Annotated in this window: 103 protein-coding genes, 4 tRNA genes and 1 pseudogene (1 of these 108 running past the window's edge); 55 read left to right on the top strand and 53 right to left on the bottom strand. The window is 64.3% G+C overall.

Translation table 11 applies throughout. From position 1 onward, the window contains the following. Together ABIB56_RS01925 and ABIB56_RS01920 are read left to right on the top strand one after the other, a co-directional pair. Positions 1–691: the end of a DEAD/DEAH box helicase gene (locus ABIB56_RS01925; RefSeq protein ID WP_354567143.1), read on the top strand. The gene continues 866 nt to the left of window position 1, outside the view; 691 of the gene's 1,557 nt are visible here — the last part of the coding sequence; its start codon lies off the left edge, out of view; the stop codon is at positions 689–691. Positions 692–918: 227 nt separating this feature from the next. Then, a complete protein-coding gene (locus ABIB56_RS01920) occupies positions 919–2,148 on the top strand; it encodes a hypothetical protein (protein ID WP_354567142.1) in 1,230 nt (409 codons plus the stop codon). A 148-nt stretch (positions 2,149–2,296) separates the two neighbouring features. Here ABIB56_RS01920 and ABIB56_RS01915 read toward each other — a convergent pair whose 3' ends face one another. Both ABIB56_RS01915 and ABIB56_RS01910 read right to left on the bottom strand, forming a co-directional pair. Next, entirely contained in the window at positions 2,297–2,836 is a 540-nt protein-coding gene (locus ABIB56_RS01915; protein ID WP_354567141.1) for an NUDIX hydrolase family protein, read from the bottom strand. 57 nt (positions 2,837–2,893) lie between these two features. Continuing rightward, the gene (locus ABIB56_RS01910; protein ID WP_354567139.1) at positions 2,894–3,286 is read right to left on the bottom strand and encodes a DUF5684 domain-containing protein; all 393 of its coding nucleotides are present in this window, start codon (positions 3,284–3,286) and stop codon (positions 2,894–2,896) included. 126 nt (positions 3,287–3,412) lie between these two features. On the opposite strand from ABIB56_RS01910, the gene ABIB56_RS01905 reads away from it, so the two are divergent. The 5 genes from ABIB56_RS01905 to ABIB56_RS01885 all read left to right on the top strand — a co-directional run bounded on the left by ABIB56_RS01905 (position 3,413) and on the right by ABIB56_RS01885 (position 10,151). After that, on the top strand, positions 3,413–8,062 hold the full coding sequence (locus ABIB56_RS01905; RefSeq protein ID WP_354567138.1) for an ATP-dependent helicase: 4,650 nt from the start codon (positions 3,413–3,415) through the stop codon (positions 8,060–8,062). After that, a complete protein-coding gene (locus tag ABIB56_RS01900) occupies positions 8,055–8,831 on the top strand; it encodes an Fpg/Nei family DNA glycosylase (protein ID WP_354567137.1) in 777 nt (258 codons plus the stop codon). The genes ABIB56_RS01905 and ABIB56_RS01900 overlap by 8 nt, the downstream gene beginning before the upstream one ends. A 61-nt stretch (positions 8,832–8,892) precedes the next feature. After that, positions 8,893–9,489 carry a hypothetical protein gene (locus ABIB56_RS01895; RefSeq protein ID WP_354567136.1) on the top strand — a complete coding sequence of 199 codons (597 nt, stop codon included), beginning with the start codon at positions 8,893–8,895 and terminating at the stop codon, positions 9,487–9,489. Between the two features lie 15 nt (positions 9,490–9,504). Beyond that, positions 9,505–9,948: a hypothetical protein gene (locus ABIB56_RS01890; RefSeq protein ID WP_354567135.1), complete on the top strand. Its 444-nt coding sequence runs from the start codon at positions 9,505–9,507 to the stop codon at positions 9,946–9,948. Further along, entirely contained in the window at positions 9,885–10,151 is a 267-nt protein-coding gene (locus ABIB56_RS01885) for a hypothetical protein (protein WP_354567134.1), read from the top strand. The genes ABIB56_RS01890 and ABIB56_RS01885 overlap by 64 nt, the downstream gene beginning before the upstream one ends. Positions 10,152–10,157: 6 nt before the next feature. On the opposite strand, the gene ABIB56_RS01880 is transcribed toward ABIB56_RS01885, so the two are convergent. Then, positions 10,158–10,712 carry a hypothetical protein gene (locus ABIB56_RS01880; RefSeq protein ID WP_354567132.1) on the bottom strand — a complete coding sequence of 185 codons (555 nt, stop codon included), beginning with the start codon at positions 10,710–10,712 and terminating at the stop codon, positions 10,158–10,160. A 133-nt stretch (positions 10,713–10,845) separates the two neighbouring features. On the opposite strand from ABIB56_RS01880, the gene ABIB56_RS01875 reads away from it, so the two are divergent. After that, entirely contained in the window at positions 10,846–11,622 is a 777-nt protein-coding gene (locus ABIB56_RS01875) for a hypothetical protein (RefSeq protein WP_354567131.1), read from the top strand. 28 nt (positions 11,623–11,650) lie between these two features. Beyond that, positions 11,651–12,280, top strand: coding sequence for a DedA family protein (locus ABIB56_RS01870; protein WP_354567130.1), 630 nt, complete (start codon positions 11,651–11,653; stop codon positions 12,278–12,280). A gap of 148 nt (positions 12,281–12,428) precedes the next feature. Here ABIB56_RS01870 and ABIB56_RS01865 read toward each other — a convergent pair whose 3' ends face one another. Continuing rightward, positions 12,429–13,082, bottom strand: a complete 654-nt coding sequence (locus ABIB56_RS01865) for a LysR family substrate-binding domain-containing protein (RefSeq protein ID WP_354567129.1) — start codon at positions 13,080–13,082, stop codon at positions 12,429–12,431. A 59-nt stretch (positions 13,083–13,141) separates the two neighbouring features. Here ABIB56_RS01865 and ABIB56_RS01860 point away from each other — a divergent pair, with 59 nt between their 5' ends. Continuing rightward, complete coding sequence (locus tag ABIB56_RS01860) at positions 13,142–13,537, top strand: DUF5997 family protein (RefSeq protein WP_354567128.1); 396 nt, start codon at positions 13,142–13,144, stop codon at positions 13,535–13,537. A gap of 623 nt (positions 13,538–14,160) precedes the next feature. On the opposite strand, the gene ABIB56_RS01855 is transcribed toward ABIB56_RS01860, so the two are convergent. Then, a complete protein-coding gene (locus ABIB56_RS01855; RefSeq protein ID WP_354567127.1) occupies positions 14,161–14,742 on the bottom strand; it encodes a TetR/AcrR family transcriptional regulator in 582 nt (193 codons plus the stop codon). Positions 14,743–14,804: 62 nt separating this feature from the next. On the opposite strand from ABIB56_RS01855, the gene ABIB56_RS01850 reads away from it, so the two are divergent. Next, positions 14,805–15,776 (top strand): SDR family NAD(P)-dependent oxidoreductase, encoded by a 972-nt coding sequence (locus ABIB56_RS01850; protein ID WP_354567126.1) that lies wholly within the window; start codon positions 14,805–14,807, stop codon positions 15,774–15,776. Between the two features lie 11 nt (positions 15,777–15,787). On the opposite strand, the gene ABIB56_RS01845 is transcribed toward ABIB56_RS01850, so the two are convergent. The 4 genes and pseudogenes from ABIB56_RS01845 to ABIB56_RS18460 form a co-directional block, all read right to left on the bottom strand. Next, positions 15,788–15,949: a hypothetical protein gene (locus ABIB56_RS01845; protein WP_354567124.1), complete on the bottom strand. Its 162-nt coding sequence runs from the start codon at positions 15,947–15,949 to the stop codon at positions 15,788–15,790. Positions 15,950–16,029: 80 nt separating this feature from the next. Further along, complete coding sequence (locus ABIB56_RS01840; protein ID WP_354567122.1) at positions 16,030–17,157, bottom strand: IS30 family transposase; 1,128 nt, start codon at positions 17,155–17,157, stop codon at positions 16,030–16,032. A 77-nt stretch (positions 17,158–17,234) separates the two neighbouring features. Further along, positions 17,235–17,495: pseudogene (locus ABIB56_RS01835) on the bottom strand (transposase); the annotation flags it as partial. Positions 17,496–17,647: 152 nt separating this feature from the next. Then, complete coding sequence (locus tag ABIB56_RS18460; RefSeq protein WP_502917532.1) at positions 17,648–17,812, bottom strand: DUF8730 family Cys-rich protein; 165 nt, start codon at positions 17,810–17,812, stop codon at positions 17,648–17,650. Positions 17,813–17,891: 79 nt separating this feature from the next. Here ABIB56_RS18460 and ABIB56_RS01830 point away from each other — a divergent pair, with 79 nt between their 5' ends. The 4 genes from ABIB56_RS01830 to ABIB56_RS01815 all read left to right on the top strand — a co-directional run bounded on the left by ABIB56_RS01830 (position 17,892) and on the right by ABIB56_RS01815 (position 21,786). After that, positions 17,892–19,553, top strand: coding sequence for an FAD-dependent oxidoreductase (locus ABIB56_RS01830; protein WP_354567120.1), 1,662 nt, complete (start codon positions 17,892–17,894; stop codon positions 19,551–19,553). Positions 19,554–19,584: 31 nt separating this feature from the next. Further along, positions 19,585–19,884 (top strand): metal-sensitive transcriptional regulator, encoded by a 300-nt coding sequence (locus ABIB56_RS01825; protein WP_354567119.1) that lies wholly within the window; start codon positions 19,585–19,587, stop codon positions 19,882–19,884. Between the two features lie 184 nt (positions 19,885–20,068). Beyond that, a complete protein-coding gene (locus tag ABIB56_RS01820) occupies positions 20,069–20,320 on the top strand; it encodes an SHOCT domain-containing protein (protein WP_354567117.1) in 252 nt (83 codons plus the stop codon). Next, positions 20,320–21,786: a multicopper oxidase family protein gene (locus ABIB56_RS01815; protein ID WP_354567115.1), complete on the top strand. Its 1,467-nt coding sequence runs from the start codon at positions 20,320–20,322 to the stop codon at positions 21,784–21,786. Before ABIB56_RS01820 ends, ABIB56_RS01815 begins: the two co-directional genes overlap by 1 nt. A gap of 304 nt (positions 21,787–22,090) precedes the next feature. On the opposite strand, the gene ABIB56_RS01810 is transcribed toward ABIB56_RS01815, so the two are convergent. The 4 genes from ABIB56_RS01810 to ABIB56_RS01795 form a co-directional block, all read right to left on the bottom strand. Then, a complete protein-coding gene (locus tag ABIB56_RS01810) occupies positions 22,091–23,962 on the bottom strand; it encodes a heavy metal translocating P-type ATPase (RefSeq protein WP_354567113.1) in 1,872 nt (623 codons plus the stop codon). After that, positions 23,959–24,687, bottom strand: coding sequence for a VIT1/CCC1 transporter family protein (locus ABIB56_RS01805; RefSeq protein ID WP_354567111.1), 729 nt, complete (start codon positions 24,685–24,687; stop codon positions 23,959–23,961). Before ABIB56_RS01805 ends, ABIB56_RS01810 begins: the two co-directional genes overlap by 4 nt. Positions 24,688–25,070: 383 nt before the next feature. After that, entirely contained in the window at positions 25,071–25,853 is a 783-nt protein-coding gene (locus tag ABIB56_RS01800; RefSeq protein ID WP_354567109.1) for an alpha/beta hydrolase, read from the bottom strand. A 926-nt stretch (positions 25,854–26,779) separates the two neighbouring features. After that, positions 26,780–26,869, bottom strand: a tRNA-Ser gene (locus tag ABIB56_RS01795). A gap of 186 nt (positions 26,870–27,055) precedes the next feature. Between ABIB56_RS01795 and ABIB56_RS01790 the strand changes: the two genes are divergently transcribed. The 3 genes from ABIB56_RS01790 to radA are packed head-to-tail and all read left to right on the top strand — an operon-like array spanning position 27,056 to position 29,381. After that, positions 27,056–27,190, top strand: coding sequence for a GNAT family protein (locus ABIB56_RS01790; protein ID WP_354567107.1), 135 nt, complete (start codon positions 27,056–27,058; stop codon positions 27,188–27,190). A gap of 24 nt (positions 27,191–27,214) precedes the next feature. Further along, positions 27,215–27,991 carry an SGNH/GDSL hydrolase family protein gene (locus ABIB56_RS01785; protein ID WP_354567105.1) on the top strand — a complete coding sequence of 259 codons (777 nt, stop codon included), beginning with the start codon at positions 27,215–27,217 and terminating at the stop codon, positions 27,989–27,991. Positions 27,992–28,016: 25 nt separating this feature from the next. Then, a complete protein-coding gene (gene radA / locus ABIB56_RS01780) occupies positions 28,017–29,381 on the top strand; it encodes a DNA repair protein RadA (protein WP_354567104.1) in 1,365 nt (454 codons plus the stop codon). Between the two features lie 99 nt (positions 29,382–29,480). Here radA and ABIB56_RS01775 read toward each other — a convergent pair whose 3' ends face one another. From ABIB56_RS01775 to ABIB56_RS01760, 4 genes are all read right to left on the bottom strand, one after another. Next, on the bottom strand, positions 29,481–30,104 hold the full coding sequence (locus tag ABIB56_RS01775) for a hypothetical protein (RefSeq protein WP_354567102.1): 624 nt from the start codon (positions 30,102–30,104) through the stop codon (positions 29,481–29,483). 76 nt (positions 30,105–30,180) lie between these two features. Further along, complete coding sequence (locus ABIB56_RS01770; RefSeq protein WP_354567100.1) at positions 30,181–32,796, bottom strand: ExeM/NucH family extracellular endonuclease; 2,616 nt, start codon at positions 32,794–32,796, stop codon at positions 30,181–30,183. A 141-nt stretch (positions 32,797–32,937) separates the two neighbouring features. Then, positions 32,938–33,438, bottom strand: a complete 501-nt coding sequence (locus ABIB56_RS01765; protein WP_354567098.1) for an amino-acid N-acetyltransferase — start codon at positions 33,436–33,438, stop codon at positions 32,938–32,940. An 84-nt stretch (positions 33,439–33,522) separates the two neighbouring features. Continuing rightward, entirely contained in the window at positions 33,523–36,018 is a 2,496-nt protein-coding gene (locus ABIB56_RS01760) for an ATP-dependent Clp protease ATP-binding subunit (RefSeq protein ID WP_354567096.1), read from the bottom strand. A gap of 335 nt (positions 36,019–36,353) precedes the next feature. On the opposite strand from ABIB56_RS01760, the gene ABIB56_RS01755 reads away from it, so the two are divergent. The 7 genes from ABIB56_RS01755 to ABIB56_RS01725 all read left to right on the top strand — a co-directional run bounded on the left by ABIB56_RS01755 (position 36,354) and on the right by ABIB56_RS01725 (position 40,033). Next, entirely contained in the window at positions 36,354–36,722 is a 369-nt protein-coding gene (locus ABIB56_RS01755; RefSeq protein ID WP_354567095.1) for a hypothetical protein, read from the top strand. Continuing rightward, on the top strand, positions 36,722–37,450 hold the full coding sequence (locus ABIB56_RS01750) for a hypothetical protein (protein ID WP_354567093.1): 729 nt from the start codon (positions 36,722–36,724) through the stop codon (positions 37,448–37,450). Before ABIB56_RS01755 ends, ABIB56_RS01750 begins: the two co-directional genes overlap by 1 nt. Then, a complete protein-coding gene (locus ABIB56_RS01745; protein ID WP_354567091.1) occupies positions 37,450–37,674 on the top strand; it encodes a helix-turn-helix domain-containing protein in 225 nt (74 codons plus the stop codon). The genes ABIB56_RS01750 and ABIB56_RS01745 overlap by 1 nt, the downstream gene beginning before the upstream one ends. Before the next feature lie 222 nt (positions 37,675–37,896). Then, positions 37,897–38,127 carry a FitA-like ribbon-helix-helix domain-containing protein gene (locus ABIB56_RS01740; protein ID WP_354567089.1) on the top strand — a complete coding sequence of 77 codons (231 nt, stop codon included), beginning with the start codon at positions 37,897–37,899 and terminating at the stop codon, positions 38,125–38,127. Next, a complete protein-coding gene (locus tag ABIB56_RS01735; protein WP_354567087.1) occupies positions 38,124–38,513 on the top strand; it encodes a type II toxin-antitoxin system VapC family toxin in 390 nt (129 codons plus the stop codon). The genes ABIB56_RS01740 and ABIB56_RS01735 overlap by 4 nt, the downstream gene beginning before the upstream one ends. A 48-nt stretch (positions 38,514–38,561) precedes the next feature. Beyond that, a complete protein-coding gene (locus ABIB56_RS01730) occupies positions 38,562–39,044 on the top strand; it encodes a hypothetical protein (RefSeq protein WP_354567085.1) in 483 nt (160 codons plus the stop codon). After that, a complete protein-coding gene (locus tag ABIB56_RS01725) occupies positions 39,041–40,033 on the top strand; it encodes a pirin family protein (protein WP_354567084.1) in 993 nt (330 codons plus the stop codon). The genes ABIB56_RS01730 and ABIB56_RS01725 overlap by 4 nt, the downstream gene beginning before the upstream one ends. On the opposite strand, the gene ABIB56_RS01720 is transcribed toward ABIB56_RS01725, so the two are convergent. The 15 genes from ABIB56_RS01720 to tilS all read right to left on the bottom strand — a co-directional run bounded on the left by ABIB56_RS01720 (position 40,017) and on the right by tilS (position 52,371). Then, the gene (locus tag ABIB56_RS01720; RefSeq protein WP_502917531.1) at positions 40,017–40,202 is read right to left on the bottom strand and encodes a hypothetical protein; all 186 of its coding nucleotides are present in this window, start codon (positions 40,200–40,202) and stop codon (positions 40,017–40,019) included. The genes ABIB56_RS01725 and ABIB56_RS01720 overlap by 17 nt on opposite strands. 33 nt (positions 40,203–40,235) lie before the next feature. Next, complete coding sequence (locus ABIB56_RS01715) at positions 40,236–40,376, bottom strand: hypothetical protein (protein WP_354567082.1); 141 nt, start codon at positions 40,374–40,376, stop codon at positions 40,236–40,238. 10 nt (positions 40,377–40,386) lie between these two features. Then, a complete protein-coding gene (lysS, locus tag ABIB56_RS01710) occupies positions 40,387–41,886 on the bottom strand; it encodes a lysine--tRNA ligase (protein WP_354567080.1) in 1,500 nt (499 codons plus the stop codon). A gap of 209 nt (positions 41,887–42,095) precedes the next feature. Beyond that, positions 42,096–42,959 (bottom strand): pantoate--beta-alanine ligase, encoded by an 864-nt coding sequence (panC, locus tag ABIB56_RS01705; RefSeq protein ID WP_354567078.1) that lies wholly within the window; start codon positions 42,957–42,959, stop codon positions 42,096–42,098. Between the two features lie 70 nt (positions 42,960–43,029). Next, entirely contained in the window at positions 43,030–43,740 is a 711-nt protein-coding gene (locus ABIB56_RS01700; RefSeq protein WP_354567076.1) for a Rossmann-like and DUF2520 domain-containing protein, read from the bottom strand. Further along, positions 43,737–45,293, bottom strand: a complete 1,557-nt coding sequence (locus ABIB56_RS01695; protein ID WP_354567074.1) for a PH domain-containing protein — start codon at positions 45,291–45,293, stop codon at positions 43,737–43,739. Before ABIB56_RS01695 ends, ABIB56_RS01700 begins: the two co-directional genes overlap by 4 nt. Further along, positions 45,290–45,769: a PH domain-containing protein gene (locus tag ABIB56_RS01690; RefSeq protein ID WP_354567072.1), complete on the bottom strand. Its 480-nt coding sequence runs from the start codon at positions 45,767–45,769 to the stop codon at positions 45,290–45,292. The genes ABIB56_RS01695 and ABIB56_RS01690 overlap by 4 nt, the downstream gene beginning before the upstream one ends. A 21-nt stretch (positions 45,770–45,790) precedes the next feature. Then, entirely contained in the window at positions 45,791–46,270 is a 480-nt protein-coding gene (locus ABIB56_RS01685) for a DUF3180 domain-containing protein (RefSeq protein ID WP_354567071.1), read from the bottom strand. After that, positions 46,267–46,785 (bottom strand): 2-amino-4-hydroxy-6-hydroxymethyldihydropteridine diphosphokinase, encoded by a 519-nt coding sequence (gene folK / locus ABIB56_RS01680; RefSeq protein ID WP_354567070.1) that lies wholly within the window; start codon positions 46,783–46,785, stop codon positions 46,267–46,269. The genes ABIB56_RS01685 and folK overlap by 4 nt, the downstream gene beginning before the upstream one ends. A 14-nt stretch (positions 46,786–46,799) precedes the next feature. After that, entirely contained in the window at positions 46,800–47,192 is a 393-nt protein-coding gene (folB, locus tag ABIB56_RS01675; protein WP_354567069.1) for a dihydroneopterin aldolase, read from the bottom strand. Beyond that, positions 47,189–48,031, bottom strand: a complete 843-nt coding sequence (gene folP, locus ABIB56_RS01670) for a dihydropteroate synthase (RefSeq protein WP_354567068.1) — start codon at positions 48,029–48,031, stop codon at positions 47,189–47,191. Before folP ends, folB begins: the two co-directional genes overlap by 4 nt. Then, complete coding sequence (gene folE / locus ABIB56_RS01665; RefSeq protein ID WP_354567067.1) at positions 48,024–48,623, bottom strand: GTP cyclohydrolase I FolE; 600 nt, start codon at positions 48,621–48,623, stop codon at positions 48,024–48,026. Before folE ends, folP begins: the two co-directional genes overlap by 8 nt. 25 nt (positions 48,624–48,648) lie before the next feature. Further along, on the bottom strand, positions 48,649–50,646 hold the full coding sequence (gene ftsH / locus ABIB56_RS01660) for an ATP-dependent zinc metalloprotease FtsH (RefSeq protein WP_354567066.1): 1,998 nt from the start codon (positions 50,644–50,646) through the stop codon (positions 48,649–48,651). 135 nt (positions 50,647–50,781) lie between these two features. Continuing rightward, positions 50,782–51,336, bottom strand: coding sequence for a hypoxanthine phosphoribosyltransferase (gene hpt / locus ABIB56_RS01655; protein WP_354567065.1), 555 nt, complete (start codon positions 51,334–51,336; stop codon positions 50,782–50,784). Positions 51,337–51,339: 3 nt separating this feature from the next. Then, positions 51,340–52,371 (bottom strand): tRNA lysidine(34) synthetase TilS, encoded by a 1,032-nt coding sequence (gene tilS, locus ABIB56_RS01650; RefSeq protein ID WP_354567064.1) that lies wholly within the window; start codon positions 52,369–52,371, stop codon positions 51,340–51,342. 48 nt (positions 52,372–52,419) lie between these two features. Between tilS and ABIB56_RS01645 the strand changes: the two genes are divergently transcribed. Continuing rightward, entirely contained in the window at positions 52,420–52,914 is a 495-nt protein-coding gene (locus ABIB56_RS01645; RefSeq protein WP_354567063.1) for an inorganic diphosphatase, read from the top strand. A gap of 67 nt (positions 52,915–52,981) precedes the next feature. Here ABIB56_RS01645 and ABIB56_RS01640 read toward each other — a convergent pair whose 3' ends face one another. Beyond that, positions 52,982–54,283 carry a peptidoglycan DD-metalloendopeptidase family protein gene (locus ABIB56_RS01640; RefSeq protein WP_354567061.1) on the bottom strand — a complete coding sequence of 434 codons (1,302 nt, stop codon included), beginning with the start codon at positions 54,281–54,283 and terminating at the stop codon, positions 52,982–52,984. A 184-nt stretch (positions 54,284–54,467) separates the two neighbouring features. Further along, the gene (locus tag ABIB56_RS01635; protein ID WP_354567059.1) at positions 54,468–55,727 is read right to left on the bottom strand and encodes a M23 family metallopeptidase; all 1,260 of its coding nucleotides are present in this window, start codon (positions 55,725–55,727) and stop codon (positions 54,468–54,470) included. A gap of 289 nt (positions 55,728–56,016) precedes the next feature. Here ABIB56_RS01635 and ABIB56_RS01630 point away from each other — a divergent pair. The 4 genes from ABIB56_RS01630 to ABIB56_RS01615 all read left to right on the top strand — a co-directional run bounded on the left by ABIB56_RS01630 (position 56,017) and on the right by ABIB56_RS01615 (position 56,840). After that, positions 56,017–56,089 (top strand) — tRNA-Glu (locus tag ABIB56_RS01630). Positions 56,090–56,102: 13 nt separating this feature from the next. Next, positions 56,103–56,176: transfer RNA gene (locus ABIB56_RS01625), tRNA-Asp, on the top strand. A gap of 64 nt (positions 56,177–56,240) precedes the next feature. Continuing rightward, a tRNA-Phe gene (locus tag ABIB56_RS01620) sits at positions 56,241–56,313 on the top strand. Between the two features lie 395 nt (positions 56,314–56,708). After that, positions 56,709–56,840, top strand: coding sequence for a helix-turn-helix domain-containing protein (locus ABIB56_RS01615; RefSeq protein ID WP_354567058.1), 132 nt, complete (start codon positions 56,709–56,711; stop codon positions 56,838–56,840). 121 nt (positions 56,841–56,961) lie between these two features. Here the strand turns inward: ABIB56_RS01615 and ABIB56_RS01610 are convergent, their stop codons facing one another. Next, positions 56,962–59,025 carry an acyl-CoA dehydrogenase family protein gene (locus ABIB56_RS01610; protein ID WP_354567283.1) on the bottom strand — a complete coding sequence of 688 codons (2,064 nt, stop codon included), beginning with the start codon at positions 59,023–59,025 and terminating at the stop codon, positions 56,962–56,964. Between the two features lie 210 nt (positions 59,026–59,235). Between ABIB56_RS01610 and trxA the strand changes: the two genes are divergently transcribed. Beyond that, positions 59,236–59,613, top strand: a complete 378-nt coding sequence (gene trxA / locus ABIB56_RS01605; protein ID WP_354567057.1) for a thioredoxin — start codon at positions 59,236–59,238, stop codon at positions 59,611–59,613. Here the strand turns inward: trxA and ABIB56_RS01600 are convergent. Further along, complete coding sequence (locus tag ABIB56_RS01600) at positions 59,610–60,044, bottom strand: MarR family winged helix-turn-helix transcriptional regulator (protein ID WP_354567056.1); 435 nt, start codon at positions 60,042–60,044, stop codon at positions 59,610–59,612. The genes trxA and ABIB56_RS01600 overlap by 4 nt on opposite strands. Before the next feature lie 57 nt (positions 60,045–60,101). Between ABIB56_RS01600 and ABIB56_RS01595 the strand changes: the two genes are divergently transcribed. Next, on the top strand, positions 60,102–60,893 hold the full coding sequence (locus tag ABIB56_RS01595; RefSeq protein ID WP_354567055.1) for a TspO-related membrane protein: 792 nt from the start codon (positions 60,102–60,104) through the stop codon (positions 60,891–60,893). Further along, on the top strand, positions 60,890–62,470 hold the full coding sequence (locus ABIB56_RS01590) for an MFS transporter (RefSeq protein WP_354567054.1): 1,581 nt from the start codon (positions 60,890–60,892) through the stop codon (positions 62,468–62,470). The genes ABIB56_RS01595 and ABIB56_RS01590 overlap by 4 nt, the downstream gene beginning before the upstream one ends. 114 nt (positions 62,471–62,584) lie before the next feature. Here ABIB56_RS01590 and pip read toward each other — a convergent pair whose 3' ends face one another. Next, the gene (gene pip, locus ABIB56_RS01585; protein WP_354567053.1) at positions 62,585–63,541 is read right to left on the bottom strand and encodes a prolyl aminopeptidase; all 957 of its coding nucleotides are present in this window, start codon (positions 63,539–63,541) and stop codon (positions 62,585–62,587) included. Between the two features lie 341 nt (positions 63,542–63,882). On the opposite strand from pip, the gene ABIB56_RS01580 reads away from it, so the two are divergent. Genes ABIB56_RS01580 through ABIB56_RS01555 form a run of 6 tightly spaced genes read left to right on the top strand, consistent with a single transcriptional unit; the run spans position 63,883 to position 76,662 of the window. Next, entirely contained in the window at positions 63,883–65,421 is a 1,539-nt protein-coding gene (locus ABIB56_RS01580) for a sugar transferase (protein ID WP_354567052.1), read from the top strand. Beyond that, positions 65,421–66,662 carry a DUF1972 domain-containing protein gene (locus tag ABIB56_RS01575; RefSeq protein WP_354567050.1) on the top strand — a complete coding sequence of 414 codons (1,242 nt, stop codon included), beginning with the start codon at positions 65,421–65,423 and terminating at the stop codon, positions 66,660–66,662. Before ABIB56_RS01580 ends, ABIB56_RS01575 begins: the two co-directional genes overlap by 1 nt. After that, on the top strand, positions 66,659–72,769 hold the full coding sequence (locus tag ABIB56_RS01570) for a beta strand repeat-containing protein (RefSeq protein WP_354567049.1): 6,111 nt from the start codon (positions 66,659–66,661) through the stop codon (positions 72,767–72,769). The genes ABIB56_RS01575 and ABIB56_RS01570 overlap by 4 nt, the downstream gene beginning before the upstream one ends. A gap of 26 nt (positions 72,770–72,795) precedes the next feature. After that, the gene (locus ABIB56_RS01565; protein ID WP_354567048.1) at positions 72,796–73,923 is read left to right on the top strand and encodes a glycosyltransferase; all 1,128 of its coding nucleotides are present in this window, start codon (positions 72,796–72,798) and stop codon (positions 73,921–73,923) included. A 10-nt stretch (positions 73,924–73,933) separates the two neighbouring features. Continuing rightward, positions 73,934–75,283: a hypothetical protein gene (locus ABIB56_RS01560; protein ID WP_354567047.1), complete on the top strand. Its 1,350-nt coding sequence runs from the start codon at positions 73,934–73,936 to the stop codon at positions 75,281–75,283. 11 nt (positions 75,284–75,294) lie between these two features. Next, positions 75,295–76,662, top strand: coding sequence for a tyrosine-protein kinase domain-containing protein (locus tag ABIB56_RS01555; RefSeq protein ID WP_354567046.1), 1,368 nt, complete (start codon positions 75,295–75,297; stop codon positions 76,660–76,662). Positions 76,663–76,687: 25 nt separating this feature from the next. Here the strand turns inward: ABIB56_RS01555 and ABIB56_RS01550 are convergent, their stop codons facing one another. The 3 genes from ABIB56_RS01550 to ABIB56_RS01540 all read right to left on the bottom strand — a co-directional run bounded on the left by ABIB56_RS01550 (position 76,688) and on the right by ABIB56_RS01540 (position 79,138). Beyond that, on the bottom strand, positions 76,688–77,335 hold the full coding sequence (locus ABIB56_RS01550; protein WP_354567045.1) for a DUF4352 domain-containing protein: 648 nt from the start codon (positions 77,333–77,335) through the stop codon (positions 76,688–76,690). Beyond that, positions 77,335–78,132: a CDP-alcohol phosphatidyltransferase family protein gene (locus ABIB56_RS01545; RefSeq protein ID WP_354567044.1), complete on the bottom strand. Its 798-nt coding sequence runs from the start codon at positions 78,130–78,132 to the stop codon at positions 77,335–77,337. The genes ABIB56_RS01550 and ABIB56_RS01545 overlap by 1 nt, the downstream gene beginning before the upstream one ends. A 64-nt stretch (positions 78,133–78,196) precedes the next feature. After that, positions 78,197–79,138, bottom strand: a complete 942-nt coding sequence (locus tag ABIB56_RS01540; RefSeq protein WP_354567043.1) for a glycosyltransferase family 2 protein — start codon at positions 79,136–79,138, stop codon at positions 78,197–78,199. Here ABIB56_RS01540 and ABIB56_RS01535 point away from each other — a divergent pair. The 4 genes from ABIB56_RS01535 (at position 79,107) to ABIB56_RS01520 (ending at position 84,234) form a co-directional block, all read left to right on the top strand. Next, the gene (locus tag ABIB56_RS01535) at positions 79,107–80,603 is read left to right on the top strand and encodes a phenylacetate--CoA ligase family protein (RefSeq protein WP_354567042.1); all 1,497 of its coding nucleotides are present in this window, start codon (positions 79,107–79,109) and stop codon (positions 80,601–80,603) included. The two genes, ABIB56_RS01540 and ABIB56_RS01535, sit on opposite strands and share 32 nt — an antisense overlap. A 28-nt stretch (positions 80,604–80,631) precedes the next feature. Beyond that, positions 80,632–81,633 carry a glycosyltransferase family protein gene (locus tag ABIB56_RS01530; protein ID WP_354567041.1) on the top strand — a complete coding sequence of 334 codons (1,002 nt, stop codon included), beginning with the start codon at positions 80,632–80,634 and terminating at the stop codon, positions 81,631–81,633. Then, positions 81,630–82,586 (top strand): glycosyltransferase, encoded by a 957-nt coding sequence (locus ABIB56_RS01525; RefSeq protein ID WP_354567039.1) that lies wholly within the window; start codon positions 81,630–81,632, stop codon positions 82,584–82,586. The genes ABIB56_RS01530 and ABIB56_RS01525 overlap by 4 nt, the downstream gene beginning before the upstream one ends. A gap of 124 nt (positions 82,587–82,710) precedes the next feature. Continuing rightward, on the top strand, positions 82,711–84,234 hold the full coding sequence (locus tag ABIB56_RS01520; protein WP_354567038.1) for a lipopolysaccharide biosynthesis protein: 1,524 nt from the start codon (positions 82,711–82,713) through the stop codon (positions 84,232–84,234). A gap of 471 nt (positions 84,235–84,705) precedes the next feature. Here the strand turns inward: ABIB56_RS01520 and ABIB56_RS01515 are convergent, their stop codons facing one another. Beyond that, on the bottom strand, positions 84,706–85,890 hold the full coding sequence (locus tag ABIB56_RS01515) for a right-handed parallel beta-helix repeat-containing protein (protein ID WP_354567037.1): 1,185 nt from the start codon (positions 85,888–85,890) through the stop codon (positions 84,706–84,708). A gap of 1,000 nt (positions 85,891–86,890) precedes the next feature. Here ABIB56_RS01515 and ABIB56_RS01510 point away from each other — a divergent pair. After that, positions 86,891–87,343: an FAD synthase family protein gene (locus ABIB56_RS01510; protein ID WP_354567036.1), complete on the top strand. Its 453-nt coding sequence runs from the start codon at positions 86,891–86,893 to the stop codon at positions 87,341–87,343. A gap of 12 nt (positions 87,344–87,355) precedes the next feature. Here the strand turns inward: ABIB56_RS01510 and recQ are convergent, their stop codons facing one another. The 3 genes from recQ to ABIB56_RS01495 all read right to left on the bottom strand — a co-directional run bounded on the left by recQ (position 87,356) and on the right by ABIB56_RS01495 (position 92,934). Beyond that, entirely contained in the window at positions 87,356–89,224 is a 1,869-nt protein-coding gene (gene recQ / locus ABIB56_RS01505) for a DNA helicase RecQ (protein ID WP_354567282.1), read from the bottom strand. Positions 89,225–89,373: 149 nt separating this feature from the next. Then, entirely contained in the window at positions 89,374–90,300 is a 927-nt protein-coding gene (locus tag ABIB56_RS01500) for a CPBP family intramembrane glutamic endopeptidase (protein WP_354567034.1), read from the bottom strand. Positions 90,301–90,411: 111 nt separating this feature from the next. Further along, on the bottom strand, positions 90,412–92,934 hold the full coding sequence (locus tag ABIB56_RS01495; protein ID WP_354567033.1) for a 5'-nucleotidase C-terminal domain-containing protein: 2,523 nt from the start codon (positions 92,932–92,934) through the stop codon (positions 90,412–90,414). Positions 92,935–93,095: 161 nt separating this feature from the next. On the opposite strand from ABIB56_RS01495, the gene ABIB56_RS01490 reads away from it, so the two are divergent. Together ABIB56_RS01490 and ABIB56_RS01485 are read left to right on the top strand one after the other, a co-directional pair. Further along, positions 93,096–93,953, top strand: a complete 858-nt coding sequence (locus ABIB56_RS01490) for an EamA family transporter (RefSeq protein ID WP_354567031.1) — start codon at positions 93,096–93,098, stop codon at positions 93,951–93,953. A 94-nt stretch (positions 93,954–94,047) separates the two neighbouring features. Then, positions 94,048–94,923 carry a LysR family transcriptional regulator gene (locus ABIB56_RS01485; RefSeq protein ID WP_354567030.1) on the top strand — a complete coding sequence of 292 codons (876 nt, stop codon included), beginning with the start codon at positions 94,048–94,050 and terminating at the stop codon, positions 94,921–94,923. 56 nt (positions 94,924–94,979) lie between these two features. Here ABIB56_RS01485 and ABIB56_RS01480 read toward each other — a convergent pair whose 3' ends face one another. From ABIB56_RS01480 to ABIB56_RS01465, 4 genes are all read right to left on the bottom strand, one after another. Then, on the bottom strand, positions 94,980–95,834 hold the full coding sequence (locus tag ABIB56_RS01480; RefSeq protein ID WP_354567028.1) for an aldo/keto reductase: 855 nt from the start codon (positions 95,832–95,834) through the stop codon (positions 94,980–94,982). Further along, entirely contained in the window at positions 95,831–96,802 is a 972-nt protein-coding gene (locus ABIB56_RS01475) for an aldo/keto reductase (RefSeq protein ID WP_354567026.1), read from the bottom strand. The genes ABIB56_RS01480 and ABIB56_RS01475 overlap by 4 nt, the downstream gene beginning before the upstream one ends. Before the next feature lie 144 nt (positions 96,803–96,946). Next, a complete protein-coding gene (locus tag ABIB56_RS01470) occupies positions 96,947–97,369 on the bottom strand; it encodes a GNAT family acetyltransferase (protein ID WP_354567025.1) in 423 nt (140 codons plus the stop codon). Positions 97,370–97,594: 225 nt separating this feature from the next. Further along, on the bottom strand, positions 97,595–99,592 hold the full coding sequence (locus ABIB56_RS01465) for a DEAD/DEAH box helicase (protein WP_354567024.1): 1,998 nt from the start codon (positions 99,590–99,592) through the stop codon (positions 97,595–97,597). Between the two features lie 258 nt (positions 99,593–99,850). On the opposite strand from ABIB56_RS01465, the gene ABIB56_RS01460 reads away from it, so the two are divergent. After that, the gene (locus tag ABIB56_RS01460; protein WP_354567023.1) at positions 99,851–100,093 is read left to right on the top strand and encodes a hypothetical protein; all 243 of its coding nucleotides are present in this window, start codon (positions 99,851–99,853) and stop codon (positions 100,091–100,093) included. Here ABIB56_RS01460 and ABIB56_RS01455 read toward each other — a convergent pair. The 3 genes from ABIB56_RS01455 to yczR form a co-directional block, all read right to left on the bottom strand. After that, entirely contained in the window at positions 100,090–100,557 is a 468-nt protein-coding gene (locus tag ABIB56_RS01455; protein ID WP_354567022.1) for an NUDIX hydrolase, read from the bottom strand. The genes ABIB56_RS01460 and ABIB56_RS01455 overlap by 4 nt on opposite strands. Before the next feature lie 195 nt (positions 100,558–100,752). Continuing rightward, complete coding sequence (locus ABIB56_RS01450; RefSeq protein ID WP_354567021.1) at positions 100,753–104,055, bottom strand: efflux RND transporter permease subunit; 3,303 nt, start codon at positions 104,053–104,055, stop codon at positions 100,753–100,755. A gap of 134 nt (positions 104,056–104,189) precedes the next feature. After that, positions 104,190–105,608: a MocR-like transcription factor YczR gene (yczR, locus tag ABIB56_RS01445; RefSeq protein WP_354567020.1), complete on the bottom strand. Its 1,419-nt coding sequence runs from the start codon at positions 105,606–105,608 to the stop codon at positions 104,190–104,192. A 79-nt stretch (positions 105,609–105,687) separates the two neighbouring features. Between yczR and yczE the strand changes: the two genes are divergently transcribed. Further along, the gene (gene yczE / locus ABIB56_RS01440) at positions 105,688–106,350 is read left to right on the top strand and encodes a membrane protein YczE (RefSeq protein ID WP_502917533.1); all 663 of its coding nucleotides are present in this window, start codon (positions 105,688–105,690) and stop codon (positions 106,348–106,350) included. After that, positions 106,347–106,493 (top strand): hypothetical protein, encoded by a 147-nt coding sequence (locus tag ABIB56_RS01435; RefSeq protein WP_354567017.1) that lies wholly within the window; start codon positions 106,347–106,349, stop codon positions 106,491–106,493. The genes yczE and ABIB56_RS01435 overlap by 4 nt, the downstream gene beginning before the upstream one ends. Before the next feature lie 2 nt (positions 106,494–106,495). Here the strand turns inward: ABIB56_RS01435 and ABIB56_RS01430 are convergent, their stop codons facing one another. Further along, complete coding sequence (locus ABIB56_RS01430; RefSeq protein WP_354567015.1) at positions 106,496–106,732, bottom strand: MerR family transcriptional regulator; 237 nt, start codon at positions 106,730–106,732, stop codon at positions 106,496–106,498. Positions 106,733–107,125: 393 nt separating this feature from the next. Here ABIB56_RS01430 and ABIB56_RS01425 point away from each other — a divergent pair, with 393 nt between their 5' ends. From ABIB56_RS01425 to arfA, 5 genes are all read left to right on the top strand, one after another. Continuing rightward, positions 107,126–107,926: a DUF4097 family beta strand repeat-containing protein gene (locus ABIB56_RS01425; RefSeq protein WP_354567013.1), complete on the top strand. Its 801-nt coding sequence runs from the start codon at positions 107,126–107,128 to the stop codon at positions 107,924–107,926. After that, complete coding sequence (locus ABIB56_RS01420) at positions 107,923–108,540, top strand: PadR family transcriptional regulator (protein WP_354567012.1); 618 nt, start codon at positions 107,923–107,925, stop codon at positions 108,538–108,540. Before ABIB56_RS01425 ends, ABIB56_RS01420 begins: the two co-directional genes overlap by 4 nt. 120 nt (positions 108,541–108,660) lie before the next feature. Further along, a complete protein-coding gene (locus tag ABIB56_RS01415) occupies positions 108,661–110,739 on the top strand; it encodes an APC family permease (protein WP_354567010.1) in 2,079 nt (692 codons plus the stop codon). Between the two features lie 290 nt (positions 110,740–111,029). After that, entirely contained in the window at positions 111,030–112,034 is a 1,005-nt protein-coding gene (locus ABIB56_RS01410; protein ID WP_354567009.1) for a LacI family DNA-binding transcriptional regulator, read from the top strand. A 134-nt stretch (positions 112,035–112,168) separates the two neighbouring features. Continuing rightward, complete coding sequence (gene arfA / locus ABIB56_RS01405; protein ID WP_354567008.1) at positions 112,169–113,710, top strand: arabinosylfuranosidase ArfA; 1,542 nt, start codon at positions 112,169–112,171, stop codon at positions 113,708–113,710. A 38-nt stretch (positions 113,711–113,748) separates the two neighbouring features. Here arfA and ABIB56_RS01400 read toward each other — a convergent pair whose 3' ends face one another. Continuing rightward, positions 113,749–114,831: an NAD(P)-binding domain-containing protein gene (locus ABIB56_RS01400; protein WP_354567007.1), complete on the bottom strand. Its 1,083-nt coding sequence runs from the start codon at positions 114,829–114,831 to the stop codon at positions 113,749–113,751. A 156-nt stretch (positions 114,832–114,987) separates the two neighbouring features. On the opposite strand from ABIB56_RS01400, the gene ABIB56_RS01395 reads away from it, so the two are divergent. Further along, complete coding sequence (locus ABIB56_RS01395; protein ID WP_354567005.1) at positions 114,988–115,227, top strand: DUF3073 domain-containing protein; 240 nt, start codon at positions 114,988–114,990, stop codon at positions 115,225–115,227. Positions 115,228–115,343 lie beyond the last annotated feature (116 nt).

The following is a 115,343-nucleotide window of genomic DNA, read 5'->3' as shown; positions in this document are numbered from 1 at the left end:
CGACCGCAACCTCGCGGCGTTCGGCAGCGGCGAGATCCGCGTACTCGTGGCGACGGATGTCGCGGCGCGCGGTGTTCACGTGGATGACATCGAGCTCGTGATCCACGTCGACCCACCGGCAGAGCACAAGGCCTACCTGCACCGCTCAGGACGCACCGCCCGCGCCGGCAAGGAGGGCGAGGTGGTCACGATAGTGCTGCCGACCCAGCGCAAGGACACCGCCGCGCTGCTGCGCAAAGCGGCCATCACCGTCACCCCGCAGCACGTGACCGCAGCCTCGGATGCCGTCACGGCACTCGTCGGCGAGGTCGCCGCCTGGGTCAAGCCAGCACCGCGAGCCGAGCCGCAGCGCCAGGGCGCACCGCGGTCCGGCGGGCGCCAGTCGCAGGGGGGTCGCGCGGGAGGACAGGGCCGCTCGCAGGGCGCCAACGCGCAGCGCAAGCGCGCCAACCGTGACGGTGCCGCATCCGGCCAGCCGCGCGGGGAACGCTCAGGCGCATCGAGCTCAGGCGGATCGCGCAACTTTTACAGCACGGCGAGCGGGGAGGGCGCGACATCCGCTGCACCTCGCTCCGGTGATCGTTCGGGCGCGCCCCGCACGGGCGGCGCGAACCGCGCCGGCTCCGGTGGCGGCCTCGTCGGCATGTCGCAGGGTGGTGGCGGCGGACGTCGTCGTAACGGCTCGCGCTGACCTGCAGCCAGGTAGTTCGCTAGCTTTCAGTGGCTCAAGGGGCCCTCGCACTTCGGTGCGGGGCCCTTCTCTCATCCGCGCGGTGGTCTGTTGTCCGCGCGGATGTTGTAACCGCAGCGCGGAGAACAAATCCCCGCGCGGTCGAGGCGCTACTCGCTGAGTGGGCCCCGTCGGCGCCCGGGAATAGCTAATATCGTGGGAATAGCTCGCTCACGGGAGGCGCCACCATGGCTGACGACAGCACCGAACCACCGCAGCCGCCAGACTCAGGAACGCCCGCCGCTCCGTCACCGTCACCGTCACCGGCGCCGCCGCCGCCGATTGAGGCTGGCAGCAGCCCACTCCCCCCACAGGTCCCGGGCCAGCCGCAGTTCTCGGTCCCACCGCAGGTCCCGGGCCAGCCGCAGTTCTCGGGCCCCCCTCAGCTCCCCGGCCAGCCGCAGCCTGTAGCGCCCGGGCCGCGGCGCGGCCTTGGACTCGGCGCGATATTCGGGATCGTCGGCGGGGCGATCGCGCTGCTGGTTGTCATCGTCATTGTCGTGGCCGTCGTTATCGTGCCGCGTGTCGTAGGCGGCAGCGTTCCCAACGCCGGCCCGAGCGAGGTGCTGACCGCCTATCTCAAGGCGGTCGCGGCATCGGATGCTAAGACAGCCCTGTCCTACATCGAGGACGCGAACAAGCCGCACGACACCACGCTGCTCACCGACTCGGCCCTGCGTGCGTCGAACAAGCTCGGCGCTATCAAGAGCATCAAGGTGACGAACCCGACGAAGAGCAGCGGCTTTGTCGACCTGGTGGCGCGGTACACGATCGGCGGCGCCCCGGTCACCGCGAAGTTCACCCTCAACGACCTGAACGGAAAGTGGAAAGTCGAGACCGGTCCCGCTGGCCTCGACCTCAGCAGTCGCCTGCAGGGCCTCGACCTCACGCTGAATGGCACAAAGATCAGCGACGGCAAGGCGATAGTCTTCCCCGGTACCTACGTGCTTGCGACCACGTCGAAGGACTTCGCCATCGGCAGCACGTCGAAGATTGTCGTGCCGGACGGTTTTGCCCCCACCAGCGCCGAAGGCCCCACATTGTCACTCAGTGACGAGGGACTGACCGCGCTCCGTCAGGCCGTCGCCACCGCGGTCGCGCCCTGCATCGCCTCGAAGTCACTGACCGCCGGATGCGGGCTCGACCTGCCGGCGACTCTGTCCGACGGCACGCAGTTCGAAGACGGCACAATCATTCGCACGCTCAGCGGCGACGCGCAGAGCACCCTCGCGGGGCTGAAGCCCAGCGACAATCTGACCGACATCCGCAAGATTTCCAGCGAGCCGATCGGCGGCATCGACGCGAAAGGCACCTGCACCAAGAACGGGACGCACGGCACCTGCAGTGTCTTCTTCGGTCCGAGCCTCGGCGCAGCCACCGTCGACTTCACCACCGACCCGCCGACTGTCCGTTGGTAAAGGCGACTGACTGCGGAGCTTGCGGGACTTACTCCGTAACGAAAAAACAGGCGTCTCCGACGTGACACGCAGGGCCATCCTGACGAACCGTCTCACCACCGTCGCTCCGTCGTTCTGTTTCGAGCTATCGAAACCCGCTTCGTAACGTCTAGAAAAGAGCGCCGACCGAGGCGAGGCCGGCGCGGAGCAGTGAGCCGCGTCCGCCCTCCATTTCGGCGGAGATGGAGTCGGATGCGGCCTCCTCGGGCGTCATCCAGGTGAGCTCGAGAGCGTCCTGCCGCGGCTCGCAGGTGCCGGTCACGGGCACCACGTAGGCGAGGGAGACGGCGTGCTGGCGGTCATCCGTGTACTGCGAGCCGGGGAAAGGAAAGTACTCGGCGACGGTGAACGGCACCGGGCTGGCCGGAAGCAGCGGGAAGGCCATCGGCCCGAGATCCTTCTCGAGGTGGCGGAACAGCGCGTCGCGAATGGTCTCGCCGTACATCACGCGCCCGGAGACGAGGGTGCGGGTGATGGCCCCGGCGGCGTTCGCCCGCAGCAGGATGCCGACCTCTGTGACCTGGCCGATCCCGTCGACTCGCACCGGTAGTGCTTCGACGTAGAGCAGTGGGAGGCGGCGGCGCGTCTCGGCGAGCTCCTCATCGGACAGCCAGCCGGAATTGGGGTCGGGGGTGCCAGTGGAAGCCATGCTCCATTGTCACTTAACAGGCTGCGACCCAGCGGCGCGGCGCGGCGCGAGCCGTTCTCAGGCGCGCACGACTGTGCGCGGATCCTGATAGGTGCTCGATCCGAACGCGAGTATCAGGTAGCCGATGATCGAGACGAGCCAGAGCAGGAAGAATCCGAAGACGCCACCCTTGCCGAAATTGCGCGCCAGATGTACGGAGAAGACGATGGAGATGATCCACCCCACGATGGGGATCCAGATGAGCAGCACCCACAAGCCGGAGTGACCGGAGACCTGGATCAGCACGAAGATGTTGACGATCGGGATGAGCGCGAGCCAGCCCGGGCGACCCGCCTTCGAGAAGATCCGCCAGAGCAGAATCGCCATAATGATGTAGCCGATGATCGAACCTGTGGTCGTGGTGGTGGTCTGCTCCGAGTTCATCTGGAAGTTGTAATCCACTGTTGCCACCTAGGTATCCGGCCGCGCTGATTCGCCCCCGTGCCTGAATCCTACTGAAACGAACGGGATGGAGCTCCGGATGCGTCAGGCACACGGTGAAACTGTTGTGACAGTGGTGCAGAGGATGATGGACTGATGGCGAATCCGCTCGAGCGATTCTCCCCGGCGACCAGGGAGTGGTTTTCCGGCGCCTTCGCAGCGCCAACGGATGCACAGGTCGGCGCCTGGCGCGCTATCTCCGATGGCTCCCACGCATTGGTCGTCGCACCGACCGGGTCGGGCAAGACGTTGGCCGCCTTCCTCTGGGCCATCGATCGTCTTTCCTCGACCCCCGTACCCGACGACCCGAATCGCCGCACCCGCGTTCTCTACATCTCACCGCTCAAAGCGCTCGCCGTCGATGTGGAACGCAACCTCCGCTCACCCCTCGTCGGGGTGACCCAGACTGCCAAACGGCTCGGGATGCAGCCTCCGGAGGTCACCGTCGGAGTGCGCTCCGGCGACACCACCTCCGCCGACCGGCGGCTGCTGCAGCGGCAACCGCCGGACATCCTGATCACCACGCCCGAGTCGCTTTACCTGATGCTCACCGCCTCGGCGAGGGAGACGCTGCTGGGCGTCGAGACGGTGATCATCGACGAGGTGCACGCCGTCGCGTCAACCAAACGCGGCGCGCACCTCGCGGTGTCGCTCGAGCGGCTCGACATGCTGCTGGAGAAGCCGGCGCAGCGCATCGGACTGTCGGCGACCGTTCGACCCCGCGAAGAGGTAGCACGCTTTCTCGGTGGCAGCGCGCCCGTCGCGATCGTCGCCCCCGTTTCGACCAAGAAGTTCGACCTGACCGTGGTGGTGCCCGTCGAGGATATGACCGAGCTTGGTACGGCGCCGGTGCTGGAGGGTTCGGCAGCAGGTAACACGCCACAGGGGTCGATCTGGCCGCACGTCGAGGAACAGATCGTCGACCGTATCCTCGAGCACCGGTCCACCATCGTGTTCGCCAACTCGCGGCGCCTTGCGGAACGACTGACCGCACGGCTCAACGAGATCTACGCCGAGCGGATCGAGCAGCCTGAGCTCATTGGTGCGCTCGCTGAGCCTGCCGAAGCCTCGACGGCGGCCATCGACAAGCCGGCCCCCTTCGACAAGCTCAAGGCAGGACCGCCAGCCCAGATGATGGCGCAGGCTGGCCAGACCTCCGGAGCTTCGCCACTGCTCGCACGGGCGCACCATGGCTCGGTGAGCAAAGACCAGCGCGCGATGATCGAAGACGATCTCAAGTCGGGCAGGCTGCGCTGCGTCGTCGCCACGAGCTCGCTCGAGCTCGGCATCGACATGGGAGCCGTCGACCTGGTCATCCAGGTCGAATCGCCGCCCTCTGTCGCGAGCGGACTCCAGCGGGTTGGTCGAGCCGGGCACCAGGTGGGCGAGGTGTCGCGCGGCATCATCTTTCCGAAGCATCGGGCCGACCTCATCCATTCGGCGGTTGCAAGCGAGCGGATGTCTGCCGGGCTGATCGAGGCGATGGCCATCCCGCAGAACCCGCTCGATATCCTCGCCCAGCAGACCGTCGCTGCCGTGGCTCTCGATTCGATCGACGTTGACGAGTGGTTCGATGTCGTGCGTCGCAGCGCACCATTCTCCACGCTGCCACGATCGGCTTACGACGCGACACTCGATCTGCTGAGCGGCCTCTATCCTTCCGACGAGTTCGCCGAGCTTCGGCCACGGGTGGTCTGGGATCGTGTGAGCGGCAGACTCACCGGTCGGCCGGGCGCCCAGCGTCTCGCGGTGACCTCCGGCGGCACGATCCCGGACCGCGGGCTCTTCGGGGTTTTCATGGTGGGCTCGACCGAGGGTGGCAAGGCTCCCGCCAGAGTTGGCGAACTCGACGAGGAGATGGTCTACGAGTCCCGGGTCGGCGACGTCTTCGCGCTCGGCGCGACGAGTTGGCGCATCGAAGACATCACCCACGACCGTGTCGTCGTCTCGCCGGCCTTCGGGCAGCCGGGCAAGGTCCCGTTCTGGAAGGGCGACGGCCTCGGCCGCCCAGCCGAACTGGGGCGTGCAATCGGCGAGTTCACCCGCGAGATCTCCTCAGCCAGTGATGAGGTCGCGAGGGCGAGAGCTCTCACCGGCGGCCTCGACCCGCGCGCGGTCAACAACCTGGTCGCCTTCATCGACGACCAGAAGAAGTCCACCGGTCACGTACCGACCGACCGCACACTCGTGGTTGAACGCTTCCGCGACGAACTCGGAGATTGGCGCGTCGTCTTACATTCCCCATACGGCATGCAGGTGCACGCGCCCTGGGCTCTCGCCGTCGGGGCTCGCATCCGCGAACGCTTTGGGCTCGACGGGGCTGCCATGGCGAGCGACGACGGAGTCATCCTGCGCATCCCTGACACCGAGAGCGAACCGCCTGGCGCGGAACTCTTCGTCTTCGAATCCGCCGAACTGCGGGACATCGTCACCGAGGAGGTCGGAGGATCCGCGCTCTTCGCGGCCAGGTTCCGCGAGTGCGCGGCCCGCGCGCTACTGCTGCCGCGCTACAACCCCGGCAAGCGGTCGCCGCTCTGGCAGCAGCGTCAGCGGGCATCCCAGTTGCTGGATGTGGCGCGCAAATACCCCAGTTTTCCGATAGTTCTCGAAGCGGTGCGAGAGGTTCTCCAGGACGTCTACGATCTGCCGGCGCTCACCGACCTGGCCGAGCAGATCGAGAGCCGTCGCATCCGTATCGTCGAAACCGAGACCGAACAGGCCTCGCCCTTCGCCCGGTCGCTGCTCTTCGGCTACGTCGCCGCCTTCATGTACGAGGGTGATTCTCCTTTGGCCGAACGCCGGGCCGCAGCGCTCTCGCTCGACCCGACGCTGCTCGGTGAATTACTCGGTCGCGCCGAACTGCGCGAACTGCTCGACCCCGGTGTCATCGAACAGACCGAACTGGAGCTGCAGCGACTCGCCCCCGACCGCAAGGCCCGCGACGCAGAAGGCATCGTCGACCTGTTACGCATGCTCGGCCCGATGTCGGAGCCCGAGATCGCCGAGCGACTGGCGCCGGTCGCCGAGCCATCCGTCGCTGAGCCTGTTGAAGCACCCCTCCGACAGCCGCAGGCGGCGAGCACGCTCACCGCCTGGCTCGGCGAACTCGAGAAAGCCAACCGCATCTGGCGCGCTGGCGGCGAACGCTGGGCCATCATCGAGGATGCCGGCCGCCTGCGCGACGCGCTCGGCACGCCGCTCCCCATCGGCATCCCCGCAGCCTTCGTCGAGCCTGTGGAGGATCCGCTCGGCGACCTGGTGAGCCGCTACGCGCGCACCCACGGACCATTCTCGCTGGGTGCCGTCGCCGAACGGTTCAGTCTCGGCACCGCTGTCGTGCTTGACGCGCTGCGCAGGCTGGCAAGCCAACGGCGGGTGACAGAGGGCGAGTTCCGCCCGAACGGCACCGGCAGCGAGTGGTGCGACGTGGAGGTTCTTCGTCGGTTGCGCAGTCGTTCCCTCGCCGCCCTGCGCCAGGAGGTCGAGCCCGTGGACGCGGCAACGCTCGGGCGGTTCCTGCCGGCCTGGCAGCACGTCGCCGAGCCGCTGCGCGGGGTCGACGGCCTCGCCACTGTCATCGACCAGCTCGCTGGGGTCGCGCTGCCGGCATCCGCCTGGGAGTCCCTTGTTCTGCCGTCGCGAGTCAAGGACTACTCGCCGGTGATGCTCGACGAGCTCACCGCGTCAGGCGAAGTGATCTGGTCGGGTGGCGGGGCACTTCCCGGCAGCGACGGCTGGATGAGCCTGCACCTCGCCGAGACCGCGGCCCTCACCCTGCCGGAGCCCACCGGTGCCGAGACAACGGAGTTGCAGCGCACGGTGTTGGCCAGTCTGGCCGGGGGCGGCGCGTACTTCTTCCGCCAGCTCTCCAATGCCGTCGGCAGTACCGATGACCGCGAACTGGCCACCGCGCTGTGGGATCTCGTCTGGTCGGGCCTCGTGACCAATGACACGCTCGCCCCGCTGCGCTCCTATCTCGGCGGCAGGGCCAGCAAGCCACGGACCGCCCCGCGCACCCGCGCCTATCGCGGACGCGCACGCCCCGTCATGCCAGCGCAGGCCGGTCCGCCGAGTGCCGCCGGTCGCTGGTCACTGCTTCCCCTCGCGGAACCGGATACCACTGTGCGCGGCGTCGCCACCGCGGAGCTGCTCCTCGAGCGCTACGGCATTGTCACCCGCGGAGCCGTCGTGAGCGAGGGCATTCGCGGCGGTTTCGCCCTGGCCTACCGGGTGCTCAGCGGATTCGAGGAGACCGGGCGCGCCCGTCGCGGTTACTTCGTCGAGGGTCTCGGTGCCGCCCAGTTCGCCACCGGTGCCACTGTCGACCGACTGCGCTCCTTCGCCCGCGAGCCCGACTCCGAGCGGCCGCCGGTCACGATCACTCTCGCCGCCACCGACCCGGCCAACCCCTACGGCGCGGCCCTCCCCTGGCCGCAGAATCCGGTCGCCGCCGATGAGAAGAAAGGGCATCGACCCGGCAGGAAGGCCGGCGCGCTGGTGGTGCTCGTCGATGGATCCCTCGCCCTCTATGTGGAGCGCGGCGGCAAGACCATGCTCACCTTCGGCGCCGACGAACGCGCACTCACGGCATCCGCGGAGTCCCTCGCCACGACTGTCCGGCGCTCGCTGGCGCGACTCAAGGTGGAACGCGTCGATGGCGAGTTCGTGATCGGGACCGTGCTCGGCGACGCTCTCGTCGAGGCCGGATTCAGCGCGACCCCGCAAGGGCTGAGGCTGCGTGCCTGAGGGCGACACCGTCTACCGCACGGCGAAGAACCTGAACGCGGTGCTGGCCGGTCGGGTGCTGACGCGCTGCGACATCCGGGTTCCGGCGTTCGCGACTGTCGACCTCACCGGAGAAAGGGTCGATGAGGTGGTGAGCCGCGGCAAGCATCTGCTCATCCGGGTCGGCGAGCACAGCATTCACAGCCACCTCAAGATGGAAGGATCGTGGCACGTCTACCGGCCGGGTACCCGATGGCGACGACCGGAGTGGCAGGCACGGGTGATCCTCGCCAACGAGGAGTGGACAGCCATCGGGTTCCAGCTCGGACTCCTCGAAGTCGTGGCCAAGGGCGACGAGCAGAGCGTCGTCGGCCACCTCGGACCAGACCCACTGGCTGTCGACTGGGATGCGGATGAGGCGCTGGCGAGACTCACCGCCGATCCGTCCCGTGCGGTCGGGCTCGCACTTCTCGACCAGCGGATCATCGCCGGACTCGGCAATGTCTACCGGAACGAGCTGTGCTTCCTGCGCGGCGTGCTGCCGACGCGGCCGGTCGGCGAGGTCGTCAATCCGGAGAAGCTCGTCACGCTCGCCCAGCGACTGATCGACTCGAACAAGGACAGGGTGGATCGCACCACCACCGGCACCCTGCGGGGAGCAACGGACTGGGTGTATCGCCGCGAGGGTCAGCCATGCCTGCGCTGCGGCACAGCCATCAGCCATGGGCGCCTCGGCGATACGGAACTCGAACTGCGGGACATCTACTGGTGCCCCCGTTGCCAGACCTGACGGAGTCTCGCGATCCCGATAGGGTGTGAGCAACACTCGTTCGATTCGCAGGGGGACACCAATGACCACGCTCATTCCAGCGCGAGAGTTGCCGCCGGAGAATCTCGTTCGCGGCACCCTGTTCGCCCTGCTCGCGGTACCGATCGGTGTCGTGCTGTGGGTGGTCATCTGGAGTTTCGGATTCGTCTCCGCGATCGCCGCTTTCGCCGTGGCGGCGGCTGCCGCCTGGCTTTATCGCAAAGGCTCCGGCGGCCGCGTCAGCACAAAGGGCGCGGTCCTGATCTCGGGCGTCGTGCTGGTGACCCTGCTGCTCAGCTTCTACTGCGGGCTCGTCACTGACTATGTGCGGGCAATCGCCGACGCAGCTGACCTCACCTGGATCCAGGCCTTCACACATCCGCTGTTCTGGACGGCCTTCGGCGAGGACTTCGGTGCCCTCCTCACGTCCAACGCCGTCGTGCTGATCCTCTCCCTGGCCCTTGGTGTGCTCGGCGCTTTCTCGGTGCTGCGCGTCGCCTTCGCGACCTCGAAGCAACCAGCCGGCATCGCGCCCATGATCCAGGATCCGCCCTTCCCCGCGACGCCTTCCGCTCCCCAGGTGAACTCCGGTTCCTCCGGAACGCTGAACGGTGGCGCTAACCAACCCGACACAATCTGACCGCAGGAGAATCCCGTGAGAGTCAATCCGGCCAATGCCGACGTGCCAGAGGATGTCGGGCGCGGCCTGCTCCTCTCGCTGATCGCCTTCCCGATCGCCATCGTGATCTCCGCGGTCGGGTCGTCTTTTCTGACCGGCCTCGGTTTCGTGACTGGCTTCTTCGTGGGTGTCGGTGTGACCATCCTGATCTCGCTCTATCGCAAAGAGGCAGGCGTGGCTGTGGTGCGACGCGGCACCGCTCCCGTGGCGCTGCTCGGCATCCTGCTCACGCTCCTCGCCGTGCTGGCGGGCGTGCTCGGCCGGGCCTATGGCCTGTACCACGCAGTGAACCTGCGCTCGGGTCTTGAGGCGCTCAATAGCCCGGCCTCTGCGACCGTGGTGGTGCGACCGTGGTGGTGCGGCAGTTCAGGGACTTCGACAACATCCTGCCGATCATCGTCGGCCTCGGTTTCGGGCTGATCGCCATCGCCGCCGGAACTCGTGGCGCTCAGCGTCGGGCGGACCAGGCCGCGGCATCCGCGCCGGCAGTCGGCACCGCGGCATCGACAGCCACCACGATCGCGCCCGGTGGTGCGCCACGGACGAATACCACGCCGCCTGCGCCCCCCGCCGGGCAGACGCTGCTCAACGGCGAACCGATCGACCCGAACGCGTCGAACTGAAGCTGACTACCCGTTCCTGCGAGGGCGACGGCGCGCCAGAAGGAACAGGCTGCCCGTAGCCGTTGCCAGCCCGAGTACCACCAGCAATGGTGCGCCAGTGGCGTAAGAGTTGAGCACGTAGTAGTCGGCGCTGCTGCCGCCACCGGTCGAGTTGAGGGCGTCGAGGCGTTCGCCCATGTAGCGCAGCAGTGAGAGACCGGCGACGATGAACAGCGCGCTGAGCACCCAGATGGCGATGAGGAACGGATTGACCCGACGAGTCTCGACGACGGTTTCGTTCGCCGGTTCGACAATCTCGACATCGTGAATCTCCGACGAACCTGTTACCTCAGTACCGGTCGCCCCAGTGCCTGTCCGCCCAGTCCCCGTCGCCCCAGTGCCCGTCGTCCGCCCAGCGGGCGAACCCGGCATGGGCATTACGACGTTCCCGTTGCGCAACTGTGGAGAGCCCCCATCGGGGCGGGTGTCTGGCCGCGGGTCCGATGTCGGGTCGTAGCCGGGTTGGAAGGCGGGGTCGAAGCGTGGGTCGAAGCGAGACCCGCCGCCCGATGTGTTGGTCATGTTCGGGCATCCTTCCTCTGGGTCATGGGCTGATCCTATGCGCGATCGTTTCATCGCCAGGCTCCTCTAAATGTTAGGGTTACCTAAGTTGAGCTAGTTAACTCGCGCTAGTTCTCTTACCGAAGGGGCTCAGATGAGCTACATCAAATCCCGAGCCATCGACGAGAGAGGTTTCGTCATCCTGGACCGTTACAACCAGGAGGCCGACCCCCAGGAATGGCTCGACGTAGAGTATGTCGACTGGAAATCATCCGGCGACACGCAGTTCGCACCGCTCGCCAGCGCGAAAGGTGAGATCGAGGTCAACGGATTCTGGAATCACGAGCCACCCCGCACCGACAAGGAGGGGGTCTGGATCGAGTCCCAGGTGGCGAAAGCGCCGAACCTCACCCGTCGCGCACAGGAACCGGGCGCGAATGTCGGCCGCTGTCGCGTGATCGAACTGCAGCCCAACGAGTACGCGAGCACCCTCTACAACCTTCACCAGGATGACAACAACCGTCTGAACCCCGACGGCACCGGATGGATCGTGCGCGGCTTCTTCAACCTGACGGACGACGCGGAGTCGTTTATGACGCTGCGCGAAGATCGCTTTAACCCGAGCACCGAGATCCGCATCGCTCTTCCCGCCGGTTCGCAGATCATCGTCGACACCCAGCGCTTCTGGCACGCCGTATGGCACAAGGGGCCTGAGCCTCGTTACGCCCTCATCACGTCCTGGGAGTCAGGGCCGGAGCTTGACGCCTACATCGAAAAGCACCACGGCACCAGCGAGCACGAGAACCCCTACCTCGACCCGCAGGTGATCGCGGATGCGGAGGCCGGGGTTCAGCGTCGCCTCGCCGAGCGCGCGGCGACACTCGCCTCCAAGGGCAGGCCCGACGACGATCCGGTCGACCCCGAAGCCTGAACGACTGCCTCGCTGAGCAGGACGACGGATGCTTCACCTCGCGGCCCTCGACGGCCAGGTCTCCGACTGGCTCACCACCTTCGGCCCCTGGGCCTTCTACGCGATCGTCTGGGGGCTGGTCTTCGCCGGGACCGGCCTCTTCGTCGGTGCGTTCATCCCCTTCATCACCGGGGACTCGCTGCTTTTCGCCGCCGGCATCCTCTCCGCCCGCAGTGAGAGCCTGAGCATCTGGGTACTCGCCATCGGTGTCGGCATCGCCGCATTCCTCGGAGACCAGCTCGGCTTCGTACTCGGTCGCCACTACGGGCGGCCGTACCTTGACCGCCGCAAGGGTAAATGGATACGCACAAGCATCGCGCGCGCGGAGAAGTTCTACAACGACCTCGGCTGGTGGGCCGTAGTCGTTGCGCGCTTCATCCCGTGGGGCCGCGTGCTCGTTCCACCGGTGGCCGGCATCGCGCGCATGAACTACGGCAGATTCCTCGCCGCGAACCTCGTCGGAGCACTCGCCTGGGGTGTGCTGCTCACCGTCACCGGGTATTTCGCGGCCAGCATCCCCGTCGTCAAATCGGCGGCCTATGCGATCGGCGGGGCCTTCATCGTCGGTGCGATCGTCGCGGGCATCGTCTCCTGGCGCCGCAACCGAGCATCCGCGTAGCCCCGATTTCCCGCAGCGCGCGCCGAGATTGTAGTTGTGGCGACTTCACAACGCGCCAGGGTCGCCACAACTGCCATCTCGGCGGCCCGAACGAGCCGCCCAGCCGCTCAGCCGCTCAGCAGCTCAGCAGCACGAGGCGGGCAAGGGCTCAGCGGCCCCCTCGCGGCCTGCGCGGACGGATGACACGCTTCGCAGCCGGCTTCTGGCGCGTTTTCGGCGGCGCGGCTTTCTTCTCCGGCTTCGCCTCCGGTTGGGCCGAGCGCGAGCTCCGCGCCGTGCGGCCGCGCACGATGCCGACGAACTCCTCGATCTGCGGGGTGGTCTTCTCGGCCAGCCAGGCGATGGCGATGCCGGTCTCCGCGGCATCCGTCACCGGGCGCGCCACGACATCCTTGCGAGCGTGCAGGCGTGCGATCGATTGTGGCAGGATGACGATCCCCCCTCCCGCTGCCACCAGCTCGACCGCGTCTTCGGCGGACAGGCTCTCCGCAACCCGATCTTCTGCGGCGAGATCGGCGAGCGTCACAGTGGCGAACCGGGAGATCGGATGCGCCCTCGGCACGATTACGACAGGCGTCTCGCTGTAGAGCGCAATCACGCTCAGCTCATCCCGGTCGATGGGCAGCCGCACGAAACTGACGTCGGAACGACCGTCGTGGAGCACGGCGACCTGTGCGGCGGGATCGATCGGCAGGAAAGCTAGCGGCTGCCGTGGGAAGCGCTCGGCCCAGGCTGTGGTCCACCGGGTGAGGGTGACACCGGCCACGAAGGCAATCGTGAAGGGATCAGCCTCGGCGTCCACGGCTTCCCCTCGCTCGGTCGCACGGGTGTGCGGTGGGGGTCTCAGGCTACGCTGACCTGATGAGCCCCGCGAAATCGCCACAGACCATGAAGCCCGCGACGGCGGCACAGAAACTCGGCGTGTACCTCCCCGCCACGCCGGGATCCTTTCAACAGGAGCCGGTATCGCGCGAACAGCTCAACCAACTGATCGCCGATCCGCCCGCCTGGCTGGTCGAACTGCGCAAGACCGGTCCGCATCCTCGCCCGGTTGTCGCCCATAAGCTCGGCATCTCCAACGCGGGACTGGCCAGAGCTGGCGTGACCGATCCCCTCACCACCGAGGAGATCGGCGACCTGCTCAAGGCGCCGCCCGCCTGGCTGGTGAAGGAGCGTGCAATCCACGCAGAGGTCAACGAGGAGAATGCCCGCGTCAAAGCTGTCAAGGCCTATAAGCGCTCGGAGGCCGGCAACTAGCCGAGACGCAGCGCGGTCTGAGCGGATGGATGCGCCCGCTCGTGTTGCGCTCGTCCAGACCGCGCTCGTCCACGCCGCGCGTGTACGCGCCGAAAAAATTCGAAGAATCTTAAAACTGGGGCGATATATTGGTCCCCCTTTGTGCGGACATCCGCTATAGTTTGATACGCGCCGAGATGCTTCCCGAATCACGGTGCGGATACCCGAACAGAACACCGTTGCTTTCCCCCGAGCTATAACGGTTTCTTCCACGTCGTATCCCTGCTGGCACCGGTTGGTGTCGGTTTGCGGGAGGTCAAGTGCGACAACCCCCGTAAGCCGCCCTGGGCCTCCCGCCCCACGCTTCTCTCGACCCACCCTTGTACCCCAGACGGGGGCTTGTAGGGTACGAATCTCCTGCCCATACTGAGGTAAGTGGAGATCGTCGGGGGATGATCTTCACCAAATCCCTTCTAGGGATTGCGGTGTGGGCCCGCTTCGGGTGTGGGCCCACTCCCGCCCCAGCTTCTAGCGCAGAGGCGCCACCGGACATCAGGTCGCCAGGAATCTCCGGATGAATCGCGTATCTCTGGTGAAACAAGGTCGTAGGGACGCCGGACTGGGTCGGTTGGCGAAGTAGTCCGTCAGCGGAGTAGAAGGTCCACCGCGATCGCGAAACGCTCTCCATACTGCTCACGATTATCGACCTGATACTTGATACCGATCGCGGTACTGATCATGGTCTGCGTCAGCGCGACGGCCGCTCCTCGATCCAGGTTCGTTACCTGTGCAGCGATGGCATTCGTGACCAGGTCGGCGAAGCGTCGCGGGAACGATTCGACGATACCGCCGAGGAGAGCAGGATTATCCTCGATCACGCTCGCGATGTCCCTGGTCATCGGGCCGATGTAACGGCCGGCCCACCGATCGAAAGAATCCAGGAGCCGCGCACGGAGGGATCGATCGGACTGCTCCAGAATCCGCCCGACTTCAGCGATGTCTTCTTCCAAAGCCTGCGATACGGCTGCTCGAAAGAGGTCTTCCTTCGACGCGAAGAGAAAGTAGAGGCCAGGTCGGGAGATACGAGCCGCTTTGGCGACCTCCTCCATCGATGTCTTCCGATAGCCGAAGCGAGCAAAAGTGACGAGCGCAGAATTCAGTACGGCAGCCCGGCGATCGACGCCGACAGTGCCTGTCGTCTCCGCTTGCGGTTTGTGGTTGCCCATGAGTTGAGCTTATGCGGAATAATCATACTTTACATAAATTGATTAGTCCGTATAGTTAACGCATGACTTCTCACCTCGCCATCACGACTTCTTTCAGCCCTGCCAGCACAGCCGACGAGGTACTGCATGGCATCGACCTGGGAGGCTTCCGGGCGATCGTGACGGGCAGCTCGTCCGGGATCGGCGCCGAGACGGCCCGAGCGCTAGCAGCAGCCGGAGCCGAGGTGACCCTGGCTGTTCGGAACATCGAGGCGGGAAATACGGTTGCCGAGGAGATCAGACGGTCGACCGGGGCATCCAGACCGCGCGTAGTTCGACTGGACCTCGCAGACCGGAGGGCCGTGAGCGACTTCGTCGATGACTGGAACGGTCCGCTTCATCTTCTGATCAACAATGCGGGCGTCGTCACGAGTGGCCTTCAGCGCACCGCGGAGGGATGGGAACTGCAATTCGCAACGAACCATCTCGGCCATTTCAGCCTCGCCCTCGGGTTGCATGATTCGCTGGTGCGCGGCGCGGCGGAGCAGGATGGCGCGAGAATCGTGTCGCTCAGCTCGACCGCACACATGCGCGCCGACATCCTGTTCGACGACCTGCACTTTGCGCATCGTCCTTACGACCCTCAAATCGCCTACGCGCAATCAAAGACAGCCAACTCGCTGTTCGCCGTCGAAGCCACCCGCCGTTGGGCATCCGACGGCATCGTCACGAACGCGGTGAATCCCGGGGGCGTTGCGACGGGGCTCCAGCGCAACTTCTCCCCGACGCAGAAAGAATCGCTCGATGCCGCGGAAGCGGCTGGTCTGTTCGAGTACAAGACAGTCGCACAGGGAGCTGCCACCAGTCTCGTCGCGGCGGTGGCGCCTGAGTTCGCTCATACCGGAGGCCACTATCTCGACGACTGTCGCGAGGCGTATACCGTGCCGAACGATGCCGAACTCGCCGACCATCCTCATGGGGTCAAAGAGTGGGCACTCGACCCCGCAGCTGCACGGCTCCTGTGGGCCGTCTCTGCAGACCTCGTCCGCAACTGATTCCGGTCGGGTCAGGCGGCCAGGTGGAAGGTGCTCGCGAAGCGGTCGAGAAGGTCGCCGCGCCCGCACAGCACCTCGACCACGCCGGTCGCGATCGCGCGATCTGGGGCGAGCTCACCGGAGATGAGCCGGTGGATGTCCGGACCTGCGACCGGATTCCGGTTGGTGGGCACAGACTTCTGGGAGTCGATGAACTCGTACCGGCTGACTACCGCTGCTCCCGCGCGAAGTAAGCGTCCTTGGATTCAACCGGTCAGCGCAACAGTGTCTTGAGCCTAGCTGTTGGGGTGTCGTATCCGAGGCTTTTGCGGGGTCGGTTGTTCAGCTTCGCTGCGATGATGTCGAGCTCGGGTTGAGTGAACTCGGCAAGGCTTGAGCCCTTCCGGAAATACTGGCGCAGTAGCCCGTTCGTGTTCTCGTTCGTGCCGCGCTGCCACGGGCTCCGGGGATCCGCGAAGTACACACTGATGCCCGTGTTAGCGGCGACATTCTTGTGATCCGCTAGCTCCATCCCACGATCCCAAGTAAGCGTCTTCCGCAATGACAACGGCATCCGTTTCAGTTCGCGGGTGAGCCCTGCGGTGACGGTTTTCATGTCGCGGCCGGCGAGCTGAACGAGGACCGTGACGCGGGTTGCCCGATCAACGACGGTACCGATCTGGGACACGTTCCGACCAACAATTAAATCCCCCTCCCAATGCCCTGGAACCACTCGTTCCTCGGCCTCAGCCGGGCGCGCAGCTATTGGCACTGCTTCCTTGATCTGAGAGCGCCATTGCTTGCTGACCGTGTTGTGAATGTTGCGTCTCGTCGGTCTACCGGTGCGTAAATGTTTCTGCAAATCCTTCGCGAGTACCCGCCTGGACTGGACAAACAGCGACCGATAGATCGTCTCGTGTGACACACGCATGATCGAACCTGCTGGGTGTCGTTTCCGCAGCGTCCCTGCGATCTGCTCAGGCGACCAGTCGTCGCGTAACCGGGCACCGACGTACCCGCGGAGCACCGGGTTCTTCGCCAACGCACACTTCTTCGGCCTGCGAGCCTGCCGCAACGCACGATCCTCAGCATCGATCGCACGATAACGACGTTGTCCCTTGTTACGAGCAATTTCACGGCTGATCGTCGATGCCGACCTCCCCAACGCACAGCCGATTCCCCGAAGCGAATCTCCCCGGGCAAGACCCCGAGAGATCTCCTCACGATCTGCGAGCGTCAGCGAACCGGCACGGTGCTTACGCGGCCGGGGAGCGTAACCGCCTGTCTGTTCAACGACGGTGAAGATCGAACCCGGCGGGTAACCAATCGCGCGGGAGATCTCACTGAACGATTTCCCATCCCCCCACAACCTCCACAACTCGGCCCGCAACTCATCCGACATCCCCGGTCGACCAATCTTTGCCACACAACACCTCCACTATCAATGATGGTGTTGCGCTGACCGGTTAAATCCAAGTCGGCTTTTTTTAGGAATTGAGCCTCGGCCTTGAGCTCCTGAACTTCCCGCTCAAGCTCCTTCAGACGAGCGCGTTCCGGGATGGTCAGCTCCGTCTCGGTGCCACCGTTCGCTTCGCGGTGCTTGATCAGCCAGTTGCGCAGAGTCTCGGGGCCGACCCCGTAGGCGTCGGCCACGTCCTTGATCGGTTGGGATGTGTTGATCACCTCGCGGCACAACTCGTCTTTGAACTCCTGGGTGAATTTTCGGCGTGCTGCGGTCATGCTCATCTCTACTTTCAGTACACCCTCATTTTAAGAGGGCCCACTGTCCGAGATACCCGCAGCAGCCCAGTTGATCTTGTCAGCGGAGGTCGCACTCCACGGTCGCGCTGTTGTGGTCTCGCTAAAGGATTGCGGGCTGTTGCTCGGGCGTCCTACCTGCCCCGCAGCCATGCGAGGAACCCACTCTGAGTTGGCGCCTCTTGGTGTCCCTGGCACTGCTGCCCTCGAGGGACATTCTTCATGACCTGGTCGACATGCTGGCCACACCCGGTCCATGTCGTCTTGCCGCACACTCGGCATGTGACTGCTCTGCACATCGGTATTTCCTTTCGATGGGATTGATCTACTCTTCGAATTATACCCCCGGGGGTATAGACTGTTTCAATGGAGGTTGGGATGAAGACAGTGGTTGTCGGCGGAGTGGCAGGCGGGATGTCGGCCGCGACGAGGTTGCGCCGACTGGAGGAGTCGATGGAAATTGTGGTGTTCGAGCGCGGCCGCTACGTGTCGTTTGCGAACTGCGGTTTGCCGTATTACGTCGGCGGCGTGATCGAGAGCCGCGACTCTCTCCTTCTGCAGACTCCGGAATCGCTGGCCTCACGCTTCGCACTCGACGTGCGGGTCGAACACGAGGTCACGTCCATCGATTCGGCTCGGAAGATCGTGCACGTCACCGACCTGAACAGCGGCACCTCTCATGAGGAAAGTTATGACTTCCTCGTGCTGGCCGGTGGCGCCACCGCTTCCCGCATTGACACGACATCGGACGTACCGAGCTATACGCTCCGTAGCGTGGATGACGTCGATCACATCACCGAAACCCTCGCCACTACTCTCGAGCGTCAGGCTTATGCGGTGGTCGTCGGAGCCGGGTTCATCGGTCTCGAAGCTGTTGAGAATCTGATCGGCCGCGGCATCCGAGTCACCCTTGTGCAGCGCGGCGCTCACGTCTTGTCGCCTCTCGACCAGGAGATGGCGGCTCCCTTGCGTGCGGCCCTTCGCCAGCATGGCGTCGATGTGCGCACCGGCACCACCGTGATTTCTGCCGCCGACGGTTTCGTGCTGCTCGATGACGGATCGCGGGTGCGGGCAGACCTCGTGATCGAAGCCAGCGGCGTCAGCCCGGAGGTCTCCCTCGCTCGCAATGCAGGACTCGCCATCGGCCCGACCGGCGGCATCGCCGTCGACCTACAGCAGCGCACCAGTGACCAGGCTATCTTCGCCGTCGGGGACGGGGTCGAGAAGATCGATGCCATCGATCAAGGCCCGACTCTCGTCACCATGGCGGGGCTGGCAAACCGTCACGGGCGTGCCGCCGCTGATGCCATCGCTGGCCACCCCGACGCTGCGTGGCCCGCTCTCGGTACCTCGATCGTCGGCGTCTTCGACCTGACCATCGCAATGGTCGGCTGGAGCGAGAAGCGTCTCATCGCCGCGAGCCGTCCACATCGGGTCATCCACACGCATCCTGCATCCCACGCCACCTACTACCCGGGTGCTGACACCATGGCGCTGAAGTTGCTCGTCGACCCCGATGACGACTCGATCCTCGGTGCACAGATCGTGGGCGGTGCCGGCGTCGACAAACGGATTGACGTCATCGCGACCGCGATGGCCGGAGGGCTCAGCGCATCCTCACTCGCCCACCTCGAACTCGCCTACGCGCCGCAGTACGGGTCTGCGAAGGACGCAGTGAACATGGCCGGATACGTTGCGGACAACCTCGCGACCGGTATGGCCAGATCGGTTCAGTGGCACCAACTGGACACGGAGCTCGATCACGGTGCGGTGCTCGTGGATGTGAGGACCGCGGACGAGTTCGAGGCAGGCTTCATTCCCGGGGCGGTCAACGTTCCGCTCGATGAGCTTCGCGGTTGCCACACTGAATTGGCGGGCTATCCGCTCATCGTGCACTGCCAGGTCGGCCAGCGAGGACACACCGCCACCAGACTGCTCACTCAGCTCGGACACGACGTCAAAAACCTCGACGGCGGATACAAGACCTGGCTCGCGGGAATGTCCACCCGCGACCGTGACCGTGAATCGATACTCGTCTGATGCCCTTTCACCCACCTTTTGGAGAGAACGAATGACCACCAGTGCCCCCCACCCCGGCGCCGAGTCGACAGAAGCCGCTGCGGAGATGAAGAAGATCCTCAATCGACTCCGGCGGGCGCAGGGACAGCTCATCGCGGTGATCGCTGCCGTCGAGAGCGGCGGCGACTGCAGGGCAGTGGTCACGCAGCTTGCCGCGGTGTCCAGCGCCCTCGATCGGGCCGGATTCACAATCGTTTCATCCGCAATGCGCCGCTGCGTCGCTACACCGAACGACCCCGACAACACACTCACAGTCGACGAACTCGAAAAACTATTCCTCACCCTCGCGTGAACGATTTAGTCGATATTGAACGAATCTTCCACGAGCAGGGTGAGTGCTCCGTAACGGCCTCTCGACGCGACGATCCTGATCGCCGTTCATTTATATTGACGGGACCTATGGCCTGTCGAGCATCAACGCGATCGGAAAGACTTGATTCAACTGCACGAGCGAATCGAAGTGATGAGGTGTCGAGATGATGTGGGGTAACTACGGAATGAGCGGGTGGACGTGGGGTTATGGTGCGCTGGTGGTTGTCGGCGTGGTGATCCTCGTGGTCGTGCTCATACGGGTGTTCTCCGGCCGCCGCACAAGCCCGCCGGCGTCTTCGGCCCAGCCCGGTGCAGAGCCGTCCGCGAAGCAGATCCTCGACGAGCGTTACGCCAGGGGTGATGTGACCACCGAGGAGTATCGGGAGCGTTTGTCCGCTCTCGGACTCACGACCTGATGGATCCGATCAGCCGGCGCACGGCCCTGACCCTTGGCGGTGTTGGCGGTGCGTTAGTCCTCGCCGGCGGCGCGGGACTCGTGTGGGACTGGTCGACGACCGGGCAGTCCACGTCACCTTCGACTCCCTCGCCGAGCGGGAAGATGCTCACCCAACCGGAACTGATTCGCAGCGCGAATGGGCTGCTTGAGGTCGCTCTCACCGCGAGCCGATCCCCGATCACCATCAGCGGGACAACGGTCGACGCCCTGAGCTATAACGGATCGCTTCCCGGGCCGACACTCCTCGTGCACCCTGGGGACACGATAAAGGTGGCGCTCGCGAACCGCCTCGACGATCCGACGAACCTGCACACGCACGGCCTTCATGTGTCTCCGGAGGGATCGAGCGATAACGTGTTGCGCCGTATCGATGCGGGAACGACAGCCGACTACCGTTACGAGATCCCGGCAGACCATCCACCCGGGGCGTTCTGGTATCACCCGCACCATCACGGGATGGCCGCGGCGCAGGTGTTCGGCGGTCTGTACGGCGCGATCATCGTCGAAGACCCGACGCCGATCCCCGCAACGACCGAGCGAGTCCTCATCGTTTCGGATATCACCTTCGACGCGTCCGGGACCATCGCGGTGGCATCGCAGATGGACCGGATGAGCGGACGAGAAGGCACGACCGTGCTACTGAACGGACAGGTCGGCGCGACCATGAACGCGCATCCGGGAGACCGGGAACGGTGGCGGATCATCAATGCCTGCACCTCCCGCTACCTCGACCTCCGGCTCGACGGGCAGACCCTCCACCTCCTCGGAAACGACTCCGGCAGGTTCGCCACCCCACGGCGGGTTGATTCCCTCACGCTGATGCCCGGAAACCGGGCCGACGTTCTCGTCACCCTGGCAGCCGGCACCTCCGTATTGCAGGCGCACCCGGTGGACCGCGGCACGCCAGCGGGCATGATGGGCGGAAACACGCAGTCCGGCGACACCGCCACACTCGCCACGGTGCACGTCTCCGGTGCGGAGCCGACCACGTCGTTTCCGCCTCCCCCGACTTCCTCCCCCCGTGACATCCGTTCCCAGCCGATCGCTGGGAAAAGAACACTCACCTTCGCCATGGGCGGCTCGGGGATGGGCGGATCGACGATGGGATTCACCATCGACGGTCGCGGATTCGATGCCAGCCGCGTCGATCAAACCGTCGCCGCCGGCACGGTCGAGGAATGGACCATCGTCAACACAAGTCCGATGGATCATCCCTTCCACCTTCACGTCTGGCCAATGCAGGTCATCGAGATCGGCGGCAACGCGAGTCTCACACCCACTTGGCAGGACGTCGTCAACGTCCCCGCACACAGCCGATCCAGGGTACGCATCGCCTTCGAGGACTTCACCGGCACCACCGTCTACCACTGCCACATCCTCGACCACGAAGACAACGGCATGATGGGCATCATCACCGTGAGCTAACCGGAATATTCACACACGCCCGGTCGACCGAGTGCCTCGGTGCTCCGATGCCAAGCGATTCAGGTGCTCTGGCCCTTCGAGACGCTGAACCTTCTCCTCCGACTCTTGTGAACGGGATGACTCCGGCATTCCCTCACGGGTGAGGGTCGATCAGAACGCGTCGGGACAGTCTACTAGAGCCTTGAGCCGTATCCCCTTTACGGAAAACCATTCTTAGGTCGTGCTCGCCGAACCGCGACCCCAATACTCAGCGCAGAATCCCTCTCGCGCCTCGATCCGTCGATAGGTACGCGAGAGTGAGCGACTAGCGTGCGAATGAGGTGTGCTCTTTCGCGTGAATCGCGCGAAGGGCGTTGAGGATGGTGGCGACATCCACGACCTCCTGAATCCCTGCGCCGAGCGTCGCTGGAATCACGCCAAATGCCGCAACGAGCATGAGTCCGACGCTGAGACCGATACCGAGCCAGATGCTCTGAAGCGCGATCTTCACCGTGTCATGGCCGATGAGTACCGCCTCGGCGACCAGGGAGATGTCGTCCTCGAGGATCACAGCACCCGCAGACTCACTGGCCGCAGACGCTCCCCGCGCACCCATCGCGATGCCGACGTCGGCCGCAGCGAGCGCCGGCGAATCGTTGACACCATCGCCGATCATAAGCACAGGCCGATTGGCGAGAGCTGCCACAAACGTCAGCTTGTCGCCGGGCAGACAGTTCGCCTCGACCGTGTCGATATCAAGCTGACTGGCCACGTGATCTGCCGTCAACTTGGCATCCCCTGTCAACATCGTAACGTGGCCGATTCCGAGCCCGCGAAGAGCGGCAATCGTCGCCCGGGCATTCGACCGAACGGGGTCAGTGGCGATGATCGCCCCCGCGAACTCCCGGTCGATTGCAACGTAGATGGCGAGCTCTCCGCCTGAGAGCGATGACTCCCGCACGTCCGGGGCGCGATCCTGAATGAAGCCGAGAGTGCCGACATCTACGGTCTGCCCGTTCACTTCAGCGGTGACCCCGCGGGCCGCGATCTCGGTCGAGTTCGTTGCTTCGACGACCAAGAGTCCGCGGCGCTCGACCTCATGGACAATGGACGCCGCCAGCACGTGAGACGAGAGCTGCTCGGCGGACCCGACGAGGGCGAGAATCTCATCCGGATCACGTGCGCCCACCGTCTCCACCCGGGTGATCGCCGGCCGTCCCTCGGTCAGGGTTCCAGTCTTATCGAATACCGCCGTCTTCGTGCGGGAGATCATTTCGAGGACCCCACCGCCCTTCACGATGATGCCGAGCCGCGCTGCCCGACTCATGCCGCCCATGAAGGCGACCGGTGCCGCGAGGACGAGCGGACACGGAGTGGCGAGGACGAGGACCTCCGCAAATCGCATCGAGTCCGTCGATACAGCCCAGGCGATAGCGCCGATCACAAGTGAGAGCAGGGTGAACGGGATGGCGAACCGATCGGCGAGACGAACGACGGGTGCGCGGTTTCCCGCCGCCTGGCGAACGAGGGCGACAATCGCCTGGAACTGGCTGTCCTCGGCAAGGGCAGTGGCAACCAGATTCGCTGAGGAATTGCCGTTGACCGACCCGCTCAGAACCGGGTCACCGGCGACACGGGTCACCGGCATGCTCTCGCCGGTGAGGGACGATTCGTCGAACGACGCACTCGCAGACAGAAGCTCGGCGTCGACCGGAACGACCTCGCTAGCGCGCACCATCACGACGTCGCCGATCCGCACATCGCTGGCCGCGACATCCACGATCCGATGGGTGCCGCTCTCGACGACGTGAGCGATTTGTGGCTCCCGTTCGAGGAGCGACGTCAGTTCGCGTTGTGCTCGCCCCTGGGCGAAATCCTCGAGCGCCTTACCGCCCGACACCATCAGCACGATGATCATGCTGGCGATGACCTCGCCTACGAGCACCGTCGCGATGATGGCCACGATGGCGAGGATGTCTATGCCGAAGATGCCTTTGCGCAGCTGTCGGACCATGAGCAGAGCTTCGTAGACGGCGACCGCGATGACGAAGATGCTGCAGACCCACCTCGCTCCATCGACGAGGTTCAAAGCCCACAATAGCGCCGCGATCGCGCCGACGAGGAGAGTCAGATCGACGACCGGGTAGCGCAGGGCCAGCGGCGTCGTGCGACCGCCTGCGCCACGCGGCACGGTCATCCGATGCCTGAGCTGCCGAGCAGGCTGCCGATCGCGAAGGTCGCGGTGAGAGCGGCAGCTCCGCCGATGACGATCCGCACAACCGCACGCACGACCGGGCCTCCTCCGAGGCGCGCACCGACCACCCCGAGAACAGCGAGCGCCACGATGACCGCCGCGAACGTGACCGGAATGCGCACGGACAGCGGGAGCAGGATGATCGCAGCGAAAGGCAGGACAGAACCGAGGGTAAACGCGACGGCCGAGACCCACGCGGCATGCCAGGCACTCACGACATCTTCCTCGGAGATGTTGAGTTCGGTGATGAGGTGGGCACGGAGGGCATCATGGGCCGTGAGCTCGACGGCAATGGATCGCGCAGTTGCCGACGCGAGGCCCTGCTGCTGATAGAGTCCAACCAACTCTTCGAGTTCACCCTCGGGATCATCCCGCAACTCCGCTCTCTCCTTCTCGATCAGAGCTTTCTGGCTGTCGCTCTGGCTGCTCACGGAGACATATTCGCCGAGAGCCATCGAGATCGCTCCGCCGACGAGACCCGCGGCACCCGCCGTGATGATTGCCGGCGTGCCCGCTCCGGCGCTGGCGACACCGACAACGATCGCAGCGACCGAGACGATCCCGTCGTTCGCCCCAAGGACTCCGGCGCGAAGCCAGTTCAGGCGACCCGAGACGTTGCCGGCGTGAGGTTCGTCCGGGTGAGTGTGCAAAACGCCGGTCAGAGTCATAGACACCACCGTGACATCGACCGATTCACGAGCGCGGGTCGAAGGTCCCGCACTCTCGGTGCTGAAGGGGCCATACCCGGCGGGACGATAGGGATAAACCATGGTCATAACCACGACGGAATCTCGGCTCTCGACGCCGACATCCGACCATGAGGGGGTCGATTGTGGGTTAGTCGTTCCCGTGCGGGCACCCCTCGAAGTCCGAATGAGCCTATAAATCCGTCTCCGGGAGCGCCGTCAAATGCTGCCCGCTCATCGTCGGTCTACGGACGCCAGCGGGTGAGCTCTTAATATGCTCGCTGGACGCTTTCTAGGTCAAAGGATTCGACAGCAGTCCCGGGCGATAGCCAACCCAGGCGGCTGTCTATTGCGGAGCAGAAAAATCAGGACATCCTTAACTGCCTGAGTGCATCGACGAACACGGCGAGCGAGGCATCCACTTCTGCGATGTTCAGCGTGAGATCGAGGTGACCATGCTCCATTGCCAAAGCCAGATGCCGTCGCACTGGAACACCGGCTTGCTCGAGCTGCCTGACGAGCAACTCTGCCGACGGGCGCAGGTCGTCGAATTCGCTTATGACCAAGGTTGTTGGCGGGAATCCCGTCAGCGATCCGAGACCCGGTACGGTTTCGACGGGAAGATCGGTAATCCTGCCCACATGGTTGAGAAACATCTCTTCAATCGTTTCTGGCGAGAATCTCAACATATTGGGCAGCTCGCGATCGATGGTCTGCGTGATTTCGAATGGCAGGGCAGGCACCGGGAAATGTACGACCGGGTACGCCAGCAGAAGGGCGGAAGCCACCCGCCCGGCGTTCACTGTCAATCTCAGCACTGACGCAGTCGCGAGGTTGCCCCCCGCGCTCGCTCCGCCCATCGCGACAGCACCGGCACCGGCGTTACCAGCGGCAACCCATTGCCATACCGAGTGCACATCGTCGAGAGGTTCTGGGTAGTGCAGGCCTGCTCCGGCGAGGCGATAATCGACGGAAATCACCACCGCCGGGGTGCGGGCTGCCAACTCGGACGCGACCAGGTGAGCCTCATTCATATCGAGGTTGCCGGACCGGAACCCTCCTCCGTGCATCCAGATGAGGATCGGAAGGTCTTCGCCGAGGCGGAGTCGGCGAGCACGCTGCGGATACCGGGGCCGATATTCGCGCACCCGAATACCTCCTTGAGGCGCTGGCACCCGGTATTCGACCGTGTCCGCGTCGGCTGTCGCCCACCGCCGCGAATTGTCCGAGTGGGGCACTTTTAGCTACTTCGCCGTGTGCTGGAACGCCTTCTCGCCCACTCGATGGTCAGCGCAACACCGCCAGAGACGAGTAGCAGCCAGCCTCCGATGAGCGGTGTTCCGACGGAGACGCCCATATTGGCGAGCACCGCGAGTGCGCTGGCGGGTGTGCTACTGGAAGCGCTGAAGGCTCTCCCCGGCTCGGCGCGATTCCGGGCACCACAGGATTGCCCCAGTAGTCGCGACCGCCGTTGGCAGCTTTGCCGTCGAATGTGCGCCCTGTGGTGGTTTCGATCACCTTGCCGCTGGCGATCGCAGGTGACCAGCCTGCCCGACATCAAGCCCGATGAACCCGGCGTCAAACGCACGAGCTGACTTTCTCAGAAACGGTTGCGACCGATCGAGACCACCCCAGAAAGGCCGCCGTTCTTGTCGGCGCGGAGACGCACTCACGAAATGACGTGTTGGCCACCCCCGGCAAGTCATCAGGTGGGGCCAGATTTAGCCCTCACCCCGGGGCCACTTTGAGTTGACATAGCCACAGATCGATGCGTCTATCAGCGTTCGGGAATACGGCGGCGCAGTTCCCTCACCGTCACCAAGGCGCTGACGTTGACGTCGACGTTGACTGGCCTCCGCTCCAACACGTCACAGACAAGCCGGTTGATCCTCGCGAGGATGCTGCGGGCTAGCTAGCCCGCGCTCAAGGAGACGTCTCCCGATCTGCGCCACATCGAGCGGTTGCTCACACCAGCTCACAGATATTCCGTTGCCGCTGCGTTACCGCTGGTCCTGAGCAGGGAAGAGAAACGCCCCAATATCCTTGATAAATCAAGGACTTTGGGGCATTCGTGTGGCGGAACCGGTGGGATTTGAACCCACGGTGGGCTCTCACCCACACAACTTTTCGAGAGTTGCACCTTCGGCCGCTCGGACACGGTTCCGGGGACGATCCTAGTACAGAGCAGGGCGAGGCTCATCCTGGAGGCGGTGGCATCTGCACTCGGTGGTGAAGCCGGAGGGGTGACACTCGCATCCTTCGACCTCGTGATCGACGGCCAGTCGCCCCGGTGATCGCGACGACGTAGCTGACATTCATCCCGGGACTGGTCAGGGCCGCTGCCACCCGGATGCAGATCGAGGCCGTGTGCCGCGACTGCAACCTGGTGCAGCTGACATCGGATGCCTCCAGGGAGGCCGCGCATCGCTTCTACACCCGACTCGGATTCACCGCGGCTCATGTCGGATTCACGCTCGCGCTGTAACACGGGCGGCGTAGCATTTCGACGATGACCAGCAAACCTTCGAGCGGCAAACGAACGGCATGGCTCATCGGCGGCGTCTCTGCCGTGACCGTACTCGCCCCCGGCTTCTTCGTCGCGCGCGAGCTCGTGCGTCGACGCAGCACGGCCGGGGCCGCGACCATCGCGAACACCCTGCACCTCAATGCGCGCTGGTGGAACGAACAGCGCGAGAAGAAGGGCGAACTGCTCTACGTCGCCATCGGCGATTCGGCTGCGCAGGGGGTCGGCGGCAGCAGGCCGGGACGAAGCTACGTCGGACTGATCGCCGCACACCTGCGCACGGCGACCGGAAATACGGTGCGCGTCATCAATCTCAGTGTCTCCGGGGCGCGGCTGCGGGAGGCCATCGCCGCGCAACTGCCGGCACTCACGGACCTCGATCCCGACATCATGACGGTGGCGATCGGCGCGAACGACATCGCCCAGTTCGATGCGGAACGCTTCGAACGCGAGTTGGAGACGATCTACTCCGCGCTGCCGAAGAGCGCGATCGTGGCCGAGGTGCCGTCGTTCTATTTCGGCGCTGCGGAGCGCAGGGCGCGCCTGGCGAATGCGATCGTGCACCGGCTGGCCACGCGACACGGCTTCGAGGTCGCGCCACTGCACGCGACCACGCGGCGGCAGACCGGAGCACGTTATGCGCTCAACCAGGTTGCAGCAGATTTCTTTCACCCGAACGATCGCGGATACCGGGTGTGGGCATCCGCGTTCCTGCCGATCGTCGACCGGCTGGCGGCACGGCTCACGCGATCGAAAGACTGACGGGGGTCTCGCTTAAGCTGGCTCCGTGGCAAAGACCCAGTCGAGTTTCAAATGCACCGAATGCGGTTGGACGACCCTGAAGTGGGCTGGGCGCTGCGCTGAATGCCAATCATGGGGCACCGTCGTCGACGTGATGGATGCCGCGCCCAGCAGGTCCGTGCGCCCCCTCGCGGTGAGCGACGCCCGCGCCGCCAAGCCGATCACCGCTATCAGCGCCGACGAGGTCGCCCACTGGCCGAGCGGCATCGCGGAGTTCGATCGCGTGCTGGGCGGAGGCATCGTTCCTGGAGCGACAGTGCTGCTGAGTGGTGAGCCGGGTGTCGGCAAATCCACGCTGCTGCTCGAGGTGGCATCCAAAGCGGCGGCAAGCGGCATGCGCGTGCTGTACGTCACTGCCGAAGAATCGGTGAGCCAGGTGCGGCTCCGCGCCCAGCGCACCGGAGCCCTGCAACCCGAGTTGTTCCTCGCTGCCGAGACCGACCTGGCCACCATCCTCGGCCAGATCGACCAGGTGAAGCCCAACCTGCTCATCGTGGATTCCGTGCAGACCGTGTCGAGCTCTCTCACCGACGGGCTCGCCGGCGGACCGTCGCAGGTGCGCGAGGTCGCGTCCACGCTCATCCGCGTCTCCAAGGACCGCAACCTCCCGATACTGCTGGTCGGCCACGTCACCAAAGACGGTTCCATCGCCGGTCCACGGCTGCTCGAGCATCTCGTGGACGTCGTCTGCCAGTTCGAGGGAGACCGCCAAACTTCCCTGCGCTTCGTGCGCGCTCACAAGAACCGCTTCGGACCGACGGATGAGGTCGGCTGCTTCGAGATGACCGGCGATGGCATCGCCGAGGTCGCCGACCCGAGCGGACTGTTCCTCTCCCGCGGCGCCGGGCATATTCTGGCGCAAGTCAGCGGCACCTGCGTGACCATCGCCGTCGAAGGTCGCCGTGCATTACCTGTCGAAGTGCAGGCCCTCATCGTCAAGACCTCGGCTCCCAACCCGCGACGGGTGACCAACGGGGTCGACTCCTCCCGTGTGGCGATGCTGCTCGCCGTGCTCGAGCGGAGGGCTGGCATGAAACTCAGCGAGTCGGATGTCTACGTGTCCACGGTGGGCGGCATTCGTCTCACCGAACCGGGCGCCGATCTCGCCATCGCACTCGCCATCGCCAGCGCCTTCAGCGACAAGGCCTTTCCCGCGACTCTCGCAGCGATCGGCGAGATCAGCCTGGCGGGCGAGATCCGGCCGGTATCGCAGGCCAAGCAGCGCGTAGCCGAGGCCAAACGCCTCGGGTTCTCCACCATCATCGACGCCGATCACGCCCACCTGCGCGAGGCGATGCGCAAAGCCTTCGCCAGCGCGATCACCGAACAGGTCGACGTTCCCGCGTTCTGAGACTTGACCGCATCGCGCGGGTTTGTTGCCCTCTGGCAGCTTTGTTCCTGCTCGCGCAGGAACACACGTCGCGAAAGGGAACAAACCCTGCGGCAGCCCCTAGTTCAGGATGAACTGGACGGTGCCTTTCGACGTGAGCGGACCAACCTTCACCGAGAGGTGATAGCTGGCGCCACCCGCGGTGACCGGGGGTCGTGAAGCGCTGCAGGTGGTGGTCGCCGACCGGGTGCGGTCCCACGCAATGGCTTGCGTGGTCTGCGGCGCGTTCGGCTTGAGTGTTACCGGAGCATCGACCGGAGTCGTCTGGCAATCCTTCGAGTTCCAGATCTTCTCCGAACCGCTGGTGACGATCAGTTCCTGCTGCGTGGAGCCGGCGTTGATCGTGCAGGCCACAGTTCCGGTGTTGGTGATCTTCATACTGATCATCGGCTGCTCAGTGCCGCCATAGGTGGTCTTGTCGGTCACCGCTTCGAGCTTGACGTTGGCAGGCAGGCAGGCTGCGCCGTCCTTCGAGGCATCGGATGCCGCGGGAGATGCGGGGGTCGACGCCTTGCTGGTCTCAGGCTTCGGAGTGGCTCCGCCGCCACTCGCCCCCGAGCCAGGACGCACCACGATCAGGATGATGACGATGATGACCGCGAGCGCTCCGAGGCCGACGAGGAGCCGACGGCGCCAGTACACCTTGGGCGACTGGGGGCCGACAGGTTTCTTGAATGTCGACATGGCCTAAGAATAACCAGCCAGGCCCCAATAACCCGGGATTTCCGGGGGTGTTGTCCACCCCCGGAAATCATCGGATTCAGGGGTGACCGAACAGCCTGATCAGCAGGTCGATGATCCACTGGATCAGGTCGCCCACCGAGGGGGGCGTCGGGTGTCCACCGTCATGTCCACCGGCGGTCGGCAGCGAAAGCCCAAGCACCACGGGGTCGTGGTCACTCGAGCGGTACGCGCTCGTGTCGTAAAGGTTCACCGCGTTGTAGTTGTAACGGCTGTACTCGAGGGCGACCGACTCTACGGAGTTGATGTTCCAGACATCCGCGCCCTTCACCACCGAATTGGCGGCGGGTGAGGCGAACACATGGTCGAGCGAGCCGATCATGCCGCCGAAGGCGTAGGTCTGCTTCCCCGTCCTCGCCACCTGGTCGATGTAGCCGGCACCCACAATCGTGGTGATCGGGTCTTCTTTCTCATAGGCGTTGAAGTCGCCGACGAGAAACACCTTGTCGGTTTTCGCCGCTGCCTTCTGCTGGTCGGCGAAGGCGAGGAGCGCTTGCGCCTGGCGAACGCGGTCGCCGTTGTATGCACCCTGGCCCTGGTCGACGTTGTCTCCCGTGGTGTCGCCGGAACTCTTCGACTTGAAGTGGTTGGCGATGATCAGGACGGTCGACCCGTTCTTACCGTTCTTACCGTTCTTCGGCTGGAAGGCCTGGGCGAGCGGCTCGCGCGCGTTGGCGAAGGCTGGGGAGCCGATGAGGATGGTCGAACTGCCGACCGGCTTCACGGCACCCTTCTTGTAGATGAAGGCGGTACGGATGACGTCCTCATCGGCAACGGCCGGTGCGTTCGCCGGCGTGCGCACGTAATCCCAGACGTCGCCCTTCGCGTTCAGGGCTGCGACCAGGGTCGCGACCCCGGCATCCCTGTTCTGACCGAGCCTGGCCGAGTTCTCGATCTCCTCGAGCGAGACGATGTCGGCACCCAGCGAACTGATGGCGGTGACGATCTTGGCCTGCTGGCGCTGGAAGCTCTCCTCCGTGGCGGCTCCCCGCACGCCGCATCCGGGAGCATCGCTGTTTCTCACCGTCACCGCGTTGCCGTCGCGATCGTTGTAGAAGGTGCAGCCCGTGCGCTCCTCGCCCGTGGTGGGGAAGTAGTTGAGCACGTTGAAGGTGGCGATGCGGATGTTGCCACCCACGTTCTGCGGTGCGGCCGTGCGGGTGTTCGCGAAGGTCGCCGGCTGCACGGTGGCCCCGTCGGCCGGGGTGAGCTCGGAGGTCGGCTGCAGCTTCCACAGGTCGTTGCGGAACTCGAGGATGACCGGCTTGGTGAAGGTCACCGGAGCTCCGATGCGAACAGGGGCCGCCAGGGTCAGCCACGGAAGAGGCTTCGACTGGTTGGCTGCCGACAGGTAGTTGGTGCTCGCACCGTCGTCGAGCGTCACCTTGAGGGCCGCGTTCTTTGCGATGGTGGCCAGGTAGTCGGGGCTGCCGTAGGGAGCCACCGCGGTCGGCGTCACCAGTGGGCTGCTGTCGTGGGCGAGAGCGATCTCGCCGTAGCCGTTCGTGTCGTAGTTGTCGGTGACCGTGTACTTGCCCTGGGGAGCGACGAGCATGCCTTCGAGCGACTCGCGCTGGGCATCCGTCCCGGGGAACTCGACGGTGGCCGGCGTCGGAGCCGTCACGGTGCTCTTGTCGAGCTTCACCAGGTCGGCGGCTGAGGTGACGGAGAGCTCGGTGAGGTGATTGAACTCGCTCACCGCGCCGGTCACGCGCACGTAGTCGCCGATAGCCACAGCGGATGCCGTGCTCGTCGAGTAGACGAACAGGCCGTCTGAGGCGGTGTGGCTCGCAAGGTCGAGAGCACCACCGGTGCCGACGGTCTGGATGTAGTAGCCGTTGAAGCCGCCGGTCGGGTAAGCCGCCGTCACGACGCCGGTCGTGACGACCTTGTGACCGACCTGCGGGCTCACATCGGTGGTGCCCTGGATGGCGGCGATCGACAGAGCGACCGGCGGGTCTCCAGGGTCACCGGGATCGGTGCCACCGCCACCCGCGTTCTTCGGGGTGATGGTCGGCGAGAGGGCGAAATCCGCTGAGCCGTTGTCCGTGTCGAGGAAGGACGCGCGGTTCAGCGACTTGACGTCGGTGTTGCCTGCTGGAGCCGTGGCATCCGCGGTCTCGAAGGTGTTCGAGGTTCCGTAACCGAGCAGGTCGACGACGGCCGGGTTGCCAGTGACGGAACCAGCCAGGAGCGTCAGCGCCGAGGACGTGTTCGACAGGATGATCGTTCCGGCCGAACCGCTCGGGTTGAGAGTACCGACCACATCGGGCGTCGGCAGGGCCGCGCCATTGGTGCCGTTGCTGCCGCCCTGCACCAGGAAGTAGCCGTCGGGGGCGATCGAGCCGCTCAGCGCGACCAGACCGGTTGCCGGCCCTGAGCTGGTGGCCGGGCGGTACTGCAGCGACCATCCGCTGAGGTTCACCGCCGTCGAGCCGGGGTTATAGAGCTCCACGAACTTGTTCGTGTAGGCAGCTCCCGAACTCCCGCCGCTGAGATAGGCCTCATTGATCACGACGCCGGTGCCGTCGGTGCTCGCCTGGCTCGAAACCGAAACCAGCGGAGTCGCCGCCAGGGCGAGCCCGAGAAGAAGAGCAACGCCGCTCTTCCTCGTCAGCGGATGTGAATGTGTCATCGTTTCCCCTTTGTGAATGCCCGGCGTCTGGTGAAAGTCCAGAATCCTGCGGGTCAAGCCAATGCGTCGCGGGTGAGCATTCGGGGCTGCCAGCGCTAACGACAGGTAAAGGGTAGCTGAAGACCCCCCAATCGGGGGTAGTCAAATATTCTTGATCATCCGGGTGTTGCCGAGCGTGTTCGGCTTCACTCGCGCCAGGTCGAGAAACTCGGCGACGCCCTCGTCGGGTGAGCGCACGAGTTCGGCATAGACGGCCGGATCGATGGGCTCCTCCGTCATCGGCTCGAAACCGTGACGGGAGAAGAACGGCACCTCGAAGGTGAGACAGAACAGGCGGCTGAGGCCGAGCTCGCGAGCATCCGTCTCCAGCTGTTCCAACAGGGCGTGCCCGACGCCCCTGTGCAGCCACTCCGGTGTGACGGCGAGGGTGCGCACCTCGGCGAGGTCCTGCCACATGACGTGCAGGGCGCCGCATCCGATCGGCGTGCCGTCTGCACCTTCGGCGATGCGGAACTCCTGGATGGCCTCGTAGAAGACGACGGCATCCTTGCCGAGCAGGATTCGCTGCTGCACGAGCGGTTCGACGAGAGCCTGGATGACGGGAACGTCGGATGTGCGGGCCGGCCGCACGGAGAAACTCATTCTTCGAGCATAGAGAAGGATGCACTGTCGGCTTGACGACGAAGGGGCGGCGAGTCTCCTCGCCGCCCCTTCGTCGAACAGTCGTTACGCCTGAGTCGTGGCCTCCGTGGCCTCGACCAGCTCCGGCAGTTCACGACCCGGCTGGCGCCCGGTTGTGAACACGAACTCGTTGTCGACGTAGTCCACGTGAACGTGGTCTCCGGCGTTGAGCTCGCCCTGCAGGATGTGCTCGCTCAGCTGGTCTTCCACCTCGTGCTGGATAGCGCGACGCAGCGGTCGCGCCCCGAGCGACGGGTCGAACCCGACCTTGATGAGCTGCTCCTTGGCCGGGAGCGTGAGCTCGACGGTCATGTCGCGATCCATCAGGCGGTCGGAGAGACGCTTGATGAACAGGTCGACAATCTGCAGCAGTTCTGCGGGGCTGAGCTGCGGGAAGACGATCGTCTCGTCGACACGGTTCAGGAACTCCGGCTTGAAGTTCTTCTTGAGTTCCTCGACGACCTTGCCGCGCATGCGGTCGTAGCCGGTTGAGGTGTCGGTGCTCGAGGTGAACCCGAGCGGGGTGCCCGAGATGTCCTTCGTGCCGAGGTTGGTGGTCATGATGATCACCGTGTTCTTGAAGTCGATGACGCGACCTTGGCCATCCGTCAGGCGTCCCTCTTCCAGGATCTGGAGGAGCGAGTTGAAGATGTCGGGGTGAGCCTTCTCGATCTCGTCGAACAGAACAACGGAGAACGGCTTACGGCGCACCTTCTCGGTGAGCTGGCCGCCCTCTTCGAAGCCGACGAACCCTGGAGGGGCACCGAACAGTCGCGAGACCGTGTGCTTCTCGCCGTACTCGCTCATGTCGAGGGAGATCAGTGCGTTCTCGTCGTCGAAGAGGAACTCGGCGAGCGCCTTCGCGAGCTCCGTCTTACCGACGCCGGTCGGGCCGGCGAAGATGAATGAACCGCTCGGACGCTTCGGGTCCTTGAGGCCAGCACGGGTGCGTCGGATGGTCTTGGAGAGTGCCGAGATGGCCTCCTCCTGGCCGATGACGCGCTGGTGTAGTGCCTTCTCCATGAAGACGAGACGCGAAGTCTCCTCCTCGGTGAGCTTGAAGACCGGGATGCCGGTGGCTGCGGCGAGGACCTCGGCGATGACGCCTTCGTCCACGGTGCCGGTCGAGCCGGCCTCTCCGCTCTTCCACTGCTTCTCGAGACGCAGGCGCTCACCGAGCAGCTTCTTCTCTTCGTCGCGAAGCGAAGCGGCCTTCTCGAAGTCCTGGTCCTCGATCGCGCCTTCCTTGAAGCCACGGACCTCGGCGATCTTGTCGTCGAACTCGCGGAGCTCCGGTGGGGCGGACAGGATCGAGAGGCGCAGGCGTGCGCCGGCCTCGTCGATCAGGTCGATGGCCTTGTCGGGGAGGAAGCGGTCGGCCACGTAGCGGTCGGCGAGGTTCGCCGCCGCGACGATCGCGCCATCCGTGATCGAGACCTTATGGAACGACTCGTACTTGTCGCGCAGTCCCTTGAGGATGTTGATGGTGTGAGGCAAGGAGGGCTCGTGAACCTGCACGGGCTGGAAGCGGCGCTCGAGGGCGGCATCCTTCTCGAAGTGCTTGCGGTACTCGTCGAGGGTGGTCGCACCGATCGTCTGGAGCTCACCGCGGGCAAGCAGTGGCTTGAGGATCGACGCCGCGTCGATCGCGCCCTCTGCAGCCCCGGCGCCGACGAGGGTGTGGATCTCGTCGATGAAGGTGATGATGTCGCCGCGGGTGCGAATCTCCTTCGTGACCTTCTTGAGGCGCTCCTCGAAGTCACCGCGGTAGCGGCTTCCAGCGATGAGCGATCCGAGGTCGAGAGTGTAGAGCTGCTTGTCTTTCAGCGTCTCCGGCACGTCGCCGCGAACGATCGCCTGCGCGAGCCCTTCGACGACGGCGGTCTTGCCGACGCCGGGCTCACCGATCAGCACTGGATTGTTTTTGGAGCGGCGGGAGAGGATCTGCATGACCCGCTCCATCTCCTTCTCGCGCCCGATCACCGGGTCGAGCTTTCCGTCGCGCGCGGCCTGGGTGAGGTTGCGTCCGAACTGGTCGAGGATCTGGCTGCCGGCCTGTGCACCCTGCTGGGTCTCGCCACCGACGGCGACCTGCTCCTTGCCCTGGTATCCGGAGAGCAGCTGGATGACCTGCTGGCGCACCTTGTTGAGGTCGGCGCCGAGCTTCACGAGCACCTGGGCCGCGACACCCTCGCCCTCGCGAATGAGGCCGAGCAGGATGTGCTCTGTTCCGATGTAGTTGTGGCCGAGCTGCAGCGCCTCGCGCAGTGACAGCTCGAGTACCTTCTTGGCACGCGGCGTGAAGGGGATGTGACCGGTCGGCTGCTGCTGGCCCTGGCCGATGATGTCTTGCACCTGCTCGCGGACGGAGTCGAGAGAGATGCCGAGCGACTCGAGTGCCTTAGCGGCGACGCCCTCGCCCTCGTGGATCAGGCCGAGCAGGATGTGCTCCGTGCCAATGTAGTTGTGGTTGAGCATCTTGGCTTCTTCTTGCGCCAAAACAACAACCCGGCGGGCTCTGTCGGTAAATCTTTCAAACATTTCTTGCTCCTTCAACACCGTGCAGGGTTGGTGCCGTTATGAAGAGAGTAACCAGCGAACCCGGGGATTACTGCCCTCGTTCGCCGCAGGCGAAGAGCGGTTTCGCCGCGCGGGGCATGACAGTGCGCGCGACGCCGGATGACGGCATGCACTCACGTCCTTTCGGAAACTCAGGACTTCGGTCACGCAGTCGCCGATTTCGGCGGCCTGTGGCGCTCCTCGGATGCCAAAGTCCTGAGTTTCCGTTGCTCTGATCGGCGGATAGCTTGACCTGTGATTCCCGACGCTTGAGGTTAACGATTATCGTTGTTATCGATTGTCGGTAGGGGAAACGGATGTCGCAGGCCAATCAGTTGGCAGGAACGGGACGGATGGTCACCCTCACCCGCGGCATCGTCTGGTGCGTTCTCGTGATCGCGGTGCTCGCAGGAGTCACCACGCTCGCGATCGGCGTGGCGAACCTCGTCACGAATCTCATCGATGGGCACACAGCGATGGCGCTCACGGTGGCCCAGAAGCTTCCGCCCGCCGCCGACGCGGGCTCGGCGACGGTGGTGAGCGGTAACTACGAGACCGCCTATGTCGTGCTGTCGAAGCTCTCCGGAGGGGCGGTGACGCTGGCCCTCGGTATGGGGCTGCTGCTCGTTGGGCTCGCCTTCGAGTACGGCGAAAAGTTGCAGCGCGACACGGACGGGCTCGTCTGATGAGCAGTTCGATCCGACTCGAGGAGCGGAAACCGATCGCACTCTGGGTCGTCTTCTCCCTCGCGGTTCTGTATGCCATCGCCAGTGCGACCATCGCCATCGTCCGCATTGTGCAGCTATTCATTTCGGAGGCCGTGGAGGTCAGTCTGCCCGTGGCGACTTTCTGGCCCGCGCTCAAATCGTCAGTGACCATCAATGTCGGGGCCACTGCGAATGTCGTTGCGGGAGGGTTCCAGCATGCCGAGGTGTCCATAACGGGATTGGCAATTGACGCACGACTGTGGCTGGCCGCTGGGGAATTGTTGCAGGGTGTGACGAACACGCTGATCGGACTGGCAATCGCCGTCCTCTGTTCGCGACTACTCAAAGGCAATCCGTTTGGTCCGGCGCTCACAAGAGCCGCGATCGCCGCAGCGGTCAGCGTGGCCGTCGGCGGACTCGCCTGGCAACTGTCGTTTCGCGTTGGAGGTCAACTCGCCTCAGCCCAAGTGCTCACAGTCACCGGATGGAGTGTCGACGATAAGGATGTCACTGCGGACAATCTCTCTGCTCTCGGCTGGCCACATCCTTCCGGGGGCTTCAGCGTCGACTTCTGGCCAGTCTGGGTCGCTCTCGTCATAGGAGCCGTCGTGATTGCCTTTCGGTACGGGGACAGACTGCAGCGTGAGCAGACACGCCTGGTCGCGAGAAATCGTGAGCTGCGCCGCGACACGGACGGGCTCGTCTAGTGCGCGAAGAGGATGCCACCCTCATCCACTGCCGGCTCGATGAACTGCTCGATGAACGTGGGATGACCCTCACCCGGTTGAGCGAGTTGGTCGGCGTGAGCATCGTGAACCTCTCCGTCCTGAAGAACGACAGGGCTCGCGCCATCCGTTACTCGACGCTGCAGGCGATCTGCGTGGCGCTGGACTGCGAGGTCGGCGAACTGCTGGTGATTCGGCCGAACTGAGTTGCGGCTTGTGGTTGTTCAGCCAGGCTGTGAACCACAACAGACCGCAACTCGATGACCGGAGGCTGCCTGTTCGACGACCAGGTATCCTCTCCTCTCCCCGCGTGGCGCAGGGCGACCGTCCGCGGAACCGACCCCTCGCCATTCGCCGGAACTCGAGTTCGACAGAATTGTGATGCATGCAGATCTTTGATTTCGCATGCATCTGGATAGCATTGAGCCATGGGAGTCACGGTGCAGGTCAGGAATCTCGACGAATCAGCCGGGGAGAAACTTCGCGCCGCAGCGGCATCACGAGGCCTCTCCCTCTCCGCCTATCTCCGACAGGAATTGACAAGGCTTGCGGATGAGGTCGACGCACGCAATCGACTGGGAGGGCCGATTCCCGCCCTCGCGGGCATCGACACCCAGGAGGTCGTCGCAATGATCCACGACGACCGAAAAGGCAGATGAGCGGCTTCGTCATCGAGGTGTCGGCCGCGATCGAGCTGATGCCGCGAACCGATCCTGATGCGATAAGACTTCTCGAGTCATCCTTCTACGCGCCGGAATTGATAGACGTAGAGTTCGCCAGCGTCATTCGCAAACTCCTCCTGCGTGGACGACTCTCCGAGTACGACGCGGAGAGTGCAGTCACATCATGGTCTGGCAATCGCGTGGTGCGATCCCCCTCCAAGCCCTTCCTGCAACGAATCTGGCGGATGAAGGACAACATCACCCCTTACGACGCGGCCTATGTCGCGCTGGCGGAATACCTGGAGATTCCGCTGCTCACTGCAGACCTCCGACTGGCGGCAGCTGCACAGCGGTATTGCGCCATCGCGACCTTGCGCGATTGACGCGGCAGACACCAGACGCGAAGCTGGACCAGAGGAGAGGAACCTGCCATGAGCCTTCACGACCCAGTCCCCCTCAGTGGCGCGATCGCCGCACGCCCCAGGCGCGGAAATCCGGCCAGGCTCCTGGCGATCTGCCTGCCATTGATGGTGCTGGCGGATGCCGCGTTCATCCTCGTGATTCTCGGCGTCGCCGTCGGCTCCTGGGGATGGACGGTGCTGGTTGCCGCCGCGGTCGCGTGCACCGTGCTCGCCATCGTCTCGACGACCCGCTCACGCGCTTGGGCGCGCCGGGCACGAAACGTTGCGGAGTCCGGCGCCGTCGCCACCGGCACGCTGACCGCCCTCGACGTCATCGGGCAGCGCCGCGACAACGCCACCCTCCAACCGAGCGAGTTGCTGTTGCTGTTGCTGTTGCTGTTGCGCACGACGGTGAAATTCTCCGACCGGCCGGAGAACGTGCGCCTGATGACCTTCGATCTTCCCTGGATCAGCACGGGGGTTCTGCCAGGTGTAAGCCTTCCCCCGGCATGAGCAACCTCGAGAAGGAACCGGCCGAGCTGCTCAGCGAGTGGCCGCGCACGGCAGTCGCGGCCGTCGAGATCCTGGCACCGCGCGACGTGCCACTCGGTGGCCCACGCGCGATGGGCGTGCGCCGCACACTCCCGCAGCGCAGAAGGTCGTTGATCGGCGCCTGGTGCTTCGTCGACCATTACGGACCTGACGCGATGCCCGGAGCGAACAGTGCCGAGCAGGGTGGCATGGTCGTGCCGCCGCATCCGCATACCGGACTGCAGACGGTCAGCTGGCTGTTCTCCGGCGAGATCGACCATCGCGACAGCGTCGGCAGCCACGCACTCGTGCGTCCGGGTGAACTGAATCTGATGACCGCGGGACGAGGCATCGCACACTCCGAAGTGTCCATGGCGGCGACCACTGTGCTGCACGGCGCCCAACTGTGGCTCGCTCTGCCCGACGAGAGTCGGCACGGTGAACCCTTCTTCGAACACTACGTGCCGGAGCCGGTGGCTTTCGGTGCGACGGAACTGAGGGTGTTCATCGGCTCGCTGGTCGGGCAGATGTCGACGGCGACGGTCTTCAGCGATCTCGTCGGTGCGCAGATCGACCTGCCGGCCGGCGCATCCGTCGATCTACCGGTCGACCCGCGCTTCGAACTGGGAGTGTTGCTCGACACCGGCGCGATCAGCGTGCAGGGCGAGGAACTGCCGCTCTCCCACCTTGCCTACCTCGAACCGGGTATCGCGAGTCTGCGGCTCCAGGCCGGTGACACGGCAGCGCGAATCCTCCTCATCGGCGGCGTTCCGCTCGGCGAGAGCATCGTCATGTGGTGGAACTTCATCGGGCGCAGTCACGACGAGATCGTGCAGTTCCGTGCGGAATGGCAGGCGGATGTCATCCAGGGCGAGCGAGTGGACGGCCGCTTCGGCCTTGTGGCAGGCTACGACGGCTCTGCACTGCCCGCGCCGGAACTACCGAACGTGCGGCTCAGGCCTCGCGACTAGCGGATTCCTGCTCCATGCGGGCGCGTTCCTCGGCCTCGATCTCTGCGTAGACCTTGCGCTCCGTGCGATCGGCCCTGACGATCGACCGCATCACGAGCCAAAAGATCAGCCCGACCAGGATCGTGGGCACGACCGAGAAGATCGCGTTGCCCCAGAAATTTTCGATCACGAGTACAGGATACGTCTCGCGGCTGTGCGTGGACTAACCGTGGTTGATGACGCCGATGACGCCGGTGATGATGAAGTACAGCCCGACAGCGCCGACGAAAACCCAGACAGCGAGGCGCGTCGGGGTGACCTTTTTCGGGTCTTTGTCGCGGGGTTCCTTCGGCAGATAGCTCACCCGGGAAACCCTACTTCACCAGTGGGAAGAGGATCGTCTCGCGGATGCCGAGGCCGGTGAGCGCCATCAGCAACCTGTCGATTCCCATGCCCATTCCACCACTCGGCGGCATGCCGTACTCGAGGGCTCGCAGGAACTCCTCGTCGAGCCGCATCGCCTCGAGGTCGCCGGCCGCCGCGAGCTTGGCCTGCTCGATGAAACGCTCGCGCTGCACGACGGGGTCGACGAGCTCGGAGTATCCGGTCGCGAGTTCGAAGCCGCGCACATACAGGTCCCACTTCTCGACCAGGCCCGGAATCGAGCGGTGGGCGCGCACCAGCGGAGACGTGTCGAGCGGGAAGTCCATGACGAAGGTCGGGCGCTCGAGGCCCGTCTTCACGAAGTGCTCCCAGAGTTCCTCGACCAGCTTGCCGTGGGTGGGCTGGTGCACCTCGATGCCGAGGGTCGCGGCGAAGGCGAGCAGTTCATCCGCCGGCGTCTCTGCCGTCACCTGTCGGCCGGATGCCGCACTCAGCGAGTCGTACATGCTCACGCGATCCCATTCGCCACCGAAGTCGTAGTCGCTGCCGTCGGCCCAGGTGACGACGGTGCTGCCGCCGATCGCGATCGCGGCGTTCTGGATCATCTTCTGGGTGAGATCCGCCATCTGGTTGTAGTCGCCGTAGGCCTGGTAGGCCTCGAGCATCGCGAACTCCGGGGAGTGGGTTGAGTCGGCGCCCTCGTTACGGAAGTTGCGGTTGATCTCGAAGACCCGCTCGATGCCACCGACGACGGCACGCTTCAGGAAGAGTTCCGGTGCGATGCGCAGAAACAGCTCGGTGTCGAAGGCATTGCTGTGGGTGGCGAAGGGACGAGCGGATGCCCCTCCGTGCATGGTCTGCAGCATGGGCGTCTCGACCTCGACATAGCCGTGGTCGGCGAAGGTCGTGCGCAGGGATGCCACGGAGGCTGCGCGGTTGCGCACCATCTGGCGCGCGCCCTCGCGAGCGATCAGGTCGAGGTAGCGGCTGCGAACCCGGGTCTCCTCGCTCAGTTCGACGTGGAGGTTCGGCAGCGGACGAAGCGCCTTCGCGGCGATCTTCCATTCCTTCACCAGCACCGACAGCTCGCCTCGGCGACTGGAGATGACCTCGCCGAAGACGAACAGGTGATCGCCGAGGTCGACGAGATCCTTCCAGAGGTCGAGCGATTCCTGGCCGACCTCCGCGAGGGACACCATGGCCTGGATGCGGGAGCCGTCGCCCGACTGCAGCGAGGCGAAACAGAGCTTGCCGGTGTTACGGAGGTGCACCACGCGGCCGGCCAGGCCGACGATGTCGCCGGTGGTGGCATCCGTTTCGAGCTCTGGGTACTTGGCGCGCACCTCGGGGATAGTCGTCGTGATCGGGAGTGAGACCGGGTAGGCCTCAGCTCCGGATTCGATCAGGCGCTCGCGCTTGCCCAGCCGCACCCGGGTCTGCTCGGAGAGTTCCTCTTCTGAGGGTTCTGCGGCGGCGACGTTCTCGGTCATGCGTAACTCCAGGTGATTGTGGCTCGCCCAAGTTTACGGGGGCCACGCGCCGGGCCGGGCGTACCTGCCGGATGTGACGACTCGCAGTGTGCGCACAGTCCGCACGACCGGGCCAATGCGGCCGAAATGGGCCATCGCGTTGACCCCACGTGGCCGCATTGACCCGGTTCCGCGAATCGGCATCGCGAAGACGGGGGCCACGGGCCGCGCTAATTGCGCATTCCCCCGAGGAAGATCGTCGTGTTGTCGATGAGTCTGGTCGTTCCCACCCGGGCCGCGATGAGCACGACGGCTTTGCCAAGGTAGTCATCGTCGACCGGCAGGAAGGTCTCGGGGGCGACCACCTTCAGGTAGTCGAGTTCCACGATGCCCTCGCCCCTGAGCACCGACTGCGCCGCCGCGAGCACCGCGTCGACGCCTCGATGAGCGGATGACTCCGCCGCCTTCAGCGCGATCGACAGCCCGAGCGCGGCGAGCTTCTCTCTTTCGTCGAGGAACCGGTTGCGGCTGGAGAGGGCGAGACCATCTTGCTCGCGCACTGTCTGCACGACTTCGACGGTGACCGGGAGGTCCAGGTCCGCGATCATTCGCGCGACCAGGAAGACCTGCTGGGCGTCTTTCTGGCCGAAGAGCACCGTGTCGGGCTGCGCGATATTCAAGAGTTTCGAGACGACGGTGAGCACGCCGTCGAAGTGGCCGGTGCGGGTGCGGCCTTCGTAGAGCGATCCGACCTCTCCTGCGGTCACCCTGGTCTGGATGGCGCCACTCGGGTACATCTCGGCGACGCTCGGCGCGAAGACCCAGTCGACGCCGAGCTGCTCGAGCTCTGCGACATCCGCGTCCATGGTGCGCGGGTAGCGGTCGAGGTCTTCGGTTGGACCGAACTGCAGGGGGTTGACGAAGATCGACACGATCACCAGGTCGGCGACCTCGCGGGCCCTGCGCACGAGGGCGAAATGACCGTCGTGCAGGGCCCCCATGGTCGGGACAAGGGCGATGCTCCTGCCTGCGGCGCGGGCATCCGCCGTTCCCGTTCGCAGCGCTGACACGGTTTCGGCTACGGCAATGGGCACCACTCGATGGTAGTGGCTCGCCGCACGCGGGCAGGCCGGCCCAGAACGACGCGCCCTGGGCAGCTCCGGGTCAGTGGGCGCGGCGCAGGGCGTTCTCGACCGAGGAACGTACGAGGGGGGCGAGCACCTGGCCAGGAGAGTCGACGCCGATCGAGGCGAGGATGGCCGTCGCTTGGTCGACGATCGCACTCGAGAAGCTCGTCGCCGTCGCGATCGCCTCCGCGTAGGCCGCGCGGTCGGCCTCCGCGACCATCACCGGTTCGCCACCCATCTCCACGACGAGTGCCTGGCCTATCGGTTGCACAGGACCCGGCGCGGTCACGGCGAAGTACGCGCCGACAAGCTGGCTCACATCGATCGTGGTGCCGGTGAAGGAGACAGCGGGGTGAATGGCGAGCGGTATCGCTCCGGATGCCGCGGCCGGCGCCAGCACACCGGTGCCGTATTCGGCCGCCGTGTGCATCACCAGCTGTCCGGGCTGCCACGCCCCCGTAGAAGCGAGACCTTCCACCAGCGCGGCCAGCTCGCTCGCCGGCACCGCAAGGATCACCAGTTCGCTGCGCTCGACGAGCAGCGGCACGTCGAGGATCGGCGCCCCGGGCAGCATGACCTCTGCCCGCTCCCTACTCGAGTCGGATATCGCGGAAATGCCGACGATCGCATGGCCGGCGCCGGCGAGCGCCGCGCCGAGGACAGGTCCGACACGACCGGCGCCGACGATGCCGATGCCGAGACGTCCTGAGCGCTGGTGGGGCGGTGTGGCTTCCACGGGAAAGCTCACGCCGCCTCACCGGAACGCCAGCGGTGCGAGGTATCGCTGTCGCCTGCCCGCACCGCGACCTCCGCCACCTCGCCGAAGAAGACGACCGCGGCATCCTGGTCGAGGGCACTGAGCTCGGCACTGATCGGGCCGGCCACCGTGTGCAGGTGGATGTCGGCCAGGCGGAGCAGACGAAGCAGCGGGCCCTGACGCACAGCGACACTCTGCAGCCTGGGCTGCGGCACGATGATCAGACGCCGCCAGATCGCCCCCTTGCGCAGCACGATCGAGCCGGGCACGATCCGGAAGCCGTTGCGACGCCAGGAGACCGGCCGAAGCCAGGCTGCTCGCTTCGGCGAGTTCGTGAAACCGTCGTTGCCCTTCGACACCAACCCGGTTTCGATGAACGCGACGGCTTCGGGCCCGATGAAGTCGGGCAGCATGAGTTCGAGAACCTTGGTCACGTCGGCGCGGTTGCCCACCGGCAGGATGGTCGTGTTCGCCTGGTTCTCTGCTCCACGGTTGGAGGTGCGGCTGGCCCGGTTCACCCTGATCTGCCACCATCTGGCGGGGCGCCAGAGCAGTGGCTGGCTCACCTCGATGGAGTGGATGCGGCCGGGCGGCAGCGTCTCGTTGCTGGTCGACAGCAGGCCGAACCCGACCCGCACGCCATCCGGAGTCCCGGCGATCGTGTACCGCAGAGATTTGGTGAAACGGCGCACGTAGTAGCTACCGAAACCGATGATGCTCGGCAGCACGAAGAAGAGCACGTAGTACTCGCCAGAGGTGGAGATCCAGACGATTGCACCGATGATGAGAAGCAGGGCGAAGACCGTGCTTCCGCTGAGGATGATGGACCCGACCAGCCGACCGAGGTGGATCGTCACCACCGACTCCGGCGCTGCCGCGTTCTGGTCGAGCTCCGGCGCGAGAAACTCGTCCATCCGCCGGTCGATCACGTTCTGGGCGGGAGCAGAAACTCCGGATGCCGCCGCTTCCTCCCGCGCGCGTGTGCCAGATGCTCGGCGCAGGATCTCCCGGCGCAGGTCATCCGTCGCGCCGGATGCGAGATAGGACAGTTGCACGTTGGCGTCGTGGCCGGCCTGGCTGATCTCCAGTTTGGCCGCCCCGAAGAGTCGCGCGAAGAACGGCCGCACGACGTTGATGCCCTGGATGCGGTCGAGTCGCGCCTTGCGGTTGGTGCGGAACAGCACGCCCGATCGCACCTCGACCACCTCGTCGGTGATGCGGAAACTGTGCATCCGCCACGACACGTAGAAGCCCGCGATGAAGAGCAGCAACAGGCCGCCGACGATGAGCAGCGCCTGCACAACGTAGCCGTTGTCGACGATGTAGTTGACCGGGTCGCCCTGCGCGCCGTAGTACGGCAGGAACAGCCCGATCAGACGCTCGCGCAGGTTGGCGATGATGATTCCGAGGATCGCGATCAGCGCGATACCACCCTTGAGGAGAGGGGATGCCGGGTGCAGCCGGTGCCACTCGCCGTCGGTCAGGCGTGCGACGGTCTCCGCGACCGCTGCGACGGCCGGCTCGGGAAGGGAGGCGTCACTCACAGTCCAGCCCGACGGCTTTCAGCGACGGAGACGAGGTGGTCGCGCAGTTCTTCGGCCTCCGCCTCCGGGAGTCCAGGGATGGTCACACCCGCCGCGGCGGCCGCCGTGACGAACTTGAGTTCGCTGAGCCCGAGACTGCGGGCCAGAGGGCCGCGGTTGATGTCGACCAACTGCATCCGTCCGTAGGGCACTGCAACGAAACGTTGCCACATGATGCCGCGACGGAAGAGCAGGTCATCGTCGCGCAGCTGGTAACCGATAGAGCGCACCCGGCGACGGGTGAGGGCGAGGTTCACGATCGCGACGATGGCGACCACACCGATCGCGGCGGCGATCCACCAGATGTGCAGGAGGTACATAGCAATGCCGGCGACGACCATGGCGATGAGGAAGATGGCGCCACCGAGCAGTTCGACCACGATGAGTTTGGGTGAGACCCTACGCCAGTCGCTTTCGGGCAATTCGAGTCGGTTCACGCTGCTCCTCGGCTCCGCTTGCTACGGCCTGACTCTGATGGCCTTCTTGCCTGGGTCGTCATCATCATCTCCTGGCGGAATAGTGCACATGTGCTCAGCAATGAGCCCGGCGGCGAGCAGCACTCCGGAGCCGATGATCGTGGCGATCGCCAGCCCCACCGAGTTTACCGGCACGATGGAGCGGGTCAGCAGATAGATGCCGATCCCGATCCCGAAACCGATCAGCAGGGCTCCGATGAGCGCGCTGGCTTTGGCCAGCACCAGCACCCGCATGGCGTAGAAGGGGTCGATAGGACCCTTGGACTTACCCCTGGTCAGCCGGCGGATAGGCACCGCGAGCGAGATGATGATGCCGCCGATGGCCGCCAGCGCAATGGCGAGTGTCAGCGGTGGAACGATGATGGGGCGCCCTGCTGAGGCGAGCGCCGCCTCCAGGAACGCGCCGACCACGCCACCGAGTAGTGCGAGCAGGATGAGGGTGACCGGGCTGGTGCGCTTCATCGCGTCGCCCCCTCGAACAGTGCTGCCGCATCGAAAGGCCACACCTCGGAGGAGGTCGCCGCGTCGAGGGCCGCGATGCGTCCAACGCCGGGGATCAGCGCGTCCGGGTCGACCTGCAGCCACGGCACGATCACGAACGGACGCTCCCAGGCCCTTGGATGCGGCAGCGTCAGCCGCGCAGAATCCGAGGCCAGCGATCCGAAGGCCACGATGTCGAGGTCGAGGGTGCGGTCCCCCCAGGGTTCCTCGCGCACTCGGCCGAAAGCGGCCTCGATACGGTTCAGCTCATCGAGCAGGTATTGGGGTGGTAGCTCGCTCTGCACAAGGGCGACGGCGTTGAGGTAGTCGGGCGCCGCGGCATCCGACCCCTCCGGCTTCACCGCGTTCGACTCCACGATTCCGGAGGCCGCCGTCACCGTCACGCCCTCGATGGCGTCGAGCGCCGCGATCGCACCACGCAGATTCGCCTCACGGTCGCCGAGATTCGAGCCGAGCGCGATGACCGCGGGCGACACGATTCTTCTGCGGATCAACTGCGGCCTCGCGTGAGGGTGACCGAGACGTCGGCGAAGGGAACAGGGATGGGCGCGCTCGGCTTGTGCACGGTGACAGTCGCGAGCATGGCCTGCGGGTAGGCAAGCACCAGGTCAATCACGCGCTGCGCCACCGTCTCGATCAGGTTGACCGGATCGCGCTTGACCGCCGAGGCGATCGCCTCGGCCAGGTCGCCGTAGTGGATGGTGCGGGTCACGTCGTCGCTGTCGGCCGCCGGACCGAGATCGAGGGAGATCGTGACGTCGATCAGGAATTCCTGGCCGGCCTCTCGCTCCTCGTCGAGCACCCCGTGGAAGGCGAAGACGCGCAGCCCGGCCAACTCGATGCGATCCCCGTGATGCTTGTCGTTACTGGTACTACCGGTCACGGCTGCATCGCCTCCCAGACGTCGAGCGCGGCCTTCGTACCCGCGACATCGTGCACGCGGATGCCCCACACTCCGGCCTGGGCGGCGAGCGCGCTGATCGTGGCTGTTGCGGGGTCACGGTCGGTAGTCGGGGCTTCCTTCGGCAGCAGCGTTCCGAGGAACCTCTTGCGTGAGGCACCGATGAGTATGGGGTATCCAATGGTCTCGAGTGCCGCCAGGTTAGAGAGCAGCTTCCAGTTGTGCACAGTCGTCTTCGCGAAGCCGATCCCCGGATCGAGGATGATGCGGTCGGGACGCACGCCATTGATAATCAGTTCGGCGACCCGGTTCTTCAACTCGTTGCGCACATCTTTCAGCACGTTCTCGTAGACGGAGTTCTCATCCATCGTCTTGCTCGGACCGCGCCAGTGCATCGCGACGAAGTGCAGACCGGTCTCGGCGGCCACCCTGGGCATTCCCTCATCCGCGAGGCCACCAGAGACGTCGTTGATCAGCACGACGCCGCGTTCGGCAGCCGCGAGCGCCGTCGACGCATTCATCGTGTCGATGCTCACCGGGATGCCGCGATCGGTTAGAGCCTCGATCACCGGCAGCACACGACGCTGCTCTTCCTCCACCGGCAGCCGTTCGGCGCCGGGACGGGTGGACTCGCCACCCACGTCGATGAGCTGGGCGCCGGCGGCCACCAGTTCTGCTCCCCTGGCGATGGCCGCGTCGATCTGCGTGAAGAGACCGCCGTCGCTAAAGGAGTCCGGCGTCATGTTGAGCACGCCCATGATCCGCGGGCGGGACAACCCGACGGGCCGATACGGCCGAAGGGAGACGATCTCGTTACTCATCCGCACCGCCGATCATGACCATGATCTCTGCCCTGGCGACCGGCTCGGTGAGGATACCGCGACTCGCCATCGTCACAGCAGAGCTCTTCGACTGCCGCACCCCGCGTGAGGTGACACAACTGTGCACCGCGTCGATCACCACGAGCACGCCGAGCGGATCGAGACCGGTCTGCAGGGCATCCGCGATCTCCTCGGTCAGACGCTCCTGGAGCTGTGGACGGGAGGCGAGCGTGTCGACGACTCTCGGGAGCTTGCCGAGGCCGACGATGCGGGAGCGCGGCACGTAAGCGATGTGGGCGACGCCGATGAAAGGCAGCAGGTGGTGCTCGCACATCGAGCGGAACTCGATGTCGCGCAGCAACACCAGTTCGCTCAACTCGCCGGAGTCGGCAGTGAACTCCGCGCTGTCGGCCAGGAAATCGAGCGGGTTGACGGCGAGACCGGAGAAGAACTCGGTGTAAGACTGGGCGATGCGCCTGGGGGTCGACTCGAGGCCGGGCCTGGCCGGATCCTCGCCGATGGCGGCGAGGATCTCCAGCACGGCAGCCTCGATGCGAGCCGTATCGATCGGGTCAGTGGTAGAGCTGGCCACGAATCCCCTTACGCGGTTGAGAAACCTAGGCGGTTGCGACGTCTGGCCGCTTGCGCGGTCGTGGCGTGCGAGCCTTCTTTATTGGCTCGGACGTTACTCCACCATCGACCACTCCCGCATCGATCGGCGCCTTCTGGGGCACGATTACGGGAGGTAGCGCAGAGACGGGACGCTTGTCGCTTGACAGCCACTGCGGGCGCTCCGGCATCTTCTTGACGTCGGTGAAGATCTCGGCCAACTCGTTGTGGTCCAGCGTCTCCTTCTCGAGCAGGGCCGTCGCGAGCTTGTCCAGGATGTCGCGGTTCTCGTTGAGAACCTCCCAGGCCTCGTCGTGCGCCTTCTCGATCAGCGCGCGGACCTCCTTGTCGACCTGCTCAGACAGACGCTCAGAGTAGTCGCGCTGGCTGCCCATGTCGCGACCGAGGAACATCTCACCGGATCCCGAGCCGAGCTTGACCGAGCCGATGCTCGCGCTCATGCCGAACTCGGTGACCATCTTGCGGGCGGTGGATGTCGCCTTCTCGATGTCGTTCGACGCACCGGTGGTCGGGTCGTGGAACACGACCTCCTCGGCAACCCGGCCGCCCATCGCGTAGGCGAGCTGGTCGAGCAGTTCGTTGCGGCTCACCGAGTAGCGGTCTTCCAGCGGAAGCACCATCGTGTAACCGAGGGCACGGCCGCGCGGCAGGATCGTGACCTTGGTCACCGGGTCGGTGTTGCGCATCGCCGTGGCGACCAGCGCGTGTCCGCCCTCGTGGTAAGCGGTGATCAGCTTCTCGTGGTCGCGCATCACGCGGGTGCGACGCTGCGGGCCGGCCATGACGCGGTCGACAGCCTCATCCAGCGCACGGTTGTCGATGAGCTGGGCATTGGAACGCGCGGTCAGCAGGGCGGCCTCGTTCAGCACGTTCGCCAGGTCGGCGCCGGTGAAACCCGGAGTCTTGCGGGCCAGCACTTCGAGGTCGACGCCCGCGGCGAGCGGCTTGCCCTTGCCGTGAACCTCGAGGATCTGCTTGCGACCGAGAAGGTCGGGAGCGTCCACGCCGATCTGGCGGTCGAAGCGCCCAGGGCGCAGAAGTGCGGGGTCGAGGATATCGGGACGGTTGGTCGCGGCGATCAGGATGACGTTCGTCTTGACGTCGAATCCGTCCATCTCTACCAGCAGCTGGTTGAGGGTCTGCTCACGCTCGTCGTGTCCACCGCCCATACCCGAGCCACGGTGACGACCGACGGCATCGATCTCGTCCACGAAGATGATCGCCGGCGAGTTCTCCTTGGCCTGGGCGAAGAGATCACGCACGCGGCTTGCACCGACACCGACGAACATCTCGACGAAGTCCGAACCGGAGATCGAGTAGAACGGCACGTTCGCTTCGCCTGCGACAGCGCGGGCGAGCAGCGTCTTACCGGTACCGGGAGGGCCGTACAGCAGTACGCCCTTGGGGATACGGGCACCGACAGCCTGGAACTTGGCAGGCTCCTTGAGGAAGTCCTTGATCTCCTCGAGCTCTTCGATCGCCTCGTCAGCTCCCGCGACATCCGCGAAGGTGACCTTCGGGCTCTCCTTGGAGACCAGCTTGGCCTTCGACTTGCCGAACTGCATCACCTTGGATCCGCCACCCTGCATGCTGGACAGCAGGAACCAGAAGACCACACCGATGAGCAGGAATGGCACGAGGAGGCCGAGCAACGAGGTGAACCAGTTGCCCTTGTCCACCTGGTCGTCGTACTTGGCACCGGAGTTGTCGACGGCCTTGACGATGTCGGCACCGCGGGCGACGGTGTAGTAGAACTGCACCTGCTTGCCGTCGGCCCCTGCCGTATTCAGCACGAGATCGACGCGCTGCTCTGTGTCGACGATCTTCGCCGAGGCGACCTTGTCATCGGCGAGCAGCGCGAGGCCCTGCTTGGTGTCGATCTGCTTGAAGCCAGAGCCGCTCAGCAGGCTGAAACCCACGGAGACGACGATGACGGCGAGCACGATCCAGACGAGTGGCCCGCGAAGAAAACGCTTGAAGTCCATAGTGTTCCGGGAGTCGAGCCCGGCACCTTTCTGACGAAGAATGTGACTGCAAGGCTACCTGAGCCGCGCTGGGCGGCTGCTGCGTGTTTGCCGTGGGCGTAATGCGCGATGGAGCTACCCGCTCAGAGCCGTTGCTCAGCTCTCGTAGACGTGGGGAGCCAGCACCCCGATGTCCCGAAAATTGCGGTACTTTTCGGCGTAGTCCAGGCCGTAGCCGACGACGAAAGCGTTCGGGATCTCGAAGCCGATGTAGCGCACGTCGACGGCGACCTTCGCCGCATCCGGTTTGCGGAGCAGCGCGCAGATCTCCACGGATGCCGCGCCACGGCTTTCGAGGTTGGCTCGCAGCCAGGAGAGCGTGAGACCGGAGTCGATGATGTCTTCGACGATGAGCACCTTGCGGCCCTGCAGGTCGGAGTCCAGGTCTTTAAGAATGCGGACCACACCCGAGGACTGGGTGCCTGAACCGTAGGAGGAGACCGCCATCCAGTCCATCTCGATCGGCAGCTTGAGTTCTCGGGCCAGGTCGGCCATGACCATGACCGCACCGCGGAGCACGCCGACGAGCAGCAGCCTCTCTCCCGCGTAGTCGGCCTCGATTCGACGCGAGAGTTCAGCGATCTTCTCGTGGATCTGCTGCTCGGTGAGCAGCACGCTCGTGAGGTCGTCGGCGATGTCCTGGTATTCCATGGCCTAGGCCTTCCCTGTCGAGCCGAAAATGAGCAGGCCGCCCTGCCTCTCCACCTTAATGCCGGGCAGGTCGATGGCTTCCTGCCCGTGCCAGTCGATGACGAGCTTCGAGACCTCCAGTGTGTGGGTGCGGCTGAGGCTCACCCCGAACTCTGCCAGCACCGTCATACGGATGATGCGCTGGCGCAGGGCGGGAGGGTTCGCGGCGAGGGCAGTGACCGGCAGCGATATTCCCGCCTCGGCATGTTCGGCCAGTTCTTCGAGCTGGTCCTCTGCGAAGCCGTCGAGCGCTTCGGTGTCTTCCCTCGCGAGCACCGCGGTGCGGAAGAGCGCCTCCGCGAATCCGGGACCGAGCTCACGTTCGAGCATCGGCAGCACGGTGCTGCGTACCCGTACCCTGGTGAACCGCTCGTCGGCGTTCTGCGGATCAGTCCACGCTTCCAGTCCGGAGTCGATGCAGAACTGCAGGGTGGTCTGCCGTCGCAACCGGAGGAGCGGTCGCGCGTAGATACCGGACTTCGGCGCCATGCCCTTGATGCTGCCCAGTCCGCTGCCGCGCCCAAGACCCAGCAGCACGGACTCGGCCTGGTCGTCGAGGGTGTGGCCGAGGAACACCGTCGTCGCAGCGGTCTCGGTCGCCGCGTCGGCCAGCGCCGCGTAGCGCGCCTCCCTCGCCGCGGCCTCCGGTCCGCCTGCGGTGCCGACGGCCACAGACCTGAGGAGGACGGGGTCGAGTCCGAGCTCGTGAGCCTGCTGGGCTGCGCGGGCCGCGACATCCGCCGAGCCGTCCTGTAGCGCGTGGTCGACGATCACGGCGCCGGCACGAATACCGACTCGCTTCGCCTCGAAGGCGGTGGCCGCGGCGAGCGCCAGCGAATCGGGACCGCCGCTGAGGGCCACGAGGACGAGGGGGGTTGCGGCACGCCCCTCGACAAGCTCGGGCCCTTCGACAAGCTCAGGAAAGGCGGGGAGCGCGGCACGCACCGCCGAACGCACATCCGCGATCGCGGGGGTCAGGCGGGGCCGAGTTGTCATCCGATAACGTTATTGCAGCAAACCCCACACACCAGAGGAGCCACAGTCATGGCCAGCTACGACGCGATCATCGAGATCCCCAAAGGCAGCAAGAACAAGTACGAGGTGGATCACGAAACCGGTCGCGTCTACCTCGACCGGGTGCTCTTCACGGGCTTCGTCTACCCGACCGACTACGGCTTCTTCGAGAACACCCTCGGGCTCGACGGCGACCCGGTCGACGTGCTGGTGCTTCTCGACTACCCGCTGTTCCCCGGCGTCGGGGTCTCTGTGCGCCCGGTCGGCGTCTTCAACATGACCGACGACGGCGGCTCCGACGCCAAGGTGATCGCCGTGCAGGCGAAGGACCCGCGCTGGCAGTGGATTCAGGATGTCGACGACATTCCCGAGTACACCCGCAAAGAGATCGAGCACTTCTTCGAGCACTACAAAGACCTCGAGCCCGGCAAGTGGGTCAAGACCGAAGGCTGGGGCAATGCCGCCGAGGCCGAGGAGATCGTGCAGGCCGGCATCGCCAAGCTCGTCGCCGAGGGCAACCACTAAGCAGCCACGCGAAAGAAGCCCCGCCAAACTGATGCTTGGCGGGGCTTCTTTCTTATGGCGTGTGGTTTTAGAGTCGCACTCCGCGGTCCGCCATGAACGGCACGGCGTCCACGGCCTTCCCGCCTGGACGCGTCTCGAAGTGGAGGTGGCAACCCGTGGAGTGGCCCGTGCTTCCGACTCTGGCGATCTGCTGGCCGCCCGAAACCTGCTGACCCTTGCTCACGAGGGTGCCGCCATTGACGATGTGGCCGTAACCGGTGAATACACCTCCACCGTTGTCAATGAGGATGAAGTTTCCGTAACCGCCGCTCCAGCCGGCAAAGCTGACGGTGCCAGAGTGCGCAGCGAAAATCGGTGAATTACATCCCGCGGCGAGGTCGGTGCCCGCATGAAGGGCATTAACGTGGGTGACCGGATTGTTGCGCCATCCGAACCCGCTGGAGATGCGACCACCCGCTGGTCGATACCAGCCAGAGGTGCTCGGGGCCCCGGCGCTACCACCGCTCTCCGCGGGATGGGCGGCCGCGTAGGCCGCAGCCGCAGCCGCTGCCGCTGCCGCCTTCGCCTTTGCCTCCGCGATGGCCGCAGCAACGCCAGCGTTGTACTCCGATTCGACGTTGCTCGTGTTCTGGACCAGTGAAGCGCGCTGGGCCTCCATCCGCCCCTTGTTGTCCTGCTGCTCCGAGAGAGCGGCTGCAGCCCTATCCGACGCGGCGTTTGCCTCTACCAGCGCCTTATCCGCGACATCAGAGAGAGTCTTGAGGGCATTCTTGGCAACGTCGGCCTGGTCGGTCAGCGACTGGGCGGTGTTCTGGTCCTGCACTGCCCTGTCGTAGAGCCCTGACGACTGGTCCTTGACCATGCTGGCCAGGCCGAGCTGCGACAGGAGGCTGTCAGCCTTGTCGCCGCTGAAGAAAAGAGTAGTGCTGAGGTCGTTGCCACCGCCGGAGCGGGCGAGCTTGGCGGCGAGCTGACCAGCCTGCTGCTTCGACGTGGCTGCCTTGGCTTTGGCGGCATCCGCCTGCTTCTTCAGTTCGTCTGATTTGAAGCTGGCCTCGTCGGACTTCTGGCGGGCGGCAAAGGCCTCTTCGCCCTTCTGCTGAGCGATGGCCTGGGTCGACGTCACCCCGGTGGCGAGCCCCGCCAGCAGCCCGTCGAGACGTTTGATCTCGGCCTCCTTGGCGGCGACGCTGGTGCGCGCAGCCTGCACATCGGACCAGCTGGGGTAGTCCTTGGCCGAGGCGGACTCTGCAGCCTGGCCGAAGACGGTGCCGGTGACGAGTACCGCGAGCGCTGTCGCGATGGCGAGCGACCGCCGCGCACGCGGCAGGTGGAACGTGGCCGTGCGACCGTGTGAGCTGTGAGTCATGATTCCCCGAGTTCGTGCCGCAGATCCCCCTGCAGTCACTCCAGTAACACTGTTAACATCAGTCACAGTAACAAGCGCGCAGGAATTTAGCCAGCACAAAGTACTATCGGCAGCGCAGAGGGCGCCGTAATCAGCCCGAAATCGGGGCTCAGATGCCCTCGATCGAGGGAATCGTCAGTGACGATCAGTTGGCGAGTTCGATGCCCTGACCACGCATGAACGGCACCGGGTCCTGGGTGAGACCGTCGTGATACACCTCGAAGTGCAGGTGACATCCGGTCGACCACCCGGTGCTGCCAACCCTCGCGATGTTCTGGCCGACGCCGACCTGCTGGCCGACCTGCACCAGAATGCCGCCGTTGACGATGTGCCCATAACCGGTACCGAGGCCGCTTCCATCGTTGTTCATGATTTTGATGAAGTTGCCGTAGCCGCCGTAGGGGCCGGCATAGACGACAATGCCGGTGTGCGCCGCGAACATCGGCGAGTTGCAGGATGGCGCGAGGTCAGTGCCCGAGTGGAGAGCGTAGTGGTGCGTGAAGGGGTCGAGGCGGTTGCCGTACCCGCTGGAGATGTGGCCACCGGCGGGACGCGCCCAACCGGTCGCACTGATCTGGCCGGCACCGAGCCCCGCACTGTCACCCCACAGTGCCTTGATGCCGGCCGCATACTCGGCCTCGGTGTGATCGCGATTCTCGACCAGGGTCGCGAGTTGAGCTTCGAGTCGCGCCTGGTTCTCCTGCTGGGCTGCGAGGGCGGTCGCGGCGGCCTGCGCGGCGGCGACGGCAATATCGGATGCCTTCTGCGCGTCATCCGCCAGCGCCTTCAGAGCGTTCTTGGCGACGTTGGCCTGGTCAGTCAGTGATTGGGATGTGTTCTGGTCCTGAATGGCCTTCTCGTAGAGGCCGGCCGACTGGTTCTTAACCATGCTGGCCAGGCCGAGTTGCGAGAGCAGGCTGTCTGCTTTGTTTCCGCTGAAGAACAGCGTAGAACTGAGATCTTCACCACCGCCCGAACGGGCGAGCTTCGCGGCGAGCTGCCCCGCCTGCTCCTTGGACTTAGCTGCGTTGGCCTGGGCGGTGTCGGCCTGCTTCTGCAACGCCGCAGCCTTCTGCGCCGCCGTGTCGTAGGCCAGTTGCGCCTCCTGGGCCTTCACGCCCTTCTCGACCGCGACGGCCTGGGTCGAGGTGGCATCGGCCTCGAGACCGGCGAGAAGACCCTTCAGCCTCGTCACCTCAGCCTGGGTGGCGGTGACATTGGTGCGGGCGTTCTGCACGTCCTGCCAACTCGGATAGTCCACGGCCCACGCAGACTCAGTGGAGGTTCCGACGATGGTGCCGGTGATGAGCACCGACAGCACGGCAACGATCGCAAAGGAACGGCGCGCACGCGGGCTGCGGGTCAGGCGGGTGGTGGCATCCCGGATACTCTTCGTGCTGTTCATTTCTCCCCGACTCGTGACGCAGTCCCCTGTGCAGTCAGGCCAGCAACACTGTCAACACCTGCAACGCTAACGAGTGATCCGAGCAACGACCAGCACCGGGAAGCCTCAATGACGAGTTGAACCTACTCGGAGCTCCGCCAATCGCTCGGCGTTTGGCGCGGAGTGGCTGTTTTCTGCGGATGACAGTGGCTGGCGCAGTGGGCTGCCGGGGCATCCGCTGCTCGTTTGGCAAATGGGGTACTCACCCCTATGCTTGTTCCTCGGTAGCTATGAAGGTTGTTTACTTCACGGCCCCATCGTTTAGTGGCCTAGGACGGCGCCCTTTCACGGCGTTAACACGGGTTCGAATCCCGTTGGGGTCACGAAACATAGCTAGGCCCTGTAGCGCAGTTGGTTAGCGCGCCGCCCTGTCACGGCGGAGGTCGCCGGTTCAAGTCCGGTCAGGGTCGCAAGGCACGGTCATCTCTCGCCAGACGGCCGTGCCTTATTTATATTGGTCTTGCACCGATATGCGGCTCTGTAGCTCAGTTGGTAGAGCGTTCGACTGAAAATCGAGAGGTCACGGGATCGACGCCCGTCGGAGCCACTGGCCCTATTTCCCGGCTTCTACGGGGAGTAGGGCTTTTTCTTTGCTGGACCGCCTCGCCGCGTCGACCAAGTCGGACGGGCGCTGGAAACAGGCGGCTGAACGCGAATGAGCGGCTGTTGACCGATCGGGGAGACAGGAAGCTGCTCGAAGGAATTGTCGGGCAGACGCCACTCGTGGCCCTCGGCACGGCTGCCGACACGGCGGGCCACTGATGGCAGATGATCGGGGAAAGGCCGGTGATCTTCGGGTGATCAGCCGGTCCTCCGTTTCTTGCCGTGTGGGAACACCGGGGACATCACGGCCCACTGGTCACATGTGTACACACGGTTACCGTGGGCAACAAGCTACGCCCTCACGCCGACGAAAAATAGATCGCCTGCAAAGAATCCACAATGAATGTACTTCAGCGGACACTCCGTCAGCGCGTGAGCCGGGTCTTCGGCAGGGTGCAGCTGCGCGACCGGGCGCAGGCCATCGTCCTCGCTAACGAGCACGGCCTCGTGGTGCCGTCGTCGTTCCCGTAACCACGATCGGTCCGTTACGCGTCAGCACTTGGTGGATGTTCCCATCCGGAGCGACTGTTCCTGCTCGAGCCGGAACATCTGCCGCACGAGGGAACAATCGCGGCTGGACGGCTCACGGACCTCAGCGTTTGGCCGTGAGCGACTTCTCGTCCACGGGTGCATCCCCGCTCGCGCGCAGCGCGCTGTAGTACTCGGCGGCTTCCTGCTGCCGTTCTTTCTCAACGCCGCTGGCGATCGTCGCCCGCACCTGGCCTGGTACGAACCCGAAAGCCTCCACGAGGTCGAGCGCGTGGGGACGCAGCCGAGGGAGCAGACGGTCGTCGATATAGTCGGTGATGGCGAGGGCTCGCTGCCCCGAAAGACGCCCGTTGATGAGGTACCAGGCGAGGTTCTTCTCGATCAGGCCGAGCCCGAAGAGATCGCGCAGCCAGGTGAGCACCTTCAGCGTCTCAGCATCCTCCACCTCCGCGAGCGCCTCAGTGAAGGCCTCCCACTGCAGCAGCTGTCCGTGGGCTCGCGCCGCCTCGATCAGTTCGTTCTGGTTGGCGTTGAAGAGGTCGGCCGCATCGGCCGGTGAGAGCTTGTTCGCATTGCGAAGGCGCCCGGCCAGCGAAGCGACCATGGTCTGCACCCGGTCGGTGAGCAGTTGGCGCTGGGAATCCGTGTCGCGAACGTAGCCGACTGAGCGGGCGGTCGATCCGAAGTCCGCAACGTTCTGGGCCAGCTGGCGCAGACCGAAGCGGTGGACCGCGGCCGAGCCGACCTGGCTCGCGACGTAACCGGCGAGGGCGCCGGCATCCGCCTTAGCGAATTTGCGGGAGAAATCGGTGAGCAGGCGCTTGGCCACCAGTTGCAGCAGAACGTTGTTGTCGCCCTCGAAGGTCACGTAGACGTCGAGGTCGGCGCGCAGTTGGGTGAGCCGGTTTTCGGCGAGAAAGCCAGCCCCACCACAGGCCTCACGAGCCTCCTGCAGGATGTCGAGGGCCGCCCAGGTGCTGAGCGGTTTGAGGGCCGCAGCCAGAGTTTCGAGGTCTTCGCGGTCGGCATCCGTGGCCCGCGCTCCGGAGAAGACGCCGTCGAAGGCGGTGAGCAGCTTCTCGTGGGCAAAGGACATCGCGTAGGTGGTGGCGAGACGGGGAAGGAGCCGACGCTGGTGACGCTGGTAGTCCAGGATCACCTCTTCTTCGGTGGGCTTCGCCGCGGTGAACTGGCGGCGCTGGGAGCCGTAGGTGATGGCGATGTAGAGGGCCAGCTTGCTGGAGACCACTGATGCCCCGTCGAGCGACACCCTGCCCTGCACGAGCGTGCCGATCATGGTGAAGAAGCGGCGCCCCGGGCTGGCGATCGATGACGTGTAGGTTCCGTCGGCAGCGACGTCGCCGTACCTGTTGAGCAGGTCCTCACGCGGCACGCGAACGTGATCGAAGTGCAGGCGACCGTTGTCGATGCCGTTCAGTCCGCCCTTGAGACCGTCGTCCTCGCCGCCAACACCGGGCAGAAACCCCTTGTCATCGCGGATCGGCAGGTAGAACGCGTGCACACCGTGGTTGACGCCCTTGGTGATCAACTGCGCGAAGACGACAGCGGCCCTGCCATGCTGGGCCGCATTGCCGAGGTAGTCCTTCCACGCTGCGCGGAACGGAGTGTGGATGACAAACTCCTCCGTCTTCTCGTCGTAGGTGGCCGTCGTGCCGATGGCCGCGACATCCGAGCCGTGGCCGGTCTCCGTCATGGCGAAGGCGCCGGGGGTCGTGAGGTCGAGGATGTCCGGCAGCAGTCGTGCGTGGTGGCGCTCTGTTCCGAGGTGCAGCACTGCCGCAGCGAAGAGGCCCCACTGCACACCGGATTTGATCTGCAGTGACGGATCGGCGAGCACGATCTCCTCGAAGGAGGCGATGTTGCCGCCGTGGTCGTCGTCACCGCCGAGCGACTTGGGGAAGGCTCGGTGCACGGCCCCCTCCTCGACGAGGAGCTTGAGTTGACCGAAGGTGCGCTCGCGCTGCTCGGCGAGCGACAGGTCGTCGACGCGCTGGAATTCGGGTCTGGCGACGAGGCCTCGCGCGTGCCGCCTGGCATCCGCCCACTGGCCGAGCAGGTAGTCGCCGAGCCATGCAGTGTCGATTCCCGCGGTCTTCTCCGCAGCGGAAGAGGTCGTGGTCGCTGGTCGGTCGTCGAGCTGGGTCATGGCTGTCGTCTTTTCCTTGAGTGTCGCTCCCTTCACGGTACGAGCGTGGTCGCGCCGGTGCCAAGACGGTCGTCGGGGGCGCACGAAAGCATGGTGGTCCTGTCAGCATCCGTTGTGGGATACCACAGTCGGAAGGGCGGAGGGAATGTGCATTACCTCTCCAGGTGTTGTTGACTGGTGAGCTGCTCAACGCGTGAAACGGAGACGAACATGACAACTGTGAACCTGACGACCGACGAATTCGAGAAGACCGTCACCTCGGACGGCATCACCCTGGTGGACTTCTGGGCCGACTGGTGCGGACCGTGCAAGATGTTCGGACCGATCTATGAGGCGGCGAGCGAGAAGAACCCGGAGATCACTTTCGGCAAGGTCGACACCGAGGCAGAGCAGGCGCTCGCCGGCGCCGCGGGAATCACCTCGATCCCCACGCTGATGGCCTTCCGTGACGGCGTTCTCGTCTTCTCGCAGCCCGGCGCTCTTCCGGCGCCTGCCCTCGAGCAGGTCATCGAAGCCGTGAAGGAACTGGACATGGCCGAGGTGCATGCCAAGATCGCCGAGCAACAGGCAGGCGCACCGACCGCCTAGTTCCGCTCCCACCGCCCTGCCGAGGTCGCTTGGATGATCTCGAGCAGGGCGGCGCGCATTCCAGGGTTGTCGGTGATGCTCGGAAACAGGTCGGCTTCGAGCGTGCGCGAGGATATCCAGACCTCGCGTCCGACGGCGGTGCGGGTCACGACGTGACGACGACCGTCCTGCGGATGCTTCTCGCGTCCCACGTACCCCTCCCGCTCCAGCCTCTCGAGAGTGCGGGACATCGTCTGCACCTCCACCCTCGCGCGCTTCGCCAGCTCGGTCTGGCTCAGCGAACCGGCATCGAGCAGGTGCAGCACGATGAGGCCGGCGTGAGTGAGACCGAGCTTTTCGAGGGCATCGATCCAGGCGTGCTCGACGAGTCGGGCGGCCGTCGACAGCAGTCGCCCGGTCGGCCATGACGCCATCGGATCGACCTGTTCCATAGGACTAATTTAGTGCTAGCGTGAATTAGTAAGCTAGCTGATGAATTGGAGCCGTCGATGGCACAGCCCCGCGACACCCTGCGCCAGACCGTGGTCATCGCGAGCGCCGTGCTCGCCATAGCGGGAGCATTCGTCGGCTCCGGCGCCGCTGGCGGTACACCGATCCAGAATGCGGCCGGTGGAGCACTCGCCGCCGACGCCACACCGATCGCCCCCGGCGGTCCGGCCTTCGCCGTCTGGACGCCGATCTACATCGGGCTGTTCACCTACGCGGTCTGGCAGGCCCTCCCCGCACAGCGCACCGATGCGCGGCAGCGCCGGCTCGGCTATCCGGTCGCCGCCTCACTGCTGCTCAACGCCGCGTGGATCCTCAGCATCCAGTTCGGCTTCCTCGCCCTGAGCGTTCCCGTCATTGCGCTGCTACTCGTCGTGTTGGTCTGGGCGTTCAGGGTAACGCTCGCCTCACGGCCGAAGAATATCGTCGAGACGATCGTGGCTGATGGCGCGATCGGCCTCTATCTTGGCTGGGTCTGCGTCGCGACCGCCGCCAACTTCACGGCACTTCTGGTGGCGGCTGGCTTCGACGGGTTCGGCATCAGTGCGGATACCTGGGCCGTCGTGATCATCGCGGTGGCCGGCCTCGTCGGGGTGCTCGTGGCGATCGGCGGACACGGGCGTCTCGCCCCGGCAGCTTCGCTGTCCTGGGGTCTCGCCTGGGTCGCGATCGCGCGACTGAGCGGCGACCTGCTCTCGACGCCGGCTGCGATCGCCGCCATCGTGTCGGTGATCGTCGTGGTCGTGCTCACGGTGCTGATCCGCATCCGCTCTCCGAGGCTGGTCACCGCGTGAGTTCCTCCCGCCGCCGCTGGGCAGGCCTTGTCTTCATCAGCGTCGCCGTCGCGCTGATCATCGTCGACTCGACGATCGTCAACGTGGCGATCCCGTCGATCATCGAAGACCTCGACATCAGCTCCACCCAGGTGCAGTGGGTGCAGGAGAGCTACACGCTGGTGTTCGCCGCGCTATTGCTCGTCTTCGGAACACTCGCCGACAGGTACGGGCGACGCCGAATGCTCGTGATCGGCGTCACCATCTTCGCGCTCTCCTCGGTGCTGGCGGCGCTGTCCCAGTCCGGAGACCTGCTGATCGGCTCCCGTGTGCTGCAGGGCATCGGCGGCGCGATGGTGCTGCCGACCACGCTCTCCCTGATCAACGCGACCTTCCGCGGTCGAGAACGGGGCATCGCCTTCGCAATTTGGGGCTCGACCATCGGCGGCATGGTCGCGGTCGGCCCGCTGCTCGGCGGCTGGCTCACCACCTACTTTTCCTGGCGCTGGGCCTTCGGCATCAACGTGCCGCTCGGCATCATCATCGTCGTCGGCACCCTGGTCTTCGTGATCGAGTCGAAGGATGCTGCGGATTCCAGGCGCATCGACGTCATCGGGGCGATCCTCTCCGTGCTCACCAGCGCATCCCTCGTCTTCGGTCTCATCGAAGGGCGCACCTACGGTTGGTGGCTGGTCAACAAGGCGCCATCCAGATGGCCATTCGAACTGTCGCCCATCCCGCTTTCTTTCGCCGTGACGGTCGTGGCCGGCGTTGCCTTCGTGATCTGGGGACTGCACAGGCAGAAGTCGGGAAAGACGACGCTTCTCGCGTTCAGCCTGTTCCGCATCACCTCGTTCCGCAACGGTAATATCGCCGCGCTGATCGTGGCGCTCGGTGAGTTCGGGATCATCCTGTCACTGCCGCTCTGGCTTCAGAACGTGCTGGGCTACGACGCGCTGCAGACCGGTTTCGTGCTGCTCGCTCTGGCCATCGGCTCGTTCGTGGCGAGCGGGTTCGCCGGCGCTTTCGGCAACCGGATCTCGCCGGTCACCGTCGTGCGGGTAGGGCTGCTGGCCGAGATCGCCGGCGTGGCGGGGCTCGGGTCCATGATCTCCGCCAACACGAGCTGGGGCATGATCGTGCCATTCCTCTTTGTCTACGGCTTCGGCGTCGGGCTCGCGACCGCGCAACTCACCGGCGTCGTGCTGAAAGATGTTCCTGTCGACCAGAGTGGTCAGGGTTCCGGCACACAGAGCACGGCCAGGCAGATCGGTTCGGCGCTCGGTATCGCCATCCTCGGAACCGTGCTGTTCACCTCCGCTGGCACAGCCCTGGACGCGAGGCTCAGCGACCTGCCGTCGGCCGCACGCACCCAGATCGTGGATGCCGTCGTCGACAGCGCGGGCGCCGCCATCCCCGGCCTCGAGAAGCAGGACAAGGCTGTCGCGACCGCCGCCCGCGAAGCCTTCAGCGACGCCACCCGCTACGCGGCATTCGCGGCGGCCGGATTCCTCGTACTCGGCTTCCTCGCGACGCTGAGGCTGCGCGGGGTGTCGGTCGACCGGGAGGAACGGGAGCGGGCGGCATCCGCTCCCTGATCAGGACCGGGCAACCCTGCACGCATCGGGACCGCTCGCCGCGGGAGAAACCCGGCGCCTCTCGCCCCCAGGGAAATCACTCGCGGTATGGGTATATGCCGCTTTGGGCATGAGCTAATTAGCGAAGCGATCGGTGGCCTCGATCAGGGCGCTGAGGATGCCCGGCTCATCGAAGGCGTGGCCGGCATCTGGCACCATCACGAACTCCGCTTCAGGCCATGCACGATGTAGGTCCCAGGCGGTGACTGGTGGCGTGCACACGTCGTAGCGCCCCTGGATGATCACTCCGGGGATGTCGGCCAGGATGCCGGCGTCCCGGATCAGTTGCCCCTCCTCGAACCAGCCCTTGTTCACGAAGTAGTGGTTCTCGATCCTGGCGAAGGCGAGGGCATGGTGCGGCTCGGCGAACTTGGCCACCACCTCCGGACGACGGAGCAATGTGATGGTGGACGCCTCCCAGGTGGACCAGGCCACCGCCGCCGGGCCGTGGATGGCGGCATCCGGATCATTGAGGAGGCGATGGTAGGCCGCAATGAGATTGCTGCGCTCGTCGAGGGGAACGGGTGCGAGAAAGTCTTCCCAGAGGTCGGGGAAGAGTTCCTCGGCCCCACCCTCGTAGAACCAGTCGAGCTCCGAGGCGCGCAGGGTGAAGATGCCGCGCAACACGAGTTCTGTGACGCGCTGCGGATACGTCTCCGCGTAGGCCAGCGCGAGCGAGCTACCCCACGATCCGCCGAAGACCTGCCAGCGATCGACGCCGAGGTGTTCGCGCAGCCTTTCCAGGTCGGCGACGAGATTCCAGGTCGTGTTGCTGCTGAGGTCGGCGCCGGACTCGCTGGCGTGAGGGGTGCTCTTTCCTGATCCGCGCTGGTCGAGCAGGATGATGCGGTACCTCGCCGGATCGAAGAGCCGGCGATGATCCGGCCCGCTCTCCGCGCCGGGACCACCGTGCAGGAACACGGTCGGCTTGCCGTCCGGGTTGCCGGACGTCTCCCAGTAGATGTTCTGGCCGTCACCGACATCCAGCATTCCGGAGTCGTGGGGTTCGATTTCGGGATAGAAACTGCGCATTGTTTGAGCCTAGCTACCCCAATACGGGGGCGTCGCACTATGCTCTCGCGTGGCGGCTTCGAGGAGCACGAGCCTCCTCTCACCGACTATTCACACGGAATTCACGGAGATTTCGGCGAATGCGAAGGCGCACCCCCCGAATGGGGGGGTATACGCCGGATGGCATTTACCAATATTGTCGCCATTACTCCGCCATGTATGGTTGGAAATTACCCACGCAACGAGGCAACCCCTAGCAACGTCTCGCTCTCCCACCCAGGAGAATCTGACACGTCTCGTGTGCCGTCACCCAACGGCATTCATGCGCGGTCCCTGTAAAACCCGAACTGCAGGAATACCCGATGAACGACATTACGGTTCCCCGAGCCGACCCTCGCGCTATTGGCGCGCAGCGCCTGCGTCTAGGCCACCGCACCCGACTCACCCACGAAGCGCACGCAACTCGCCTTCCGGTTTCCGGCCTCCCATGGGCTCGTGCGTACTGCTCAAGGCTACGCATCACCGACACCGCGATCATCACGATCGCCGTGGTGATCACCTTCTTCGCACGCTTCGGATTCGCCGACCCCGTCTCACTCGGCACCCCGAGCGGTGAACGCTATGCGTACATGTCGCTGCTGGTGATCCTGGCCTGGTCGATCAGCCTTGCCGCGTTCCGTACCCGTGACCTTCGAGTAGTTGGAGTCGGCGCGAACGAATACAAGCGAGTCGTCAATGCCAGCACTACGGTGTTTGGACTCATAGCAATCCTGTTCCTCGTCGCACAGGTCGATACAGCCCGATGGTTCTTCATAGTCGCGGCGCCTTTGGGCGTGGTGGGCCTCCTTGCCAGCCGCTGGACCTGGCGCAAATGGATCATCGCCCAGCGAAGGTTCGGCCACTACCTCTCACGCGTCGTGGTCGTCGGCAGTCGCGCGGACGTCGAAAAGGTCGTCCGCCAGATCGACAAGAGCTCCGGAGCGGCTTATGCCGTCGTCGGCGCCGTCCTCGACGAGGAATACTCGGAGTCCGACAATGGAATCCTGCGCAACCTCAGCGTCATGCGCGACCTCAATCGTGTCGCGGAGTACGCCACGATGCTCGGAGCCGACGGTGTCGTCGTCGCCGGCCAGCCAGCGACGGGAAGCGACTTCATCCACGATCTGGCCTGGGAGCTCGAGGGCAAGACCGTCGAACTGATCCTCGCAACCAGCCTCGCGAATGTGGCGGGACCGCGCATCCACTTCCGTCCGGTCGACGGCCTGCCGCTGCTGCACGTGGAGATTCCCCAGTTCGAGGGAGGCAAGCACCTGCTCAAACGCGTGCTCGACGTGGCTGTCTCGGCGACGGCGCTCATCGCGCTCAGCCCGCTCTTCCTCCTGCTCTCCGTGATCATCAAGGCGGATAGTGACGGCAAGGCCTTCTTCTCCCAGGAGCGCGTCGGTCGTGGCGGACGCACCTTCCACATCCTCAAGTTCCGCTCCATGGTCGCGTCTGCGCCAGACCAGCTCGCCGAGTTGATGTCAAAGAACGAGGGAAGCGGCCTGCTCTTCAAGATGAAGAACGACCCGCGCGTCACCCGAATCGGCAAGACCCTGCGCAAATACTCGCTCGACGAGTTTCCGCAACTCTGGAACGTGCTCGTCGGCGACATGAGCCTGGTGGGACCACGCCCACCGTTGCCTCACGAGGTGGACGGCTACGAGGACCACGTTCGTCGGCGGCTCTACATCAAGCCGGGCCTCACCGGAATGTGGCAGGTCAATGGTCGCTCAGCCCTCAGTTGGGAGGAGAGTGTCAGGCTCGACCTCTACTACGTGGAGAACTGGTCGGTGGTCGGAGACCTCATGATCATGTGGCGCACTGTGCGGGTACTCATCAATCCGGTCGGCGCGTACTGATGGCGCGCAGATCGGCTCCGGGCAAGCTCAAGATCGCGATGATCGGTACCCGGGGCGTACCGGCCGCCTACGGCGGATTCGAGACAGCAGTCGAAGAGATCGGCAGGCGTCTCGTCGCGCGCGGCCACGAGGTCACCGTCTATTGCCGTCATATCGACGGCCCTCGCACCAAGACGCATCTCGGCATGAAACTCGTCTACCTTCCCGCCTTGCGGTTGAAAGCTGCCGAGACCCTGAGCCACACCGCCTTCTCGGTGATGCACGCCGCCGTGACTACAAAGCACGACATGGCATTCGTCTTCAACGCGGCGAATGCCCCCTTCGTTCCCATGCTTCGTGCACGGGGCATCCCGACAGCCGTCCACGTCGACGGCCTCGAGTGGATGCGCGACAAGTGGAGCGGAGCGGGTCGCCGCTACTATCTCGGCGTCGAGAAGCTCGCCGTGAAATGGGCCGATGCACTCATCGCCGACGCCAAGGGTATCGCCGACTACTACGCCAACAAATTCGACGCCGACACGGAACTGCTCACCTACGGCAGCCCGATCCTGCGCGATGCGGCGTCCGACCGTCTCGCCGAACTCGGACTCGAGCCGGGCAGGTTCCACCTCGTGGTCGCTCGCTTCGAGCCGGAGAACCACGTCGACATGATCGTCAAGGGTTTCAGCCAGAGTGCGGCCGAATATCCGCTCGTAGTCGTTGGCAGCGCTCCTTACTCAGCTGCCTACACCAGCTCTATCGAGGCAATCGCTTCGACAGACCCCCGGGTCCACCTTCTCGGTGGCGTCTGGGATCAGGAACAGCTTGACCAGCTGTACGCACACGCCCTTACCTATGCCCATGGGCACTCGGTAGGGGGCACAAACCCGTCGCTGTTGCGCGCGATGGGGGGCGGAACTCCGGTGCTCGCGTTTGACGTCGAGTTCAATCGGGAAGTTCTTGGCGAGCACGGGATGTACTTCGGTACTCCGGATGCTTTCCAAGAACGTATCGACTATGCCGAGCGCCACGCCTCCCAGCTTCTAGTGCTAGGGCAGCGCCTTCAGCGACGGGCTGAGCTTACTTACAACTGGGACGACGTCGCGGAGGGTTATGAAGACCTCGCAACCCGTCTTGCCAACGGATACAGCATCCACAAGACGCGCCGACCACGCGTAACCGCCGATCGTCCCATTGCGATCGCCGAACCTTCCCACACCATGATCAGCACCTCCTCCCGAACCGATTCGAGAATCTCATGAACACGATCACCATCCAGCGTCTGCCCCGCTTCATCGCCGTGGCTCTGGCACTCGCGCTCTCGGTCGGAATCGTCCTCGCCTCGCTGCTTATGATGCCGACCGCGGCGCGGGCAGACACTGCCCCGCTCGACCCCGCGAACCCGTCAACGCCGGCGACGGTGAGCGCCGACGCGCTGCCGACCACCCAGATTGACGGGGTTGCCTGGTCGCAGGTGGTCGTCGGTGACACTGTGTACGTGGCGGGCAGCTTCACAACCGCCAGGCCCGCAGGTTCGGCACCAGGAGTGAACACAGTTACTCGCAACAATCTGCTGGCCTACAACATCACCACTGGCGCACTCATCACGAGCTTCGCACCCAGCCTCAATGCTCAGGCTCTTGCCATCACTGCCTCACCGGACGGGTCACGCATTTACGTCGCCGGCGACTTCACGGCCATCGACGGCGTTCCGTACTATCGGCTCGCCGCTTTCAACACTGCGACTGGCGCGGTTATCCCCTCCTTTCGTCCGATCCTGAGCGCGCAGGCACGGTCGGTCACGGCCACTAACAGCGGCGTCTACGTCGGTGGAGTATTCAAGAGCGTCAACAGTCAGCCCCGGGGCTTTGCTGCCCAGATCAAGGCTTCGGATGGCTCTCTCACTGCGTGGAATCCTCAGGCAAACTCCACAATCCAGGCCAGCGCCCTCACTCCCGACGGCAGCAAGCTGATCATCGGAGGACGATTCGATACGCTCGGAACAACTGAGGCGCTCGGCCTCGGAGCAGTCGACGCCACGACTGGAGCCATCCTCCCGTGGGCGATGAACCAGAAGGTGCATGACTACGGCGACAAGGCCGCGATCACTTCGCTCTACGCGACATCCGACCGTATTTATGGTGTCGGTTACGACTTCGGTAGCGGCCACCCGCAAAATCTCGAAGGCATGTTCTCCGCTGACCCGAACACGGGCGAAATGATATGGCTCGAAGACTGTCACGGAGACAGTTATTCGGTGTTCTCGATGGGCGATGTGGTCTACGACGCTGGGCACCCCCACTACTGCGGCAACATCGGCGGCTTCCCGCAGACATCGCCGAAGTGGACGTTCCACCACACAGTCGCGTTCAGCAAAGTCGCGACTGGCACGATCACCAACGACCCGTACGGCTATCCCAACTGGGCGGGCAATCCGTCTCCGACGCTGCTCAACTGGTTCCCGAATTATGTAACCGGCTCGTATACGGGGCAAGGCCAGGCGGCCTGGAGTCTCGCTGGCAACTCGCAGTATCTCGTCGCAGGCGGAGAGTTCCCCTACGTCAACGGCATCGCCCAGCAAGGTCTGACCCGTTACGCGGTACCGGCCATCGCCCCGAATAAGGTTGGGCCGAACACGAACACGGCACTCGTGCCCAATGTGGCCTCATTCACCAGCGGCGAGGCGCGCATTTCTTGGACTGCAACCTATGACCAGGACAACACCAACCTCGTCTACAGTCTCGTTCGCGACCGCGCAGCCAACACCAACCCGATCTACACGACAACCCAAGCGTCGACCTTCTGGCAGCGCGCGAGCATGGGGTTCATCGATAAAGGCTTGGTGCCGGGGAGCACGCACACTTACAAGATCTTTGTCACTGATCCATATGGCAACTCAACCTCTCGGCCGAGTACTCCAGTGACCATCTCCTCCGCAGTCGGCGGCGGCGATTACGCCACAGCCATATCCGCGGACTCTCCTACGACATATTGGCCACTCGATGAGACGTCAGGAACAGCGGGACTCGATCACGCGGGGTTCAACGACCTTCTCGTAAGCGGCGGCGTCACGCGCGGAGCGGCCAGCCCCATCTCGACCGCGACCGCGACCACCTTCGACGGTGCGACCGGCACGGCTGCGAGCCAGAACAGTCTCGTTTCACCCGACAACTTCACCACCGAAGTGTGGGTGCGCACCGCCTCGAACTCCGGTGGAAAGATCATTGGCTACGGAAGTGCGGCAACCGGCAATTCGGGCAGCTACGACCGACAGACCTACATGGACAACAGCGGTCATATTACCTTCGGTGTCTACACCGGCAACACCGCGACTGTCACGTCGAGTGAGTCCTTCAACGACGGCGCTTGGCACCAGGTGGTCTCGTCGCTCGGCTCCAACGGCATGCGGCTCTGGATCGATGGCAAGCTCGCGGGCTCGCGCAGCGATGTCACCTCAGGTCAGCCCTATTCCGGATACTGGAGGATCGGCGGCGACAACCTCGGGGGTTGGCCGAACCAGCCGAGCAGCTACTATCTGAACGGCGACATCGCGCAGGTCTCTGTTTTCCCGGCCGTACTCACCAAGCAGCAAGTCGTGAACCACTTCGTCGCGAGCGGTCGGACTTCTCCGATCCCCACAGCTCCGACGGATACCTACGGTGCGGCGATCTACTCCGCTGACCCGGTACTCTTCTGGCGGCTCGGCGAATCCTCAGGCACCGCAGCGGCCGACTCCGGCCAGGAAGGCAACCCCGGAACCTATTACGATGGCGTGACGCAGAGTGTTGCTGGGCCGATCTCGGGCAACACCGCCGCAGGTTTTGGATCCGGCGCCGTGGTTTCGAGCAATAGTTCGTTTAACAACCCATCAACCTATTCACTAGAAACCTGGTTTAAGACGACCACTCATTCCGGCGGAAAACTGATCGGCTTCGGAAACAACCAGTCCGGCCTTTCCGACAACTACGACCGCCACGTCTACATGCAGGATGACGGAACTCTCGTGTTCGGCACCTACACCGGCCAGACGAACACCGTGACGAGTCCTGCCAGCTATAACGACGGATCCTGGCACCACACAGTTGCGACCCAGTCGGGTGACGGGATGAAGCTCTACGTTGACGGCGTTCTCGTGGGTACCAACCCACAGACAAGTGCTCAGGACTACAGCGGGTACTGGCGAATCGGTGGTGACAACACGTGGGGCTCGTCGAGCCCTTGGTTCGACGGAACGCTCGACGAGGTCGCCGTATACGGCGACTCCCTGACAGCGAAAACGGTGGGCGACCACTACTCGCTCGGAACGACGGGGGCTCTGCCGAACGCGAAGCCGACAGCGGTCTTCACCGCATTAGTCGATCATCAGGATGCAGCGTTCGATGCAACCACGTCGAGCGACCCAGACGGCACGATCGCCTCGTATGCCTGGGACTTCGGCGACGGGACTACCGGCACCGGTGCCACCACAACTCACCACTACACACAGACCGGCAGCTTCGTCATTGCTCTGACTGTCACCGACAACCAGGGGGCGATTAGCACGGAAACCCACTCGTTGACGGCTATCGCACCGAACGTCGCGCCGACGGCGCTCTTCACCTCCAATATCAACGAGTTGGCTGCAACGTTCGACGGAAGTGCTTCCAGCGACACGGACGGCACGATCGCAACCTACGCCTGGGTCTTTGGCGACGGTTCAATAGGTACCGGCGCGACGACCAATCACGTCTATGCCGTCGGCGGCACGTACACGGTGACTCTCACAGTGACCGACAACGAGGGAATGACAGGGACCGTGAATCACTCAGTGGTCGCTATAGCTCCGAACCAGGCTCCGACTGCGGCGTTCTCGACGAGCGCGGCCAACCTGGTCGCAAGTTTTGACGCGGCTAACTCTGCAGACCCGGACGGTGCTGTGGTCTCCTACGCCTGGGACTTCGGCGACGCGGCGACCGGCAGTGGGAAAACTACCGACCATACCTACGCCCTGGCTGGCAGCTACGTCGTTGCTCTGACAGTGACAGATGACCGCGGAGCGACCAGCACGGTTACCAACTCAATCACCGTCTCGGCCGCTAACGTCGCACCGACCGCATCGTTTACGTCGACGACCAGTGACGCGACTGCGACGTTCGACGCCAGCGCCTCGACAGATCCGGACGGGTCACTTGCGACCTACGCGTGGAACTTCGGTGACGGCACGACCGGAAGTGGGGCGACTACCTCACACATCTACGCGAGCTCCGGCAGCTACAACGTCACGCTCGTTGTGACCGACAACAAGGGCGCGACGGGAACCGTCGATCACTCGGTGGCTGTGGTTGCCGCGAACGCACTGCCGGTCGCAGCATTCACCTCCACCGCCAACAACCTCGTAGCCGCGTTCGATGGCAGTACATCCGCCGATCCTGACGGGACGATCTCGAGTTACGCATGGAACTTCGGCGACTCCCAGGTCGGCACAGGAGCGACGGTATCGCACACCTACACCGCTGCGGGCAGCTACTCGGTGAGCCTCACGGTCACCGACAACATGGGAGCGACAGCGGTAATTAGTCGCCCTGTCACGGTCAACGCGGCCCCCGCTGCTGGCACGCTGGCGCATGATGCTTTCGGTCGCACTGCCACCTCAAGTTGGGGTGCTGCGGATCTCGGTGGAGCCTGGACGGTCACGGGTGGCGCGAGCAACTTCCAGGTGGCTAACGGAGTCGGCAAAATTACCATTCCCGGCGGGCAGACCAGATTCGCGACTCTCGGCTCGGTATCGTCGATCGATACGGACGTAAGGATGTCGGTCTCTATTGATGCGCTTCCGAGCGCCGGTGGTTCTTACACTGATGTGTTCGGCCGCAAGATCGGCAGCTCGTCATACGACGGTGAGGTAGTGATCAAGACAAACGGCTCAGTGCTTCTCGTGCTCGAGCAGGGCGCAACCCCGCTGAAGTCGGTGACGGTCGCCGGCCTGACATACACGCCTGGCACAAAGCTCAACGTGCGTGTACTGACGACGGGAACATCGCCCACCACCATCAACGCTAAGGTTTGGGCCGCTGGCCAGGCCGAGCCGGGCGCATGGCAGATCACCACAACGGACTCGACCGCCGCCCTTCAGGCTGCGGGCTCGATCGGAATCTCGTCCTATGTGTCGAGCATCGCGACCGGATCTGTGAGTACCAGTTTCGACGATTTCATCGCGACTACCAGTGCGGCTCCCGTCACTAACCAGGCACCCGTCGCCGCCTTCACGTCAACCGTTGCGAACCTCGCAGCGACGTTCGATGGTTCGACGTCCTCGGATGCCGACGGATCGGTGACCGGGTATGCGTGGAATTATGGTGACGGCGCGACCGGCATCGGCGCCACGTCATCTCACGCTTACGCAACGGCCGGTACATTCACGGCAAGCCTCACAGTGACCGATAACCAGGGAGCGACGACAACTGTCACGCATCCGGTGACTGTGACGGCCGTGGCTGCGAACCTGCCACCATCCGCCGCCTTCACCTCGAGTGTTGCGAACCTCGCAGCGTCGTTCAACGGCTCGACGTCCTCGGATCCGGACGGTACCATCGCTTCCTATTCCTGGAACTTCGGCGACGGGCAGACCAGCACCGGATCGAACGCTGCGCACAGCTATGCGACAGCTGGCACGTTCACGGTGAGCCTCACAGTCACCGACAACAAGGGCGCGACCGCGACGATCACACACCCGGTTACCGCTGTCGCACCAACCACTCCTCCTGTCACCGTGACGGCGAAGGCGGACTTCGGGACAGCTGCCACGAGGAGTTGGGGAACGGCTGATGTCGGCGGGGTCTGGACCAATTCCGCGCCTGCAGCGTCCTACCTCGTGGCCGACGGCGTTGGCAAGCATGTCGTGGCCGCCGGTGCGGGGGTGACAAGTATGCTTTCTTCGGTCAACTCCACATCGACTGATCTGACCACCACCTTCACCACAGACCAGTCATCGACAGGCGGCGGCCTATTCGTCTCGGGAATCGGGCGAAATGTCGGCACATCTAACTACCAGGCAACGGTCTGGATCCAGTCGAACGGCGTTCCGCAGCTCAAGCTGATGCAGGGGGACACCGCGCTCAAGGTTGCAAACCTCTCGGGTATCACCTACGCCGCCGGCACCGTACTGCAACTCCGCGTCCAGGTCTATGGCACCTCGCCGACGACAATCCGAGCCAAACTGTGGTCCGTCGGACAGACCGAGCCGACAGCATGGCAGCTGAGCACCACCGACACGACAGCGGCACTCCAGGTCGCCGGGTCTGTTGGACTGCGCAGCTATCTCTCCGGACTCGCGACGGCGGTACCGGTTACTTTCTCGTACGACAACTTCCTCGTGACGCCGCAGCAGTGAGTGATAGCCGCCGCAGATCGGTCTTGATGGCACACCCAGGTGCGGAGTTATATGGCTCTGACCGGGTGTTCCTCGAGAGTGTAAGCGGAATGATCGAGGATGACTGGGAAGTTGTCGTTACTCTCCCTGTTTCAGGTCCGCTCGTCGCCGCCCTTAAGGAGCGTGGTGCTGAGGTGCGACTGACGCCGACCCCCGTCGTCCGCAAGAGTGCGCTCCGCCCCCGAGGGATGCTGAAGTTCCTCGCCACGTCAATCGCCGGCGTTATATGCGGATCGCGGCTTCTTAATCGCACGCGCCCCGACGCGGTCTACGTCAACACCATGACCATCCCTCTCTGGCAAGTGCTCGCCCGTCTGCGGCGAATTCCCGTGCTCAGCCATGTCCATGAGGGCGAATCCTCGGCGTCGCCGTTGATTCGCTCGGCGCTCGCCCTTCCCTTGTTTCTTTCGACCACCATCGTGGCGAACAGCAAGTTCAGCGTGGGTGTGATCGAAAAGTCGTTCCCTCGCTTAGCGGACCGATCCGAGGTCATCTATAACGGGGTGCCAGGTCCCACCACACAGATCGATGCACGCTCGTCGCTCGACAGCCCGCTCCGCATCACCTACATCGGGCGGCTCTCGCCCCGCAAGGGTGTTGCAGTAGCCGTGGCTGCTGTGGGTATCCTTGCCGCGCGCGGAATTGACACCCACCTGGACCTCGTCGGCGCGATCTTTCCTGGCTACGAGTGGTATGAAGACCAGTTGCGTCAGCAGATCGTCGATCTCGGACTCGAAGGCCGTGTGCAGTTTCACGGCTTTCAGCCCTCGGTTTGGGAGCTTATGGCCGCCGGGGATGTTGTGGTGGTTCCGTCGATCGCGGACGAGCCGTTTGGCGATACTGCGGTTGAGGCCGTGCTGAGCGGCCGCACGGTAATCGCGAGTGCGACGAGTGGTCTCCTTGAGGCGACTGCTGGCTACACGACAGCGCGATCCGTCGAACCAGGCAATGCCGACGCCCTTGCCGATGCTCTGCAGGCGACAGCCGACCACTGGGGCACGACGTCGGGGGAAATGCGGTCCGATATTCATGCCGCACGACTTCGACATGGCCCAGAGCTTTATCGTCAGCGGATGGCGGGCAAGATCGGGACGATTGTTCGTACACCTCGATAACATGACACGCATGAACTTCTCCGGGGCGATCATCGATCGCTCCCTTCTTTTGCTACTCGCCGCCCTCATTGCAATCCTCGCCTACGTCGTGCTTCGCCGGTCCGCCAAGCTGGCAGTAACGGTCTGGGTGCTGACGATCTGCTTCGTACCGGTCTGGATTGGTGTCGGCATCGGATTCAGCGGAAGCCTCTTCCTCCCTCTCGCGTCAGTCACCGCGGTGCTGGTGGTAGCCGCCTTACTGCCTGCCGCGCGGCTTAGGATCGACCTCGCAGATGGTCTTGTCCTGCTGTTGCTCGTCGTCTCGGTGGCCGCCCTGCTAACCGGCAACCGCCCGATCGCCCTCGATTTCCTCGCCACGTTCGCCATCTACTACCTGGTGGGCTATTTGCTCGGCAGACTCGCGCCATCACGTGTTGACGTCGAGTGGATTTACGGCGTGATCGCCGTCGTGTTTACGATCGTCGCTCTACTCGGTATCGTCGAATTCCTGTCCGGGGTTAACTTCTTCGTGGAGTGGAAGTCCAACAACTCACTTTTCACCGCGTGGAGCTCGATCCAGGAACGAGGTGGCTTCAAACGCGCGGAGGGTGCCTTTGGGCACTCGATCGCCTTCGGTGCTAGCCTCGCGTTGGCGATACCGCTCACCCTCGCCTCGCGTTTCCGCTTCTGGATCCGCGGCTCGATGGTACTCGTGATGCTCACCGCGACAGCACTGACCTTCAGCCGTATCGGAATCGTCGGCGCACTGCTGGGCCTCGTGCTCTCTGTCCTCTTCCTCCGCGACGCGATGTCGGTGCGAATGCGTGTCGTCGCAATCATTGTCGGGACGGTTGCGGTGTTGTCCTTCTCGCCTCTTGTGGGCGTGGTCTTCACGGGTGCCGGAGATGAAGCGACTATCAGCGCGAGCTACCGCGGAGACCTGATTTCACTGGTTCCGGATATGAATGTAATCGGTGTCTCCGACATTGCACATCGCGGGCCGGGCGGCCAGATCTACTTCGGCGACTTCCAGTCCATCGATAGCCAACTCGTACTGACCGGGCTGTCCAGCGGGTTGCTGATCGTGATCGCTGTACTCATCGCGCTCATTGCCGCGATCGCACTCGTGCTTACGAGGCGCGCAAGCGCCCCTACCATTGCGGTAGTTGCGCAGATTCCGGCTTTCGCCACCGCTGCGATGATCACCCAGTACGCGATATTGGTCTGGTTTGTCATTGGCTTGGCCGTAGCAACCCAGATCGCCGCACGAAAGCACACGGCCAGCGACATCGCCGCTGGTCTCGAATTCAGACCCACGATCATGAGAACCAGCCGTCGCAGTCCGCACAAACGCGCCGATCCGGTGCCCACAACGCTGTAAGTTAGGCGAATATGAACACGAATTCCTATGTCGACGCCCTCCGCCGCTCATGGGTGGTGCTTGTTGTCCTCATCGTGCTCGGCGGCCTCGTCGGATTCGGTCTCTCGGCTCTCGCCAAGCCGGCATACACTTCGAGTGCAAAAATCTTCTTTGCGCCGGGCTTCAGCGTCTCGTCGACTGATCTCAACCAGGGCGCGACCTATACGCAGAGCCAGATGCTTAGTTTCGCTGAGCTAGCAACATCTCCCCTCGTTCTCAGGCAGGTCATCAGCGACGAAGAACTCGACACCACGCCGGCAGCGCTCGCGACAACCGTGGACGCAACCCCGCCGCCGAATACCGCAGTGCTCGTGCTCTCGGCAACGCAGGCTACGCCGAAAAAAGCTGCCGATGTAGCGAACGCTGTCGCCGCGCAACTCTCCGCTGTGGTCGAGGACCTGGCCCCGGCTACGACGACCAATCGCAAGGCGATCAGCGCGACGATCTTTGCCCCTGCGATTGCTCCATCCGCTCCGTCCGCGCCCAATACCTGGCGAAACTTGCTCGCCGGATTGCTTATCGGGCTGGTGCTCGGTGTGCTCGTTGTGTTTCTGCGCTTCCGCCTCGACACCCGCGTCCACTCATCGCGTGAGCTCACCCGGATCACGGACGCTGCTCTTTTGGGCACCATTGAAAGCACGAAGGTCACAGTTCATAGCTCGCCGCATGTAACCGAGAGCTATCGGAAGCTCGCCGGCACCTTGAGCTCAGCGATTGCCGGATCCAGGCCCGCCCTTCTGGTCGCTTCATCCACTCACGGCGAGGGTGTGTCGGAGATCGTGATCGGTCTCGCCGCCGCCCTCGCTGAACGTCGCCGTAAAGTGCTGGTGATCGATGCGAATCTCCGCCATCCGGTGATCGCGGAGAGAACCAGCCTCGATAACTCCAACGGTCTCGCCAGTCTCCTCAGGGATATCGCTCCGGCGAAAGAGCGTGAGGTCATTCAGACCTGGGACGAAGCCGGTTTCGACGTCGTTACCTCCGGCCCCTCGATCACGAACCCGAGCGCATCGCTTTCGTCTCCCGCGTTCGCCGAATTCCTCGTGAGCTGCCGCAAACGCTATGACGTGATCCTGATCGATACCGCGCCCGTTGTGGAAACCGCCGACGCTTCGATCCTTGGCGAGATCAGCGACGGCGTTCTACTCGTCGCTGACACTACCCGGGTGAAGAACAAACAGCTAAGCGATGCCATCGACACGCTCGATTCGGGCGCTGTCACAGTTTTCGGTGTTGTACTCAACCGCTTCCGGCTCGGGACGGGCGACAACCGAGCGGCGGTAGCCGCGACTACGAAGCCGCAGCGACAGCAGGAGTCGGACGCTCTCGAGTCCGTTTGATCAGTGGCTGCTGGTCGGCCTCGGTCTAATGGAAGACGACAATTGGACTCGTCGCATCCTTCGCGACGGTGATGATCAGCGAGTCCTGCTGATCCTTTGGAACGTTGAAAAGGAATCGACCGGTTGCCGACTTTCCCGAAGCGAGAGAGCCAGAGAACCCCGCCTTGCCTGAGTTGGTGCTGACCGGCGCCGCGGGCGTCTTGTCCGCTCCGTAGTAAACATTTACACCGACTTCATCGAGAGAGATCGAACTCGAGCCACTGTTGATGAACTGGATATCGATACGCGCAGCGGCGCCGCTCTTCTCCCCCACTTGAGTTCCCTGGGCAGTCACAAAATCGAGCGATGCGATCTTGACTGTGACAGATTCACCGAATGCTCCCGTGCCGCTCACGGGAACGGTGTCCGCGACCGGGGCACCGTAACTCGGATCGATTGACGGCTCAGGCGTTGAGATACCTCCAGCCGAGGACGGTGACGGCGTGGCCGACGATGATGTGGATCTCGATGGTAACGCGCTTGGCGTCGGGCTTACGGTTTTCTCTGCAGATGTCGACGAGGCCGACTGCAGGGCGACGACCACGGCAACGAGGATGAGGATGACCACCACTGCTGCGGCTGCGATGAGAAGGATCAACCGCCTCCGATTGATTACCGGCGTTGGTGTAGTCATTATGCGCCATCCCTCGCTGTGCCCACTGGTCGCGCCCAGCCCTGCAACTCGCGGAACCATTTCCCGAGCGCAAGTAACAGGAACATCGTGGTCGCGACAAACAGGAGCGTGTACACAACGAAAAACACGATCGGTGCCCCGAGAAGAACAAAGGACAGGCACAAAACACCATAATCCATGGGAATGACGAGTACTGCGCGAAGCCACGACGGACGCCCCGGGGCATCGGCGGCGAGTGATTGTGTCCCGTGGGCACGACGAAGCTGCTCAGTGAGGATCATGCAGAAGAACAACACTGCCGACACGATGGCGAATGCGAGGGGGACAAGTAGCCATCCCCGCGCGATGAGGTCAAAGCGATAGAAGGAGACGGCCACCGCAAGTGGCATTGTCGAGACCTTTGTGGCATCGACCATATGATCGAGCCATTCTCCTGCAGGGCTGCTCGTTCCCTGTAGCCGCGAGATCTGACCGTCAGCGGAGTCGAAAGCGTATCCGATGAGGAGCATTACTGCGATGACGATGCCGAGTATCCATGACGGTGGAAAAATGATCAGCAGAGCGATAGCGAGAAAGGTCCAGGCTGCGCTGATGAGCGTCACAGCGTTGGCGCCCAGTCCCAAACGGTGCGCACCTGCGGCCAGATATCGACCGAACCGACGATTGATGAATCGCGAATAGGCCGGGGCTGATCGAGCCGCTGGTTTCTGAGCAGCCTTCAGCCGGCTGACGATCTCACGATACGACTCGACGCGGGGCGCCGCAGAAGGGGCGTCGGGTACGCCAGATGCGGTCATATCGGCTCCAGCCTCCGGGCGGCGGGTCTCGCCACTGTGGCTGTAAGTATATGGCGCGCCGAGTTCAGCTTCCGCTCGCACTTCGACGCTTGAGCTCTGCGCGTGCAATCCGCCGTCCATGACGAAATCCACGAGCAGCGGCGAGCAGCGGCTTCGGCGAGTGGATCAACTGCCGGCGCCCCCCTTGCATGAGGATCTCCCACGACACTGCACATGCAACCCGCAGCCACGCACGGAGGTCAACGTCATCGAGATACAGGCTCGCGAAAATTAACCGGTTGCGAATGTTGTAGTAGTAATAGGTCGTCGACTTAGCTTGACCAACGTGGCTCGACGCCTTCTTCTGCGTGCCACCTTCCGCATGCACTGCTTGTGCCGACGGATGCACCGCGATGGTTCCCCCCACTTTCTGTATTCGCCAGGAGAGGTCCACATCCTCCCAATACAGGAAGTAGTCGCTTCGGAACCCGCCGACCAGCGCCCATAGTTCGCGACTGACCATCAGACACGCACCGCTCAACCATGGTCGGTAGCGATCTCCGTGCTCCGGGCTGCGACGACGAGCACCACGGATTCGCCCGTCAACGAGATACAGATCCGATCCGGCAAACCATACCGACCCGTCCGGACGCACAACCGTCGGAGAAAGAAGCTCGAGGGGACTCCGCGCCACGCCCTGAGCGAGTTCTTCAAGACTTGACCTGTCGATGGTCGCATCTGGATTCAGTAAAAGAAACGACGTCGCCCCGAGCGAGAGCGCCTGATCGACCCCGCGGTTCATTCCGATTCCGAAACCCTCGTTCACGTCCGACAGCACAGCGGTCCACCCGTGAAGGTCGGCCAGCGCTCGTACTTTCGCGCGTTCTTCCGAAGTGGTGAAGTTGTCGATGACAACCACATATGCCTCGGGTGTGGAGTCCACAACGGGGAGAAGGTTTTGCTCAAGGAGGTCCGACGAGCCGTAACTGACCACGATGATCGCGACCGTACTTAACAGGTCGGGCATTCCCATCAACTTTCGCCCCGCGGCTCCACTATTTCAACATCCAATTTCGGCCAAGAATACCGTTAGTCTATGGGCCAACCCGTGTCTGCTGCGCCCGAGCAACAGTGCGTGCCACGAGAGTGGGGAGGAACAGATCATGACTTTCAAACAAGCCGTCTTCGCCGCCAAAAAGTCCACAGTCCTGCGAAGAAGCCAGAACATGTACAAGCAACTTTTACGTGATCAGCATCTTGACCAGCATGAATCTGAAAAACTTCAGGCCGAACGCGCAATTGCTCATGCGCGCTTCGCGATGCAAAGCACCGAGTTCTATCGCGAGGTCTACTCCGGCGCTGGTTTTACCCTTAAGGATCTCGATGATCCTGCTGCTTTCCGCGAGCTTCCGATCGTGGAAAAGGCTGACGTGCGCGAGAATCCCGGCAAGTTTCGGTCGAGCGAAGCGACCGATCGAAATAGCAAGGTCTCCGTGACGGGTGGGAGTACCGGCGAACCACTTCGATTGCTCCGCGACCTGCGCACCCCGACGCGCACGCTCGAATGGCGACTGTTCGACTGGTGGGGCGTGGACCCATCAGACGACGTGGCGATCCTGGTGCGTCGGGTCCGAAGCGACCGTGCCGAGCTCGCCCACAGTCTGCAGTGGTGGCCGTCCAAGCGGTTCCAACTCGACGCCTATCGGATGACCGATGAGAAGGTCGACGAGTTTCTCGCACGCTGGGACAGGATCGGCCCATCTTTGCTGATCGGCTATGTCGGTGGCATCTCCGAGCTCGCGCAGATGCTTGCGACTCGGGGAATCCGGATTCGACCGCCACGAGCGATCGCGGTGACGGCGGCGCCGATGACTCCTGCGCAGCGGCAGCTCATCGAGTCGGCTTTCGGCGCTCCAGCCTTCGATCACTATCGTTCCGCTGAAATCCCTTGGATGGCCGGCGAATGTTCCGAACACAACGGTCTTCACACTTTCGCGGACGTGCGTAAAGTCGAAGTGCTCGACGGGTCTGGCCGACAGGTCGCACCGGGAGTTATCGGGGACGTAGTTGTGTCCGATCTCACGAACCGGGTGTTTCCGCTCGTGCGCTATCGCCTCGGCGATCGTACGACGCCGATCGCCGGTCCATGTGCCTGCGGAATCACACTTCCCCGGATCGAACATGTGACCGGGCGCATCTCTGAGGCGATGCGCATGCCGGACGGACAGATCGTTGCCGGTGAGGCACTTTCCCAGACGTTCAGCAGGAATCCAGCCGCTGTTCGTCAATTCCAGATCCATCAACAAGCCGACTATTCGATAGTCATCCGCTGTATCCCTGGTGGGGATCCTGATGCTCGGCGTGACATCGACAGTGCTATCGATCAAGTCCGGGACATCGTCAGGAATAAGGTTCCAGTGCGGCTCGAAATAGTTGAATCGATTGCCCACGACGGCGGAAAGATCAGGTACATCAAGAGTGACCTCAACTAGCCGCTCCTCCGCATACGGTTCGGGCCCCGTGACCGTCCTTCAATCTTTTCCCATCCCTCGTCCGACTACCAATCCCTACCTCATCATGCTGGGCGAGGCTCTGCGCAGGACGCCGGGGGTGACAGTGCTCAACTTCAGTTGGAAGACGGCATTGTTCGGTCGCTACGACGTCTATCACTCACATTGGCCGGAGATTTTGGTCGGCGGCCGCACCCCGCTTCGCCGCCTAACACGGCAGGCTCTCGCTCTCATGATTCTGATCCGTCTTCGACTCACTCGTCGACCGATCGTGCGCACCGTGCACAACGTCGAGCGCCCCGACGGACTCACAGCCCGCGAGTCCGCACTGCTTGATGTGATTGATCGACAGACGACAATGCGCATCCGATTGAACTCGACCACACGACTCCCCGACGGGGAGCGATTCAAGACGATTCCGCATGGTCACTATCGAGACTGGTTCGCTCGCTACGAGCCGCAGGAAATGCAGGATGGGCAGATAGGCTATGTCGGCCTGATTCGACGCTACAAGGGCGTCGAGGGCCTGGTTAGCGCATTCCGGGAGACAGAGGGGCGCAGAGAAGGTCTGACGCTGCGACTCGGCGGCAATCCCTCCACCTCACAGCTTGCTGCGTCGGTCGCATCCCTGGCTGATGGAGATCGGAGGATCGAACTCCATCTCGCTTACCTCAGTGATGCGGAACTCGTGGAGATCGTGACCTCTTCGGAGCTCGTGGTGCTGCCCTATCGCTTCATGCATAACTCTGGAGGTGCTCTGGCCGCGCTGTCGCTGAACCGGCCGGTTCTCGTACCCGATAACGAGGTGAACAGAAAACTGAGTGATGAGGTCGGCAGCGGTTGGGTGCATCTGTTCGATGGTGAGCTGACCGCAGAATCGATCATCACGGCGCTCGACGCGGCAGCCGTGCGAGCTGACCGGCCTGATCTCAGCGCCCGCGATTGGGATCGGGCGGGCATCGAACACGCCGACGTCTATCGAGCAGCTATCGATGCGGGGCATCGACGATGACGACTGCGGTTTCGCCGATTGTCGTGACCGTGGCCATGCTCACTTTCCAAAGGCCGACGGAACTAGCTCGCGCCGTTTTTCCGACCTTGAAGCAGGTTCTTGAAGTCAATAAATCGCCGTCGACCGCCGCGACAGTCGAACTCCTCATCGTGGACAACGATCCGACCGGCAGTGCCCGTGGCTATGTCGAGTCGTTGGGGTTCGCAGCCGTCCGATACGTCGTCGAGCCGGAGCCCGGCATCACTGCCGGCCGCAATCGTGCGCTTCGTGAAGCGGAGGCCTCGGATCTCCTGGTTTTCATTGACGACGATGAGGTCCCCCGCGCCGGCTGGCTGAGTCCTCTCATTGAGATGTGGCGACGCACCGGAGCCGCCGCCGTACGTGGACAGGTCGTCTCGCTGTTCGATGTCGAACCCGATCCATGGGTAGTTGCCGGTGAGTTCTTTGGGCGCCCGCCAATGACGACCGGCGACAGCCTCGCTGTCACTGCGACGAACAATCTGCTCCTAGATTTGCAGCAGGTTCGATCATTCGACCTTCACTTCGATGATCGACTCGGGCTCAGCGGCGGCGAAGACAATCTCTTCACCCAGCAACTCACAACTAACGGTGGTCGGATTGTCGCCTGCAGCGAGTCCGTCGTTGACGAGTTCGTGCCGGCGTCTCGCAGCACTCGCCGTTGGGTTCTGACCCGGGCGCGGCGCGGAGGCAACACCGCGAGCGTGATCGAACTGATCCTCGCTCCCAAAGGCGCGAGACGGTCGATGGTCCGAGCGCGGGCAGCGATCGGAGGTGGTTTCCGCGTTCTCGGTGGCAGCGTGCGCTACCTTGGGGGTCTCGCCCTCCGATCGAATCGTCATCAGGCTCGTGGTCTACGCGCGGCCAATCGCGGCATTGGCATGGTGACTGCCTCTTTAGGTGTCGTCGTGCAGGAATATGCGCGAAAGAAATGATGCTTTAATCAGGTCACCATGTGGATACTCGATCCCTGGGCAGATGCTATCTTCTCCCAGTTCATTGCGCGCGTGATCTGCCCTGCCGCGCTCGCATATGCGGATCATGTCGGAGTAGCTCTCGATGACTGATCCCGTCGGCGCGGCACAGGAATCAACCGTAGGTCTTGGCAAGCGAGCAGCACGTGGCGCCGCCGTAACCCTCTCTGCCCAGGGTGCCAAGATTCTCATCCAGGTGGCTTCAGTCGTTGTTCTGGCGCGGCTGCTCGATCCGCGAGACTACGGCCTGATCGCCATGGTCATGACCGTTATCGGCGTAGGCGAACTGCTTCGAGATTTCGGTCTCTCATCGGCGGCGATTCAGGCACCGCAGCTTTCGCGTGCACAGCGCGACAACCTGTTTTGGACCAACACGGGCATCGGCATTGTGCTCGCCGTGCTGGTGTTCTTCTTCGGCGGTGAGCTACTTGCGCTCATCTATCGCAGGGACGAGCTCATACCGATCGCGCGGGCACTCTCGTTAGTTTTCATCCTTAACGGTCTCACGACACAGTATCGAGCCGACCTAGTTCGGCGCCTGAGATTCCGCCAACTCGCCCTAGCCGACATCTTGTCACCGGCGCTCGGCCTCCTCCTGGCGATCGGTGCTGCCCTTCTCGGATGGGGATTCTGGGCATTGGTTGTGCAACAGGTCAGTCAATCGCTGATCCAGCTGACCATCAACTCGATCTCCGCCCGCTGGATTCCGGGGCTACCACAACGGAACGTGCCGATGCGTGCCTTCCTGAAGTTCGGCTGGCATCTGGTCGCCAGTCAGCTCATCGGCTATGTCAGCAATAACACCGACTCCTTCATCATCGGGCTGCGCTTCGGGACCATACCGCTCGGACTCTACAGCAGGGCCTACCAGCTTCTCACCACACCACTCAATCAGATCCGTCTGCCTTTGACCACGGTTGCGCTACCCGTATTGTCTCGACTGCGGGATGACAATCGACGGTTCGCCGATTACATCGCACAGGGGCAGCTGGCGCTTGGATATACAGTCGTCCTCGGTCTCGGTCTCATCGCGGCTGCGTCATTCCCGGTTACCGCAATCTTTCTCGGCCCGAAGTGGGAATCGGTCGCTCCGATCTTTTCACTGCTGTCGATCGCTGGGATCTTCCAATTGTTGGCATTTGTCGGCTACTGGGTCTATGTGACCCGAGGATTGACCGGAGCACTTTTTCGTTTCACCCTTCTGAGTTCCGCAATCAAGGTCGCCGGCATCCTCATCGGATCACAATGGGGCGTCGTCGGCGTCGCAGCGGGATATGTGATCTCCGCCGCCGTCGAGTGGCCCATCTCTCTAGCTTGGCTGTCCCGCCGGACTGATTTGCCAGTGCGGCGTCTCTACGCCGGCGCATTCCGGATCTTGACGCTGGTTGCAGTAGCGGGCATTCTCGCGGCCTTAGTCGTTGATCTGCTCGCACCGTTCGGTCCGATACCTCAGCTGGGCGCGGCACTATTGACGATGCTCTGCGTTTACGCGCTTGCCTGCCTTCTCGTGCGTCCGATCCGGAAAGATATTGTCTCCGTAATCAACCTAGTCAAGCTTCTGAGGCGTACTCGCGGAGCCGCACCTGAGACACCGGCCACGGCCGAATGAGCAACGCTTCAAGCCGACTGGATTTCTGAGTCTTTAGCGTTATCGGATCGCTCAGGCGCACTCGGGCCGGATTTTCAATAGCAACTCGATTAGCCGGGACATCGTGGAGAACCACGGCTGCAGCCCTAATACTCGCTCGATCACCAAGTAGGACGTCACCGAGGATGGGCGCTCCGGCGCCGACAACCAGTGGAGGCCAGCAACTCCATGCCAAAGCACCACTCGGTCATGAATTTATGGAATGCCAAAGCTGGCAGGGGAACTGCCCGCGGGTGAACTGCTGTGCCCTAAGCGCCACCGTGGTACGAAAAAGCCAGAACGCTAAACGAATACGAGGATTTCGGTTCACGCGACGATCGGCCTGAATGACCTGCCACACATTGGAGTCTCTCTGGGTCACCAGGTCCTCCTGATCGAGTGCGCTCACAGGGTCGCGCTCGTCGCCAAACGGAATCCAGCGGTCGGCGTTCCCTACTTCCCTGCCACCTCACCGACGTTCTGACGCTGCCATTCGATGAACTCAGGGTGCTCGACGCCGTTAACGAATAGGTGGACATCGGAATGCAACTGTCGCTGCCCTGGGGTCGCGTGGCTGGTGATTCGCAGCTTGTTCGAGGCGGAAACCGGCTTCCCCTCAACAAGTGGATCGGTGATCGTCACCTTCGAACTCGCACCGAAATTGATCGCGTCAAGGATGATGTGCGCCCATGGCGTCCGGGCGAATGAGCAATCGGTGATCCGAATGTCACTGTCATTGCCCTCGAAGTTCAGACCAGAGACATTGTTGTCTTCAAAGCGCGAGTTTTCATAGACGAGCGTGCCCGTCGAATGATAGGCAGTGACGGCCGCCCCGAACTTCGCGTCGTGCAGATAACTGTTTTTTATGGTGAACCCGTCGAGCATGTTGATGCCGATGAGAGATGCACTATTTCGAATGCCTGAAGCATTCCGACCATCGATCTCTGTGCCATCGATCGTTACGTTGTTCGATCGATAGAGCCCAATTCCGAAGGTCTCACCTGGGTTCGCGTTGTTGTCTCCGGGAATCCCCTGGACTTTCATTCCCTCGATCACCGAATTATCGGCGTAGTGCAGCATCAGCCCGTTGTAGAGATGACCCTGCTCCGTGCCGACGAGCGAGAAATCTGCAAGGTGCACAGGAACGTTGGCGGGGAGGCCCTCCCCATTCGGCCCGTATCCGCCCACACGCATCAGGTACAACTGGTTCGTACCCACCGGCGCGGTCGACTGCGAAGGAACGGATGCGGCCTTCGTCGATGAATGAGGCACAAGCTGGAAGAGCGTCTTGCCACTACCCGCACCAACGATTCCTCGCACATTCGGCAATGGGAAAATCGCGATCTTGTTGGTATCAAAGTCTGTCGCGCTGTAGGTGCCCGCCTTGAAGTGAACCTCTTTACCCACCGGGACCTGACCCAGGGTTGCCGTCAACGAATTGTTAGCAACAAGTGAGGAGTAGGTGATGGCATTCCCCGGCACAGGCGGCGTGGTCGGCTTGGTGGGCTCCGGGTTTGTCGGTTCGGGGTTCGTCGGTGTCGGCGGAGCCGTCGGGGTCGAAGTGGGGCTGCCCGATGGAGACGGAACGCCCGGAACTACCGGTTTTAGGGTGTAGGCCTTCAGCTCATCGAAGGCCACACTGCGCGCTGAACTCGAACTGGAGATGTAGGACCACAGCGCGACCGATCCGGCTTGCTGGATACGCTCAGCGCTCGAGTCGCTCACCGCCACCTGCCAGGCCGGCGTAACGGCGCCCGAACGCCAAGCTCGAACAGCCAAAGCCACCGGATCACGGCCGGCGGTACTGAATTCGAGCGAGATACGATTCCCCGCGGTAAGACCAGTCAGAGCAACCACCTCCTTGGAGAGTTTGGTCTGCGCTCCAGACTTACGGTTGACCCGCGCCGTCGAAACTAGGGCGGTGCCATTGGGCGCAAGGCGTACCTGAGCCAGGTAATAGCCGCTGAACGACGATCGCAGGCGGATTCCGGTGTAGATACCGTTTCCCTTGCTGGGAAGACTCGGCACTATAAGAGTGGTCCGCGCGATCGCATCAAGTGCCGAGGTCGAGGGCAGCACCGCCGTCACTGATGATCCTGGCCGCGGTGCGGCCGCGACGCCCGCCGTCCCATTGGACGAAAAGGACGCAGGTTCTGAATAACTGTATTTGCCGCCCAGTTGGGCCGAGCCCCAACCCTGGGCTATGAGGCGATTGAGGTTATCGGAGACGATTGCCCTGTCGGCGACATAGGTTTGAGCGTGTGCTGGAGCGACCGCGACTACAAGCCCGGCAGTAACAACTGCAATTGAGAGAGCCGAAGTGCCAGCGATAACCCAACGACGTCGGGAATGGTGGACGATGGCGCGCTTGTGCTTAGCGGTATGCACGATAGACGGGGTTCCTATGCGGATTCGTGGGAGTACGACAGAGGTAAGCCGACTCCGCATGGTAGTCGAGCGGGTTGATACGAAGAATAACGGATTGATTGCAATATGTCGACATCCGTATCCCCCTTTCAGGTGACATGAGCCCGAATTAGTCGCTAATCGGACCGGTTCGCAGCTAGAGTTTAGGTCTCCCTGCGCTTACCCGAGCGCTGTTCTACCCTTTCAACCCGAATAGAAAGGTGAAGCATTCGTGAGCCCACGAGTCGGCTATGCCGCTGGTGCCTTCGATCTGTTCCACGTCGGCCACCTCAACATCCTCAAGCACGCCAAGAGCCAGTGCGACTATCTGATCGCCGGCGTCGTCTCCGACGACATGCTGCAACTGACTAAGGGCATCACCCCGGTTATCCCGCTCGCTGAACGACTCGAGATCGTCAGCCACATCAGCTACGTGGATGAGGCGCGCGCCGAGGTCCTCCCTGACAAGCTGGACACCTGGCGTGACGTCGGATTCAACGTCTTCTTCAAGGGCGACGACTGGCGCGGCACTGACAGGGGCCAACGGCTCGAGCGAGAGTTCGCGGCGATCGGGGTCGAGGTGGTCTATTTTCCGTACACGATGCACACCTCGAGCACGCAGCTTCGGCGGGCCCTCGACGCGATCACCGCCGGAGCGGGAAGCATCGTCGAAGCGCAGGCTTAGGCACGTACCGCTCTATCCAGCGGCGCCGAGCACTCCCAGGATCGCCTCGCCGTACTTGGCAAGTTTGTTCTCACCGACGCCGCTCATCGTGCCGAGTTCGGCGAGCGTAGATGGGATGCCGGTGGCGATCTCCCTAAGCGTCGCGTCGTGGAAGATGACGTAGGCGGGCACGCCCTGCTCTTTTGCTTCCGCCGCGCGCCAGGTGCGGAGCTGTTCGAAAACGGGCGCCGCCGAGGCCGGCAGATCGGCGAGTGCCGTGCGCCGCGCCCTGGCCGCACGGGTTGGGCGTTCGGGCTCGCGCCGCAGCATCACGCTGCGCTGGCTGCCGAGAACCGCAGCGCTCGACTCCGTGGTGATGAGTGTTCCGTAGCCGTCACTGTTGACCGCCAAAACGCCCTGCGCGAGGAGCTGGCGAACCACGCCGCGCCACTCCTGCTCGCCGAGCTCTGTGCCGATGCCGAACGTGCTCAGGCTCCCGTGGTCGTACTGCGTGACGCGAGGGGTGGTCTTGCCGAGCAGGATGTCGATGATCTGCCCGGCGCCGAACTTCTGGTTGCGCTCCCTCTGCAACCGCACGACGGTGGAGAGCAGCTTCTGCGCGGGAACGGTGCCGTCCCAGGCCTCAGGGGGTGAAAGGCAGGTGTCGCAGTTGCCGCACGGCGTCGAGATCTCGCCGAAGTAGGCGAGCAACTGCACCCGCCGGCACTCGACCGTCTCGCAGAGGGCGAGCATGGCGTCGAGGTGGGTGCCGAGCCGACGGCGGTGCTCTGCGTCTCCCTCTGACGAGTCGATCATGCGACGCTGCTGCATGACATCCTGCAGGCCGTAGGCGAGCCAGGCTGTCGACGGGAGTCCGTCGCGGCCGGCGCGACCGGTCTCCTGGTAATAGCCCTCGACTGATTTGGGCAGGTCGAGGTGGGCGACGAAACGCACATCGGGTTTGTCGATACCCATGCCGAAGGCGATCGTCGCGACCATCACGATGCCATCCTCGCGGAGGAAGCGCGACTGGTTGGCCGCCCTCAGGCGCGAGTCGAGCCCGGCATGATAGGGCAGGGCCGGGATGCCGTTCTGCACGAGGAATTCGGCTGTCTTCTCCACGGACGCCCTCGACAGGCAGTAGACGATGCCCGCGTCACCGGCATGTTCGCTGCGCAGCAGTTCGAGCAGCTGTTGCTGCGGGGCGTTCTTCGCGGCGATCCGATACTGGATGTTGGGGCGGTCGAAGCTCGCGACGAAATGACGTGCATCGGCCAGTTGCAGCCGCTTCTGGATCTCGAGATGGGTCTGCTCGGTGGCGGTCGCTGTGAGCGCGATGCGCGGAACCGCCGGCCAGCGCTCGTGCAGCATCGAGAGCTGCAGGTAGTCGGGTCGGAAGTCGTGGCCCCACTGCGACACACAGTGCGCCTCGTCGATGGCGAAGAGCGAGATGACCCCTCGGTCGAGGAGATCGGCGGTGGCGGAGACGCGCAGGCGCTCCGGCGCGAGGTAGAGCAGGTCGAGCTCGCCGGACAGGAAGGCACGCTCGACGGCGGTGCGCTGGGCCGAATCCTGGGTTGAGTTGAGGAACGCGGCGCGCACGCCGACGGCGGAGAGGGCATCCACCTGGTCCTGCATGAGGGCGATGAGCGGCGAGATGACGACGCCGGTACCCTCGCGCACGAGTGCGGGAATCTGGTAACAGAGCGACTTGCCGCCGCCGGTCGGCATGAGCACGAGGGCATCACCACCGTCGACCACCTGCTGGATGATCTGCGCCTGTTCACCGCGGAACGCGTCGTACCCGAAGACGGTGTGCAGCGCCTCCTCCGCGGAGGCATAGCGAGGTGTGGCAGCCGTCACCGGCGCGCGCTCGATCGCCGACAGCTCTGCGTCCGACATCTCCGAATCAGTGGGGAAGGGCGGCGGTTCGTCCCAGGGGTCGGGTGGCGCCTCGATATCCGGATCCCAGGGGATCTCCGCGCTCCAACTCACCCCGCGAGTCTAATCGCGGGCGCCGACAGCGAGTCTCGAACGAGCCAACTGTGGACTCAGGCGGGAAGCGGCGCCGGCTCGGGGAGAGGAGCTCCGACAACGCGCGTCCTGGCGATGCCGAAGCGCTTCGCCGCGACCAGCACCAGCCAGGAATAGAGCGCCAGCGTGACGGCGGAGACCACCAGTTCGCCCCAGCTGCCGGTCTTCGAGTCAACATTGACGAGCCCGAAGCCGCCCATCACGAAGATGACGGTGTTGTTGACGACGTGCGCCACGATCGACGCCTCCAGCCCGCCGGTGCGCCAGACCAGCCAGGCGGCCGTCACGCCGAAGACAGTCACGTCGAGCAGTCCCCAGATGTCGTAATCGTGACCGAAGGTGAAGAAGGGGATAGGAAGCAGAATCGCGAAGAGCGGATGCCTCAGCCAGCCACCGAAGGTCTGCATCAGGTAGCCACGGAAGAAGAACTCCTCCGCCGTCGCCTGCAGCGGCACCAGGAGCACGGCGACGATCACGATGATCCAGGTGTCGGAACGGATCGCGGGTGCCGTGAGCGGTTCACCCAGCAACAGCGGCAGGAGGAGCGAGGAGAACAGGGTTGAGGCGCCGTACGCAACGACCACGGGCACGAGGAGCCGCAGCATCCACCTCCAGCGCAGCCGACCGGCGACGGAGGAGAGCAGCCCGACCGGACGCGGACCCATGATGAGCCGCGCACACCAGATCGCGGGAAGGATCAACGCCACCGACCCGAGCGAGAAGGCGAGGATCACCGGTGAGCTGTTGTCGATCACGCCGGTTGACACCAGCTTGAGCATTTCGGTGCTGATGGAGGGAACGGCGAGCGCCGCGATCACGAAGAGCACCACGAGGATGATCGTCAGGGCGACGTAAAACCCGATAGCGATCAGCGCGACGATGAGGGGCTTCCACCACCGGTACGAGGGCGACGACCGCGCCAGGCGGTGATAGGAGAACTCCACGCGCCGGGCCTAGAGGATGAAGTGTGGGGGAGCCGCGTGCGCTGTCGTTTCGGCGGTCTGCTGCCTTCTCGGAAGCAGCGAACCGCCGAAACGACAGCGCACAGGGTGGGGTCAGTAGACGAGCAGCACGCTCGGCCAGGAGACCGAGTTCTTCAGCTGGCCGTTGCCACCGAAGGTGGCGATCGGAAAGTGCAGTCCGCGGCTGAGCGGCGGCACCGTGACTGTGATTCGTCCGTTGTCGGTCGCGGTCAGCGTGGCCGTCGCCAGCACCTTGCGGCCGTCGTAGATGACCACGTCTCCGGTCGGCGGCACGCCGTTGCCGTCGACCCTGACCGTGTAGGTCACCGGTGCCCTGTGACTTACGAGGATGCGGTCGGGCGATGCGAAGATCGACGACGACAGCTTGCTCACCATGACCGCCGCCGAGGTGGCCGTGCCGTCGGTGAAGCCATCGGCCTTCGCCGTCACAGTAACGGTCACCGATGCTCCGGCATCCGCCGGGACGAGTGCGTACTTCGCCGAGGTGGCCCCTTCGATCGCTGTGCCGTTGCGGCTCCACTGGTAGGAGAGCGACGGGTTGTCGACGCTCCACTTTCCGCCGTCGGTGCTCAGCGTGCCACCGACCCGAGCCTTACCGGTGATCGTGGGCTGCGTCACGGTGGTGATCGGCTTGGCCGGCACCGTGACCTCGATCGGCACATCGATCGAGGTGCCGGTCGAAGGAACAGAGACGTTCAGCTTGAGGGTTCCGGCCGGCGTGCCATCCGGAACGGTGACGGACACGGATGCCCGGCCAACCTCATCCGTCAGGTTGACGATCGCGGGGTCGATCACCGCGGAGCCGAGCTCGGTTCCCCCCGCGCTCACCACTGCGGTTCGCGTGTTGGGTTCGCCGTTGCTGAACAGCAGCGAGGAGAGGTCGAGTGTGACGGTGTCGCCGGCGCTGTAGCCGTCAGCATCCGGCGCCGAGACCTTCACGCCGACCGCGCGCTGCTTGTAGTTGGGCGAGGCCGTCGGGTTCGCGACGAAGTAGTCGACCATGCTCTGCAGGTCGATCTTGCCGGTGTCGCCGGCGTTCGTGCCCTTGGCGAGGGTGAAGAAGTTGTCACCACCCGATGCGAGGAAGGAGTTCACCACCACCTTGTAGTTGTCCGTCGGCTGCACCAAAGTGCCGTCGACGTAGACCGCGGTGATATGGCTGCCGACGGCTGCGCTCGGGTCGTAGCTGTACTTCAGAGCCTCCGAGACGCCGAGCTTGAGGAATGGCCTGGTGGCCGCTGCCGGCTGCCACTGCTCCTCCAGCAACTGCTTCAGCTGGGCGCCGGTGAGCGTCTCCGTCACCAGGGTATTGGCGAAGGGCTGCACGCTCGCCGCCTCCTGGTAGGTCACGCGACCGTCGATGTCATTGGGCGTGGTCGCGCTGGCGGCGTACTTCAGGTCGGTGCGCAGTCCGCCCGGATTCATCAGGGCGATCTGGGCGCCGCCGTCTTTCGCTGCCCACTGCTGCACGTCGGCGACGAAGTTGCCGAGGGTCGACTCTCCACCGCGATTCTCGGTGATCCCGTCGGCCTGGCTGGCGCGGTTGAAGTCTGCCGTGATGGTGCCGACAGGAGCGGAGCCCTTGTCCTTCGCCGCGGCAACAGCGGCGGCGACGATCTGGGCCACCGCCGGATCCGGCGCGAAAGCACCGAAGAGCGGCTTGACCTCTGAACTGATGCTGAGCAGCGCGTGCGAGGTCGGGTCGACCGAGAGTGCGATGTGGCCGTAGTTCTCGCCGTACTTGCCGGCCTGCAGAACGGGACGGGTGCGATCGGTGCCCGGAATGGCGATCTCATGGTTGTACGCCTGGTGCGTGTGACCGGAGACGATGGCGTCCACGTTGGCATCGAGTCCGTTCACGATTTTGCCGAAAGCAGAATCGCCGGTTGCGGCGGCGAGAGTCGCGTCGGCCGCGCCTTCGTGCACGGTCAGCACGATAACATCCGCTTCGCCGTTGGCCTGGTTGCCGTCGCTGAGCTGGTCGGCGACCTTGTTGACCTCGGTGGTGATGTCGCGGAACTCGAGGTTCGCGACACCGGCCGGGCTCACGAGGGAGGGGGTCTCATCCGTCGTCGCTCCGATGAAACCAACGGTGACGCCGCCCACCTGCTTGAGCGCGTACTGGTCGAAGGCTGGCTGGCCGATGGTCTTGTCGTAGATGTTCGCGCTCAGCAGCGGGTAGTTGGTGGCCGGGATGATGCGATCCGTGAGGTCGGCCTGGCCCTTGTCGAGCTCGTGGTTGCCGACGGCGCTCGCGTCGACGCCGATCTGGTTGAGCGCGTCGATGGTCGGCTGGTCGTTCTGGATGAAGGAGGTGAAGGTCGAGGCACCGACCGAGTCGCCGCCGGAGACGACGAGCGTGTTGGGGTTGGCCGCCCGGTAGGAATCGACCATGCCACCCAGCACTGCTGCTCCCGCGGCGGGGGTCGCCGCCTCGAGGCGACCGTGGAAGTCGTTAAAACTGAGGATGTCGATGTTCACCGCCGCATCGGCGGCTAGCGCGGCCGGGGCGGCGAGACCGGAAACTCCGAGAGCGATTGCTGCGGCGACCGCGGCAATCGAAATGCGGCCGGGACGGGATGAGAATGGTGCCATGACTCCGGGGTCTCCTTCATTGGGCAGACAGGCGGGCGCACCCCCCGGTCGGGGGTCATTGGCACACTAACCCGCGGGAGCGCCCGAGGCCAAGGGTTCGCACGAACTGGTCACCGAGCGTTAACCACTAGCGTGGAACTCTCCCGTCAGATTGGCCCGCCATGCTCGCTGTTCTCGTCGGTCTGGCCGGCGCATTCGTCTACGGCGGGGCGGACTTCATCGGCGGCGTCGCCTCGAGGCGCATCAGCCCGATCCGGGTGACGGCCATCGGAGGACTGGCCGGCCTCGTCTTACTCCTGGCGATGTTCCCCGTCATCGGCGGGCAGTGGTCGTCGCAGGCCGTGCTGCTGGGTGCCATCTCGGGTGCGACGGGCGCCGTCGCCATCTCACTGCTCTACGCCTGTCTCGCCATTGGACCGATGAGCATCCTGTCGCCGCTGACCGCTCTGGTTTCGGCCGTCGTGCCCATGCTGGCGGGCGTGCTCCGCGGGGAGCGACTCGGCGTCGTCGCCTACATCGCCATCGGGGTCGCACTCGTCGCCGTCGTGCTGGTGGGCTTCGTCCCGGAGAAGGGTGCCGTCCGTCCCTCGCCGAAATCGCTCCTCATGGCGATCGCTGCCGGTGCGCTCATCGGCGTCTTCCTGATCCTCATCGACCTCACCCCCGACGACTCCGGCGTCATCCCATTGATCATGAATCGCGCCGTCAACGCGATCATCATGTTCGGCGCGGTCGGCGTCGTGTGGCTGCTGCGCAGGTCGAAAAGGCCGGCGGCCGGGGGCTGGCGGCCGGGAATCGTGCTGGCGATCATCGGCGGAATCGTGGATGCCTCGGCCAACGTCATCCTGCTGCTCGGTCTTCGTCTCGGCGAACTCACCATTCAGTCGGTGTTGACGGCCCTCTATCCCGCGGGAACGATCATCCTCGCTGCCGTCGTGCTCAAGGAGCGGATCGCACCGGTGCAGATCGTGGGACTGGTGCTCGCGTTGGCTGCGGCGGTGCTGCTCGCGCTGGCCTGATAACGTCGGTCGGTTCAGCACCATCGGTTTTTCTCTGGCACGGTCAAGTCGGCGCACTTCTGAACGCCGCGGCATCCATCGATAGGATCGTTGAATGGAATTGCGCCAGCTCGAGCACTTCGTCACGGTCGCCGACGAGCGACACTTCACCAGGGCGGCAGAACTGCTGCAGATCTCCCAGTCGGGGCTCTCCGCCTCGATCCGCGCGCTCGAGCTGGAGCTCGGCACCTCGCTCTTCACCCGCAGCACCCGCCGGGTCGAGCTGACCGCCGCCGGCCAGGCCCTGCTGGCCGACTCGATGCGCACGCTAGCGAGCGCCGCCGCCGCGCAGAACGCCGTGGCCGCGGTCCGGGGACTCGTGCGCGGCAGGCTGACCGTCGGCGCAGAGCCCTGTGTCGGTTCCGTCGATCTGCCGGCCGAACTCGGTCGCTTCAGGGCGGCGAACGAGGGCGTCGAGGTGAGATTGCGGTATGAGGGCTCCGTTGAGATCCTCGAAAGCGTCGCCACCGGACGGGTGGATGTCGCGCTCGTCGTCGTCACCGGCAGCACTCCGGCCGGCGTGCGGCTCCGTCCGCTCACCACGCAGAAACTCGTCGTGCTGTGTCACCCCGATCATCGCTTCGCCAGACGCGACGAGATCGACCTGCAATCGGTTCACGCTGAAACACTGATCGGTTTCCAGCCGGGCTGGGGAGCCCACGTGCTCGCCCGGCGCGCCTTCGCCGCCGCCGGTTTCGACTACCGTGCCGCGATGGAGGTCAACGACGTGCATCCGCTGCTCGATCTCGTCGGCTACAACCTGGGTGTGGCTATCGTGCCGCAGTCCTTCGCGGCCAAGCGACCTGGCGTGCTGCGCGCCATCGCCCTGCCCGACGACATGCCGGAGTGGACAGTTGTGGTCGCCGCGGCCGAGGAGCCGAGCCCCGCGGCGGCGGCGTTCCTCGACCAGCTGGCACAAAAGAACGCCTGACCCAGACGCGACGACGGCGCCCACCTCAAGAGGTGAGCGCCGTTCCGTATGTTGCGTCAACCGAGTGTCGCGAGCTCCTCCGCCGAGAGGCTGACGTCGGCCGCCTGCACCGAGTTGCGAATACTCTCCGGCCGTGTCGCACCGGGGATCGGTATGACGTGCGGCGACTTCGACAGGTGCCAGGCGAGGGCGATCACCTGCGGCGTGAGTCCGCGGGCGTCGGCCACCGCCTGGAACGGCGCGAAACGTTCACCGAGCGCGGCTGCGGACGAGATGCCGCCGAGCGGGCTCCACGGCAGGAAGGCGATGCCCAGTTCGTCGGCAAGTGCCAGCTCCGGCTCGCTGCTGCGGAAGTTCGGCGAGAACTGGTTCTGCACCGAGGCGAGACGGCCGCCCAGGATCTCCTGCGCGAGGCGGATCTGCTCAGGGTTCGCGTTCGAGATTCCGGCCAGGCGGATGGTGCCGGCATCCAGCAGGTCGCGGATCGCACCGATCGAATCCTCGTAGGCGACGTTCGGGTCTGGCCGGTGAAACTGGTACAGCCCGATGGCGTCACCGCCGAGTCGCCTGAGCGAAGCCTCAGCAGCCTGGGTGAGGTACTCGGGTCGCCCGTCGATCGTCCAACTGCCGTCCCCCGGGCGCAGATGACCGCCCTTGGTGGCCACCAGCACGTTCGTTGTGTCGCCACCCCAGGACGCGATCGCCTTCGCAAACAGCGACTCGTTGTGGCCGACCTCGGTGGCGTCGCGGTGATAAGCGTCGGCGGTGTCGAATAAGGTCACGCCCTCGTCGAGTGCCGCGTGGACCGTGGCGATCGAGCGGGCCTCATCCGGGCGTCCCTCGATCGACATCGGCATGCCGCCGAGGCCGATTGCGCTGACGTCGAGATCGGCGATTCGTCTCGTCTTCACCAGGCGTAATCCTCGGGAGCCGGCTTGTGGCCGGGGAAGATGGCATCGAGGCGCGTGAGTGCGTCGGCGTCTAACGTGATCGCGAGCGCACGCACGCCGCCGTCGAGCTGCTCCTGCGTGCGCGGGCCGATGATCGGCGCCGTGACCGCGGGCTGATGAAGCAGCCAGGCCAGGGCGAGGTCGCCTGGCTCGTGGCCCAGTTCATCCGCGAATGCTTCGTATTCTTCGAGCGCAGCGCGGTTCTCCTCCACGGCCTCGGCCGAGCGGCCCTCCAGCCGACGCACGCCGTCGCGCTCCTTGCGCACTACGCCGCCGAGCAGCCCACCGTTGAGCGGCGACCACGGGATGATGCCGAGACCGTTCGCCTGCGCGGCCGGGATGACCTCGAGCTCTACCTCGCGCTTCAGCAGATTGTAGATCGACTGCTCGCTCACCAGGCCCGTGTAGTTGCGCTTGCGTGCGGCCTCCTGGGCGGTCGCGATGTGCCAGCCGGCGAAGTTGCTGCTGCCGTTGTAGAGGATCTTGCCCTGGGCGACAGCGGTCTCCATGGCCTGCCAGATCTCGTCCCACGGGGTATCGCGGTCGATGTGGTGGAACTGGTAGACATCGATGTAGTCGGTCTGCAAACGCTTCAGGCTGGCATCCAGCGCACGGCGGATGTTGAGCGCCGAGAGCTTGCCTTCGTTCGGCCAGTCGGTCATGTCGCCGTAGAGCTTGGTGGCGAGCACCGTGTGCTCTCGACGGTTGTCGCCCTTGGCGAACCAGCGACCGACGATCTGCTCAGTGGCGCCTTTGCCGAGGCTGCCGCCGTAACCGTTGGCGGTATCGAAGAAATTGATGCCGTACTCGTGGGCCGAGTCCATGATCGAGTGCGAGTCCGCTTCGCTCGTCTGCGGACCGAAGTTCATCGTGCCGAGGCACAATCGGGAAACTTTGAGGCCTGAACGGCCCAGATGTGTGTAGTCCATGACTTCCATGTTTCTCCTGCCGGAGTCATCTGTCCAACAGGTGATGTGGATGCCACTGAGTAGCGGTGCTTCTCAATGGCATCAGGGCGGCAACTCTCGTCACTAGCTCTCGTTCGTCAGCTCTCGTTCGTCAGCTCTCGTTCGTCAGCTCTCGTCGAGGATGAGGCGCTTGCCCAGGCTGACCACCTGGTCCTCTCCGTAGCCGAGACCCCGGTAGAAGCCAAGCACCGCGAGATTGTCGGAGCGCACCTGGAGGTTGAGCTTCGGGCATCCGGCCTCGCGGAGGAGTCGCTCGACCTCCGCCATCAACTGGCGGCCGAGTCCCGAACGCCGGCTGTCGGGATCGACGGCGAGGTAGTGCACCCAGCCGCGGTGCCCGTCGAAACCCGCCATCGCGGTGGCGACGAGTCTGTCGTCGATCTCCCCGACGATGAACAGCTCCGGCTGTTCCGTCATCTTGCGGACGATGTCGGCACGCGGATCGTTCCATGGGCGCACCAGTTGGCAGGCGGTCCAGAGGGCGATCACGGCGTCGGTGTCAGTGGGGTCAAAGGGGCGGAGGTGCATCCTTCCATCCTCGCAGGCCTCACTGCCCGCAACCTGCTGCCGCCGTCCTACGCGACGGTCTAGGAATCGAGAGTCGCCAAATGGCCCCTCCGCGGCGCTCGTGGAGGCCACTTGGCGACTCTCGTGGCCCTTGGGCGGCGAGAGACAACGCGAAAGGCGCCCGCCCCAGTGGGACGAGCGCCTTTCGACGGCTCCCTTCGACAAGCTCAGGGGGCGACTCGATGGTTACAGCGCGGCGAGCTCTTCGATCAGCTGGTCGCCAGGAACGACCGGAACGACGGACGCCTTGATCTCGGCGCGGCCGAGGAGTTCGTCCATGCGGCGGCGACGCGAGCGCGAAATGAGCGTGACGACGGTGCCGACCTTTCCGGCGCGTCCGGTACGACCGGAGCGGTGCAGATAGGTCTTGTACTCGTCGGGTGCATCCGCCTGGATCACGAGGCTGATGTCATCGACGTGGATGCCGCGTGCCGCAACATCCGTCGCCACCAGCACGTTGACCCGGCCGCTGGTGAGCAGCTGGAGGTTGCGCGTACGGCGGGACTGGTTGAGGTCACCGTGCAGTGAGGTGGCGGGGATGCCGGCATCCTCGAGCTGGTCGGCGAGCTGCTCGGCGAACGCACGGGTGCGGGCGAAGATCAGCGTCTTGCCCTGGCCTCCGGCAAGCTCCTCGATGATGCGGCCCTTGTCGCGCTGCTCGATGAGGAGAACGCGGTGGTCGATCGTTGAGGAGGCCTGGTCTTCACCGGCGACCTCGTGAACCGCAGGGTCCTTGAGGAACTGCTTGACCAGGGTGGCGACACCTTTGTCGAGGGTGGCGGAGAAGAGCAGCTTCTGGCCGCCCTGCTTGGTCTCTTCGAGGATGCGCTGCACGGGCTCGAGGAAGCCGAGGTCGCACATGTGGTCGGCCTCATCCAGCACGGTCACGAAGACCTCGCTGAGGTCGAGACGACCCTGCTCGATGAGGTCTTCGACGCGGCCAGGGGTGGCGATGACGATGTCGACGCCGCGCTGGAGGGTGGAGACCTGCTTGTACTGCGGCACGCCGCCGACGATCGTCGTGGTGAACAGGCCGACGCTGCGGGCGATGGGCTGCACGGTGCGGTCGATCTGCATGGCGAGTTCGCGGGTCGGGGCAAGGATGAGCGCGCGGGGCTTGCGGCCCGGCTTGCGGCCTGCTCCACCCATGTTCTCCATGAGACGCTCGACGAGCGGCGCACCGAAAGCGATGGTCTTGCCGGATCCGGTCTTGCCGCGGCCGAGGACATCCTTGCCAGACAGGACGTCCGGGATGGTGGCTGCCTGGATCGGGAACGGCGTCTCAGCGCCCATGGCGATGAGCTGGCGAGTCATATTGTCGCCGATGCCGAGGTCTTTCCAGGTCGTGCCGACGGCGTCATCCGCGGTGATCACCTTGGCTTCGAGACGCTCGAGAACGACGTCCTCGTGAGCCGCGAAGGATGCCGACTTCGTGTCCTGATGCTTCGCCGGGTAGAAGTCGCTGTCACGGCGTGGTGCGCGATCCTCGAACGAACGCTGCGGGCGGTCGTTGTAGGAGGGACGCTCGGTGCGAGCAGGGCGATCGCTATACGACGGACGCTCGGTGCGAGCAGCGCGGTCGTTGTACGACGGACGCTCGGTGCGAGCAGCGCGGTCGTTGCGGTCGCCGTAGGAAGGGCGCTCCGTGCGGTCGCCATAGGAGGGGCGCTCGGTGCGAGCCGGACGGTCGTTGTAGGACGGACGCTCGGTGCGCTCCCCATAGGACGGGCGCTCGGTGCGCTGCGGACGGTCGCCATAGGCAGGACGGTCCGTGCGAGCCGGACGGTCGTTGCGGTCGTTGTACGCGGGCCGGGCCGGGCGGTCGTTGTACGAGGGACGCTCTGTGCGGTTGGGGCGATCGCCGTAGGACGGGCGATCACCGTACGACGGACGCTCGGTGCGCTGCGGGCGGTCACCATAGGCTGGGCGCTCGGTGCGAGCGGGACGCTCATTGCGGTCGTTGGTCGGCGTCCAGTTAGGGCGACGGTCGCCCGATGCTGGGCGATCGCCGGTGCGCGCCGCACGGTCATCCTGGGTCCAGCGCTTCTTCGTCGGGGCGGCGTCACCGTGAAAACCGCGGTGTCCTTCGCTGCGGCTGCCGGGCTGCGAGGCTCCGGTGTTGTACTTCTTGGCAGGTCGGCCTGAGGCGGGCTTCTTGCCCGCGTTGTATGAATTCGTGGCCATGATGGTCTTTCCGGGTTGTGTTTAGTTGCATGGCAGCGCACTACCAACTAGCAGCACTTCTGCTGGAACCCGGGCAATCTTTGGCCAGGACCGTTTCACATACGTGATTGTTCCCACGTGGTTCCAAGGAGTAGTTGGAAGGTGAGGGAAACCGGCCCGAAAGACTTACAAACCCATTCGCAAGATTTCGCGATGTCTAGAGCCGACCGGACTACGTTACCTGATCATTCGAAAAAGCGCATTAGATTAGCCGGAATCATGAAGCGAAAATTCCGTGTGCGGCGCCCGCGCGTGCTCACGGTGCTGGCACTCGGAGCGATTCTCCTGGCGCTCGCAGCCTGCGCTCCCACGGGCACGCAGTCGGAACGGGTGACCTCCACCAATAAACCGGTCTACCCGCTGGTGAAGACCTACCCATCGATCAGGGTCAGCGACAACGTGACTTATGAACTTCTCATGCTCAGTGACGAACTCAGTGTGTGTATGGAGAAGTCGCTCTAGCGCTCGAAGCGCGCTGCTGCGTTTCCTTCGACAGCAACGCTGATCCGGGCACGCATCTCATCCGCCATGTCGGGCAGGGTGTCGAGCCGGTACCAGCCGGCTTCGGTGTTCTCGCCATCTGTCGGAAACGGCTCACCGGATATATAGCTGCAGCGGAATACGAGATCGAGATACTGCGATTCGTCACCGTTCGGATACCGGATCATGGCGAGCGTTTTCACCCAGGCCAGCGATTCCGTGCGTGCGACGATGTTCGCCTCCTCGAGCACTTCGCGTTCTGCGGCGATCGCGGGCTCCTCGCCAGGGTCGATGATGCCGGTGACCGGGGTCCAGGCTCCAGTGTCCGCCCGGCGCACGAGAAGCACCTTGTCGTCTCGTACCACGACAGCTGTCACGCCGGAGAGCCAGAGCGGTGCGTGGCCGATCTTCTCACGGAGGGCGAGGACAAAATCGGGGGTGGCCACGTTCCCAGCCTAGCTACCGAAGGGCGACGAGACGGTCTGCCCAGTCGGCCTGCGGATGCGCCAAGCGGACAGCCTCCGCAAGCCAGGCGCGATCATCCGCTTCCAGCAGCGGAGCAACCGCCTCGAAATCCTGCTGGTCTTTCTCCTGGTCGTGGCGCTTGAGCCCCTCCCCTACAGGGCCTCGGCATGCGCGGGCTACGACACTTCGCCGATCGGGTGGTGCCGACGGTTGCCCCGACTGCGAACCAACCAGATCACGAGAGCGGCAATCAGGAGAGCAAGACCGACCACCGCGGCCAGTGCGCTACCCAGCAACTCGGTCGAGCGAGGCTCTGCCCCGTTCATCGTCCCGACGACACCGAGCGCGATACCGGCAGCTAACAGCACACCGCCCAGTATCGCGAGAACGCGGGTGACCACCGAAGCGCCAAGCGGCGGATATTCTTCCCGGCGCTCCTTCGCGCCCTCGACCAGGTAGTAGAGCACCGGCAGCACGATCAGCGTGAGCAGCGTCGACGACACGAGACCACCGATCACCACGATCGCGAGCGGCTGCGAGATGAACCCGCCGTGGCCGGTCAGACCGATGCCGAGCGGCAGCAGGGCGAAGATTGTCGCGAGAGCGGTCATCAGGATCGGGCGGAGTCGACGCGACGCGCCGTGGATGATCGCCTCGCCCACCTTCATCCCCCGGTTTCGATACTGGTTGACGAGGTCGACGAGCACGATGGCGTTCGTCACCACGATTCCGATCAGCATGAGCACACCGATGAGCGACGGAACACCGAGCGGGATGCCGGAGATTACCTGCAGCGCGATCGCACCGGTCGCTGCAAAGGGCACCGACACGAGCAGCAGCAGCGGCTGGCGCAGGCTCTTGAAGGTCGCGACCATCACCACGTAGACGATCAGGATGGCGACCAGCAGTGCGAGCCCGAGCTGGCCGAACGCATTACCCTGCTGCGAGGTGACGCCGCCAAGAGACGCGGATGCCCCGGCCGGCAGTTTCACCTTGTCCACAGCCGTGCGGACCAGCGTCGACGCCGTGCCCGTGTCGTTGCTGTTCGGGGTGACGCTGACCGTCGCGCTGCGCTCGCCCTTGATCGTGGTGATGCTGGACGGCCCGTTGACAGTCTCGACGGTGGCGAGATCGGAGAGCGGCTTGAGTCCGGTGGCGGTCGGAATCGTGAACGCCTTCAGCTCCGCGATGGTCGTCGGCGCTTTCGTGTTGTCGATGTAGATCGACAGCGTCTTCTCGTCGATCACGACGGAACCGGTGGCCGAGGGGTTCATGGCCTGCGTGATGATGCCGCCGACAGCGATCTCGCTGAGGCCTGCATCCGCAGCCTTCTGGCGGTCAACCTTGATGGCGATGTAGGGCTGGGAGGCCGAGAGGTTGCTCGAGGCCTCCGCCACGACATCCAGCTTCTTCACCCTGGCGAGGATGGCGTCCGCCGCCGTGTTCAGGTCTTTCTGGCTGGTCGCGGTGATGTCGACGTCGATGCTGGAGGACGCGAAGCCTCCGCCGCCCGCAGTGGAGAGCGAGATGGCGCCGGCATCCTTGACGGTGGCCAGCACCTTGCGCACCTGGCTCTGGAGCTTCTCCTGGTCGGCATTCGAATCGGTGGTCAGCGAGAAGCTGGTGGCTCCCCCTCCACCCGAGAAGGCAGAGCTGAGCGAGCTGCCACTGGAACCGATGGAGAGCTGCGTGGTCGTGATGCCTTTGATGTCCTTGAGCTTCGCCTCGACTTTCTTGGCCGCAGCGTCCTTCGCCTCGAGACTGGTGCCTGGGTCGAGCGTCTGGCTCACCGTGAGAGTGTTCTGGCCACTGCCTCCGATGAAGTTGGTCTTCAATCCGGCGGCGAGAAATCCGGTGCCGCCGAGAAGCAGCATGGCGACGATGATGGTCGCGAGCGGGCGCTTGAGCGTCCAGCGGATCACCGGCAGGTAGGCCTTCTGCAATCGGGTCGGAGTGTCGAGCTCGTCCGCCCGTTCGGCGACGGCGCTCTCCGTATGACGATGCGTCTTCTTGTTGCCAAGGAACCAGTAAGCGAGCACCGGAACGATGGTCAACGCCACGAAGAGCGACGCGGCGAGCGCGATCGACACGGTGAGCGCGAATGGACGGAACAGCTCGCCCGTCACATCCCCCACGAGTGCGAGCGGCAGGAAGACCGCGACGGTGGTGACCGTCGAGGCCGTGACGGCCCCCGCCACCTCGCGTACGGCGGTCTGGATGGCCTTGAGTTTGGTCTCGCCGAGAGTCAGGTGTCTCTTGATGTTCTCGATGACGACGATGGAGTCGTCGACCACCCGCCCGATCGCGATCGTGAGCGCACCGAGGGTGATGATGTTGAGGGTGTAACCGGATGCCTGCATGCCAATGAAGGTGATCAGCACCGAAACCGGGATGGAGATCGCGGTCACCAGCGTCGAACGAATCGACAGCAGGAAGACCAGGATCACGATCACCGCGAAGACGAGCCCGAGGAGTCCCTCGGTGGCAAGCGATTCGATGGACTGCTGGATGAACGGCGCCTGGTCGAAGACGACCTTCAGCTTGGTGTTGCTGCCGATCGACTTCTCGATGTCCGGAAGGAGATCGCGAACCTCCTTGGAGACCGAGACGGTGTTACCGTCCGGTGCCTTCGACACCTGGATGGTGAGCGCCTTCGCGCCGTCCACCCGGGAGATGCCGGTGACCGGGTCATCCTGGATCGCGACGGTGGCGATGTCGGAGAGTTTCGTCGGGGCTGAGCCGCCGAGCAACGGGAGAGCTGCGAGGTCGTTGGTGGAGGTGATGCGTGTTCCGGCCTGCACCGTGAGGGTCTTGGCGTTTTCGGTGATCTGGCCGGAGGGCAGCAGCGTGCCGTTGGCCTCGAGTGCGTTCTTGATGGCCTGCGTGCTGAGACCCGCGGCGAGCAGCTTGTTCTGGTCGGGGGTGATGACCACGCGCTGCACGGTGGTGCCGAGCAGGCTGGCATCGCTCACTCCGTCAAGCTTCTTGATGTCGGGGATGGCCGCGGAGTCGAGCTTCGCGGAGAGTGCAGCCTGGTCGAGATCGCTGGTCACGGCGACCTGCACGACAGGCAGGTCGGTGAAATTAAAGGTCAGAACGTTGGGCTGGATATCCTTCGGCAGTTGCGAGGAGATGCGGTTGATCGCCAGCTGCACCTTCTGCTCGGCTGTGGCGATGTCGGTGCCGTAGGTGAAAGATGCCGTGACGGTCGACGCGTTGGAACTGGATGTCGCGGTGCTCGAGTCGAGACCGGGCACGCTCTGGATCGCGGCCTCGATCGGTCCGCTCACATCGGTGTCGACGACGTCTGGCGAGGCTCCCGGATAGGCGGTCACGATGTACACCTGAGGCAGCGAGAGGGAGGGGATCAGCTCCTGTTTGAGGGAACTGAGTGCCACACCACCGAAGACTCCGACGACGATCGTGACCAGGGCGATGAGGGCCCGGTTGCGGAGACTGAAGACGGACAGAAAGTGCACGTGAAAGCTCCTGGAACTGCGACTGGCCGCGCTGCGCGGCAATGAGAATTGCGCACCACGTAGTGCCCCTGTCGAAAAGTATCTCAGGGACGGCTGGGAGCGTGCGTACTCTGACGGGAGTATTAATCGACGGTTTAGACGACCTCGGCCAGGAAGTTCTGGTCGAGCAGCGGACCCCGCGAAAGTGAAGCCCAGGCTGCGGAGAGGGCCGTGACCGCGCGATCGGTCTCATCCTGCGAGTATCCGAACGGGATCCGCAGGAATCTCTCGAAGGCACCGTCGATACCGAAGCGCGGACCGGCTGCGAGCAGTAGGCCCTCGTTGCGGGCGGCGAGAGTGAGTTGCGAACTGACCGGCGCACCGATGTTGACCCATGCCGTAAGACCCCCGGCAACATGGGGAACACACCAGTCGGGAAAAGCCCCGGCGAGGGCCTTCGTGAGGTAGTCGCGGCCCTCCCTCAGCTGCATCCTGCGAGTCTCGAGGATCGAGTCGTACTGGTCGAACAGGTTCTTCACGAGCAGCTGTTCGAGAGCCGGAGTGCCGAGGTCGCCGGCACTGCGCGCCCTGGTGAGCCGTTGGATCAGCTGCCGCTCCGCGCGAATCCACCCGATGCGCACGCCACCCCACACCGTCTTGCCGACCGATCCGATGAGCACCGCCGGTCCGTAGGCCGCGAGGGGAAGCGGTGCCTCTCCCTCGTCGATCGCGAGCTCGGCCATCGTCTCGTCGGCGATGATGGTGGTTCCCTGCGCACGGGCGAGCGCCAGCATCCGCTGTTTGAGATCTGGCGACATCGAGCGACCCGTTGGATTGTGGAAATCCGGCATGAGGTAGCCCATCGCCGGGCTGGTGCGCTGGATGGCCTGCTCGAGTCCTGCCTCGTCCCAACCGTCATCCGTCGTCACACTCACCGGCACCAAACGTGCACCGGTGAGTCGCAGCGCTTCGTAGGCGTGGGGGTAGCTCGGCGACTCCACGAGTGCGCTGTCGCTTCGCGCGAGAAGAGTTCTGGCCAGCAGCGCGATGGCGTGCTGGGCGCCGATCGTCACCATCACCTGCTCCGGCTCGGTCGGTAGGCCACGAGCCGTGTAGCGGTCCGCGATGGCGGCTCGCAGCGCCGGGAGGCCGATCGGATCGAATCCGGAGTCGCCGAGGTAGGCAGGCAATTCGAGTGCCGCACGCTGTGCTGCCTCACCGATCGCCGGGATGGCCGGCATCACCGCCTTGCTGAAGTCGAGGTATCCGGCGTGCACATTGTCGATCGAGACCGGGGCACGGGCGGGCAGGCGTGCAACACTGCCGGAGCCGCGGATGCTGTCGAGGTATCCGGATTCCCGCAACTCCCCGTAACCGGCGGTCACCGTCGTGCGGCTCACCCCGAGTTGGGCGGCGAGGTCGCGTTCGGCTGGGATGCGGGTGCCGAGTGGAATGCGACCGTCGAGGATGAGCAGGCGGATTCGATCGGCGAGCGCGGTGTATGCCGGGGCCGAAGTGGACTCTCGCCAGCCCCGCAGCAAAGAGGCCAATAGTCGAGCCGAGAGGGATACCATCGGGCCACTATACCCAAATTGGCATCTTGTGATAAGACCAATTAGGCAATTGGATGTGACTATGACCGCTCCGCTCGTGATGACCCGCCGCATCGCCCAACTCCTCGTCGGGCTGTTCCTCTACGGCATCGCAATCGCGATGATGGTGCAGGCACAGGTCGGCGTCTCGCCGTGGGACGTGCTCTCCCAGGGAGTCGCCAGGCTCACCGGCATCCAGTTCGGCTGGGTCACGAACATCATCGGTCTCGCGGTGCTGCTGCTCTGGATCCCCCTCCGGCAGCGACCGGGAGTCGGCACCCTTCTCAACGTTCTGCTCGTCGGCCCAAGCGCGCAGCTCGGCCTGACGATCCTGCCGCAGCCCGATCAGCTGTGGGCGCGGATACTGCTCTTCGCCGGCGGCCTCGCGTTACTCGCCATCGCCACCGGCCTCTACATCGGTGCGCGTTTCGGACCGGGCCCGCGCGACGGACTGATGACCGGCATCCACCGTCGCTGGGGATGGCGCATCTGGATCGTCCGTACCTCCATCGAAGTGGTGGTGCTCGGCATCGGCTGGCTGCTCGGCGGCAACGTCGGTTTCGGCACGCTGGCATTCGCCCTGCTCGTCGGACCGATGGTCAACCTGACGATGCCGTTCCTCCGCGTGCCGGAACTGCCGCCGCGCAACAGGGTTGTCGAAGGCGATGCCGAGACGTCGGCGGATGCCGCCAGCACTCCCCTGGAGATCGGCGAGTCATCATGATCCTGGCTGCAATCGCCTGGGGCGCGCTCGCAATCGCGGCCGTCACCGCAGCCCGGATGGTGGATCCGGCGGCCAACGCCCAGGCGATCGACCGCGCAGATCAGAACGGGTCTGCAGCCTCGAACTGGTTCGCTTCGTACTAGAACTAGCGGAGATTGCGCTCGGCGTAGGCCTTCATTGCATCTCGCACAAAGCTCGCTCCTTCGACGCCGCCGTAGTTGGCGCCGAAGCGGTCATCCGCGACATACATCTCGCCGAGACCGACGAACTGCTGGGCATTCGGGTGCTTGCCAGGCCAGCTGGTGCTGATCCAGTCGTAGTGACGCCGCGTGCGCGACGTCGTTCCCGACAGTCGGGCGATCTCCTGAATCGGCCAGTCCATCGTTGCTCCTCTCGTGATGCCACGCTAAAGGTTGACGCTACGTCAATGTCAAGCTCGGCGAGATAATCGCTGACTCCCAGCTCCCGAACCCCGACTCCCGACTCCCGACTCCCGACTCCCGAACCAGTTGGCGCGGGGTTTTGTTATCCGCGCGCAGGTTGTAGCCGCCGCGCGGATAACAAAACGCCGCGCACACGCGGACGGTGAGCGCGAACGTGGGTGACCCGCGCCGTACGACAGGGCACGGGGGCACGGGGCACGGGGGCACGGAGCACGGAGCACCGGCGAGCGAACCCGACACTTGCGCAAACCTGACTCGCGATATATCTTGAGTTTACGCAAACGCGATATATCTCGAATGGATGCCCGGCATCCCCGGTGAAAGGTACGAACATGGCACAGGAAAAGTGGCTGGTCGACGGCGAGAAGGTCATCGACATCGAAATGATCCGCAAACTCAAGGTGAGCTTGATCGCCGGACAGGTGAACATCGTCGGTCATGACGAGCCGGGCGCTCGCGTGGAGGTGCACTCCGTGCGGGGCAAGGCGCTCAAGATCTCGATCGACGGCGACACCCTCGAAATCGATCACCCGCAGCTCAACTGGGACAACTTCATCGACGTCTTCCGGTCGTTCCGCGGCAGTGCGAGCGCCGACGTCAGCATCATGGTGCCGCGAGACGTCGAACTGAAGTTCGGAGTCGTCAGCGCCGCCGCGCTGATCAGCGGACTGACCGAGGATGCCCGCATCAGCACTGTGAGCGGCGACGTGGTCATCGACAACCACTACGGTGACCTCGAGTTGAACGCCGTCAGCGGCGAGCTCGCCGTGCGCGACCACTACGGGAAGATCGCGGCCCACACCGTGAGCGGAGAGGTGACCGCGAACGGCGAGATCATGAAGTTCACCAGCGATGGCGTCTCAGGCAACGTCTTTCTCGACATCGTCGGAACACCGGACGAGGTGCGCGTCAACACCGTGAGCGGCGATGTCACCGCCCGCCTTGAGCCCGGCATCCCGGCACAGTACAAGATCAACACCGTGAGCGGGCGTTTGCAGCTCGATGACTCCGAGATCAGGGGTGTGCGCGGTTCGTACATCGGCAAGTACGGGACCCTCGACAAGACCTGGCTGGAATTCAGGGCCAACACGGTGAGCGGCAACGTCTCCGTGCTCCACGCGGTGAGCGCATGACGCCGCCGGTCTTCGCTCATGGCCATCTGCGGCTGTACCTGCTCAGCATCCTGGCCTCCCAGCCCATGCACGGCTACGAACTGATGCAGGCGCTCGGCGAGCGGTTCGGCGGCACCTATGTTCCGAGCGCGGGAACCATCTATCCCCGATTGGCCAAGCTCGAGGAGGAGGGCCTCGTCACCAAGTCGACCGACGGGCGCAAGACCGTCTATGCGATCACGGATGCCGGACGCACAGAACTCGAAAACCGCCAGGGTGAGCTCGACGGCATCGAAAGCGATGTCACGGACTCTGTACGCCGCCTGGCGGACGAGGTGCGGACATCCGTGAACGACGCCATGAAGACGCTGCGCGCGGACCTGGCTTCCGCAGCTCGCGAGGCTCGCTCCGAGGCGCACGAGGCCGGGCGCACCGTGAAGATGGAACCGCAGCGACAGCAGGGAGGTATGCAGTTGCGCGAGGCCGAGATGGTGCTCAACGAGTTCCGTCACCAGGTGCGCGCGGATCTTCGCGGGCTCGCGGCCGGCGGCAAGCTACCGGAGAACACGGTGTCGCTGCTCACCAGCCAGCTCGCCGCGGTGCGCAAGTCACTGCGCGAGAACGGCGCGAAATAGCCTGACTGCTGACGGCATCCTTACCGACCCGATCGGATCTGACCGGGAATACTGGGGTGCGTTCAAGCGTTTGTTGACGGATTGTTGACAGCGCTCGCCGCAGGTGTAGGCTCGCCCCTCGTGACTAACGAAGTTCGGTCACCTAAACGGTGGCTGATCGGCGAACCGTTGGCCTCCGAGAAGCTCGAAGGCCAACTCCTCCCGAAGCATTTGGCGTTGCCCATTTTTGCGAGCGACGCCCTGTCTTCTGTGGCCTACGCGCCACAGGAACTCCTCCTCATTCTCACCCTCGGCGGGCTGGCCTTTCTCAGCTTCGCCCCATGGGTCGCTGCGGCCGTCGTGCTGCTGCTCATCGTGGTCGTCACGTCCTACCGACAGTTGATCAAGGCCTACCCCTCGGGAGGCGGAGATTACGAGGTGGCGCACCGGAACCTGGGCGAGAAGGCCGGACTCGTGGTGGCATCCGCGCTCCTGGTCGACTACATCCTCACGGTGACGGTGTCGGTGGCCAGCGGGGTGGACAACATCATCTCCGCCTTCCCGGTGCTGAACACCTGGCGGGTGGAGATCGCCGTGGGCTTCGTGATCATCCTGGCGGCCGTGAACCTCCGCGGTGTCGCCGAGTCGAGCAAGGCCTTCGCCCTGCCCACCTACCTCTTCATCGCCAGCGTCGGCGTCATGATCATCACCGGGCTCGTCCGCACCGCGATGGGCGATTCGCCGGTGGCGGCATCCGCGTCCTTCACCGTCAAAGATCCCGCGAGCCTCACCCAGATCGCCTTCATACTCCTTCTGCTGCGCGCATTCGCGAGCGGATGTAGCGCCCTCACCGGCGTCGAGGCCGTCGCCAACGGCGTTCAGGCCTTCCGCCGCCCGAAGATCAAGAACGCCCAGGGCACCCTGGTGCTCATGGGGAGCATCGCCATCGTGCTCTTCATCGGCATCATGGCTCTCGCGCTCATCAGCCGGGTGCACTACGCAGAGATCGCCTGTGACCTGCAGGGCTTCAAGAACTGCACGACGGCTCCGCAGACCAGTGTGATCTCGCAGATCGCGGCCGCGGTGTTCCCCGGCGGCGGCTACTTCATGTTTTATGTGATCCAGGGGGCGACAGCACTCGTGCTGCTGCTGGCGGCCAATACCGCCTTCAACGGCTTCCCGCTTCTGGGATCGGTTCTTGCCAGGGACTCCTACGCGCCGAAATCCCTGCAGACCCGCGGCGACCGTCTCGTCTACTCGAACGGCGTGCTCGTTCTGAGCGCTGCGGCCATCATTTTGCTGGTGGTCTATCGCGCCGACCTGACCCAGCTCATCCAGCTCTACATCATCGGGGTATTCGTCTCCTTCACCCTCGGCCAGAGCGGCATGGTGGTGCACTGGACCAGGATGCTGCGCAACGGATGCGCGAACCGCGGCCAGGTCCATCGCAGCCGCGCGATCAACGCGACCGGTGCGCTCTTCACCGGGATCGTGCTCGTGGTCGTCACCGTCACCAAGTTCACCCACGGCGCATGGCTGGTCTTCGCGATCATGCCGGTTCTCTTCTACCTGATGCTGCGAGTCAACCGCTACTACGACCAAGTGGGTCGCGACCTGGAGGTCGACGCCACTACGACCTTCGGTGCCACCGGAGACCACGCCGTCGTGCTGGTCGGCAAGATGCAGAAGCCGACGCTGAAAGCCCTGGACTACGCCATCGCGGCCCGCCACGAGAGCATCGAAGCCGTTCACATCAACATCGACGACAGGGCGTCGGAGGAGCTCTCCAAGCAGTGGGACCGGATGAACATCAAAGTTCCGCTGCGTATCGTGCCATCGCCGTATCGCGACATCAGTATGCCGCTCATCAAGTACATCAAAGCCCACCGCGCGGAACACGGCGCAGAGGTCGTGACCGTCTACACGCCGCTGTACATCGTGGGCCACTGGTGGGAGAACCTGCTGCACAACCACAAGGCCCGCCGCATCCGCCAGAAGCTCGCGCTCTGCCACGGCGTCACCATCGCGCTGGTGCCATGGCTGCTCGACTCCTCGAAGGCGCTCTACGGCCGGCCCTATCGTCCGCTTCCTGGCCAGGACCGGCGCGGCGAACCGCGGCGGCCGATCATGCGCAAGCCGTTACCGCCGGCCGCACCGGTCACCGTCAAGAACGGGGCCGCGAAGAAGCCTGCGCCGAAGAAGACGCCCGTCGGCAAGTAGGTCGCTAGCGGACGCCGGTCACCGTCAGCGGTCTGCGCCTCGGCGGCGCGGATGTCGCGATCACTGTGCACGCGGACGGCGAGGTCACCGCAGCATCCGGTGCCTCCATTGAGGTTGGCTAGCCGCCGTCCTGAGTCCGTTCACCAGGACGCAGCCGCCGCGCCGCGGCAAGCCGTCCTGTTGACGAGCCAACCCCGACCGAATCACCTGTCGAACGGTCCGGTCCGACGACCGCTGAGCGAGCTCAACCGGGTTTCGTTCGATAATGGGGGCTGAGGTAAGGGGACATCGTGCGCGCAACGGTCAAGGATGTGGCAGCGCGTGCCGGCGTGTCGCCGAAGACAGTCTCGAACGTGATCAACGGCGTGGTCTTCGTTCGGCCGGACACGCTCGAGCGGGTGCAGCAGGCGATCCGCGACCTGGACTACGTACCGAATCTCAGCGCTCGTGGCCTGAGGAACGGGCGATCCGGGGTGATCGCTCTGTCGCTGCCCGACCTTGGCACCACATATTCCGCGGAGATGGTCCACGCCTTCGTTGAGGTGGCGCACGAGCGCGGCTGGTCGATCCAGATCGAGGAGACGGCGGCCGACCCCACCCGTGAGATGGAGTTGGTCACGCGAGCCCGCGCACACCTCATCGACGGACTCATCCTGAATCCTCTGACCCTCGCCGACAGCGCCGTGCAGAATGCTGTCTCTCTACCTCCCGTCGTGCTGATCGGCGAGGTCGAGCAGACCGTGGCCGACCAGGTCTGGATCGACAGCATCGTCGCTGCCGGAGACATGACCAGGCACCTGATCGACAGTGGCTACCGACGGATCGCGGCGGTCGGCACCCCGGGGAGCATTTACACGTCGACCGCCAGCCAGCGAATGATGGGCTATCGCAATGCGCTCGCTACCGCCGGCATCCCGCATGACCCTTCACTGGAGATCTCCTGCCGGGGCTGGAGTGCCAAGGATGCCGCCGAAGCCGTCGGTGCGCGGATCGATGCGGGCGACGTGGCCGACGCCTACTTTTGCTTCACCGATTCGATGGCACTCGGAGCCATCGGGGCGCTCTGGGAGCGCGGCATCCGTGTGCCGGAGAACGTGGGCGTGGCGGGTTTCGACGACCTCGCGGAGGCACGCTACACCGGTCCGTCACTCACCACGGTGAGCTTCGACAAGTCGCTCTACGTCGGGAAAGTGTTCGATCTGCTCACCACTCGGATGACAGATCGGCATCGCGAGCCGACCCGCACCACCATTCCACACGCTGTGCTAGTCAGGGCGAGCACGCAGCGCTTCTGAACCTCGAATTCGAGTTCGGTCAGGAATGCTTGCATCGCCATTCTAACGATGTAATGATGTTTCGGAAGGGCCGTTACCACCTGAGCGGACATCCGTTCGCGACCCATCACCCTCAACAGAAGGACAGCACCGCCATGCCACGTGCACACATCACCGTCGACCGCGAGTTCACGATCGGGGAGGTGCCGACACGACTCTTCGGTTCGTTCGTCGAACACATGGGGCGGTGCGTCTACACCGGTATCTACGAACCGGGGCATCCCACCGCGACCCCGGAGGGCTACCGCCAGGACGTACTCGACCTCACAAAGGAACTCGGCGCCACAGTGGTGCGCTACCCGGGCGGAAACTTCGTCTCCGGCTACAACTGGGAGGACGGCGTCGGGCCGGTCGACGAGCGCCCCCGTCGGCTCGATGGGGCATGGCACACGCTGGAGAGCAACGCCTTCGGCCTACACGAGTTCGTCGGCTGGTCCCACCAGGCCGGCGTCGAGGTGATGGAGGCGGTGAACCTCGGGACCCGGGGCGTGGATGCTGCGCGCTCCCTCGTCGAGTACGCCAACCACCCCGGGGGAACCTACCTCAGCGACCTGCGCAAGCAGAACGGCGACGCCGATCCTTTCGACATCAAGCTGTGGTGCCTCGGCAACGAGATGGACGGACCGTGGCAGATCGGCCACAAGACCGCTGACGAGTACGGCAGGCTCGCGCAGGAGGCGGCGAAGGCCATGCGCTTCGTCGACCCGAACATCGAGCTGGTCGCGTGCGGAAGTTCGAGTTCCGCCATGCCGACCTTCGGTGCCTGGGAGCAGACAGTGCTCACCCACGCCTACGACGAGGTGGACTACGTCTCGCTGCACGCCTACTACCAGGAGTCCAATGACGCGGGGAGCTTCCTCGCCAGCGCCGTCGACATGGACTACTTCATCGAATCGGTGATCTCGACAGCCGACGCCGTGCGGGCGAAAGGCAGGCACAAGAAGCACATCAACCTCTCCTTCGACGAGTGGAACGTCTGGTACAACGGCGGACGCGAGGGCGACGACCAGCCGGAAGCCATCACCGCATCCGGCGTCTGGCGCGAGCACCCGCGGGTGATCGAGGATGAGTACAACGTGACGGATGCCGTGGTGGTCGGTACGCTGCTCAATTCCCTGCTGCGCCACGGCGACCGGGTGAAGATTGCCAACCAGGCCCAGCTCGTGAATGTGATCGCCCCGATCCGCAGCGAGGAGAACGGACCGGCCTGGCGCCAGTCGATCTTCTGGCCGTTCGCTCGGATGGCCGAGCTCGCCCGCGGCCAGATCCTGCGCACCTCGGTGAACTCCGACAGGTATGAGAGCAAGCAGTTCGGTGACATCGATGTCGTGGATGTCAGCGCCACCTGGGATGAGGAGACCGGGCGCACGTCGTTCTTCATCGCCAACCGAGGGCTCGACGACTCCGCCGAAGTCGAGGTCTCTCTCCGCGGCTTCTCCGCGTCACGGATCATCCGCGCAGAGGTGCTGCAGGTACCGGATGGCGCGGACCGCTTCGCCTCGAACAAACTCGCACAGCATGACCAGGTCGGCCTGCGCACCCTCGATGGCGCGACCGCCGACGGCAACACCCTCAGGGTGACGCTGCCCGCACTCTCCTGGGCCGTGATCCAGCTGGAGGAAGTGCGCGGCAGCTGAGGTTCTGGGCCGCGCCGAACCGGCGCGGCCCTCGTGCGCTAGAGGTTCGAGAGCATGGCGACGACCTGGCGCGCGATCTGGCGCCCGGCCCGATTGGCGCCGATAGTGCTCGCCTGCGGCCCATAGCCGGCGAAGAATATGCGCGGATCCTTCCAGGAGGAGCCGGCGCCGACAGTGACGCCGCCCTCCTTCTCACGGAGCTTGAGCGGGGCCAGATGACGCAGTTCCGGGCGGAAACCGGTAGACCAGATGATGGCATCCGCTCGCTGGAATGTGCCGTCGTCCCAGCGCACGCCGTCGGCCTCGATGGAACTGAACATCGGCCTGGCGACCAGTACGCCGCGCTCGATGCCGGCCTGGATGCGCCGGGTGCGCGGCAGGCCCGTGCCGCTGACAATGCTCGGCAGGGCTCGTCCCGCGCGTGCGGCCTCGTCCTGTTTGGCGACGGCGGAAGCACCCGCCTCGAGGTTGAGTTCGCCCTCGTCGAGGAACTCGATTGGGCGCCTGCTGACCCAGGTGAGTTCTGAGGCGCTCCCTTCCAGTTCGAGCAGGAAACCGGTGGCCGAGGTGCCACCGCCCACCACGATCACGCTCTGCCCCTCGAATTCCTCCGCGGCGATGTAGTCAGGGGTACGGAGGTGACGGCCGCGGAAGTCGTTCATGCCGGGATACCACGGCATGAACGGCGAACCCCAGGTTCCGGTGGCATTGACCACGGCATCCGTGATGATCTCGCTGTCGTCGTAGGCGACGACCAGTTCCGCGCCACGGTTGAAGACCTTCTTCACTTCGACCGGGCGCCTGACCTGCAGGGCGTAGTGCTTCTCGTACCGCTCGTAGTAGTCGGCGACGACGTCTTTCGCGGGGAGAGTGCGGTCAGCGTCCTCGAAGCTCACGCCGAGTTCGTCCATGCCGGGAAGGTCGTTGATCCGGTGGGCGGATCCGATTCGCAGGGCCTCCCACCGGGACTGCCATGCACCCCCGGTGCCAGGCCCCCTGTCGAACACCACGAACTCCCGGCCAGGCTCCAGACCGAGTCGTTTGAGGTAGAAGGAGACGGAGAGTCCCGCCTGTCCGGCGCCGATGACCACCACTGAGGTCTGCGCGGGTGGGGATGTCACGCGTCAACGTTAGTCGTCGTAGCCGTAACCGTTAACAGCACGCAGGGCAGGCACTGTGTGCATGCTAAAGTTGCCTTTAGTTTTCTGCAGTTCCTTGTTGGTTAAACCCCAGGCACTTATCGCGCGTCTGGGCAGGAATCGTGAGGGGGTCAAGCCATGGGGCGCGGCCGTCAAAAAGCAAAGCACACCAAGGTCGCCCGTGAGCTGAAGTATTTCAGCCCGGACACCAACTACAACGCGCTCGAACGCGAACTCACGCATCCGGGCACGGGGGCTCCCGTCGACCCGAAGCTCGAGGAAGACCTCGAGAAATGGCCCGAATTCAACTCGGCAGACAAGTACGAAGACGACTACTCAGAAGATGAGTACGAGCCTGGCCAGAACAAGACGGCCTAGTACTACAGTCGTGTTTATTTCATTGTCTTCGGCGTGTTTTGGACGATTTTTGGCGTTCCCGTGTTAATCCTTGCGGGTGGGCGATGATGTTTGTGTGGCAGAGGTACAAGAGTGGG

This window comes from Glaciihabitans sp. UYNi722, from assembly GCF_040549465.1.
Taxonomy (GTDB): Bacteria; Actinomycetota; Actinomycetes; order Actinomycetales; family Microbacteriaceae; genus Lacisediminihabitans.
The sequence above is the reverse complement of the archived record's forward strand: the minus strand, read 5'-3'. Positions and strand labels throughout refer to the sequence as shown.

What these genes read in the sequence shown, in the direction of transcription:
- pip (WP_354567053.1), bottom strand. Translation starts at nt 63,541, where the DNA reads ATGCGCAGTTTCTATCCCGAAATCGAACCCCACGACTCCGGAATGCTG.
- ABIB56_RS01560 (WP_354567047.1), top strand. Translation starts at nt 73,934, where the DNA reads ATGAACTTCTCCGGGGCGATCATCGATCGCTCCCTTCTTTTGCTACTC.
- ABIB56_RS01735 (WP_354567087.1), top strand. Translation starts at nt 38,124, where the DNA reads ATGAGCGGCTTCGTCATCGAGGTGTCGGCCGCGATCGAGCTGATGCCG.
- ABIB56_RS01470 (WP_354567025.1), bottom strand. Translation starts at nt 97,369, where the DNA reads ATGCACCTCCGCCCCTTTGACCCCACTGACACCGACGCCGTGATCGCC.
- trxA (WP_354567057.1), top strand. Translation starts at nt 59,236, where the DNA reads ATGACAACTGTGAACCTGACGACCGACGAATTCGAGAAGACCGTCACC.
- ABIB56_RS01425 (WP_354567013.1), top strand. Translation starts at nt 107,126, where the DNA reads ATGGCACAGGAAAAGTGGCTGGTCGACGGCGAGAAGGTCATCGACATC.
- ABIB56_RS01565 (WP_354567048.1), top strand. Translation starts at nt 72,796, where the DNA reads ATGGCACACCCAGGTGCGGAGTTATATGGCTCTGACCGGGTGTTCCTC.
- ABIB56_RS18460 (WP_502917532.1), bottom strand. Translation starts at nt 17,812, where the DNA reads ATGTGCAGAGCAGTCACATGCCGAGTGTGCGGCAAGACGACATGGACC.
- ABIB56_RS01770 (WP_354567100.1), bottom strand. Translation starts at nt 32,796, where the DNA reads ATGACACATTCACATCCGCTGACGAGGAAGAGCGGCGTTGCTCTTCTT.
- ABIB56_RS01730 (WP_354567085.1), top strand. Translation starts at nt 38,562, where the DNA reads ATGAGCCTTCACGACCCAGTCCCCCTCAGTGGCGCGATCGCCGCACGC.
- ABIB56_RS01785 (WP_354567105.1), top strand. Translation starts at nt 27,215, where the DNA reads ATGACCAGCAAACCTTCGAGCGGCAAACGAACGGCATGGCTCATCGGC.
- ABIB56_RS01760 (WP_354567096.1), bottom strand. Translation starts at nt 36,018, where the DNA reads ATGTTTGAAAGATTTACCGACAGAGCCCGCCGGGTTGTTGTTTTGGCG.
- ABIB56_RS01915 (WP_354567141.1), bottom strand. Translation starts at nt 2,836, where the DNA reads ATGGCTTCCACTGGCACCCCCGACCCCAATTCCGGCTGGCTGTCCGAT.
- lysS (WP_354567080.1), bottom strand. Translation starts at nt 41,886, where the DNA reads ATGACCGAGAACGTCGCCGCCGCAGAACCCTCAGAAGAGGAACTCTCC.
- hpt (WP_354567065.1), bottom strand. Translation starts at nt 51,336, where the DNA reads ATGGAATACCAGGACATCGCCGACGACCTCACGAGCGTGCTGCTCACC.
- ABIB56_RS01750 (WP_354567093.1), top strand. Translation starts at nt 36,722, where the DNA reads ATGAGCAGTTCGATCCGACTCGAGGAGCGGAAACCGATCGCACTCTGG.
- ABIB56_RS01555 (WP_354567046.1), top strand. Translation starts at nt 75,295, where the DNA reads ATGAACACGAATTCCTATGTCGACGCCCTCCGCCGCTCATGGGTGGTG.
- yczE (WP_502917533.1), top strand. Translation starts at nt 105,688, where the DNA reads ATGACCCGCCGCATCGCCCAACTCCTCGTCGGGCTGTTCCTCTACGGC.
- ABIB56_RS01610 (WP_354567283.1), bottom strand. Translation starts at nt 59,025, where the DNA reads ATGACCCAGCTCGACGACCGACCAGCGACCACGACCTCTTCCGCTGCG.
- ABIB56_RS01550 (WP_354567045.1), bottom strand. Translation starts at nt 77,335, where the DNA reads ATGACTACACCAACGCCGGTAATCAATCGGAGGCGGTTGATCCTTCTC.
- ABIB56_RS01435 (WP_354567017.1), top strand. Translation starts at nt 106,347, where the DNA reads ATGATCCTGGCTGCAATCGCCTGGGGCGCGCTCGCAATCGCGGCCGTC.
- ABIB56_RS01725 (WP_354567084.1), top strand. Translation starts at nt 39,041, where the DNA reads ATGAGCAACCTCGAGAAGGAACCGGCCGAGCTGCTCAGCGAGTGGCCG.
- ABIB56_RS01545 (WP_354567044.1), bottom strand. Translation starts at nt 78,132, where the DNA reads ATGACCGCATCTGGCGTACCCGACGCCCCTTCTGCGGCGCCCCGCGTC.
- yczR (WP_354567020.1), bottom strand. Translation starts at nt 105,608, where the DNA reads ATGGTATCCCTCTCGGCTCGACTATTGGCCTCTTTGCTGCGGGGCTGG.
- ABIB56_RS01790 (WP_354567107.1), top strand. Translation starts at nt 27,056, where the DNA reads ATGCAGATCGAGGCCGTGTGCCGCGACTGCAACCTGGTGCAGCTGACA.
- ABIB56_RS01430 (WP_354567015.1), bottom strand. Translation starts at nt 106,732, where the DNA reads ATGGACTGGCCGATTCAGGAGATCGCCCGACTGTCGGGAACGACGTCG.
- ABIB56_RS01645 (WP_354567063.1), top strand. Translation starts at nt 52,420, where the DNA reads ATGGCCAGCTACGACGCGATCATCGAGATCCCCAAAGGCAGCAAGAAC.
- ABIB56_RS01420 (WP_354567012.1), top strand. Translation starts at nt 107,923, where the DNA reads ATGACGCCGCCGGTCTTCGCTCATGGCCATCTGCGGCTGTACCTGCTC.
- ABIB56_RS01805 (WP_354567111.1), bottom strand. Translation starts at nt 24,687, where the DNA reads ATGACTCTGACCGGCGTTTTGCACACTCACCCGGACGAACCTCACGCC.
- ABIB56_RS01830 (WP_354567120.1), top strand. Translation starts at nt 17,892, where the DNA reads ATGAAGACAGTGGTTGTCGGCGGAGTGGCAGGCGGGATGTCGGCCGCG.
- ABIB56_RS01580 (WP_354567052.1), top strand. Translation starts at nt 63,883, where the DNA reads ATGAACGACATTACGGTTCCCCGAGCCGACCCTCGCGCTATTGGCGCG.
- ABIB56_RS01640 (WP_354567061.1), bottom strand. Translation starts at nt 54,283, where the DNA reads ATGACTCACAGCTCACACGGTCGCACGGCCACGTTCCACCTGCCGCGT.
- ABIB56_RS01525 (WP_354567039.1), top strand. Translation starts at nt 81,630, where the DNA reads ATGACGACTGCGGTTTCGCCGATTGTCGTGACCGTGGCCATGCTCACT.
- ABIB56_RS01490 (WP_354567031.1), top strand. Translation starts at nt 93,096, where the DNA reads ATGCTCGCTGTTCTCGTCGGTCTGGCCGGCGCATTCGTCTACGGCGGG.
- ABIB56_RS01765 (WP_354567098.1), bottom strand. Translation starts at nt 33,438, where the DNA reads ATGAGTTTCTCCGTGCGGCCGGCCCGCACATCCGACGTTCCCGTCATC.
- ABIB56_RS01570 (WP_354567049.1), top strand. Translation starts at nt 66,659, where the DNA reads ATGAACACGATCACCATCCAGCGTCTGCCCCGCTTCATCGCCGTGGCT.
- ABIB56_RS01460 (WP_354567023.1), top strand. Translation starts at nt 99,851, where the DNA reads ATGAAGCGAAAATTCCGTGTGCGGCGCCCGCGCGTGCTCACGGTGCTG.
- ABIB56_RS01615 (WP_354567058.1), top strand. Translation starts at nt 56,709, where the DNA reads ATGAATGTACTTCAGCGGACACTCCGTCAGCGCGTGAGCCGGGTCTTC.
- arfA (WP_354567008.1), top strand. Translation starts at nt 112,169, where the DNA reads ATGCCACGTGCACACATCACCGTCGACCGCGAGTTCACGATCGGGGAG.
- ABIB56_RS01920 (WP_354567142.1), top strand. Translation starts at nt 919, where the DNA reads ATGGCTGACGACAGCACCGAACCACCGCAGCCGCCAGACTCAGGAACG.
- ABIB56_RS01495 (WP_354567033.1), bottom strand. Translation starts at nt 92,934, where the DNA reads ATGGCACCATTCTCATCCCGTCCCGGCCGCATTTCGATTGCCGCGGTC.
- ABIB56_RS01875 (WP_354567131.1), top strand. Translation starts at nt 10,846, where the DNA reads ATGAGCTACATCAAATCCCGAGCCATCGACGAGAGAGGTTTCGTCATC.
- ABIB56_RS01880 (WP_354567132.1), bottom strand. Translation starts at nt 10,712, where the DNA reads ATGACCAACACATCGGGCGGCGGGTCTCGCTTCGACCCACGCTTCGAC.
- tilS (WP_354567064.1), bottom strand. Translation starts at nt 52,371, where the DNA reads ATGACAACTCGGCCCCGCCTGACCCCCGCGATCGCGGATGTGCGTTCG.
- ABIB56_RS01855 (WP_354567127.1), bottom strand. Translation starts at nt 14,742, where the DNA reads ATGGGCAACCACAAACCGCAAGCGGAGACGACAGGCACTGTCGGCGTC.
- ABIB56_RS01740 (WP_354567089.1), top strand. Translation starts at nt 37,897, where the DNA reads ATGGGAGTCACGGTGCAGGTCAGGAATCTCGACGAATCAGCCGGGGAG.
- ABIB56_RS01600 (WP_354567056.1), bottom strand. Translation starts at nt 60,044, where the DNA reads ATGGAACAGGTCGATCCGATGGCGTCATGGCCGACCGGGCGACTGCTG.
- folP (WP_354567068.1), bottom strand. Translation starts at nt 48,031, where the DNA reads ATGAGTAACGAGATCGTCTCCCTTCGGCCGTATCGGCCCGTCGGGTTG.
- ABIB56_RS01815 (WP_354567115.1), top strand. Translation starts at nt 20,320, where the DNA reads ATGGATCCGATCAGCCGGCGCACGGCCCTGACCCTTGGCGGTGTTGGC.
- ABIB56_RS01870 (WP_354567130.1), top strand. Translation starts at nt 11,651, where the DNA reads ATGCTTCACCTCGCGGCCCTCGACGGCCAGGTCTCCGACTGGCTCACC.
- ftsH (WP_354567066.1), bottom strand. Translation starts at nt 50,646, where the DNA reads ATGGACTTCAAGCGTTTTCTTCGCGGGCCACTCGTCTGGATCGTGCTC.
- ABIB56_RS01820 (WP_354567117.1), top strand. Translation starts at nt 20,069, where the DNA reads ATGATGTGGGGTAACTACGGAATGAGCGGGTGGACGTGGGGTTATGGT.
- ABIB56_RS01535 (WP_354567042.1), top strand. Translation starts at nt 79,107, where the DNA reads ATGATCGCGACCGTACTTAACAGGTCGGGCATTCCCATCAACTTTCGC.
- ABIB56_RS01465 (WP_354567024.1), bottom strand. Translation starts at nt 99,592, where the DNA reads ATGGCCACGAATTCATACAACGCGGGCAAGAAGCCCGCCTCAGGCCGA.
- ABIB56_RS01540 (WP_354567043.1), bottom strand. Translation starts at nt 79,138, where the DNA reads ATGCCCGACCTGTTAAGTACGGTCGCGATCATCGTGGTCAGTTACGGC.
- ABIB56_RS01485 (WP_354567030.1), top strand. Translation starts at nt 94,048, where the DNA reads ATGGAATTGCGCCAGCTCGAGCACTTCGTCACGGTCGCCGACGAGCGA.
- recQ (WP_354567282.1), bottom strand. Translation starts at nt 89,224, where the DNA reads ATGTCGGACGCAGAGCTGTCGGCGATCGAGCGCGCGCCGGTGACGGCT.
- ABIB56_RS01850 (WP_354567126.1), top strand. Translation starts at nt 14,805, where the DNA reads ATGACTTCTCACCTCGCCATCACGACTTCTTTCAGCCCTGCCAGCACA.
- ABIB56_RS01895 (WP_354567136.1), top strand. Translation starts at nt 8,893, where the DNA reads ATGACCACGCTCATTCCAGCGCGAGAGTTGCCGCCGGAGAATCTCGTT.
- ABIB56_RS01825 (WP_354567119.1), top strand. Translation starts at nt 19,585, where the DNA reads ATGACCACCAGTGCCCCCCACCCCGGCGCCGAGTCGACAGAAGCCGCT.
- ABIB56_RS01685 (WP_354567071.1), bottom strand. Translation starts at nt 46,270, where the DNA reads ATGAAGCGCACCAGCCCGGTCACCCTCATCCTGCTCGCACTACTCGGT.
- ABIB56_RS01755 (WP_354567095.1), top strand. Translation starts at nt 36,354, where the DNA reads ATGTCGCAGGCCAATCAGTTGGCAGGAACGGGACGGATGGTCACCCTC.
- ABIB56_RS01775 (WP_354567102.1), bottom strand. Translation starts at nt 30,104, where the DNA reads ATGTCGACATTCAAGAAACCTGTCGGCCCCCAGTCGCCCAAGGTGTAC.
- ABIB56_RS01860 (WP_354567128.1), top strand. Translation starts at nt 13,142, where the DNA reads ATGAGCCCCGCGAAATCGCCACAGACCATGAAGCCCGCGACGGCGGCA.
- ABIB56_RS01635 (WP_354567059.1), bottom strand. Translation starts at nt 55,727, where the DNA reads ATGAACAGCACGAAGAGTATCCGGGATGCCACCACCCGCCTGACCCGC.
- ABIB56_RS01395 (WP_354567005.1), top strand. Translation starts at nt 114,988, where the DNA reads ATGGGGCGCGGCCGTCAAAAAGCAAAGCACACCAAGGTCGCCCGTGAG.
- ABIB56_RS01905 (WP_354567138.1), top strand. Translation starts at nt 3,413, where the DNA reads ATGGCGAATCCGCTCGAGCGATTCTCCCCGGCGACCAGGGAGTGGTTT.
- ABIB56_RS01840 (WP_354567122.1), bottom strand. Translation starts at nt 17,157, where the DNA reads ATGTCGGATGAGTTGCGGGCCGAGTTGTGGAGGTTGTGGGGGGATGGG.
- ABIB56_RS01595 (WP_354567055.1), top strand. Translation starts at nt 60,102, where the DNA reads ATGGCACAGCCCCGCGACACCCTGCGCCAGACCGTGGTCATCGCGAGC.
- ABIB56_RS01810 (WP_354567113.1), bottom strand. Translation starts at nt 23,962, where the DNA reads ATGACCGTGCCGCGTGGCGCAGGCGGTCGCACGACGCCGCTGGCCCTG.
- ABIB56_RS01575 (WP_354567050.1), top strand. Translation starts at nt 65,421, where the DNA reads ATGGCGCGCAGATCGGCTCCGGGCAAGCTCAAGATCGCGATGATCGGT.
- ABIB56_RS01475 (WP_354567026.1), bottom strand. Translation starts at nt 96,802, where the DNA reads ATGGACTACACACATCTGGGCCGTTCAGGCCTCAAAGTTTCCCGATTG.
- ABIB56_RS01520 (WP_354567038.1), top strand. Translation starts at nt 82,711, where the DNA reads ATGACTGATCCCGTCGGCGCGGCACAGGAATCAACCGTAGGTCTTGGC.